This is a genomic window from Halomonas sp. CH40 (genome assembly GCA_041875495.1).
In the GTDB taxonomy this organism is placed as follows: Bacteria; Pseudomonadota; Gammaproteobacteria; order Pseudomonadales; family Halomonadaceae; genus Vreelandella.
In genome coordinates, this window is sequence record CP112982.1 from 1,034,989 (window position 1) to 1,150,331 (window position 115,343).

The 115,343-nt window shown below is 53.9% G+C and carries 96 protein-coding genes, 3 pseudogenes and 1 riboswitch (1 of these 100 running past the window's edge); of the genes and pseudogenes, 65 read left to right on the forward strand and 34 right to left on the reverse strand.

The annotated features are described in order from the left end of the window. Positions 1-107 precede the first annotated feature (107 nt). Together OR573_04715 and OR573_04720 are read left to right on the forward strand one after the other, a co-directional pair. Positions 108-698 (forward strand): peroxidase-related enzyme, encoded by a 591-nt coding sequence (locus tag OR573_04715; GenBank protein ID XGA80959.1) that lies wholly within the window; start codon positions 108-110, stop codon positions 696-698. Between the two features lie 51 nt (positions 699-749). After that, positions 750-861, forward strand: a riboswitch (TPP riboswitch). Then, on the forward strand, positions 851-2,248 hold the full coding sequence (locus OR573_04720; protein XGA80960.1) for a sodium:solute symporter: 1,398 nt from the start codon (positions 851-853) through the stop codon (positions 2,246-2,248). (Overlaps the previous riboswitch by 11 nt.) Here OR573_04720 and OR573_04725 read toward each other — a convergent pair. Together OR573_04725 and OR573_04730 are read right to left on the reverse strand one after the other, a co-directional pair. Further along, positions 2,220-3,434 carry an MFS transporter gene (locus OR573_04725; GenBank protein XGA80961.1) on the reverse strand — a complete coding sequence of 405 codons (1,215 nt, stop codon included), beginning with the start codon at positions 3,432-3,434 and terminating at the stop codon, positions 2,220-2,222. The two genes, OR573_04720 and OR573_04725, sit on opposite strands and share 29 nt — an antisense overlap. A 132-nt stretch (positions 3,435-3,566) precedes the next feature. After that, positions 3,567-4,067, reverse strand: a complete 501-nt coding sequence (locus OR573_04730; GenBank protein ID XGA80962.1) for a methylated-DNA--[protein]-cysteine S-methyltransferase — start codon at positions 4,065-4,067, stop codon at positions 3,567-3,569. 244 nt (positions 4,068-4,311) lie between these two features. On the opposite strand from OR573_04730, the gene OR573_04735 reads away from it, so the two are divergent. The 3 genes from OR573_04735 (at position 4,312) to OR573_04745 (ending at position 7,228) form a co-directional block, all read left to right on the forward strand. Beyond that, complete coding sequence (locus OR573_04735) at positions 4,312-5,493, forward strand: zinc-binding dehydrogenase (GenBank protein ID XGA80963.1); 1,182 nt, start codon at positions 4,312-4,314, stop codon at positions 5,491-5,493. 17 nt (positions 5,494-5,510) lie between these two features. Continuing rightward, on the forward strand, positions 5,511-6,545 hold the full coding sequence (locus tag OR573_04740) for a proline racemase family protein (GenBank protein ID XGA80964.1): 1,035 nt from the start codon (positions 5,511-5,513) through the stop codon (positions 6,543-6,545). A gap of 272 nt (positions 6,546-6,817) precedes the next feature. Further along, positions 6,818-7,228, forward strand: coding sequence for a hypothetical protein (locus OR573_04745; GenBank protein XGA80965.1), 411 nt, complete (start codon positions 6,818-6,820; stop codon positions 7,226-7,228). 132 nt (positions 7,229-7,360) lie between these two features. Here OR573_04745 and OR573_04750 read toward each other — a convergent pair whose 3' ends face one another. After that, positions 7,361-7,663, reverse strand: a complete 303-nt coding sequence (locus tag OR573_04750) for a hypothetical protein (protein ID XGA80966.1) — start codon at positions 7,661-7,663, stop codon at positions 7,361-7,363. A 243-nt stretch (positions 7,664-7,906) separates the two neighbouring features. Between OR573_04750 and OR573_04755 the strand changes: the two genes are divergently transcribed. Next, positions 7,907-9,103 (forward strand): IS4 family transposase, encoded by a 1,197-nt coding sequence (locus OR573_04755; GenBank protein XGA80967.1) that lies wholly within the window; start codon positions 7,907-7,909, stop codon positions 9,101-9,103. 21 nt (positions 9,104-9,124) lie between these two features. Here the strand turns inward: OR573_04755 and OR573_04760 are convergent, their stop codons facing one another. Continuing rightward, positions 9,125-9,568: an Rpn family recombination-promoting nuclease/putative transposase gene (locus tag OR573_04760; GenBank protein ID XGA80968.1), complete on the reverse strand. Its 444-nt coding sequence runs from the start codon at positions 9,566-9,568 to the stop codon at positions 9,125-9,127. A gap of 235 nt (positions 9,569-9,803) precedes the next feature. Continuing rightward, positions 9,804-10,751, reverse strand: a complete 948-nt coding sequence (locus OR573_04765; protein ID XGA81667.1) for an Rpn family recombination-promoting nuclease/putative transposase — start codon at positions 10,749-10,751, stop codon at positions 9,804-9,806. A gap of 158 nt (positions 10,752-10,909) precedes the next feature. On the opposite strand from OR573_04765, the gene OR573_04770 reads away from it, so the two are divergent. From OR573_04770 to OR573_04915, 30 genes and pseudogenes are all read left to right on the forward strand, one after another. Then, complete coding sequence (locus OR573_04770) at positions 10,910-11,902, forward strand: hypothetical protein (GenBank protein ID XGA80969.1); 993 nt, start codon at positions 10,910-10,912, stop codon at positions 11,900-11,902. A gap of 215 nt (positions 11,903-12,117) precedes the next feature. Then, entirely contained in the window at positions 12,118-12,687 is a 570-nt protein-coding gene (locus tag OR573_04775; protein XGA80970.1) for a DJ-1/PfpI family protein, read from the forward strand. 58 nt (positions 12,688-12,745) lie between these two features. Then, positions 12,746-13,108 (forward strand): ribbon-helix-helix domain-containing protein, encoded by a 363-nt coding sequence (locus OR573_04780; protein ID XGA80971.1) that lies wholly within the window; start codon positions 12,746-12,748, stop codon positions 13,106-13,108. A gap of 169 nt (positions 13,109-13,277) precedes the next feature. Then, positions 13,278-14,012: an MliC family protein gene (locus tag OR573_04785; GenBank protein ID XGA80972.1), complete on the forward strand. Its 735-nt coding sequence runs from the start codon at positions 13,278-13,280 to the stop codon at positions 14,010-14,012. A gap of 274 nt (positions 14,013-14,286) precedes the next feature. Beyond that, the gene (locus tag OR573_04790) at positions 14,287-14,730 is read left to right on the forward strand and encodes a low molecular weight phosphotyrosine protein phosphatase (GenBank protein ID XGA80973.1); all 444 of its coding nucleotides are present in this window, start codon (positions 14,287-14,289) and stop codon (positions 14,728-14,730) included. Between the two features lie 50 nt (positions 14,731-14,780). After that, entirely contained in the window at positions 14,781-17,036 is a 2,256-nt protein-coding gene (locus OR573_04795) for a polysaccharide biosynthesis tyrosine autokinase (GenBank protein XGA80974.1), read from the forward strand. Positions 17,037-17,280: 244 nt separating this feature from the next. Next, positions 17,281-18,351, forward strand: a complete 1,071-nt coding sequence (gene rfbB, locus OR573_04800; protein XGA80975.1) for a dTDP-glucose 4,6-dehydratase — start codon at positions 17,281-17,283, stop codon at positions 18,349-18,351. A gap of 18 nt (positions 18,352-18,369) precedes the next feature. After that, entirely contained in the window at positions 18,370-19,242 is an 873-nt protein-coding gene (gene rfbA, locus OR573_04805) for a glucose-1-phosphate thymidylyltransferase RfbA (protein ID XGA80976.1), read from the forward strand. A 10-nt stretch (positions 19,243-19,252) separates the two neighbouring features. After that, entirely contained in the window at positions 19,253-19,807 is a 555-nt protein-coding gene (gene rfbC / locus OR573_04810; protein ID XGA80977.1) for a dTDP-4-dehydrorhamnose 3,5-epimerase, read from the forward strand. 48 nt (positions 19,808-19,855) lie between these two features. Then, positions 19,856-21,652, forward strand: coding sequence for an ABC transporter ATP-binding protein (locus OR573_04815; protein XGA80978.1), 1,797 nt, complete (start codon positions 19,856-19,858; stop codon positions 21,650-21,652). Positions 21,653-21,676: 24 nt separating this feature from the next. Then, the gene (gene pseB, locus OR573_04820; GenBank protein XGA80979.1) at positions 21,677-22,675 is read left to right on the forward strand and encodes a UDP-N-acetylglucosamine 4,6-dehydratase (inverting); all 999 of its coding nucleotides are present in this window, start codon (positions 21,677-21,679) and stop codon (positions 22,673-22,675) included. Next, positions 22,675-23,832: a UDP-4-amino-4,6-dideoxy-N-acetyl-beta-L-altrosamine transaminase gene (pseC, locus tag OR573_04825; GenBank protein XGA80980.1), complete on the forward strand. Its 1,158-nt coding sequence runs from the start codon at positions 22,675-22,677 to the stop codon at positions 23,830-23,832. Before pseB ends, pseC begins: the two co-directional genes overlap by 1 nt. Further along, positions 23,832-24,524 (forward strand): pseudaminic acid cytidylyltransferase, encoded by a 693-nt coding sequence (pseF, locus tag OR573_04830; GenBank protein ID XGA80981.1) that lies wholly within the window; start codon positions 23,832-23,834, stop codon positions 24,522-24,524. Before pseC ends, pseF begins: the two co-directional genes overlap by 1 nt. A 7-nt stretch (positions 24,525-24,531) precedes the next feature. After that, a complete protein-coding gene (pseG, locus tag OR573_04835) occupies positions 24,532-25,656 on the forward strand; it encodes a UDP-2,4-diacetamido-2,4,6-trideoxy-beta-L-altropyranose hydrolase (GenBank protein XGA80982.1) in 1,125 nt (374 codons plus the stop codon). Positions 25,657-25,659: 3 nt separating this feature from the next. Beyond that, a complete protein-coding gene (pseH, locus tag OR573_04840) occupies positions 25,660-26,208 on the forward strand; it encodes a UDP-4-amino-4,6-dideoxy-N-acetyl-beta-L-altrosamine N-acetyltransferase (protein ID XGA80983.1) in 549 nt (182 codons plus the stop codon). 10 nt (positions 26,209-26,218) lie between these two features. Further along, positions 26,219-27,277 (forward strand): pseudaminic acid synthase, encoded by a 1,059-nt coding sequence (gene pseI, locus OR573_04845; protein XGA80984.1) that lies wholly within the window; start codon positions 26,219-26,221, stop codon positions 27,275-27,277. A gap of 43 nt (positions 27,278-27,320) precedes the next feature. Beyond that, positions 27,321-27,800, forward strand: a complete 480-nt coding sequence (locus OR573_04850) for a hypothetical protein (GenBank protein ID XGA80985.1) — start codon at positions 27,321-27,323, stop codon at positions 27,798-27,800. Between the two features lie 352 nt (positions 27,801-28,152). Continuing rightward, the gene (locus OR573_04855; GenBank protein ID XGA80986.1) at positions 28,153-28,716 is read left to right on the forward strand and encodes an N-acetylneuraminate synthase family protein; all 564 of its coding nucleotides are present in this window, start codon (positions 28,153-28,155) and stop codon (positions 28,714-28,716) included. Then, positions 28,697-29,624 (forward strand): annotated as a pseudogene (locus tag OR573_04860) (IS481 family transposase). The gene OR573_04855 and the pseudogene OR573_04860 overlap by 20 nt, the downstream one beginning before the upstream one ends. Positions 29,625-29,703: 79 nt before the next feature. Continuing rightward, positions 29,704-30,678, forward strand: a complete 975-nt coding sequence (locus OR573_04865; GenBank protein ID XGA80987.1) for a glycosyltransferase — start codon at positions 29,704-29,706, stop codon at positions 30,676-30,678. Next, positions 30,675-31,805, forward strand: a complete 1,131-nt coding sequence (locus OR573_04870; protein XGA80988.1) for a hypothetical protein — start codon at positions 30,675-30,677, stop codon at positions 31,803-31,805. Before OR573_04865 ends, OR573_04870 begins: the two co-directional genes overlap by 4 nt. A 12-nt stretch (positions 31,806-31,817) precedes the next feature. Then, complete coding sequence (locus OR573_04875) at positions 31,818-32,738, forward strand: hypothetical protein (GenBank protein ID XGA80989.1); 921 nt, start codon at positions 31,818-31,820, stop codon at positions 32,736-32,738. 300 nt (positions 32,739-33,038) lie between these two features. Next, positions 33,039-34,052 (forward strand): UDP-glucose 4-epimerase GalE, encoded by a 1,014-nt coding sequence (galE, locus tag OR573_04880; GenBank protein ID XGA80990.1) that lies wholly within the window; start codon positions 33,039-33,041, stop codon positions 34,050-34,052. 74 nt (positions 34,053-34,126) lie between these two features. Then, the gene (locus OR573_04885; protein XGA80991.1) at positions 34,127-35,212 is read left to right on the forward strand and encodes a glycosyltransferase family 4 protein; all 1,086 of its coding nucleotides are present in this window, start codon (positions 34,127-34,129) and stop codon (positions 35,210-35,212) included. 2 nt (positions 35,213-35,214) lie between these two features. Further along, on the forward strand, positions 35,215-37,215 hold the full coding sequence (gene asnB / locus OR573_04890) for an asparagine synthase (glutamine-hydrolyzing) (protein XGA80992.1): 2,001 nt from the start codon (positions 35,215-35,217) through the stop codon (positions 37,213-37,215). Between the two features lie 148 nt (positions 37,216-37,363). After that, entirely contained in the window at positions 37,364-38,305 is a 942-nt protein-coding gene (locus OR573_04895; protein ID XGA80993.1) for an EpsG family protein, read from the forward strand. After that, positions 38,305-39,420: a glycosyltransferase family 4 protein gene (locus OR573_04900; protein ID XGA80994.1), complete on the forward strand. Its 1,116-nt coding sequence runs from the start codon at positions 38,305-38,307 to the stop codon at positions 39,418-39,420. The genes OR573_04895 and OR573_04900 overlap by 1 nt, the downstream gene beginning before the upstream one ends. 67 nt (positions 39,421-39,487) lie before the next feature. Continuing rightward, the gene (gene tviB / locus OR573_04905; protein XGA80995.1) at positions 39,488-40,765 is read left to right on the forward strand and encodes a Vi polysaccharide biosynthesis UDP-N-acetylglucosamine C-6 dehydrogenase TviB; all 1,278 of its coding nucleotides are present in this window, start codon (positions 39,488-39,490) and stop codon (positions 40,763-40,765) included. Between the two features lie 37 nt (positions 40,766-40,802). After that, positions 40,803-41,825: an NAD-dependent epimerase gene (locus OR573_04910; GenBank protein ID XGA80996.1), complete on the forward strand. Its 1,023-nt coding sequence runs from the start codon at positions 40,803-40,805 to the stop codon at positions 41,823-41,825. A 33-nt stretch (positions 41,826-41,858) separates the two neighbouring features. Next, entirely contained in the window at positions 41,859-43,025 is a 1,167-nt protein-coding gene (locus tag OR573_04915; protein ID XGA80997.1) for a nucleotide sugar dehydrogenase, read from the forward strand. 39 nt (positions 43,026-43,064) lie between these two features. Here OR573_04915 and OR573_04920 read toward each other — a convergent pair whose 3' ends face one another. After that, positions 43,065-43,238 carry a hypothetical protein gene (locus OR573_04920; GenBank protein XGA80998.1) on the reverse strand — a complete coding sequence of 58 codons (174 nt, stop codon included), beginning with the start codon at positions 43,236-43,238 and terminating at the stop codon, positions 43,065-43,067. Between OR573_04920 and OR573_04925 the strand changes: the two genes are divergently transcribed. After that, positions 43,237-45,633: an MraY family glycosyltransferase gene (locus OR573_04925; GenBank protein XGA80999.1), complete on the forward strand. Its 2,397-nt coding sequence runs from the start codon at positions 43,237-43,239 to the stop codon at positions 45,631-45,633. The two genes, OR573_04920 and OR573_04925, sit on opposite strands and share 2 nt — an antisense overlap. A gap of 51 nt (positions 45,634-45,684) precedes the next feature. Here OR573_04925 and OR573_04930 read toward each other — a convergent pair whose 3' ends face one another. Next, positions 45,685-46,029 (reverse strand): hypothetical protein, encoded by a 345-nt coding sequence (locus tag OR573_04930; protein XGA81000.1) that lies wholly within the window; start codon positions 46,027-46,029, stop codon positions 45,685-45,687. A gap of 542 nt (positions 46,030-46,571) precedes the next feature. Between OR573_04930 and OR573_04935 the strand changes: the two genes are divergently transcribed. The 6 genes from OR573_04935 to OR573_04960 all read left to right on the forward strand — a co-directional run bounded on the left by OR573_04935 (position 46,572) and on the right by OR573_04960 (position 51,694). Continuing rightward, complete coding sequence (locus OR573_04935; protein XGA81001.1) at positions 46,572-46,892, forward strand: hypothetical protein; 321 nt, start codon at positions 46,572-46,574, stop codon at positions 46,890-46,892. Positions 46,893-46,924: 32 nt separating this feature from the next. Then, positions 46,925-47,260 carry an IS66 family insertion sequence element accessory protein TnpB gene (gene tnpB / locus OR573_04940; protein ID XGA81002.1) on the forward strand — a complete coding sequence of 112 codons (336 nt, stop codon included), beginning with the start codon at positions 46,925-46,927 and terminating at the stop codon, positions 47,258-47,260. 56 nt (positions 47,261-47,316) lie between these two features. Then, positions 47,317-48,912 carry an IS66 family transposase gene (locus OR573_04945; protein ID XGA81003.1) on the forward strand — a complete coding sequence of 532 codons (1,596 nt, stop codon included), beginning with the start codon at positions 47,317-47,319 and terminating at the stop codon, positions 48,910-48,912. Positions 48,913-48,956: 44 nt separating this feature from the next. Next, complete coding sequence (locus OR573_04950) at positions 48,957-49,859, forward strand: hypothetical protein (GenBank protein XGA81004.1); 903 nt, start codon at positions 48,957-48,959, stop codon at positions 49,857-49,859. A 297-nt stretch (positions 49,860-50,156) separates the two neighbouring features. Continuing rightward, on the forward strand, positions 50,157-51,077 hold the full coding sequence (locus OR573_04955; GenBank protein XGA81005.1) for a hypothetical protein: 921 nt from the start codon (positions 50,157-50,159) through the stop codon (positions 51,075-51,077). 149 nt (positions 51,078-51,226) lie between these two features. Beyond that, positions 51,227-51,694, forward strand: coding sequence for a hypothetical protein (locus OR573_04960; protein ID XGA81006.1), 468 nt, complete (start codon positions 51,227-51,229; stop codon positions 51,692-51,694). Positions 51,695-52,290: 596 nt separating this feature from the next. Here OR573_04960 and OR573_04965 read toward each other — a convergent pair. The 4 genes from OR573_04965 to OR573_04980 form a co-directional block, all read right to left on the reverse strand. After that, positions 52,291-52,626 carry a type II toxin-antitoxin system HicB family antitoxin gene (locus OR573_04965; protein ID XGA81007.1) on the reverse strand — a complete coding sequence of 112 codons (336 nt, stop codon included), beginning with the start codon at positions 52,624-52,626 and terminating at the stop codon, positions 52,291-52,293. Further along, positions 52,623-52,883, reverse strand: a complete 261-nt coding sequence (locus OR573_04970; protein ID XGA81008.1) for a type II toxin-antitoxin system HicA family toxin — start codon at positions 52,881-52,883, stop codon at positions 52,623-52,625. Before OR573_04970 ends, OR573_04965 begins: the two co-directional genes overlap by 4 nt. Positions 52,884-53,397: 514 nt before the next feature. Then, positions 53,398-53,790: a type II toxin-antitoxin system VapC family toxin gene (locus tag OR573_04975; GenBank protein ID XGA81009.1), complete on the reverse strand. Its 393-nt coding sequence runs from the start codon at positions 53,788-53,790 to the stop codon at positions 53,398-53,400. Continuing rightward, complete coding sequence (locus OR573_04980) at positions 53,790-54,020, reverse strand: CopG family transcriptional regulator (GenBank protein XGA81010.1); 231 nt, start codon at positions 54,018-54,020, stop codon at positions 53,790-53,792. The genes OR573_04975 and OR573_04980 overlap by 1 nt, the downstream gene beginning before the upstream one ends. A gap of 309 nt (positions 54,021-54,329) precedes the next feature. On the opposite strand from OR573_04980, the gene OR573_04985 reads away from it, so the two are divergent. The 4 genes from OR573_04985 (at position 54,330) to OR573_05000 (ending at position 61,952) form a co-directional block, all read left to right on the forward strand. Continuing rightward, complete coding sequence (locus OR573_04985; protein ID XGA81011.1) at positions 54,330-55,934, forward strand: ATP-binding protein; 1,605 nt, start codon at positions 54,330-54,332, stop codon at positions 55,932-55,934. Between the two features lie 235 nt (positions 55,935-56,169). Further along, positions 56,170-57,774: an ATP-binding protein gene (locus OR573_04990; protein ID XGA81012.1), complete on the forward strand. Its 1,605-nt coding sequence runs from the start codon at positions 56,170-56,172 to the stop codon at positions 57,772-57,774. Between the two features lie 735 nt (positions 57,775-58,509). Next, positions 58,510-60,111 carry an AAA-like domain-containing protein gene (locus OR573_04995; GenBank protein ID XGA81013.1) on the forward strand — a complete coding sequence of 534 codons (1,602 nt, stop codon included), beginning with the start codon at positions 58,510-58,512 and terminating at the stop codon, positions 60,109-60,111. A gap of 239 nt (positions 60,112-60,350) precedes the next feature. Further along, positions 60,351-61,952 carry an AAA family ATPase gene (locus OR573_05000; GenBank protein ID XGA81014.1) on the forward strand — a complete coding sequence of 534 codons (1,602 nt, stop codon included), beginning with the start codon at positions 60,351-60,353 and terminating at the stop codon, positions 61,950-61,952. A gap of 114 nt (positions 61,953-62,066) precedes the next feature. On the opposite strand, the gene OR573_05005 is transcribed toward OR573_05000, so the two are convergent. Beyond that, positions 62,067-64,037, reverse strand: coding sequence for a nucleoside-diphosphate sugar epimerase/dehydratase (locus tag OR573_05005; GenBank protein XGA81015.1), 1,971 nt, complete (start codon positions 64,035-64,037; stop codon positions 62,067-62,069). A gap of 342 nt (positions 64,038-64,379) precedes the next feature. On the opposite strand from OR573_05005, the gene OR573_05010 reads away from it, so the two are divergent. The 7 genes from OR573_05010 to OR573_05040 all read left to right on the forward strand — a co-directional run bounded on the left by OR573_05010 (position 64,380) and on the right by OR573_05040 (position 77,549). Further along, the gene (locus tag OR573_05010) at positions 64,380-65,501 is read left to right on the forward strand and encodes a polysaccharide export protein (protein XGA81016.1); all 1,122 of its coding nucleotides are present in this window, start codon (positions 64,380-64,382) and stop codon (positions 65,499-65,501) included. Positions 65,502-65,560: 59 nt separating this feature from the next. Continuing rightward, a complete protein-coding gene (locus tag OR573_05015; GenBank protein XGA81017.1) occupies positions 65,561-66,364 on the forward strand; it encodes a SapC family protein in 804 nt (267 codons plus the stop codon). Positions 66,365-66,409: 45 nt separating this feature from the next. Next, a complete protein-coding gene (locus OR573_05020; protein XGA81018.1) occupies positions 66,410-67,885 on the forward strand; it encodes a TolC family protein in 1,476 nt (491 codons plus the stop codon). Beyond that, positions 67,882-70,125, forward strand: a complete 2,244-nt coding sequence (locus OR573_05025; GenBank protein ID XGA81019.1) for a type I secretion system permease/ATPase — start codon at positions 67,882-67,884, stop codon at positions 70,123-70,125. Before OR573_05020 ends, OR573_05025 begins: the two co-directional genes overlap by 4 nt. Beyond that, entirely contained in the window at positions 70,122-71,447 is a 1,326-nt protein-coding gene (locus OR573_05030) for an HlyD family type I secretion periplasmic adaptor subunit (GenBank protein XGA81020.1), read from the forward strand. The genes OR573_05025 and OR573_05030 overlap by 4 nt, the downstream gene beginning before the upstream one ends. 381 nt (positions 71,448-71,828) lie before the next feature. Beyond that, complete coding sequence (locus OR573_05035) at positions 71,829-75,791, forward strand: PT domain-containing protein (GenBank protein XGA81021.1); 3,963 nt, start codon at positions 71,829-71,831, stop codon at positions 75,789-75,791. Between the two features lie 216 nt (positions 75,792-76,007). Further along, positions 76,008-77,549, forward strand: a complete 1,542-nt coding sequence (locus OR573_05040) for a hypothetical protein (GenBank protein XGA81022.1) — start codon at positions 76,008-76,010, stop codon at positions 77,547-77,549. A gap of 65 nt (positions 77,550-77,614) precedes the next feature. Here the strand turns inward: OR573_05040 and OR573_05045 are convergent, their stop codons facing one another. The 4 genes and pseudogenes from OR573_05045 to OR573_05060 all read right to left on the reverse strand — a co-directional run bounded on the left by OR573_05045 (position 77,615) and on the right by OR573_05060 (position 81,818). Beyond that, the gene (locus tag OR573_05045) at positions 77,615-78,643 is read right to left on the reverse strand and encodes a hypothetical protein (protein XGA81023.1); all 1,029 of its coding nucleotides are present in this window, start codon (positions 78,641-78,643) and stop codon (positions 77,615-77,617) included. A 41-nt stretch (positions 78,644-78,684) separates the two neighbouring features. Then, positions 78,685-80,706, reverse strand: coding sequence for a YjbH domain-containing protein (locus tag OR573_05050; GenBank protein XGA81024.1), 2,022 nt, complete (start codon positions 80,704-80,706; stop codon positions 78,685-78,687). After that, positions 80,703-81,371 (reverse strand): hypothetical protein, encoded by a 669-nt coding sequence (locus OR573_05055; GenBank protein ID XGA81025.1) that lies wholly within the window; start codon positions 81,369-81,371, stop codon positions 80,703-80,705. Before OR573_05055 ends, OR573_05050 begins: the two co-directional genes overlap by 4 nt. Before the next feature lie 318 nt (positions 81,372-81,689). Then, positions 81,690-81,818, reverse strand: a pseudogene (locus OR573_05060) (ISAs1 family transposase). A gap of 190 nt (positions 81,819-82,008) precedes the next feature. On the opposite strand from OR573_05060, the gene OR573_05065 reads away from it, so the two are divergent. After that, positions 82,009-83,085, forward strand: a complete 1,077-nt coding sequence (locus OR573_05065) for a patatin-like phospholipase family protein (GenBank protein ID XGA81026.1) — start codon at positions 82,009-82,011, stop codon at positions 83,083-83,085. Here OR573_05065 and OR573_05070 read toward each other — a convergent pair. Next, a complete protein-coding gene (locus tag OR573_05070; GenBank protein ID XGA81027.1) occupies positions 83,074-84,315 on the reverse strand; it encodes a capsular biosynthesis protein in 1,242 nt (413 codons plus the stop codon). The genes OR573_05065 and OR573_05070 overlap by 12 nt on opposite strands. A gap of 1 nt (position 84,316) precedes the next feature. Further along, the gene (locus OR573_05075; GenBank protein XGA81668.1) at positions 84,317-86,323 is read right to left on the reverse strand and encodes a capsular polysaccharide biosynthesis protein; all 2,007 of its coding nucleotides are present in this window, start codon (positions 86,321-86,323) and stop codon (positions 84,317-84,319) included. 175 nt (positions 86,324-86,498) lie between these two features. Between OR573_05075 and chrA the strand changes: the two genes are divergently transcribed. Further along, positions 86,499-87,725 (forward strand): chromate efflux transporter, encoded by a 1,227-nt coding sequence (chrA, locus tag OR573_05080; GenBank protein XGA81028.1) that lies wholly within the window; start codon positions 86,499-86,501, stop codon positions 87,723-87,725. Positions 87,726-87,824: 99 nt separating this feature from the next. On the opposite strand, the gene OR573_05085 is transcribed toward chrA, so the two are convergent. The 3 genes from OR573_05085 to OR573_05095 are packed head-to-tail and all read right to left on the reverse strand — an operon-like array spanning position 87,825 to position 92,866. Continuing rightward, positions 87,825-90,920, reverse strand: coding sequence for a molybdopterin-dependent oxidoreductase (locus OR573_05085; GenBank protein ID XGA81029.1), 3,096 nt, complete (start codon positions 90,918-90,920; stop codon positions 87,825-87,827). Then, positions 90,913-92,106: a polysulfide reductase NrfD gene (nrfD, locus tag OR573_05090; GenBank protein ID XGA81030.1), complete on the reverse strand. Its 1,194-nt coding sequence runs from the start codon at positions 92,104-92,106 to the stop codon at positions 90,913-90,915. Before nrfD ends, OR573_05085 begins: the two co-directional genes overlap by 8 nt. Beyond that, complete coding sequence (locus OR573_05095) at positions 92,090-92,866, reverse strand: 4Fe-4S dicluster domain-containing protein (GenBank protein ID XGA81031.1); 777 nt, start codon at positions 92,864-92,866, stop codon at positions 92,090-92,092. Before OR573_05095 ends, nrfD begins: the two co-directional genes overlap by 17 nt. Positions 92,867-93,187: 321 nt before the next feature. Here OR573_05095 and OR573_05100 point away from each other — a divergent pair, with 321 nt between their 5' ends. Further along, complete coding sequence (locus OR573_05100; protein ID XGA81032.1) at positions 93,188-94,360, forward strand: transposase; 1,173 nt, start codon at positions 93,188-93,190, stop codon at positions 94,358-94,360. A 70-nt stretch (positions 94,361-94,430) separates the two neighbouring features. Here the strand turns inward: OR573_05100 and OR573_05105 are convergent, their stop codons facing one another. Further along, a complete protein-coding gene (locus tag OR573_05105) occupies positions 94,431-94,712 on the reverse strand; it encodes an XRE family transcriptional regulator (GenBank protein XGA81033.1) in 282 nt (93 codons plus the stop codon). Positions 94,713-94,873: 161 nt separating this feature from the next. Between OR573_05105 and purE the strand changes: the two genes are divergently transcribed. Further along, on the forward strand, positions 94,874-95,380 hold the full coding sequence (gene purE / locus OR573_05110) for a 5-(carboxyamino)imidazole ribonucleotide mutase (protein ID XGA81034.1): 507 nt from the start codon (positions 94,874-94,876) through the stop codon (positions 95,378-95,380). Between the two features lie 27 nt (positions 95,381-95,407). Next, the gene (locus OR573_05115) at positions 95,408-96,523 is read left to right on the forward strand and encodes a 5-(carboxyamino)imidazole ribonucleotide synthase (GenBank protein ID XGA81035.1); all 1,116 of its coding nucleotides are present in this window, start codon (positions 95,408-95,410) and stop codon (positions 96,521-96,523) included. A gap of 123 nt (positions 96,524-96,646) precedes the next feature. Here OR573_05115 and OR573_05120 read toward each other — a convergent pair whose 3' ends face one another. The 6 genes and pseudogenes from OR573_05120 to OR573_05145 all read right to left on the reverse strand — a co-directional run bounded on the left by OR573_05120 (position 96,647) and on the right by OR573_05145 (position 102,389). Continuing rightward, complete coding sequence (locus tag OR573_05120; protein ID XGA81036.1) at positions 96,647-97,414, reverse strand: transporter substrate-binding domain-containing protein; 768 nt, start codon at positions 97,412-97,414, stop codon at positions 96,647-96,649. 133 nt (positions 97,415-97,547) lie between these two features. After that, positions 97,548-98,276, reverse strand: coding sequence for an ABC transporter permease (locus OR573_05125; GenBank protein ID XGA81037.1), 729 nt, complete (start codon positions 98,274-98,276; stop codon positions 97,548-97,550). Then, positions 98,276-98,980: an ABC transporter permease gene (locus OR573_05130; GenBank protein XGA81038.1), complete on the reverse strand. Its 705-nt coding sequence runs from the start codon at positions 98,978-98,980 to the stop codon at positions 98,276-98,278. The genes OR573_05125 and OR573_05130 overlap by 1 nt, the downstream gene beginning before the upstream one ends. Positions 98,981-99,005: 25 nt before the next feature. Then, positions 99,006-99,776 (reverse strand): ATP-binding cassette domain-containing protein, encoded by a 771-nt coding sequence (locus OR573_05135; protein XGA81039.1) that lies wholly within the window; start codon positions 99,774-99,776, stop codon positions 99,006-99,008. A gap of 192 nt (positions 99,777-99,968) precedes the next feature. Continuing rightward, positions 99,969-100,958 (reverse strand): succinylglutamate desuccinylase, encoded by a 990-nt coding sequence (locus tag OR573_05140; GenBank protein ID XGA81040.1) that lies wholly within the window; start codon positions 100,956-100,958, stop codon positions 99,969-99,971. A gap of 272 nt (positions 100,959-101,230) precedes the next feature. Beyond that, positions 101,231-102,389: pseudogene (locus OR573_05145) on the reverse strand (transposase). 235 nt (positions 102,390-102,624) lie between these two features. Between OR573_05145 and wrbA the strand changes: the two are divergent. After that, entirely contained in the window at positions 102,625-103,224 is a 600-nt protein-coding gene (wrbA, locus tag OR573_05150; protein ID XGA81041.1) for an NAD(P)H:quinone oxidoreductase, read from the forward strand. Positions 103,225-103,360: 136 nt separating this feature from the next. Here wrbA and OR573_05155 read toward each other — a convergent pair whose 3' ends face one another. From OR573_05155 to OR573_05165, 3 genes are read right to left on the reverse strand one after another with little or no spacing between them, the layout of a single operon-like run. After that, entirely contained in the window at positions 103,361-104,428 is a 1,068-nt protein-coding gene (locus OR573_05155) for a tartrate dehydrogenase (GenBank protein ID XGA81042.1), read from the reverse strand. A 36-nt stretch (positions 104,429-104,464) separates the two neighbouring features. Next, a complete protein-coding gene (locus OR573_05160; GenBank protein ID XGA81043.1) occupies positions 104,465-104,998 on the reverse strand; it encodes a lipocalin family protein in 534 nt (177 codons plus the stop codon). A 47-nt stretch (positions 104,999-105,045) separates the two neighbouring features. Then, positions 105,046-105,828 (reverse strand): zinc-dependent peptidase, encoded by a 783-nt coding sequence (locus OR573_05165; GenBank protein ID XGA81044.1) that lies wholly within the window; start codon positions 105,826-105,828, stop codon positions 105,046-105,048. Positions 105,829-106,079: 251 nt separating this feature from the next. On the opposite strand from OR573_05165, the gene OR573_05170 reads away from it, so the two are divergent. Then, positions 106,080-106,379 carry an MGMT family protein gene (locus OR573_05170; protein XGA81045.1) on the forward strand — a complete coding sequence of 100 codons (300 nt, stop codon included), beginning with the start codon at positions 106,080-106,082 and terminating at the stop codon, positions 106,377-106,379. Positions 106,380-106,440: 61 nt separating this feature from the next. Here OR573_05170 and OR573_05175 read toward each other — a convergent pair whose 3' ends face one another. Together OR573_05175 and OR573_05180 are read right to left on the reverse strand one after the other, a co-directional pair. Further along, positions 106,441-108,009: a bifunctional GNAT family N-acetyltransferase/carbon-nitrogen hydrolase family protein gene (locus OR573_05175; protein XGA81046.1), complete on the reverse strand. Its 1,569-nt coding sequence runs from the start codon at positions 108,007-108,009 to the stop codon at positions 106,441-106,443. Between the two features lie 55 nt (positions 108,010-108,064). Beyond that, a complete protein-coding gene (locus tag OR573_05180; protein XGA81047.1) occupies positions 108,065-108,982 on the reverse strand; it encodes a DMT family transporter in 918 nt (305 codons plus the stop codon). A gap of 212 nt (positions 108,983-109,194) precedes the next feature. Between OR573_05180 and OR573_05185 the strand changes: the two genes are divergently transcribed. Next, positions 109,195-111,207 (forward strand): NADPH-dependent 2,4-dienoyl-CoA reductase, encoded by a 2,013-nt coding sequence (locus OR573_05185; protein XGA81048.1) that lies wholly within the window; start codon positions 109,195-109,197, stop codon positions 111,205-111,207. Positions 111,208-111,286: 79 nt separating this feature from the next. Here the strand turns inward: OR573_05185 and OR573_05190 are convergent, their stop codons facing one another. Continuing rightward, on the reverse strand, positions 111,287-111,601 hold the full coding sequence (locus OR573_05190) for a high-potential iron-sulfur protein (GenBank protein XGA81049.1): 315 nt from the start codon (positions 111,599-111,601) through the stop codon (positions 111,287-111,289). Between the two features lie 304 nt (positions 111,602-111,905). Here OR573_05190 and OR573_05195 point away from each other — a divergent pair, with 304 nt between their 5' ends. The 3 genes from OR573_05195 to OR573_05205 all read left to right on the forward strand — a co-directional run. Continuing rightward, on the forward strand, positions 111,906-112,181 hold the full coding sequence (locus tag OR573_05195; protein XGA81050.1) for an Lrp/AsnC ligand binding domain-containing protein: 276 nt from the start codon (positions 111,906-111,908) through the stop codon (positions 112,179-112,181). A 61-nt stretch (positions 112,182-112,242) separates the two neighbouring features. Beyond that, positions 112,243-113,088 carry a DNA/RNA non-specific endonuclease gene (locus OR573_05200; GenBank protein ID XGA81051.1) on the forward strand — a complete coding sequence of 282 codons (846 nt, stop codon included), beginning with the start codon at positions 112,243-112,245 and terminating at the stop codon, positions 113,086-113,088. A gap of 257 nt (positions 113,089-113,345) precedes the next feature. Further along, positions 113,346-115,343, forward strand: partial view of a BspA family leucine-rich repeat surface protein gene (locus tag OR573_05205; GenBank protein XGA81052.1) — the 5' portion only. Its footprint extends 1,212 nt past the window's final position; 1,998 of the gene's 3,210 nt are visible here — the first part of the coding sequence; it begins with the start codon at positions 113,346-113,348; its stop codon lies beyond the right edge, outside the window.

Below are 115,343 nucleotides of genomic sequence, written 5' to 3' on the forward strand. Positions count from 1 at the left end.
TTCCCGCTGAAGCCCGAAAACCAAGGTCAAAATGGATTCCCGCTAAAGGCATGCGGGAATGACAGGTGTGGAGCACCATTCACCATTGACAAAAACAAGGAACCACTATGAACACATCACTCAGCCGCTTCGGCGTGCCGGAAGAACTCACTGATTTGCCCGCCGATATTCGCGATACCATCCTGGCCGTGCAGGAAAAAGCCGGTTTCGTGCCCAATGTATTTTTGATGCTGGCCCATCGGCCGGACGAGTTCCGCGCTTTTTTCGCCTATCACGACGCCTTGATGGAGCGTGAAGCCGATACTCTGACCAAGGCCGAAAAAGAAATGATCGTGGTAGCCACCAGTGCCCGCAACCGCTGCCTTTACTGTGTGGTGGCCCACGGCGCCCTGGTGCGTATCTACAGTAAGGACCCATTGTTGGCAGACCAAGTAGCCATCAACCATCGCACCGCACCGATCAGCGAGCGCCACCGAGTGATGCTGGATTTTGCCCTGTATTGCGGGTTGGAAGTGGGCGAACTGACCGACGACTGGGAAGCACGGCTGGCGGCGGTCGGGTTCACCCGTGACGATATCTGGGATATTGGCGCCATCACCGCCTTTTTTGGCCTCTCCAATCGCCTGGTCACTCTGACAGGCACGCCGCCCAATCCTGAGTTCTACCTGATGGGCCGGGTACCGCGTGACAAGGCCTGATGCTTTACTAAGTATGGGCAATCCGCAACAATAACGCCGACAACTTACATTCACTGTCGCCAGGGGAGCCAACCGGCTGAGAAGGCAGGCGTTGTATCGCGCTTGCAGACCCTGGAACCTGATCCGGTTAATACCGGCGGAGGAAGTGCGGCATGCCATACTTGACCGCCGCTGCGCTTGGCGCGGCACTTTTCTGCTTTGCATTTTTGGGCCTGCGGGCGCGTCGGGCGCATAGCCTGACGGGTGCCAATGCCGTGGATGACTATCTGTCGGCGCGCAACTCCCAATCCTCGCTGACCATTGGTTTGTCCTTTCTGGCCTCCGGTATGGGCGCCTGGATTCTGTTTGCTCCCCCCGAGATCGGCGCCTTTGTCGGCCCGGTAGCCTTGGCTGGCTATGCCATTGGCTCGGCGCTGCCGTTTATCGTGCTGGGCCTCTATGGCCCAAAAATCCGCCGTGCCTTGCCTCATGGGCGCAGCATCGCCGAATTTGCCGAGGCTTGCTATGGGCGCGGCGTGCGCCACTGGGTGTCTCTGGTGTCGGTGGCCTATATGGCGTGTTTTCTGGCTGCTGAACTGACCGCCATCGGGGCGATTACTGCGCTGTTATCGGATGTGCCGCCGGCTCTGGTAGTCATGGGCGTGGCGCTGACCACGCTACTTTACACCGCCGTGGGCGGCCTGCGTGCCAGTCTGGCCACTGACCGCTGGCAGGCCTGGCTGCTGATTGCCCTGCTGGTGATTGTCGGCGGCGTGGCGTTAACAGCCTTGCCGGAGCTGCCCAGCGAAGCGGCCATGCCCTCGGCGCCGCTGGGCAGCGCGCTGAGCGTTGCCCTGACTCTGGTGATTGCGGTCACCGCCGCCAACCTTTTCCACCAGGGCTATTGGCAGCGGGTATGGGCGGCGGAAGACAACCAGAGCCTGTCGCGGGGCGCCTGGCTGGGCGGCGCCGCTACCGTGGTAGTGGTGATGGTGATTGGCGGCCTGGGCATTATTGCTGCTATGAGCGGTGTGGCCCTGGGTGAGCCGCCGATTCCGTTTTTTGCACTGCTTTCCGAAGCTCCCGCCTGGCTGGCGCTGCCCGCCTTGGTGCTGGCGGTCACTCTGGTAGCCTCCAGTGTGGATACGCTGCAAAGCGCGATTGCCTCACTGGCCAGCGAACAGTTCTCCACCCAGGGCGGCTCGCTACCCCTGGCCCGCTGGGCGACGGTAGCCTTGATGGTGCCGGTGGTGATCGTGGCACTGCAGGGCGTTTCGGTACTGCGACTTTTCCTGATCGCCGACCTGCTGTGCGCCGCTATCGTGGTGCCGGTATTGCTCGGCTTGTGGCAACGGATGACCCCGTTCGCGGCGATTGCCGGCGGGCTTGCTGGCATGCTCGGCGCCATCCTGCCCGGCTGGGTGATGCAAGGCAGCCTCAGCGCTGGCCTGCTGGCAGCCAGTTTCCCCAACAGCATTCCCACTCTGGCGCCTTTTGTCGGCGCGCTGCTGGCCTCCACATTGGTCAGCGTAGGGCTGGCGCTTAGTGCTCGCCGCGTGGCAGCGGCTTGACGGCCTCGGAGTGAGTGGCTCGGCCCCTCAGGGCGCGTAACCGAAGTGCCAGCAGCCCGAGGCCAGCGCTCATCAATATGACCAGGCCCGCCAGCAGCAGCGGGAAAGCCCCGGCGCCCAGCCAGTCAAGCAGGGGGCCGGTCAGCGAGGGCACCACCAGGGCGCCGCTGCCAGCGGCGGTGAAAATTGCCCCTGTGGTGCGTCCGCGCATTTCCATTACCTGGTTGCTCAGCGCGTAGAGGGTCGGGAAGAAGGCTGAAGCCGCCAGCCCGAACAGTAGGGCACCGATAGACAGCGGCACCCACAGCGCATGCAGCGCCCAGGCAGTAAGAAGCCCAAGCGCCGCACAGCCACACAGCACCCACCAGGGCGAGACCACCCGCAGTAGCGGAATAGCTAACAGCCGCCCGGCAGACAGCGTCAGCCAGAACAGGGTGGCCAGAATAGCAGCGTCCTTGGCGGCCAGCCCCACCAGCACCCCGTAGGAGGTCACCCAGCCGGCGAAGGTGATCTCCATACCCACATAAAGTGCGAAAATCAGCATGAACAGCACTAGCAAAACAGTATCGCTGTGCTTGGGGATGGCAGGCAGTGTGTCACTATCAACAGGGGGCGTTTTGTGCGGGCTGGCAAAGCGCAGCAAAGGCAACAGAGTGAGCAGGGCAAGGGCACCGACGACCCAGAATGCCCAGTGAAACTGGCCGGTGAGGGAAAGCGCCGCTACCATGACAAGCGGGGTCAGCATATTGCCAAAGCTGAAGCAGAAGTGCAGGGCGCTGATATTCGGCCCGGCATCATCACGATGCAACCAGATCAGCAGGGTATTGCCGCCGGAATTCAGCGCCACCTCGGCAAATCCAAGTACGCCAAACAGCCCCGCCAGGAGGATCAGCAGCGGGCTAAAAGGGGTAATCGCCAGCCCCGTCACCATGATGGCGCCCATGGCAAACAGCACCCTGTGGCCATCAAAGCGGTCGAGCAGCAGGCCCGTTACAAAGGCACCGCTCATATTGCCCACCGCGCGGGCGGTAAACAGAATGGCAATCTGGCTCATGCTGGCGCCCACGCTATCCGCCAGGTGCGGCAAGGCAGGGCCAAGCAGGCCGCCGGTCATGCCGATGGCAATAAACAGCGCAAAGTAACGCCAGGTCAAACGGCGGTGATAGGCAGTGGCAAAGGGCAGCATGCAAAACTCGTCAGTAGCAGGAGAATACGTATCAATACAAAAAAGCCGCCTAGCTTGAAGCGCTCGGCGGCCTGCTGCAAGCCGCAATATCATCACGGCTTATCTCACGGGTAGGTTGAGGTGGTTGAACGGCTAGGTTAGCGGCGCCTGGTGTGCATCTTTGTGTGCCTGTTCATGTTCAAGCAGCCAGCGCTTGCATGCCAAACCACCGGAGTAGCCGGTCAGCTGGCCATTGGCGCCAATCACTCTATGGCAGGGCACAATAATCGGCAGCGGGTTGCGCCCGTTGGCCATGCCCACCGCACGGCTAGCGGTGGGCTTGCCAAGCGCGCTGGCGATAGCCCCATAGCTTGCGGTTTCGCCAAAGGGAATCTCCCGCAGCGCCGCCCATACCTGCTGCTGAAAAGGCGTGCCTTCAGCCGCCAAAGGGATATCAAACGCCTGGCGCTGGCCCTTAAAAAACGCCTCCAGCTGCTCCCAGCAGCGCTCAAGCAGCGGGTGAGATTCAACTGCGTTGAGCGCTGACCCTTCCTGATCAAAGTAAATCGACGTGATGCCCTCATCATGGCCCTCAAGGCGAATGACACCGAAGGGCGCAGGGGCAGTGAAGTATGCTGTATATAATGTTTTCACGAGGGCTCCTTCTGATAGGCTTTCAGGAGTATGACGAGTTTTCAAGCAACCCATCAATATTAAATTCTCCTACCCCGCTGGCACCGAGAACGAAATTTGCTATCTTCTCGCAGATTACGCACGCCTTCGAATAAAGAGAATAAAGAGGGTCAGATCCAAATTAACTGACTGGCTTTCATTAACTGTCAAGGAAAGTGCGGAATGATTAATTTGGATCTGACCCTTTTTATTCAGGAGCCTTTTAATGACCCAGACCGCTACTTCTCCCAAGGTGCCCGTGACGTTGCCGGATACCATGGCCGCCATGGTGCTGACCGGCCACGGTGATATCGACAAGCTGGAATATCGCCAGGATGTACCGGTGCCGACACCCAAGGCGGGGGAAGTGCTGGTGCAGGTGACCGCCACCGCCAAGAACAATACCGACCGCAAGGCCCGCGAAGGGCTTTATCCGACCAAGGACAAAGGCGATGTGACTTCCTTTGCCATGGGCGGCGAGCCAACCTTCACCTTTCCGCGCATTCAGGGCGCCGATATTGTCGGGCGCATTGCCGCGGTAGGAGAGGGCGTTGATGCTAGCCGGATAGGTGAGCGCGGCCTGCTGGATTTCAACCTCTACGCCGATGCTCGTCGGGATATCAACCTCACGCCGGATTACTACGGCCACGGTGCCGATGGCGGCTATGCCGAATACGTCGCCGTGCCAGCGGATCAGTTCCATCATATTCCCAATCCGGAACTGGCCGATGCGGAGCTGGCCAGTATGGGCATGTGCTCCTACCAGACGGCGTATCACATGATGACCTCGGCCAATGTTAGCCGTGGGGAACGGGTGCTGGTTACAGGCGCCAGCGGCGGCGTAGGCACAGCGCTGATTCAGCTGTGCCGCATTATCGGCGCCATTCCCTACGCGGTCAGCCAGCTGGACAAGGCTGATGCGCTGAAAGCCATGGGCGCAGAAGACGTCATCGACCGCGGCGACCTGCCCACCTTTGTTGAGCGCGTACTGGTAGCGACTGGCGGCGCGCCGATTGATGCGGTGATGGATCTGGTTGGCGGTGATATGACCAACCTTTTCATCGACACCATGATCAATGACATGCAGGCGCGGAAAAGCTACCCACGGCTGTCGATTGCTGGCGCCAGTGGCGGTAATCTCAGCGAAATGATGTGGACCCGCATCTACCTGTATCAGGTACAGATCTTCGGCGTCTCCCACGGCACCCGCGAAGAAGCCGAGCAGCTGATGGCCTGGATTCGCAGCGGCGACCTCAAGCCCGTTCTGCATGCGGCTTTCAGACTTTCTGAGCTGCACGACGCCGAGCGTTACTTCGTCAACCGTGACAGCAACTACCTGGGAAAGATCGTTATCGTCCCCGATAGCCAGTGGCACACCCACGGCGCCCCCTTCAGCCTGAACGGCTGAGCCAGGAGAACAACAGCATGAAAACACGTCATAGCATCCAGCTAATGGATACCCATGCGGGTGGGGATGTCAGCCGTATCGTTACCGGCGGGATTGACCCGCTACTCGGCAAGACAGTGCGCGAGAAGATGGAATACCTGCGCGACAACGCCGATGGCCTGCGCGAACTGCTACTGTTTGAACCCTACGGCATTCCCGAAATGTCGGTGGACCTGATTGTGCCCGCCACCGACCCCCAGGCCGCCGCGGGCTATATCATCATGGAAGTAATGGGCTACCCGATCTACTCCGGCTCCAACACCTTGTGCACCGCCACGGCCGTACTCGAAGCCGGTATTGTTGAAAAGCGCGAAGGCGTGCAGCATTTCAAGCTTGAAGCGCCAGCCGGTCTGGTCAACATTGAAGCTACGGTCAAGGACGGCGTCGTTGAAGCGATTACCTGTGAAGGCCTGCCCAGCTACATCGATACCTACCGCGCCTCTATCCATGTGCCCGATATCGGTGACGTCACCTACTCCATTGCCTACAGCGGCGGCTTCTATGCCCTGGTGGATGCAGGGCAGCTCGGCTTCAAGCTGGTGCGTGAAGAAGAGCGCGCCCTGGCGGAATGTGCTTACAAGATTGTCGAAGCCATCAAGGCGGAGCGCGGTTTCTCCCACTACACCCTGGGCGATGTCGGGCCGCTGCCGTTTTTGCACTTTATGGGGCCGGAAGAGCAGGTGGCGGATGGCTATATCCGCTCGCGTTCCACCACCTATGTACACCCGGGCGTGATCTGCCGCAGCACCACCGGCACCGGCACATCAGCGCGGCTGGCGCTGATGAACCATGAAGGGCGCCTGAATATCGGCGACAAGCTGGAAACCGTCTCGCTGCGGGAAACCGGCTTTATCGGCACCGCCACCGGTTGGCACCAGCAAGGCACCTTCCAGGTGGTCGAAAACACGATTACTGGGCGCAGCTATGTACTCGCCAACTCGGAAATCGTCATCAACTGCGACGACCCCATGGTCAACTGCGGCAAACTCCACCACCTCCTCACTGATCGTTAGATTTTTTAACCACGTTTTTTAGCCACGGATGTACACGGATAACCACGGATAAGGTCAAAACCAAAAAGGTTTTATCCGTGGAAATCCGTGTTATTCGTGGCGGTTTTGTTATTCCTCACGCCGCCGTGCCGATCACGATAGCCCGTGGAAGATGGCGTTGGAGTCATATTTTCAAGAGTTTCTGGACCTGCTGTTCCCCGCCATTAATGAACAGGTGGACTGGTCACAAGGTTACAGTTTCCTTGATAAGGAGCTTCAGCAGATTACGTCGGATGCAGACAGTGGAAGACGCCACGCGCAAAGATGTCAAGGTTGCCCTGATTCGGCTGCTGTATGAGCGGGGCTACAGCCGAGAACAGATAGTGCGGTTGTTCAATATCATCGACTGGATGCTGCAGCTACCCAGAGCACTGGAACCCGAATTTGTCCAGGCGGTCTACGCCATACAGGAGGAAAAGCAAATGCCTTATGTGAACACAATTGAGCGCCTGGGTATCGAGAAAGGCGAAAAGTTGGGTATTGAGAAAGGCCGACAAGAAGCCGAACAACGCGCTCTGGAAAGCAAGCGCAATGCTGCCCGTAAGTTAATTGCCTTGACTGAGATGAGCGACCAGCTTATTGCGGAGATTGAAGAGCTTCCGGTTGAGGAAGTCGAAAGGCTGCGCGCCGAAACGCGACATTGAAACTTTTTACGTCGCTACGAAAGGTCATTAGCACGGACGCTCACGGACGGCACGGACAAACCCCTTCCGTTTTTTATGAGCAGTTTGGTTTTGGCCTTGTCCGTGTTTTCCGTGAGGGTCCGTGGCCATTTTTTACTCACCATGCCGCCTAAGCGCTTTAACATCTGCTTCGCTGAGTCCTGAAGCAGTCGCGATCTGAGCATCAGTCAGCAGCCCCATATCAATCAGGTTTAGCGCCACTGCTTCACGCCCTTGCTCCAGCCCTTGCTCCAGCCCTTGCTTCAAGCCTTCTTGCCTGGCGTCACTCAACAACGAGACTTCATCATGTAGGGCGCGTTCGCGAACAAAGGCAAGGCGACGGGTTTCTTCATCGGCACTTAGCTCCCGGATACGGTTCATCGCCCGTTTAACCGGTTCATGCGATACATTGGCCATGGTGAGTTCCTCCTGCCAGTGTTTGAAGAAAATGATCCAGGCGCCGAGAGGGCCTTTTGACAAACCCAAACGATCTGCCTTATTTAATTCGATCAGATTCATCTGCAGCGTGTTCCCGAGAGTGACCTCAGGCCTGAGGGATCCCCACAAATATTTCAATAAAATCAGCAGGTAATGTTGAAGGAGCCTGCATGAGTCGGCATGTTGTTAATCGCCAAACAAACAATATGCCTAAGGAGACCCATGCAGGCCCCACGATTCTTACACAATTGGCTCACATCAGCACTCCCCTCAATACATGCCAAACGTCTTCAAGCACTTCTGGATACGGTGGGTGCCTTGCTGACGGATCGTCGATTGGGGTTAACAGCGCTCGGGCGTGCTTTGCCAGGGCCGGTAGCGCCTCGGCATACCATTAAGCGCGTCGACCGGCTATTGGGCAACCACCATTTGCACGAGGAGCGCCCCTTGTTTTATTGGCTGGTGGCTAATGTGTTGATCGGTCATATGACACGTCCCCTGATTCTGGTCGATTGGTCGCCTATCGATCATTATGGGCAGCAATTTTTGCTGCGTGCTGCTATCCCCTTTGCCGGGCGCTCATTGCCGATCTTTGAAAAGGTTCATCACAAAAATGGATGTGCGTATTGCGAAGCGTATCTATTAGAAGCCATTGCCCGCCTGTTGCCTGAAGGGGCAACGCCTGTGCTGGTGACCGATGCCGGTTTTCGTAACCCGTGGTTTCGCGCTGTAGAGAAGCGTGGCTGGTATTACGTCGGGCGTGTACGTAGCCCCACCCATTATCAGGCATCCGGTGCAGCGTGGCAGGCGGTCAGTTCATTGTTTCAGCAAGCCACCTCGGTACCCAGTGCCCTTGGAGAAGTTCAGATAGCGCGCAGCAACCCACTGACGACTCAGATGGTGCTCTATCACCAATCGCCCAAGGGGCGTAAAGATCGTAACAAGCGTGGACAGGCCTCTCAGGACAGTGCGAGCAGAGCCATCGCCCGCCGTCAGGAAGAACCCTGGGTATTGGTCACTAATCTGCCGAAGCGCTCGACACAGGCGAAAAAAGTGGTCGCCATCTACCGGCAACGAATGCAGATCGAAGAAGGTTTTCGCGACGTCAAAAGCCCCCTTTTTGGGCTGGGCTTTGGTATGCATCAATCGCGTCAGGGCAGGCGTATCGAGATCCTGCTGCTGATCGCGATGTTGGCCAATATGGCGATGATGGTCGCTGGCCTGGGCGTGAAAACCAGAGGGCAGCAGAAACACTACCAGAGCAACAGTATCAATCATCGCAATGTTTTATCGGTATGGCGCCTTGGGCTGGAATGGCTGCGTCGACAACCTTCCGGCGCTGTGCCCTGGCCTTGCTGGACATCGCTGAAGGCCAGCCTGAGAGAAGAAGCCCACGATCAGGCATTATGCGACGCATAGCGCCAAATCCGTGGGGATTCTTCAGACCTCAGGCTGGTATTCATCACGCATTTCAAACCGCCAAGTAGCTTGCGCTTGCTCTCTTTCATTCGCGGTAAACAAATCAAAATCGAGGAGATGCAAACCCACGGAAGCACGCAGATCCTGATAATTCTCACCGGTGCTCAACTGCCGGCTCAAGGTGCGAGCCAGATAAAATAAGCCGCGTTTATGCCAAGCATTATATCGTCGCACCTGTACCTCTACATTATAGCAGTCGCCCGCATTATCACGCGCCAGCACATCGAGGATAATGTATTTCCCTGTCAGTTCGACCGGTTCAATGTTGGGGTTAATAATTTCGACGGAAACAATATCCGGCAGATCAGGGCGTAAATCATTAATCAGATCAACTAATAACGCGGGAGCCTCAGCAAACAAACGCTTGAAGACATAATCATTGGTAGGGTCCAGTAATTCGTTCATACGCATCCATGCCTTTATAGTTTTCACTAATATTATCACAATACCGTAGGATAACGGCACCAAACCGTCATTCCCGAACACCCCCAGTACCCGTCATTCCCGAGGGGTAATCGGGAATCCACTTCAAAAAAGGCCAGTTAGCCACGGACTCTCACGGACGCCACGGACAAACCCCTTTCGTTTTTACTGATAGTTTGGTTTTGACCTTGTCCGTGTTATCCGTGAGGGTCCGTGGCTATTCACGCCGCCGCAGCGCTTTAACATCTGCTTCGCTGAGCCCTGAAGCAGTCGCGATCTGAGCATCAGTCAGCAGCCCCATATCAATCAGGTTTAGCGCCACTGCTTCACGCCCTTGCTCCAGCCCTTGCTCCAGCCCTTGTTCCAGTCCTTGCTCCAGCCCTTGCTTCAAGCCTTCTTGCCTGGCGTCACTCAACAACGAGACTTCATCATGTAGGGCGCGTTCGCGAACAAAGGCAAGGCGACGGGTTTCTTCATCGGCACTTAGCTCCCGGATACGGTTCATCGCCCGTTTAACCGGTTCATGCGATACATTGGCCATGGTGAGTTCCTCCTGCCAGTGTTTGAAGAAAATGATCCAGGCGCCGAGAGGGCCTTTTGACAAACCCAGGCGATCTGCCTTATTCAATTCGATCAGGTTCATCTGCAGCGTGTTCCCAAGCGTGACCTCAGGCTGGTTTTCATCACGCATTTCAAACCGCCAAGTAGCCTGCGCTTGCTCTCTTTCATTCGCGGTAAACAAATCAAAATCGAGAAGATGCAAACCCACGGAAGCACGCAGATCCTGATAATTCTCACCGGTGCTCAACTGCCGGCTCAAGGTGCGAGCCAGATAAAATAAGCCGCGTTTGTGCCAAGCGTTATATCGTCGCACCTGTACCTCTACATTATAGCAGTCCCCCGCATTATCACGCGCCAGCACATCGAGGATAATGTATTTCCCTGTCAGTTCGACCGGTTCAATGTTGGGGTTAATAATTTCGACGGAAACAATATCCGGCAGATCAGGGCGTAAATCGTTAATCAGATCAACTAATAACGCGGGAGCCTCAGCAAACAAACGCTTGAAGACATAATCATTGGTAGGGTCCAGTAATTCGTTCATACGCATCCATGCCTTTATAGTTTTCACTAATATTATCACAATACCGTAGGATAACGGCACCAAACCGTCATTCCCGAATTGCCCCCAAAACTGTCATTCCCGAGTGGGGTTATCGGGGATCCACCTTGACCTTTGCCTGATGTTGCCTAGCTGGTAATGAGCCACGTCAGTTAAGCACGTTGTGCTAAAGTAATGGCACTAAGCGACAAGGAGTCATTATGAGCGATCAGGACGATGGCCGCCGTGCCGATCACGATAGCCCGTGGAAGATGGCGTTGGAGTCATATTTTCAAGAGTTTCTGGACCTGCTGTTCCCCGCTATTAATGAACAGGTGGACTGGTCACAAGGTTACAGTTTCCTTGATAAGGAGCTTCAGCAGATTACGCCGGATGCAGACAGTGGAAGACGCCACGCGGATAAACTGATCAAGGTGTACGCAAAAGATGGCAGTGAGACCTGGGTGTTAATTCATGTCGAGGTTCAAGGCGAACCTGAAGAAGCGTTTGCCGAGCGGATGTATACCTATCAATATCGGCTACGAGATCGCTACAACATGGACGTTGTCAGCTTGGCGGTATTGACGGATACCCGCCAGAACTTTCGTCCGACAACGTTCCACTTTGCACGCTGGGGATGCGAGCTGACGTTTACTTTCCCCACGGCTAAACTGATTGACTGGGAAACGCATTGGGCAGACCTGGAAACGAGCAATAACGTCTTCGCGTTGGTAGTGATGGCTCAGGTTCAAGCCAAACGGGTAAAGGACGGCGCCACGCGCAAAGATGTCAAGGTTGCCCTGATTCGGCTGCTGTATGAGCGGGGCTACAGCCGAGAACAGATAGTGCGGTTGTTCAATATCATCGACTGGATGCTGCAGCTACCCAGAGCACTGGAACCCGAATTTGTCCAGGCGGTCTACGCCATACAGGAGGAAAAGCAAATGCCTTATGTGAACACAATTGAGCGCCTGGGTATCGAGAAAGGCGAAAAGTTGGGTATCGAGAAAGGCGAAAAGTTGGGTATCGAGAAAGGCGAAAAGTTGGGTATCGAGAAAGGCCGACAAGAAGCCGAACAACGCGCTCTGGAAAGTAAGCGCAATGCTGCCCGTAAGTTAATTGCCTTGACTGAGATGAGCGACCAGCTTATTGCAGAGATTGAAGAGCTTCCGGTTGAGGAAGTCGAAAGGCTGCGCGCCGAAACGCGACATTGAAACTTTTTACGTCGCTACGAAAGGTCATTAGCCACGGACCCTCACAGACGGCACGGACAAACCCCTTTCGTTTTTACTGGCAGTTTGGTTTTGACCTTGTCCGTGTTTTCCGTGAGGGTCCGTAGCCATTTTCACTCACCCGTAGTACCCCATTAATACCCGTCGTGCTTTGGGAGTTGCTACGCTCATAGAACAATTCCAACAGGAGCACGACAATGAGCGCCAAACGCATTCTGATGATTACCGGTGACTTCACCGAAGACTACGAAACCATGGTGCCGTTCCAGGCGCTGATGGCGGTGGGGCATCAGGTCGATGCCGTCTGCCCGGACAAAAAAGCTGGCGACAGCGTGGCAACGGCGATCCACGATTTTGAAGGCGACCAGACCTACACCGAAAAAACCGGCCACCGCTTTGCCCTGACTGCAACCTTTGCTGATATCGACCCGGCCAACTACGATGCCCTGGTCATCCCCGGTGGCCGAGCGCCAGAATACCTGCGCCTCAACGGTGCGGTGCTGGCCATGGTGAGGCACTTTTTCGAACACGATAAACCGGTTGCGGCGGTGTGCCACGGTGCCCAGCTGCTGGCGGCGGCAGGCGTGCTCAAGGGCAAACAATGCTCTGCCTACCCGGCCTGCCAGCCAGAAGTGGAACTGGCCGGTGGCCACTTTGCCGATATTGAGGTCACGGATGCGGTTACCGATGGCAATCTGGTAACCGCCCCCGCATGGCCCGCACACCCGGCTTGGCTGGCCCAGTTTATGGTGCTGTTGGATCGCTAAAGAGGTCTATACTTGGGCGGTAAAAACGCAGATAAATCGCAGCTGACCAGGAGGCCCTATGTGCAGGCTATTTATCAATGCCGACCCGACGCTATGGCAAAGCCAGACCCATTCGCTGCGCATCGACGGCATGGTGACCAGCGTACGCATGGAAAACTACTTCTGGCAGCTGCTGGAAGAAATGGCCCGCCGCGACGCCATGAACACCGCCCAGCTGATCACCCGGCTCTATCATGAATCGATAGACGCCGGGCACGATCTGGGGAATTTCACCTCTTTCCTGCGGGTCTGTGTGTTGCGCTACCAGGCACTACTGGCCAGCGGCGAGATTCCCCCCAGCCCCGATGTGCCCATCAACTCGCTAGATGCCGACGCCATCCTCGAACGCGAACAGACCAAAGCCCACCGCTCACTGCATTAACCGGATCTTGTTAGCCACGGATAACACGGATAAATGCGGATAAGTTCAAAACCAAAAACAAAAGGTTTTTATCCGTGAAAATCCGTGTGCATCCGTGGCGGTTTTAACTCATCTCTTAGCACTCACCTGTTATATTAGCATTGTGACCCTTCATAAAACGGAGCTTGTGATGAGTAAACCTAACATCGAAAAATGCCTGTCCACTGGCCTGGTGGCGGGGATTGCAGCCCTGGCACTCAGCGGTTGTGCGGCAACATCGGCACCTTCCGGCACAGGCAGCGTGGCTGAAAAAGCCCCCTTGCTGCCTTCCAGCCTGTTTGCTGGCCAGGCAGAGCGCTTTGATGGCTGGCGCTGTTCGCCTGCCAACCAGAACCTGGTGACCGCCGTGAATGATGAAAGCCTGCGTCTCTGGTCAATGCACGGTGCCTGGCAATTACCCCAGGCCATTGTGGCCAGCGGTGCGCGCTACCAGCAAGGCGATATCAGCTTATGGAACCGCGGCGATAAGGCGCAGGTAGAAACCCCCCGTGGGCAACTGCAATGCCAGCTGGCCCAACAGCGCCAAGCCTTCACTCGGGAAGATTACCCGGATGTCATGTTTCTTGGCCGAGGCAATGAACCCGGCTGGATAGTCAAGCTCTCCAGCCAGACCCCCGAAATGACCCTGATCTCTAACTACGGCCGTGAAACCCGCACCATGCCCTATATGGTCAGCGTGATGGATAATGACGCAGGGCGGGTGGTGATCGAAAACGCCAAGGCCGATGACTTCTTTCGCGTACGCATCGAATCCAGCGCCTGCTTTGATGATATGAGCGGCGAACCCTTCCCTGCACGCGTCACTCTCTCCATTGATGGCGAGCAATATAAAGGCTGTGGCCAAGGTATTGCTTCAACAAATTAACAATAAAATGCCGATGGTCATCCAATTGCGGTCAAAAATATGTTAAAAACTCTCAAATCTTTTCAGGGTTACGCAAATTTCACAGCAAATTTTACAAATACCCCTGTATAAATAGACAGCTTGAGTAAGCAGTCTGACAAACAGTGCTGTAGTATGCAGGCGCATCTTTTGGTGCAGCATAAATGCAACACACGGGCAGTATATAAGTGAATTTTTGGCTGACAGCTCTATTCGCCAGGGCAACCCCTGGCGAATCCATCTATCTGGGTAAGGTATGTTTCAACATATTCTGGTGGTCTGTATCGGTAATATCTGCCGCAGCCCGGTGGCGGAGGCAATGCTGCGTAAGCGGCTGCCCGGCAAGCAGCTATCCTCAGCCGGGCTGAGTGCCGTGGTGGATGAAGGGGTAGACCCCAAAGCCCGCCAGCTGGCCGAACAGGCCGGGCTGGAAGTGGCCAGCCACAAAGCCCGCCAGCTGACCCCGGCCATGCTGCAAGCCGCTGACCTGGTGCTGGTAATGAGCGATGGCCAACGCCGCGCGATAGCCGATATGTCGCCGGCGATGCTGGGCAAGACCATGCGCCTCGGCCAATGGCTGGAAAACGGCCAGGGCAAGGACATCCCCGACCCCTACCAGAAAAGCCAGGAAGTCTTCGATTATGTACACCGGTTAATGGATGACGCCACACGCGCCTGGGCCAGCAAGCTTGGCCGATAGTGCCGCCGCCACCTAATGTCGAGATTCAAAAACGTGGATACCAAGAAAGCATGAGTGACGTCATTTCCCAGCAAAACACCGCCCAGCAAAGCACCGCCCCACAGGATGATGAAATTGACCTGGGCCGGCTGTTTGGCCTGCTGATAGACCATAAATACCTGATTGTCGGCATTACCGTGCTATTTGCCGCTATCGGCGTGGTCTACGCCATGCTGGCCACCCCGGTTTACCAAGGCGATGCGCTGGTACAGGTTGAGCAGCGTTCCTCAATCAACCCAATGGGTGAGCTAAGCGAAGTGCTTGGCCAGGAGAGTGAATCTTCTACCTCAGCTGAAATACAGATCCTGCAATCCCGCATGGTGCTGGGGCAGGTGGTAGACAGAATTTCCCTGGATACCTCAGTCACCCCACGCACCTTGCCGCTAGTGGGTGATTTCATCCAACGGCGCGGCATTCAGCGCCCCGGCTTTATGCAGGAAAGCCCCTATGTATGGGGCGGAGAATATATCAATGTCTCCCGGCTGGAAGTTCACGATAGCTACCGGGGCCAGCCATTCACGCTGCAAACAGAACCCAGCTCACCCGGCCAGCCAGCTCAATATTCCCTCTGGCTGGAGGGCGAACGTCTGGGCACCGGCCAGGTCAGCCAGCAAAGCCAGTTTCTGCAGGGTGAAGTGATCGTTAATGTATCTGAGCTACAGGCAGCCCCCGGGGCAGAATTCACGCTTACCAAGCTTGTGCGTTCTAACGCCGTCAACAATTTGAAAAGCCGTTTAAGCATTGCCGAAGTAGGTGGAGGGCGTGGTGGTAGTTCCGGTATGCTGCGCCTGACGTTAAGCGGTGAAAACCGCGAAGAAATTCGCCGCTCACTGGATGCCGTCACCCAAACCTTCCTGACCCAGAACGTTGAACGCCAATCTGCCCAGGCGGAGCAAAGCCTGGCGTTTCTGGAAGAGCAGGCGCCGGAAATTCGCAGCGAGCTGGACCAAGCCGAAAACCGCCTGAATGAATTCCGGGTGGAATCCCAGAACGTCGGTTTGGACTCTGAAGCCCAGTCCGCGATCAACCGCTACATTGAGCTGGAAGAGCGCCTTAACGAATTGCAATTCCAGGAAGCCGAGCTGGCCCAGCGCTATACTCCGAGTCATCCCGCTTATCAGGCACTGCTGCGCCAGAAGCGCTTTGTGGAAAGTGACCTTGACGAGCTGGATGCACGAGTAAGCGAGCTACCCGCTGCCCAGCAGGAAATTATCCGCCGCACCCGTGATGTCGAAGTCACTCAGGCCATTTACGTGAATGTGCTGAACAAGATGCAGGAACTACAGATGGCCAAGGCGGGTACCGTGGGCAACGTGCGAATTATTGACGATGCCCTGGTAGGCGGCGCCATTGCCCCCAAAAAGCCTCTGATTGTGGTGCTGGCTACACTTATGGGTGGCATGCTGGCCGTGGGCGGCGTATTGCTGGTAGGCCTGCTGCGCCGTGGGGTAGAAGGCCCGGAGCAGCTGGAACAGGCAGGTTTGCCGGTGTATGCCAGTGTGCCGCTTTCTGCTACCCAGCAACAGCTGGTGCGCAAGATAAAAGTAAAAGGCAGCAAAAAAGCCCATGAAGTGAATACCGGCGTGTTGGCCCACTATGAACCGGCAGACCTTGCCGTAGAGGCCCTGCGCGGGCTGCGCACTAGCCTGCACTTTGCCATGATGGAAGCCAAGAACCGCAGCATCATGATTACCGGTTCCAGCCCGGATATCGGCAAAAGCTTTATTACCATCAACCTGGGCGCCGTGTGTGCCAACGCAGGCCAGAAGGTGCTGGTAATAGATGCGGATATGCGCAAGGGCCATGTTCACACCGCCTTTAACGGCAAAAGCGAGGGTGGCCTTTCAGATGTGCTCTCTGGGCGCAGCACCTGGCAAACTCAGCTGCGTACCACCCCGATAGAGAACCTTAGCTATATGGCCCGCGGTTTGGCGCCCCCCAACCCCTCAGAGCTACTGATGAACGAGCGCTTTGCGCAAATGCTGGAAGAAGCCGAGCAAGAATACGACCTGGTGATTGTGGATACCCCACCGGTGCTGGCCGTAACCGACCCGGCCGTAGTGGGCAGCCTGTGCGGCACCACTCTGCTGATTGCGCGCTTTGAGCGCAACACGGTAAAAGAGGTGCAGCAAGCCGCCAACCGCCTGACCAGCGCCGGTGTAGTGGTAAAAGGCACCATTCTAAACGCCATGGAAAAGAAAGCCGCCAGCAGCTACGGCTATGGTTACGGCTACTACCACTACAGCTACAAGCCCACGATTGATTAAGGTAGCTGGGCCTGTTGATGCCAACAGGCCCGGTACCCCAACCCGAAATTTTTTTGCCCTAAAGTGGATGTTAAAAAAAGTTAGGTCATGTAGTATTATGTTCAATTGTAAGTAAGCGATAAATGTGGCTTAGAAAGAAACAAAAAGACAGGGCAAGCAGGGCACGAGGAAAGCCCGGACACAACCTCCGGGCGGTAGCGTGCCTGAACGCTTTTCGAACATGGTTAAGGTCTAGGGAAGATCAATGAAATTACTGATCACCGGCGGTGCGGGTTTTATCGGCTCAGCCGTTATTCGTCACATCATCCGCAACACTACAGATAGCGTGGTGAACGTTGATAAGCTCACCTACGCCGGTAACCTGGATTCACTTGTAGAAATCAGCACGAGCGAACGTTATACCTTCGAGCAGGTTGATATCTGCGACCGTGCAGCACTTGATCGGGTGTTTCGTGAGCATCAGCCGGATGCAGTGATGCACCTAGCGGCTGAAAGCCATGTAGATCGTTCCATTGATGGCCCGGCAGACTTTATCGAAACCAATATTGTGGGCACTTACACCTTGCTGGAAGCCGCCCGCCACTATTGGCAGGCGTTGGAACAAGGCCGCAAAAACGCCTTTCGCTTCCATCATATCAGCACGGATGAAGTCTACGGTGACTTACCTCACCCCGACGAGATCGACAACGCCAGTCAACACCTCTTTACTGAATCAACGGCCTACGCACCCAGCAGCCCTTATTCCGCCAGCAAAGCCAGCTCAGATCATCTGGTGCGTGCCTGGCGGCGCACCTACGGCCTGCCAACGCTTATCACCAATTGCTCAAATAATTACGGCCCTTACCACTTTCCTGAGAAGCTGATCCCACTGGTCATTCTCAATGCGCTGCAAGAAAAGCCACTGCCGGTGTACGGCAAGGGTGATCAGATCCGCGACTGGCTGTATGTCGAAGATCATGCCAGAGCGCTTTATCAGGTTGCTACCCAAGGGAAAGCAGGGGAGACCTACAACATCGGCGGGCATAACGAGAAGCAGAACCTGGAGGTTGTGCAAACGATTTGCGACATCCTTCAGGAGCTTCGCCCTCAAACAAGCCATTACCGCGACCTGATTACCTACGTAACGGATCGCCCCGGCCACGACAGGCGCTACGCCATAGATGCCAGCAAGATTGAACGTGAACTGGGCTGGCAGCCTAAAGAAACCTTTGAAAGCGGTATCCGTAAAACCGTGCAGTGGTATCTGGATAACCTTGAATGGTGCCAGCGGGTACAGGATGGCAGCTACCAAGGCGAACGCCTCGGGCAAATTTAAGGTTCAAAAGGAGCGTTTATGAAAGGCATCGTTCTGGCAGGTGGCTCCGGCACCCGCTTGTACCCCATCACCCGTGGCATCTCCAAGCAGCTGCTGCCGGTGTATGACAAGCCGATGATCTATTACCCGCTTTCGGTGCTAATGCTGGCAGGTATTCGCGATATCCTGGTGATTACTACCCCGGAAGACCAAGACGGCTTCAAGCGCCTGCTTAATGATGGCAGCCAGTGGGGCGTTAACCTTAGTTATGCCGCCCAGCCCAGCCCGGATGGCCTGGCGCAGGCGTTTATCATCGGTGAAGAATTTATTGGCGACGATAATGTGTGCCTGGTGCTGGGCGACAATATCTACTACGGCCAAAGCTTTTCCAGAATGCTGCAATCCGCCGCAGCACGCATCAGCGGTGCTACCGTATTTGGTTACCAGGTAACAGACCCAGAACGCTTTGGAGTAGTGGAGTTTGACGACCAAAAGCGCGCCATCTCCATCGAAGAAAAGCCGACCCATCCAAAATCCGACTACGCGGTCACTGGCCTTTACTTCTACGACAACGATGTAGTGGACATTGCCAAGAAGGTACAGCCTTCACACCGTGGCGAACTGGAAATCACCAGTGTCAACCAGGCCTATCTTGAGCGCGGCGACCTTAACGTTGAACTGCTTGGCCGTGGCTTTGCCTGGCTGGATACCGGCACCTTTGACTCCCTGCACGAAGCCTCAGGGTTTATCGAAACCCTGGAAAAACGCCAAGGCTTGAAAATTGCCTGCCTGGAAGAGATCGCCTACCGCATGGGCTTTATCCAGGCCGAACAACTGGCAGCAGAAGCCGAGCTGTTGAAGAAGAATAGCTACGGCGCCTACCTGAAAAAACTGCTTAACGCCACGACCTAAGCGAGCCAGCATGCTGATCACGCCCACCCGTATTCCTGATGTCAAACTGATTGAACCCAAAGTCTTTGGTGATGAACGCGGTTTCTTTATGGAAACCTGGAACGCTAAAGCCTTTGCCGAGGCAGGCATTCACCACACCTTTGTACAGGACAACCACAGCCGCTCAGTCAAAAATACCCTGCGCGGCCTGCATTACCAGATCAAACAGCCCCAGGGAAAGCTGGTGCGGGTAACCCGAGGAGAAGTGTTTGATGTGGCCGTAGACCTACGCCAGGGGTCATCTACCTTTGGCGAGTGGGTAGGCGAAACACTTTCTGAAGATAACCAGCGCATGCTATGGGTGCCGCCGGGCTTTGCCCACGGCTTTCTGGTGACCAGTGACACCGCGGATTTTCAGTACAAATGCACGGACTTCTACGCGCCGGAGTATGAGCGCTGTATTCGCTGGGATGACAATGCCCTGGCAATTGATTGGCCGCTACCTGAAGGCGAACTACCCACCGTCTCAGCCAAGGATGCTGTGGGCATGGGTTACGCTCAAGCGCCCACCTATCCAGACCTATAATGGCCCCTTTTTCCTTTCATGCATCGCAACGTTGATGTTTGAGGTTTCATGTTCGCTCGTCTAAAAAAACTTTACTCCCTGCTGACTGCTGAACAGCGCCGCAAGCTGATTGCTCTGCAAGGCCTGGTGGTATTAATGGCTTTTGCCGAGGTGGCGGGTGTGGCCGCCATTGGCCCCTTTATGGCCGTGGTGGGCGATATCAGCCGCCTGGAAGGCGAGGGCACACTGGCACAGCTCTACGCGGCCAGCGGCATGCAAACCCCAAGGCAGTTTCTGTTCTGGTTGGGCATTGCCGTCATGGTGGCGCTAACCGGTGCGGCGCTGGTTTCCATGTTTGTCACCTGGAAGCTGGCCCTCTATGCCCAACAGGTAGGCGCTGAGCTTTCCACCCGGCTTTACCACCACTATATGCAGCAGCCGTGGCTGTTTCATGCCAGCGGCAGCAGTAGTCAGTTGACCAACAAGATTGCTCAGGAAACGACGCGCATAACCAATCAGGTTATCCAGCCACTGATGCAGATGAATGCCAAAGCAGTAATGGCGTTGGTGATGGCGACGGCAATTTTTCTGTTTAGCCCTGTGGTGGCGATTACGGGGCTAGTGATTTTTGGAGTGGCGTATCTGGTGCTGTTTCGTACCGTGCGCAAGCGGCTTGCGCGGAACGGAAAGATTATTACCGATACCAATCAGCTGCGCTTCAAACTGATGAACGAAGGCTTTGGCGGGATTAAAGACACCTTACTGCTCGGCCGCCAGGCAGACTTTAACCAGCGCTTTGCTAAGGCCAGTAAAGAAATGGGCGTTGCACAGGGCGTCAACGTTGGTTTCTCTCAAGTGCCTCGCTATGCCATGGAGCTAATTGCCTTTGGCGCCGTGATCTCTCTGGTGCTCTATTTGCTGGCAGCCTATGAGGGCAATCTAGGCAATATCCTGCCGGTACTTTCCGTCTATGCTCTGGCGGGCTTCAAGTTACTGCCTGCCTTCCAGCAGATCTACACTAGCTTGGCGAATGTGAAAGGCAATATTGCCGCCTTTGATAGCCTGGAATATGACCTGATAGCCAGCCAAAACGCCACCCCCGGCAAGCCAGCCGTAGAGGCCGGTAAATGCAACCCCCAGCAGAACATTACCCTGGATAACATCCACTTTGCCTACCCTGGTAAAGAAGAAAAAGCACTGGATGGCCTGACGCTGGAAATTCCCCGTAATCAGGTGATCGGCCTAGTAGGTGCCTCCGGCTCGGGTAAATCCACGGCGATTGATGTGCTGCTGGGCCTGATGACGCCCCAGCAAGGCGCCCTGAAAGTGGATGGTGAAACACTCAGCGGCCAGCGGCTACGCGCCTGGCAGAACAGCGTTGGCTTTGTGCCGCAAGCCATCTTCCTGGCGGATGCCTCCATTCGTGAAAATATCGCCTTCGGCCTACCCGCAGAAGCTATTGACGACACCAAGGTGCAGCGCGCCGCCCAAATGGCCCATCTGGGTGAGCTGCTGGAACGCCTTCCGGATGGATTGAATACCCGGGTGGGTGAACGCGGCATACAGCTCTCTGGCGGCCAGCGCCAGCGCATTGGCATTGCCCGAGCGCTTTATGACGACGCCGAAGTGCTGGTGCTGGATGAAGCCACCAGTGCCCTGGATGGCATTACTGAAAAGCTAGTGATGGATGCCATTCACGATTTTGCAGGCCAGAAAACCATCATCATGATTGCCCACCGTCTTGCAACGGTAAAACAGTGTGACTGTATCTATCTATTGGCCAACGGCCAGGTGGTGGATAAAGGCAGTTATCAAGCGCTTGTTGAGCGTAATACAACTTTTCAGCGCATGGCGGAACATGCATAACAGACTCGATTGGGAACTCACCTAATGTTCGATGAAGCAACGATTCTTATCACCGGCGGCACCGGCTCTTTTGGCCATACGTTCATTCCTATGCTGCTTGAGCGTTATAACCCCAAAAAAGTGATCATCTTTTCTCGTGATGAGATGAAACAGTGGGAGATGGCCAAGAAGTTTGAAGGTGATGGACGCGTACGTTTCTTTATCGGTGATGTGCGCGACCGAGACCGCCTTTACCGCGCGCTGGATGGTGTGGATTACGTTGTGCATGCTGCCGCTACCAAAATAGTACCCACCGCCGAGTACAACCCCTTTGAGTGCATCAAGACCAACGTGCTGGGCGCGATGAACCTGGTGGATGCCTGCATTGATAAAGGTGTAAAGAAACTGGTGGCGCTTTCCACTGATAAGGCCAGCAGCCCAATCAACCTTTACGGTGCAACCAAGCTGACATCAGATAAGCTGTTTGTAGCAGGCAACCACTATGCCGGTAATAACCGCACGCGTTTTGCGGTGGTGCGCTATGGTAATGTCATGGGGTCACGCGGCTCGGTGATTCCCTTCTTTATGTCGATCAAGGACAAGGGCACGTTGCCGATTACAGACAGCCGCATGACCCGCTTTATGATCTCGCTGGAAGAAGGGGTAGAGCTGGTCTGGCACGCCTTTGAAGATATGGAAGGCGGCGAGATCTATGTCAAGAAAATTCCTTCCATGAAGGTCACCGATCTTGCCCGCGTTGTTGCCCCTGAAGCCGAGCAAAAAGAAGTGGGTATTCGCCCCGGCGAAAAGCTGCATGAACAGATGATCAGCGCTGAAGATGCCTACTACACCTACGAATACCCCGAGCATTTCAAGATACTGCCTCAGATCAACAGCTGGGATAAAGACGCCAACCGCATCAAGGATGGCAAGCGGGTACCGGAAGGTTTCGTCTACTCTAGTGACAACAACCGCGAATGGATGAGTGACGCCGAGCTGCAAGCCTGGATTGATATCAATCGCGAGAAAATCGGAGCCATCTAATGATTCCCTACGGTCGCCAGGATATTCAGCAAGCGGATATTGATGCCGTGCTTGAGGTGCTTTCCTCAGACTTCCTGACCCAAGGCCCCCAGGTACCGGCCTTTGAGCAACAAGTGGCTGAGCACGTGGGCGCCAAGCATGCCCTGGCCGTTAACAGTGCCACCTCTGCGCTGCATATTGCCTGCCTGGCGCTGGGGTTGGGTGAGGGCGACTGGTTATGGACATCACCGGTGACCTTTGTCGCCTCTGCCAACTGTGGGCTGTATTGCGGCGCGCAGGTGGATTTTGTGGATATCGACCCGCGAACCTACAACCTTTGCACCAAGGCGCTGGAAGCCAAGCTGGAGCAGGCGGAAAGAGAAGGGCGCCTGCCCAAGGTGGTGGTGGCGGTACATCTCTGTGGCCAGCCCTGCGATATGCAGGCTATTCACACCCTCAGCCGTCGCTATGGTTTCAAGATAATTGAAGATGCCTCGCATGCGATTGGAGGCAAGTATCAGGGTGAATATATCGGTAACGGTCGCTACTCGGATATCACGGTGTTCAGCTTTCACCCGGTGAAAATTATCACCACGGCGGAAGGCGGCATGGCGCTGACCAACGATGATGAACTGGCTAACCGTATGAGCTTGTTGCGCAGCCACGGCATCACCCGCGACCCGGCACAGATGACCCATGAATCCGAAGGACCCTGGTATTACCAGCAAATAGCACTTGGTTTTAACTACCGTATGACAGACCTCCAGGCCGCCCTGGGCCTAGCCCAGCTTGAACGCCTGGATGAATACGTGGCTCGTAGGCATACACTGGCCAAGCGCTATGATGCCTTGTTGGAAGAGTTACCCGTTAAGACGCCCTGGCAGCATCCCGATAGCTATTCAGGTTTGCACCTATACGCCATTCGCCTGCAGTTGGATGCAATCGACAAGACCCACCGCCAGGTATTTGAAGCACTGCGCGAGAAAGGCATCGGCGTTAACTTGCACTATATCCCCGTGCATACTCAGCCTTACTATCAGGATATGGGCTTCAAACCAGAAGATTTCCCGGAATCGATAGGCTATTACCGCGAGGCCGTCAGCCTGCCAATGTACCCGACCATGACGGAAGAGCAGCAGGATGAGGTGCTAGACGTTTTGAAGGAAGTATTATCCTGATGCAGGTTGCCATCATTCCAGCCCGTGGCGGCAGTAAACGTATCCCGCGTAAGAACATCAAAGCGTTTTGCGGCAAGCCCATGATTGCCTGGTCGATTCAAGCAGCGCTTGAAAGCAGGTGTTTCGAGCGTGTGATTGTTTCCACCGATGATGCAGAAATTGCTGACGTTGCGCAGCAGTGGGGGGCTGAGGTGCCGTTTATTCGCCCAGCAGAACTCTCGGATGATCACACCGGTACTATTCCTGTCATCGCCCATGCTGTTCAGTGGTTGGGCAATGCGGGGCAGGCACCGAGCTCTGCATGTTGTATTTATGCCACAGCGCCTTTCGTGCAGCCACAGGATCTGCAACGGGGTGAACAAGTCTTGCAGCAATACCCATATGTTGATTACGCCTTTTCCGTGACCAGCTACGCCTTCCCTATTCAGCGCGCACTGCGCCTCACACCTGAAGGCCGTGTTGCTATGTTCCAGCCCGAAAACTTCAATACCCGTTCCCAGGATCTCGAAGAAGCCTGGCACGATGCCGGGCAATTCTATTGGGGCAGAGCCGAGGCATGGCTTGCTGGCCAGGCGCTGTTTTCTGAACAGGCTATACCCGTAAAACTTCCGCGTTACCGTGTTCAGGATATTGATACGCCCGAAGACTGGAAGCGAGCTGAAGGGTTGTTTAAAGCGATGCAAAAGGGCTGAGTTCATAATGAAAATCGCCTTCCGCGTAGACGCTTCAATAGAAATTGGCACTGGGCATGTAATGCGTTGCCTGACGCTAGCAGATGCATTGCGCCAACAAGGCCATACATGCCGTTTTATCTCCCGGGCACATGATGGCCATTTGGGTGAGGTGATTAGGCAAAAAGGCTTCACCCTGCATTTATTGCCACAGCCTGAGACCCAAGAACCATTGGAAGAAGAGAGAGCTCAACTTGCACATGCCGATTGGCTGGGCGCTTCCTGGCAAGCCGATGCCGAGCAAACATTGGGCTGTATTGCCGATGAGCATTTCGATTGGCTGGTGGTGGATCACTATGCCCTAGATGCCTGTTGGGAAGCCGCAGTAGTGCCAAGCCAGACGCGGCTATTAGTAATTGACGATCTCGCAGATCGGCACCACTTAGCTGATGTATTGTTGGATCAAAATCTTGGGCGCAAAGCAAGTGATTATGACCGCCTGGTACCTGATCACTGCCAACGTTTGATTGGCCCTGAATTTGCCTTGCTGCGCCCTGAATTTGCACAGTGGCGAGAAGCAAGCCTTACGCGTCGGCGTGAGAACCCTCAGCTCAGGCATCTGCTTATCAGCCTTGGTGGCGTTGATAAAGATAACGTGACTGGCCAGGTGCTAGAGGCGCTTGCAAGCTGTGAATTGCCTGATGAAACGTATATTACTGTGATTGTGGGCAGTACAGCCCCATGGCTGGAAGAAGTGAAAGCCAAAGCTAAGGCGCTGCCCTGGCCAACCGAATTTGCGGTCAGCGTTAACGATATGGCGCGCCGTATGGCAGAAGCCGATCTAGCCATTGGCGCAGCGGGCAGTACCTCCTGGGAACGCTGTTGTCTTGGATTGCCTACCTTGATGTTGGTATTAGCAGAGAATCAAAAAGAAGTTGCATGTTACCTTGATCAATTAGGTGCTGCCAAGTTGGTTGGCATACCTGCTGATCTTCCAAGAAACCTTCCTGTTTCTATATCTGAAATGACTGGTAGTGTTTATACCCGCATGAGCGAAATTTCTTCTGAAATTACAAAAGCTAATGGAGTTTGCAGCTTGGCTTTTGTAATGAAAGATTTTGAGAGCATATTAAAAATGGAGCCGGAGAGATAATTCATGGAAAAGCAGCTAGGGAAGTTTCGAGCTATTCAAAATAGTGATCTTGAGCTGATGCTTAGCTGGCGTAACATGCCTTCTGTGCGCCGGTATATGTACACACGCCATGAAATTACTCTTGAAGAACATCGTCTCTGGTGGGAAAAGGTTTGTAGCCGTAGTGATCAACAATATTTTCTTTACGAGTATGATAGTACACCACTAGGAGTGGTGGGGTTTTCACAAATTAACAACGACGATATGAACTCAAGTTGGGCATTTTATGCATCACCAGAAGCTCCACGTGGTACTGGCTCTAGAATGGAGTATCTTGCTCTTGAAAAAGTATTTAGAGAAATGATGCTTCACAAGTTGTACTGTGAAGTTCTTGATTTTAATGGTGCAGTAATAAAGCTGCATCAAAAATTTGGATTCAGTATTGAAGGTACTTTTAGAGAACATCATCAAGTAGATGGGGAGTACGTTGATATTATAAGGCTTGGTATATTGAAGGGCGAGTGGGAATTAATTCGTGAAAGTATTTTAAAAAAACTTATTTCTCAACGCTAAGGAAAAAATTATGCCTAGTATAACAATCGACGGACGTAATATTGATCAGAAGAATTCTCCTTATATCATCGCTGAGCTTTCTGCCAACCATAATGGCAGCATTGAAACTGCAAAAAAAATTATAGAAGAAGCGGCTAAAGCCGGAGCTGATGCAGTCAAGCTGCAGACATACCGCCCAGACACCATTACGCTTGACTGCGATGATGATGAATTCAAGATCAAAGGTGGCTTATGGGATGGCCGAACCCTCTATGAGCTTTACGAAGAAGCGCATATGCCCTGGGAGTGGCACAAGCCACTGTTTGAGCATGCCCGTAAGCTTGGCATTACCATCTTCAGCTCTCCTTTCGATAATACAGCGGTAGACCTGCTAGAAGAACTTGGTGCCCCAGCCTACAAAATTGCTTCTTTTGAAGCCGTTGATCTGCCGCTGATTGAGTACGTAGCCAAAACCGGCAAACCAATGATTATTTCTACTGGCATGGCTGATATAGAAGAGATTCAGGAAGCCATCGAGGCAGCACGTGGTGCAGGTTGTGAACAGCTGGCGATTCTCCACTGTGTAAGTGGCTACCCCGCCCCAGCGGCAGACTACAACCTGCGTACCATCCCTGATATGATCGAACGTTTTGGCCTAGTAACAGGCCTCTCCGACCATACCATAGATAACACCACCGCCATCACCAGCGTTGCACTCGGCGCCAGCCTGATCGAGAAACACTTTACCCTCGACCGCAACGGTGGTGGCCCCGATGACAGCTTCTCCCTGGAACCCGCAGAACTCGCTGCCCTATGCCGTGATACCAAAACCGCCTGGCAGGCCCTAGGCCAAGTCGATTACGGGCGTAAATCCAGCGAGCAAGGCAATGTGCAGTTCCGCTGCTCGCTGTATTTTGTGAAAGATCTAAAAGCAGGAGACGTAATTACCGAAGACGCGGTGAGAAGCGTAAGGCCGGGGTATGGGTTAGCCCCGAAAAGGTTAAAAGAGGTTGTTGGCCAGAAAGTAAACTGTGATGTTGTTGCTAATACGCCGGTTGGTAATGAAGTGCTGAATCCTGGTTTTGAATAAACCAATAGCTTTTAGTTAGGTTATGCTATGCCTGGGGGTAAATATGAGTCAAGTTGAAATTATGAATAAGGTCGGTGATAGAGTTTTCCTTAATCCTTACCCCCTATATAGCTATGAAGAACTCGCACTTAAGAGCCTTGGATCGAACACATATAGAGGTTTTCATAAAATAAATAAAAAGATGGGTGGTGCAAAATCAGTTTTTACACGTGTGCTAATAGAGGAAAAGGAAAATATAATAAAGGGTATTAAACTGGCTGAGACGGTGAAATGTATAGATCAGTTTTCAGGTGAAGTCTGTAGTATTATTTCGGATGAGTTGAAGAAAAATATTAAAGGTCATCAGCTGGAGTCTTACAATAAGATCAGGAAGCCTGTAGATATAGTTATTGAGCATATGACAGCTATGTACGAAGGCTTTGAAGACGTAAGAGAGAGAAATACTAAATTTTTATTCCTGCCTTTAGATAGTTGGATGTTTAAATCTGAGTTTTGTTTAGCGAGGAAGAAACAAAAAAATTAAAAATAAAGAGAGGCTTTTATTTTAAGGATATAAGGTGCCGGTCACACTATTACGAAATTCAGGATTTTCTAAAGGATAAAGCTAACCATATTGGCTTAAATAACCGTATATATTTCGATCTGTTATGGAATAAACGTTACAAGTCATCTGGAACTAACTTGTTTCATACCAATCCAGTTAAGAAATGCTAAATAACCACGAATTATGCGCTATGCGTCGTATAATGCTTGATTGTTAAATTCTTTCCCAGTAGCAATGTACTTCTCACACCTCTAACGGCTCGGCTGTCGTAGAAGAAATTCAGGAAGCTATCGATGCAGCCTGTGGAGGTTGAACAGCTAGAGATTCTTCATTGTATAAGTGGCTACCCAGCCCTAGCGGCAGACTACAACTTGCGTACCACCCCGATATGATAAAACGCTTTAGCTTAGTAAAAGGCCTCTCCGACCATACTATTGATAACACCAGCGTCATCACCAGCGTTGCACTCGGTGCCAGCCTGATCGAGAAACACTTTACCCTCGACCGCAACGGTGGCGGACCCGACGACAGCTTCTCCCTGGAACCCGCAGAACTCGCTGCTCTTTGCCGAGATACCAAAACCGCCTGGCAGGCCCTAGGCCAAGTCGATTACGGGCGCAAATCCAGCGAGCAGGACAATGTACAGTTCCGCCGCTCGCTGTATTTTGTGAAAGATCTAAAAGCAGGAGACGTAATTACCGAAGACGGGGTGAGAAGCGTAAGGCCGGGGTATGAATTAGCTCCGAAGATGTTGGTCTACATTATTGGGCAGAGAGTCATTAAATGTGGGGTCCCTGATGATCACATGGGCTATAGAAGTTATCCTCTATTGGCCGCTAGAGAGCTTCTACAGCAATGCACCCGGGAGCAGGTCTATAGACATCAAACTGCATAAGCAAGCGATCACGACACCCATAATCCGTGCTGAGATTCAAGCAGCACCTGCCAATATCAGTGATAGTGAATTGGCGCGCCAGTTTAACGTGACCGATTCGACGATCCGGCGTTGGCTATACCGTGACGATGTTCATGATCGACCGCACACACGGCGTAATCTGCTCGCTACCCTGACGCCTGAGCAGGAAGAAATTGTGATCGCTGCTCGTGAATTTCTGCGCCTTGGCTTGGATGACCTATTAATTGTGGCACGCGAGTTTCTGAATCCTCGTTTGTCGCTCAGCACTGCACCGTATGCTCAAGCGGCGCGAGGTGCAGACACTGGCGGAACTCGCCCGACAAGATGCTGGCGATGACGGTAAGCCCCGGCACAAGCCGTTTAAGGATTATGAGCCGGGTTATATACACATCGATATCAAGCATCTCCCCCAGATGCCTGATGAACAGCACAAACGCTATTTGTACGTTGCCATTGATCGGGCCACTCGCTGGGTGTATCTAGAGGACAGGAACAGCCAATCTTCCAAGGATGCGAAAGCGTTCATGACGCGTGTAGAAGAGAAGGTGCCTTTCAAGATCCAGACGGTGCTGACCGACAATGGTAAATCGTTCACAGACCGCTTCACGCAGGCGGGTGAGCGACAACCGAGTGGCCGCCATCCTTTCGACCAAGTGTGCCAAAAGAAAGGCATTGAGCACCGTCTGATCAAACTTGGGCGACCTCAGACGCATGGCATGGTAGAGCGTTTCAATGGCCGTATTAGTGACGTTCTCGCCACCCGTCGGTATGAATCAAGCGAGGATTTGGAGCAGACACTGAAGCGCTACAATTGGCTTTACAACCACCATATCCCCCAGAAGGCACTGCACCATCAGTCGCAGATCTCAGCGATGAAGGAATGGTAAATTAAGCGGCCCGAGTTATTTAATAAACGGGTAATTAATCACGCGGGACCCGACATATAGAAAAGAGCTAGCTTATATTATGGAAAAAAAAGATGAGCGCAAGAAAATATGTATCATAGCACCATATTCTGGCACTAAGTCTGGTGGTAATCTTGTTCTTAGAAAAATAAAAAACCATCTTAATGGAAAAAATGAATGCACCATGCTTTACGCACCACCTTATTTAAGGGTTAAAGGTTATCGTTTTCTGTTCAGGCTTGCGAAGTATCTAAGATATATTTTGTCTGGTAACTTGTTTAAAAACAAAATTTATTTCTGTAAAACAGTGCCAGATGTTTTGTTTTTTTCTTGGCCTGACGACATTGAGTATGTGGAAGAAAAAAAAATTTGTAGAATCGTTCAAGTAGTACAGTCCGATGATATATGGGGAGCAGAAGTAGAAAATGTAATAAAGGTGAAAAATAAAGATAGCATTGAAAAGGTATATGTTGCTAAACACCTTGCCTCGGATAATGGAAAAGATTTAATAGTAAATTTATTTGAAATGCTAGGTGAAATTAATTCTGGAAGTGTTGGGAAAAGAGGGCAAATTTCTTCTTTTATATCAGGGGCTTGGTTTAAGGGAGCTTATTTAAACGACTATTACTCTAGGCTCTTAGCCAACGAACTTAATTTAGAATACGTTTCCTTCGGGCAGGGGGGAAGTTCCATTTCTGATCGCAGTCTGCCATACTTAAAAAAACCAGATTTGATAAATATTTTGTCGCAAAGTAAGCTGTTCATTTCTCTGTCGCATCATGAAGGTATGCCTATATTGGTTCTTGAAGCTATCGCATCAGGGACACTTTGTGTACTTTCTGATATCCCTGCTCACAGAGAAATCTTTCATAACTTCCCTGAAAGAGTGTATTTATTAGATAGGTCAAAAAAAATCTCTGATTTGAAGGATGAGATAAAAATCAAATTAAATGATTTTGAAAATTTACCCCAGTTGAGAAGTATGAATGAAGAAGGTTATCAATCTTTTGATAAAATATTAGAGTGCATATTGTGAATCGAACTTTATTATTCAGAAGTCACTTGAAGTGGACTAGTTCAGTAAAAAGGTTTTTATATGAAACCCAAGCAACTGGCGCTCCTCCCAAGCGGAAGAAAGATAAAATAAAATTACTTATTATTGCGTTGTTGTCGATTGTCTCTCCTCAGGTCAATTTCAATAAATCATCCAATGTTTTCATCAGAGTGAAAAACAGACAAACTGAAGAAATAGCAAATAATTACTCATCAATTTATATCGGAGGAGACAGAGAGGTTGGTTTTTACCAAATAATATCTGCGCTTGATATGCTTATAATAGATAAGAACTTCATGCCTAGGAGGTTAAGGAAGCTAGCTTTATTTTTGCTGCTAAACTGGATAGATGATAAAAAAACAAAGCTAATTGAAAAAAACTTCTATGTGTATCAAGACTTTTTTAATGGGGAGTCATTTTTAGTATCTTATTTAGGGGTTGTGAATAGTTTTTCAGTTGGTTATCAACATGGGCTTATGCGCTCCAGTATTTTTAATAATTCTAACATATTTCCATGCATTAGATGCAAAATACAAGTAGTTTATAACAATGCCTATAGAGAAAAATTTAGTAAAAAAAATCCTGACGCCTTTTATTTAGTGCATGGATTTCCGGTCGAGTGTTTGGGTGAAAATAATATAAAAAGGTATCCGGTTAAAAAGATTGTTTGGGTAAGCAATAGGGATATAGAAATTAACGATTTTCTAATAAATGGCCTTGCAGATGCTTGCAATGAAGCTGGTATAATATTTTTGATTCGGCTGCATCCAAGTGAATGTAAATCTACCTTCTTTAATAGAGGCTTTGAAATTCAAGAGAAAAATTGTGTGGATGAGGAGACTTTATATGTTGGGGAATTTTCAACTTTTCTCCCAGGAAAATATTATTCAGGAGTACTTGCTGTCGTCATATCGGATCAACTGACAGATGAAGAAGTTAGTTTTTTCGCTGAAGGAAGTGAATCTGTTCCTATTACTGATTTTTCTTCGTTAATTGAAGCAATTAAAGAAAATAATTTTGGCGATTTCATAGCATTAGAGAGAAGTTATGATGCTGGAAAAAAGTCTGAAGAGCTTCTTAAAACCATACGTAGACTTAAGAATAAATGAGTGAGATTTTAAATGGGTACTGTTCCAGATTTTTATTTGGTAATTCCACGTTTTTATGGCTATGAAACTATAATTCGTAAAGAAGCTCAAAGGCTTAATATATGTAGTAAGGTTGTTACTTACTCGAGGATGCCATTCGCAATCACCAAGATTTTGACGTTTTTAGGTTTAAGAAAAAATCTCAATTTAATGAAATTAAAAAGAATAAAAAAAGGGATTTCATCAATCAAAAATAAAAATGTATATGTAATACTAGTTTTAGGTCATGATATTTCGTCTGACGATATTGTTTTTCTCGCAGAAGCTGGAATAAAACCTATATTATATTTATGGGACAAAGTCTCTGATATAGATGAAATATCTTTAATTGATATGAAGAAATATAGCAGCATTGTTTACTCATTCAACCCACAGGATTGCGTCAAATATGATCTTGACTACTTGCCTGTTTTTAGTATTGTTCCGGCATCGTTAGAAAGAAAAAACATCATTTTCAATGATGTTTTTTTTGGTGCGTTTTCGCAAGAGAGAGTGGGCGATTTAAATTCTCATATTTGCAAAGAAGCCAGCGATAAATTAAATATAATATTTCTTTCTACTAGAAGTTTTAAGACTTGGTTTAAAAATTTTAGGTGGGTTCTAAGTTGCCTTGTTAATGGTGCTTCAAGAAAAACAGTTTTTATATTATCTCCTGTGCCTTTTTCCGCAAAGATTTACTATTGGATTGCAGCGAGATCAGCTCGAATACTTGAACACCGTTCCTTAGATGATTCATCAGTGTCTCAAAGATATCTTGACTCTGAGAATCTTGGTGTAGATTTCATTAACTTGGTAAAAAAACAGCGCAACGACAGTTCTCAATATGTGTCAAGGTATGAGAAAAATATAAATTTTGAATCATGGATAAATAGAATTCTGGCTTCGGAGAAGTGAGATATATTATCTTTAAATTAATATTTCTGTATATTTCAGCAGCATATTAACGGTTTAATTTATAGCTTTACTCTCACTGACTGCAAAAACGATAATAACTTGAATCCGTGGGCTTTTTTTAAAAAAATAATTTAAAAAAAGAAAGATAGACCATTTTTCGTTTCATCCAAAATCACGCCTGTTTTTTATAGTAAGTAATTGATGATAAAGATTTTATTCGAGGCTCTCACGGATTCAGTGATAAGGCATATCGAGTGCTTCAGAAGTTTATGGGTTTGTGACTGAAACTGAGAGGGCTTAATGAAGATTATGGTCACCGGTGGTGCTGGCTATCTCGGTTCCCACACCGTGCTGGAGTTGCTTCGCAATGGACATAACGTTGTGGTGTTGGATAATCTTTGCAATTCCTCGCGAGAATCACTGCGAAGAGTGAAGCAACTGGCCGGAACAGATATGGTGTTTGTACAGGGCGATATTCGTGACCGGACTTTGCTGGATCGTTTGTTCAGTGAACATGCGGTCAAAGCCGTGATTCACTTTGCCGGGCTTAAGGCGGTGGGGGAAAGCATGCGGCAGCCGCTCACCTATTACGAGAATAACGTCACCGGCACCGTTACGCTGTGCCAAGCCATGAAGGCGGCTGGAGTCACGCGCCTGGTGTTCAGCTCTTCGGCCACCGTATATGGTGATGCCCACACCATGCCGCTGCATGAAGGCCTTATCACCGGGCTGCCCACCAACCCTTACGGCCGCTCCAAACTGATGGTGGAGGAGGTGCTGAGGGATCTAGCCGTATCGGATCCGCACTGGTCCATTGCGCTGTTGCGCTACTTCAACCCGGTAGGCGCCCATGCAAGCGGGCAGATCGGCGAAGACCCTCAAGGCATTCCCAATAACCTGCTGCCCTATGTGGCTCAGGTCGCCGTGGGACGCCGAGAGTGCCTGGCGATCTATGGCAGCGACTACCCAACGCCAGATGGCACCGGAGTTCGAGACTACATCCATGTGATGGATCTTGCAGAAGGGCACCTGTGCGCGCTGAATGCCCTGGCAGAACGCCACGGAGTGCGCACTTGGAACCTGGGCACTGGCCAGGGACACTCGGTACTCGAGGTGATCAAGGCCTTTGAGGAGGCTTCGGGACGGGAGGTGCCCTATCGCATCGAGCCGCGCCGCTCCGGCGACGTGGCCTCTTGCTGGGCCGATGCGTCACTTGCCGAGCGAGAGCTTTGCTGGAAGGCCCGCCGCAGTCTGGGCGATATGATGGCCGATACCTGGCGCTGGCAGCACAAGAACCCTGATGGCTATCGATGAGAGCAGTATTGCACTTGGGTATTGTGGGCCCGCTTGTATGGACCAATTTTTTTGTCTTTTGTCTGGATAGCTCCTTGAACGTAGAACTATTCTCCAAGTACTCCCGCCTGGGCGCCAGCAGTCGTCTACGCTCCTTGCAGTATCTGCCAGCATTGAAACAGGCTGGTATCAATGTGACTTCCTATGCCTTGTTTGATGATGAGTACCTGAAACATCTCTACGAAGGAAAAGGGCGCTCCTTGGTTTCTGTGGCTTGCTGTTATCTACAACGCATCAAGCAACTACGCAACCTTAAGCAGATTGATCTAATCTGGCTGGAGTATGAAGCACTGCCTTATATCCCATATTGGTTAGAGCAGGGGCTGCTGCCACGTGGTGTGCCGTACGTTGTGGATTATGATGATGCCGTATTCCATAACTATGATCTTTCTTCTCGGCGTTTAGTACGTTCCCTGTTGGGTCAAAAAATAGACAAAGTGATGGCCAATGCATCGGTAGTCATCTGTGGCAATAGTTACCTGGCTGAGCGAGCACACCAGGCCGGTGCAAAACAGGTTGAGCTAGTTCCTACCGTTGTCGATGCCGCCCGTTACTCTGTTTCCAATAAAATATGTCATGAGAAAAGCACACCACTTGTGATTGGCTGGGTTGGCTCGCCTTCCACTCAGCACTACGTGTTGCAGCTGAAACCAGTGCTAGAAGCGATGCATCGCAAATATGGTGTTCGGCTTGTGCTTGTAGGCGCGCATCCTGAGTTAGCTTTTCAGTTTGGCGAATTGCCGGTAGTGATCTTGCCCTGGTCTGAAGAGAGTGAAGCGCATTCAATAGAAAGTTTTGATATCGGTATTATGCCGCTGCATGATGGCCCATGGGAGCGCGGTAAGTGCGGCTACAAGCTGATTCAGTATATGGCGGCTGGTAAACCAGTGGTCGCTTCCCCGGTGGGCGTCAATGTTGAGATAGTTCAGCACTGGCAGTGTGGCGAGCTGGCCGAAAGTTCAGCACAGTGGAGTGATGCGCTTAGCCGCTTACTGGTGGACTCTTCATTACGCCAATCGCTAGGAAAACGGGGCCGACAAGCTGTAGAGCAGCATTATTCATTGCAGGCGCAAGCACCCCTGTTAGCCAACATTCTTTTAAACGCAGGAAGGAAAGGCTGACGATGTGTGGCATTACAGGTTTTTGGGGTCACTCTGCGCCGCAGGAGAATATTGCACGCCATATGGCCTCGCAGATTATTCATCGTGGCCCTGATGACGTTGGTACCTGGTGCGAAGAGCAAGTAGGGCTAAATCTTGCCCACCGGCGCCTCTCCATCCTCGATCTCTCCCCAGCGGGCCATCAGCCCATGCACTCGGCGTGTGGGCGCTATGTGATGGCGTTTAACGGCGAAATTTATAACCATCTGGATATTAGGCGTGAGCTGCAGGAAGTAGAGGGTGAACAAGTTCAGTGGCGGGGTCATTCGGATACCGAGACCCTGCTTCAGGCGGTGGCACACTGGGGCATTGAAGAAACACTAAAGCGCTGTGTGGGCATGCTGGCCATTGCACTGTGGGATCGTAAAACGCACACGCTGACGCTGGCACGTGACCGCTTTGGCGAGAAGCCGCTTTACTATGGCTTTGCCCAAGGTGTCGGTAATGATGATGGCGATATTACTGGGCGTGGCCCCTTGCTGTTTGGTTCAGAGCTTAAGGCCTTAATGGCTCACCCAGAGTGGCAGGGAACTTTAGCTACTGAAGCGTTGGAGGGTTATCTGCGCTTTGGCTGCGTGGGGGGCGGGGCGTGTATCTTTCAGGGCGTGGCCAAGTTGCCGCCGGGGTCTCTGCTGACCATCACTCATGCTAATGTTCAAGCGGGTCGGTTGCCAGCGCCTGTGCAGTGGTGGTCAGCAGAGCAGGCGGCGCGGGCTGCCATGGCAGAACCGCCATTGGCCTCACCAGAAGCAGCTATTGATGCGGTAGAGAAGGCATTGGGCAACGCTGTGCGAAGCCGCATGCTGTCTGATGTGCCTTTGGGGGCTTTTCTCTCCGGCGGTATTGATAGCTCGCTGATTGTGGCCCTGATGCAGCGCCAGTCTGAGCACCCGGTGCGCACCTTCTCGGTAGGTTTTGATGATGCCCGCTATGATGAATCCCGGCATGCAGAAGCCATTGCCAGCCACCTTGGCACACAGCACCTGACGCTGAATGCCACCTCAACTATGGCGCTGGATCTTGTGCCAAGCCTGCCAGAACTCTACGACGAGCCCTTTGCCGATTCCTCCCAGCTGCCTACTGCTCTGGTGTCACGCTTGACCCGTGAGCACGTGACAGTTGCTCTCTCCGGCGATGCGGGTGATGAGCTGTTCGGCGGTTATAACCGCCATTTATGGGTACCGCGCATTTGGCACAATCTCAAACGTTTGCCGTTACCGGCGCGGCGTGCTCTGGCGATGACGCTTAAGGCAATCCCTTCCCACCGTTATGATGCGTTGATGCGCATGGGGGGTAGGGTGATGCCCAAGCGGTTTCAGATGCGCACCTTTGGTGAGAAACTGCATAAGCTTGCTGCCGTGCTGGAAAGTTCTAGCGAGCGGGCGCTATTTGCTGGCGTGGCCTCAATGAACCGCCAGCCCGCTGCGCTGATGAACAATGCTGGCCAGAATGCGCAGCCGGAAGCTCTTTTCCCGGCACTGGCTCACTTCAATAGCGTGGAGTGGATGCTGCTGATGGATACCCTTCACTATATGGTCGACGACGTGCTGGTCAAGGTGGATCGCGCCAGCATGGCCTCTAGCCTGGAAGTACGCGTGCCTTTCCTGGACCCAGAAGTGTTTCATACTGCCTGGCGCATCTCCGCTGAAACCAAGCTCAAGGATGGCCAGGGCAAGTGGGTATTGAGCCAGCTACTCTACCGCCATGTGCCCCGCGAACTGATAGAGCGCCCCAAGATGGGCTTTGCCGTGCCCCTGGATGACTGGCTGCGCGGCCCGCTGCGTGAGTGGGCGGAAAGCCTGCTTACCCCCGCCAGCTTGCAGGCGTTACCCATGCTGAATGCCTATAAAGTGCGCAGGCTTTGGCAGGCGCATCTTAAAGGCCAGGGCCACCATGCCCAGCAACTTTGGGCGGTGTTGCAGCTGCTGGCGTGGCAGCGGCGCTGGCGTCCAAGCCTGCCATAGGTTTTCTATTTAAAGTGCTGCCCCTGCAGCCTTTGTTTTGTAAGTGAGCGTTATGCTGCCTTATTGGTTGTTTTTTTTAATACCCGCCGTTGGTGTGCTTTCCAGACAACGTTTGAACGCCCGCTCTCAGCCTGTGATGTGGTGGCTGGTGGGTAGTTTGTTTACCTTGGTGATAGGTCTGCGCTTTCAGGTCGGCGCCGATTGGTTTTCTTATCTTGCTTATGTAGATCGCGCCGCTGCTATGTCTCTGTTGGAAGTGGTTACAAACGGCGACCCCGGTTATTACCTGCTTAATTGGCTAGCAGTAAAGTTAGGCGGCAATATCTACTGGGTTAATTTGGTCTCTGGCGCAATTTTAATGGCGGGGATTGTTGCCTTTGCGCGCCGTCAGCCCTTGCCCTGGCTGGCGCTGCTGGTGGCTGTGCCTTACCTGATTATTGTGGTGGGTATGGGGTACACCCGTCAGGCTGTCGCCTTGGGGTTTGTGTTGTTAGGCCTGGTGGCGCTGGGCGATGGCCGTGTTCGTACTTTTGTGTTTTGGGTGCTGATTGGGGCGGCGTTTCATAAGTCAGCGGTGCTGATGTTACCGGTGGCAGGCTTGGCGGCTAGCCAGAGCCGCTTTATATCCCTGGCTTGGGGGGCAGCTGCTTCCTTAGTTGGTGGCTATCTATTTTTGTTTGATTCCGTAGACCAGCTATGGGCTAACTACGTAGAAGCGGATTATCAATCTCAGGGTGGGCTAATACGGGTACTGATGAACGCCGTACCGGCCATTATGTTTTTGCTGTTTAACCGGCGAATGCGCTTAAATCGATCTGAACAGCGTTTATGGTGGTGGATGTCAGTATTCGCTATTGCTTGTATTCCCTTAGTGGTGCTGTCATCTACAGCCACGGACCGTGTTGCGCTTTATTTGATTCCACTGCAGTTGTTTGTATTTTCGCATTTACATCTTATTGTCAGTGGCGGTACTAGCCGAGGTTTTATTGTTTTAGGGGTCGTGGCCTATTACACCTTGGTACAGGCAGTCTGGCTGTTCTTTGCCGCCCATGCCTATGCCTGGTTGCCTTACCGCGTGGTGGGTCTTTGATGCAACGCCATCACACTATCGTCCTGGTCGCTAATACCTCCTTTTACCTCTACAACTTTCGCCGTGGCACGCTGTTGGCTCTGCGTGAGGCAGGTTATCGGGTTGTGTCGCTAGCGCCCTTGGATGATTACGCCCAACGCCTGGAAGATGAATTGGGCATTGAGCATCAGGCGCTGCCCATGGAGGGAAAAAGCACTCGTTTGCTTGGCGAGGCCAAAAGCCTGTGGGCACTGGGTAATGCGCTGCGCCGCCTTCAGCCTGCCTTTGTGTTCAACTTTACCGTAAAGGCCAACATTTATTCCGGGTTGGCCTGCCGAGTGCTGGGGATTCCTTACGCTAATAATGTTTCTGGCCTGGGCACGGCCTTTCTTCACGATACCTGGTTGTTTCGCCGGGTACGTTCCCTGTATGGCGTGGCCAACCGTGGCGCCAGGCGGGTTTTTTTCCAGAACCAGGAAGACCACGATCTGTTTCAGTCCCATGGTTTGCTGCGCACCACACCCACCACCGTATTACCTGGGTCGGGTATTGATACCGCCCGCTTTGAATTTTCTTCTCTCCCCGAAAGTGGCCCCTTCACCTTTGTGATGATCGCAAGGCTATTGGGCGATAAGGGTGTACGCGAATACGTGCATGCCGCCGAGCAAGTGATAGCCCAGCACCCCAATACGCGTTTTATGCTGATTGGCCCCCATGGCGCCAGCAACCGCACCGCGATCACTGAATACGAGGTGCGCCAGTGGCAGCAGGTGGGGGTGATTGATTACCTGGGCGAACAGCCTGATGTGCGCTTTTTTATCCAGCAAGCCCATGTGCTGGTGCTGCCTTCTTACCGCGAAGGCATGCCGCGCACCGTGCTGGAGGCAGCGGCCATGGGGCGGCCAGCCATTGTGTCGGATGTGCCGGGTTGCCGCCATGCGGTTAAAGCCGGGGTAACTGGCTGGCTTTGCCAGGTAAAAAGCGCGGATTCATTGGCTAACGCCATGTTGGCTTGCCTTGATAAGCCTCATGCAGAGCTACAGGCGGCAGGCAATGCCGCACGTTTGCGCATTGAGCGTGAATTTGATGAACTGATCGTCATTAATGCCGCCCTGGGTTGTTTATTACCGGATTAAAACCGAGCCCCTGCAAACCAAAGCGTTCATCCCCTCCCTTCAAATCAATCTTATTAAAGGATTCTCGATGCTTAGCATGGATAACGCCCGCCTGGGCATTATCGGCTTGGGCTATGTCGGCCTGCCGTTGGCTGTGGAATTTGGCAAGGTGCTGCCCACTGTGGGGTTTGATATTAACAGTGGGCGAATTGCTGAATTGCGCAGTGGAGTAGATAACACCCTGGAAGTGGAGCCGGAGCTGCTGGCAGAGGCGACCCAGCTTAGTTTCGCCAGTGAGCTGGAAGCCCTGCGTGATTGCAATGTCTATATCGTCACGGTACCCACACCGATTGATAGCACTCGCAGGCCAGACCTTACCCCTTTGATAAAAGCCAGTGAAACCCTGGGCCAGGTGGTGGCCAAGGGCGATGTGGTGATTTATGAGAGCACCGTCTACCCCGGTGCCACGGAAGAAGACTGTATCCCCGTGGTAGAGCGCGTTTCAGGCCTGGTCTACAACCAGGATTTTTTTGCGGGCTATAGCCCGGAGCGCATCAACCCGGGGGATAAGGAGCACCGCGTCACCACCATCAAAAAGGTCACCTCAGGCTCTACGCCTGAAGCCGCTGCTTTTATTGATGCACTTTACTGCAAGGTGATTGTGGCGGGCACCCATCTGGCCAGCAGCATCCGCGTGGCTGAAGCCGCCAAGGTAATTGAGAACACTCAGCGCGATATCAATATTGCCTTGATCAATGAGTTGGCGGTGATTTTTAACCGCCTTGGGATTGATACCGAGGAGGTGCTGGAAGCCGCAGGCACCAAGTGGAATTTTCTGCCTTTTCGGCCGGGCCTGGTGGGTGGCCACTGCATTGGCGTGGACCCTTATTACCTGACTCACAAGGCGGAGCAGGTGGGCTATCACCCGGACATGATTCTGGCCGGGCGGCGCCTGAACGATGGTATGGGCGCCTATGTGGCGGGCCAGCTGATCAAGCAGATGCTCAAGCAGCGCATACAGGTGGAAGGCGCGCGGATTCTGGTGATGGGCCTGACGTTCAAGGAAAACTGCCCGGATATCCGCAATACCCGTGTGGTGGATATTTTGGCGGAACTTGCGGATTACGGTGTCCATGTGGATGTTTTCGATCCTCAGGTGAACAAGGCCGAAGCCTACGCCGAATATGCTATTCACCCTGTCGCAGAGCCCGAGATGGGTGTCTATGACGCCATGGTGCTGGCGGTTTCTCATCGCGAGTTCCGCGCCTTGGGCGCTGAGGGCATTCGTGCCTGGGGCAAGCCGGATCATGTGCTGTATGACCTGAAATATGTGTTGCCTAAAGAAGCGGTGGATCTGCGCCTTTAACGTTCATTACTTGCTTGCTCACCTGGGAAGAAACTCTATGAAAGTGCTTGTTACCGGCAATGCCGGCTTTATTGGTTTTCACACTGCTAAGCGGCTTCTTGAACGTGGCGATAGCGTGATCGGCTTTGATGTGGTGAATGATTATTACGATACAAGTGTCAAAGAGGCGCGCCTTAACATATTGGAAGAGACTGCAGCACGTACGGGCAGTGACTATGTGTTCGTACGCGAGGATCTGGCGGATCAGGTGGCGGTGAATACAGCCTTTGAGGCACATAAGCCAGAGAGAGTGATTCATCTGGCGGCACAGGCGGGGGTGCGTTATTCATTGGAAAACCCGCACGCCTATGTGCAGAGCAATGTGGTGGCTTTTACAAATATTCTTGAGGCTTGCCGTCATCATAAGGTTGAGCATCTCAGCTATGCCAGCACCAGCAGTGTGTATGGCGCGAATACCAAGATGCCGTTTTCTGAACATGAGAGCGTCAATCATCCACTGCAGTTCTATGCGGCCACAAAGAAAGCCAACGAATTGATGGCGCATAGCTATAGCCATCTCTATCGTTTGCCGACGACAGGGTTGCGCTTTTTTACCGTTTACGGCCCCTGGGGGCGCCCGGATATGGCCTTGTTCCTGTTCACCCGGAAAACCCTTGCCGGTGAGCCTATCCAGGTGTTTAACCACGGCAACCACACGCGTGACTTTACTTATGTAGATGATATTGTTGAGGGTGTTGTCAGGGTCAACGATAATATTGCTACGCCAAACCCGGAATGGAACAGCGATAACCCTGACCCGGCTAGCAGTAATGCGCCTTATCGTATTTTCAATATTGGCAACAATGATCCGGTGAAGCTTTCCGCTTATATTGAAGCCATTGAAGAGGCATTGGGCAAGACCGCTATCAAGGAACTCCTGCCGCTTCAGCCGGGTGATGTTCCGGATACCTATGCGGATAGCACGGCATTGGAAAACGCCGTAGGCTATAAACCGGCTACGCCTGTTAAAGAGGGCGTTGCCAACTTTGTTGCCTGGTATCGCGATTTTTACCGCGTCTGATGTTTTTGATGTGAGATTAGTAAAGGAGTAGTAATGAAAATCGCTATTGCGGGCACCGGCTATGTCGGGCTTTCCAATGCCATGTTGCTGGCTCAGCATAATGACGTAGTGGCAGTGGATATCGTGCCGGAAAAGGTCGCGTTGCTGAACGCGGGTACATCACCGATTGAAGATGCGGAGATCAGCGATTTTCTGGCCAACCGAGAGCTTGCGTTCACCGCCACTCTGGATAAACAGGCGGCCTATGGCGATGCGGATTATGTGGTAATCGCCACGCCCACGGATTACGACCCGGTGACCAACTACTTCAACACCCGAAGCGTTGAGGCGGTGATTGAGGATGTGTTGGCGATTAATCCTGAAGCGGTGATGGTGATCAAGTCTACCGTGCCGGTGGGTTATACCGTTGAGGCCTGTGAGCGCTTTGGCACCCGCAACCTGATCTTCTCGCCGGAATTTCTGCGCGAGGGCAAGGCGCTTTTTGACAACCTCCACCCATCGCGGATTATCGTCGGCGAGCGTTCTGAGCGGGCCGAAACCTTTGCGGCGCTGCTTAAGCAGGGCGCTATCAAGCAGGATATTGATGTGCTGTTCACCAACAGCACGGAAGCCGAAGCCATTAAGCTGTTTGCTAATACCTACCTGGCCATGCGGGTGGCGTACTTCAATGAGCTGGATACCTACGCTGAAACCCATGGGCTGGATACCCGCCAGATCATCGAAGGGGTAGGGCTGGACCCGCGCATCGGCAAGCACTACAACAACCCGAGCTTTGGCTATGGCGGTTATTGTCTGCCCAAGGATACCAAGCAGCTGCTGGCCAACTATGAAGATGTGCCGAGCAATATGGTGCAGGCGATTGTGGATGCCAACCGCACCCGCAAGGATTTTATTGCTGAGCAGGTACTCAAGCGCCAGCCTAAAGTTGTGGGTGTTTACCGCCTGATCATGAAGACCGGCTCGGACAACTTCCGTGCCAGCGCCATGCAGGGCGTGATGAAGCGTATCAAGGCCAAGGGCATTGAGGTCATCGTATTCGAGCCTGCCCTGGAAGAGGAGACTTTCTTCGGTTCTCGCGTGCTGCGCGATCTGGACGCGTTCAAGCAGGAAGCGGATGTGGTGCTCTCCAACCGCATGGCGCCTGAACTAGATGATATTGCAGAGAAAGTTTATACACGAGACTTATTTGGTAGCGACTAACAAGCGGCTTAATATTTAATATATATAATTTAGATTTAATTAAAGCAGGCGTGTGCATTTATGCATGCCTGCTTTTTTTTTGGATAAAACTGGAATTAATGTTACAAAAGATGCATTATTTAACACTGCCAGCAAGGCTAAAAAGTTGATTGAATCTGATATTGACTGCCCCGCCTGTTTATTGATAACCGACACACGATAATGGATCATCATGGTCGTTACTCCGTTCCTCCCGTTTTTTGCGTTAATAGTTTCCAGCTTAGCTATTTATTTGCTTCGCTATCCTGCTAGTTATTTAGGTTTAACTGATAAACCTGGTGGGCGCAAGCAGCATCAAGGCATCATTCCCTTGACCGGCGGGTTAGGGGTATTTTGCAGCTTTTTTCTTATACAGCCTTGGTTATCTATTGATTTAATTGAGTTTTTGCCTTTTTATCTGGGGGCTTTGCTCTTATTGATATGTGGTGTTATTGATGATGCCCGTGATATGCAGAGTACAGTCAAGTTGGCTATTCAGGTGCTTGCTGCACTGATAATGGTACTTTGGGGAGGGCAGCAACTTACTTATCTGGGGCAGTTTCCTTACTTTGGTATTATTTCCCTTGGGTGGTTTGCCATACCCTTTACCGTGGTGGCTGTTACAGGGTTGATTAATGCTATCAATATGATGGATGGCGTAGATGGGTTAGCAGGGGGAAGCACGTTAAGTATTTTGGCATGGTTGGCTGTTATTGCCTCGCTTCAAAGTCAGTTACAGCTTTTCAGTATGATATTGGTGCTGGGTGCTGCCATCATCGGTTTCCTGCTATTTAATATGCGTCATCCCTGGCGACGTAAAGCTAGTGTATTTATGGGTGACGCGGGCAGTATGGCGCTGGGGTTTGCAATTGCCTGGTTTGTTATCGCGTTATCACAGAGCGAGCAGTCAGTGCTCAGCCCTATTGCTTATGGTTGGATATTGGCGCTGCCGGTGATGGATACCATCAGTTTAATGTTCCGTCGCCTGCGTAAAGGCCGCAGCCCATTTTCGGCCGACCGTGAACATCTGCACCATATTTTTTTACGTGCTGGATTTTCACCTGGCCAGACTTCGCTCATCTTAATGATACTGGTGGCGTCGCTAGGGGGGGCGGGTGTGTCATTCTCCCTGGCCGGTGTTCCGGACTTACTGCTCCTGGTTGGCTTGCTTGCGGTGATTGCTATCCACGATGTATTCATCCGCCATGCCTGGTTGACCAGCAAGGCGTTGCGCCGCCTTCATCTTGCCATTCTGGGGCGTGAAAAGCAGGCACGCCCACAGCGCCTTCTGTTGCGGCTACAAAACCGCCCTTATGTCGGTAGCAAACGGTACTATGTTGCCATGGTGGGTGCTTATATCATGGTGGCTACCATGGCATTGGATGGGCGCATCGCGCTTATAGGGCTGGCTATACTTTTGGTGGCAGCATTCGTTTGTTGGCCAGTGTTGTGGCGAGACATGACGCGGTTATCCATTTTTTGGGTAAGCCTGTTGCTGACGGCCTATCTGGTGTTGCGAATGCTTCTTGCTGATACCTCTCAGCAAGGTGCATGGTGGCCTTATCTGGGGTTGTCCGGCCTGGTCAGCTTGCCGGTAGCATGGTGGCTTGCTCAGATGCGGATGCATTGGTTCTGGCTGTTTACGGTATGGGTAGGCGGGGGGGCGGTGGCGTTCATGCTGAATGCAGATTGGAGCCAACTGAGCCGTGGAGTCTTTGCAGCGCCGAACGCATGGGGAAACCCAGGGCGTGTCGGGTTTCTTACCAGCGTGGGGTTAATCATGCTGTTGGCCATGCTGTTGTCCAGTTTGCAACGTGTTGGCCGGGGATGGCGGCCTGTTTACCAGACAATGGCGATTGTTATCTTGATCATACCGGGGGTTATGATCTTGATGGGAACAGGGTATGTCACTGCCTGGCTGGCAACACTGGTGGGAAGCATCAGCCTGTTGATGTTAACACTTCTGCTGGGCAAGCATGCCCAGATGGCACCGCGGTTTGTTAGTCCATCCCGCTTTGCACCAATGGTTGTGTTGTTGCTACTTGCCTTCGGTATGCTGAGTCATTACTGGATCACGCGTAACCCTCTAAGTTTTGTTGAAACGGTGCTGCCGCCATTGGAAGCGATTGGCATGTTTCTACGTGGTGAAGTTGAGCAAGCCCATCTTGTGCATGCCGGGACTGTCGAGCGTCTGATGCTCTGGCAGCAGGCCTGGCAAACATGGCAGCTGAATTGGCTGTTTGGCGCGGGTGATGTCGTGGCGGGGAAAGAAGGTGCGTGGTTGATCGGTTATCAGGCTTATCAGTCTTTTTTGGTTAATGTGATCGCCGGAACAGGCTTGGTCGGGGCAAGCGGATTTATTGCTATCATTGTGTTGCCATGGCTATCACTGGGGTGGGTACTATTGAACCGCGTCTGGCGACCGGCGTGGGTCACTGGGCTGTTGAGCTGTCAGGTCGCAGTTCTGGTGCTTTGCATGTTTTCAATGCCCGCACGTTTTTTGGAGCCGCTGGTCTTTTTGATCTTGTTGAATGCCGCAGCGCAGGTCGCTATCTTTCAGCGTAACTGGAGTCAATCTTCCACCCCGTGAATAGTTAACGGGGTGATCTTAGGTTCAGAGTAAGTGTATGCTTCTTCAGCATTAAAAGAGCAAGGACACCAGCATCGCCAATAAGGCGCCAGCCCCCAGCCGCAGTGTCAGTGACAGCGGAATCTTGCCATGGTGTAACCAGGTAGCCAATTCGCCGCAAGCGGCAATACTGATGACGCCCACAAAGGCTAACAAGGGGGGCGATGCGGTACTGATAGCGAGAAGTCCGATACCTTTGATCACGAAGTCATACAGAATCGCGCCGATAATCATCCACAGCAGCCATGCACTGATCGGGTGCTGGAATAGTGAGCGAAAAAAGCGCTTTTTAGGCTGCTTTTTGGGTGTTGGCGTGGGTATTTCACCGCGGAAGGCATAGGGAAGAGTAACGGGCATAGCACTGCACCTGATTGGATAACCTGTATTCAAGCAAAGAAGGCTAGCGAGTGGGGCTGATCAGGTCAACGAGAATATGCGGGGTTGAGTTGATTCACTTTTTCAGATTAAGCTTTTCGACGCTTTAGGGTAGACACTTGTACGCGTTCGATAAAACAGGCCGTGCCAACCAAGTTGGCACGGCCTGTTTTGTTTTGGTGATATGGGGAATTGTCATTCCCGAATTCCCCACAGAACTGTCATTCCCGAGGGGGTAATCGGGAATCCATCTTGGCCTTTGCCTGTTGGTGTTTAGCGGGTAATGAGATATGTCAGTGAATTGCCTTGTGCTAAAGTAATAGTATTAATCGACAGGGAGTCATCATGAGCGATCAGGACGATAGCCTACGCGCCGATCACGATAGCCCGTGGAAGATGGCGTTGGAATCATATTTTCAAGAGTTTCTGGCACTGTTGTTCCGTAAGCGCCCTTAAACCGGCATCTACCGCTCTCGCTTTTATCCCCTCACACTGATGCCATCAGATCTTTGTGAGGGGGTGTCATGACGCATCAAGAACGTGAGCAATATTGGCAGCAACAAGTCACCGAATGGCAAACCTCTGGCTTGTCCGGCATGGCGTTTTGCAAGCAACAAGCGCTAAAGTACCATCAGTTTTCTTACTGGCGTCAAAAGCTCTTGGCCAGCGCATCGTCAACAAAAGAGCCAGTCGCCGGTTTTGCCACCGTCGCATATCCCAATACCGGCACCGCAAAAGAAATAGACTCCACGGGGCTTACGGTATCACTGCCCGGCGGTATCACGGTCACGGGCTTGCACGCGGGCAACGTGGCGTTACTGGGCGATATCCTGAGGCAACTGTGAAGCGGCCGCGCTATTTACGCCCCGCGTGGGAAATGCCCGAGATCTACCTGTACCGCGCACCGGTCGATTTTCGCAAGCAAGCCAACGGCCTGGCGTTACTGGTGGAGCAAGAACTGGGACACAACCCCTTTAGCGGGGCGCTGTATGCCTTTACTAACCGGCAGCGAAATAAAATCAAGTGCCTGATGTGGGAAGACAATGGCTTCGTGCTCTACTACAAGGCGCTGGCCGAGGAGCGCTTCAAGTGGCCCGGCCCCTCGGATGACGTTATGGCGTTGACTGGCGAGCAGATCAACTGGCTGTTGGATGGCTACGATATCACCCTGATGCGCGGCCATAAAACACTGCATTACGACAGCGTCGGATAGGCCATAAAGCTCTTATTTTCAGTGCTTTAACACACCGAATCTGGTATCATTGGCCCATGAAAAAGCACCCCGAAGTCTCCTCCCAACTGCCTGATCTCAGTGGCCTCTCCGCCGCTGAGGTAGTGGCTCTTGTGGCGGGGCTTCAGCAACAGGTGACGGCTCAACAGACGGCGTTACAGCAACGTAATCTCTATATTCAATTGCTCGAAGAGAAGCTGCGCTTGCAGCGCATTCAGCAGTTCGCCGCGCGCAGTGAAAAGTCTGCGAACCAGGCTCATCTGTTCGATGAGACGGAGTTGGAAGCTGACATCGAGGCGCTACGCGATCAGTTACCCGACGATGTCGAAGAGCAAGACGCGCCGCGTCCCTCACGTCAACGTCGCCAACGTGGCTTCTCCGACACTCTGGTCCGTGAGCGTATTGAGCTTACGCTCAGCGAAGAAGAAAAAGTCGGGGCGACCAAGACCTTCTTCGCCAAGGTAAAAGAAGAGCTTCAGTTCATCCCCGCGCAGCTGAAAGTCCTCGAATACTGGCAGGAAAAAGCGGTGTTCCCGCTTGAGGGCAACGACCATCTCCTTACTGCGGAGCGTCCGGTTCATCCGCTAGGCAAGTGCACGGCGTCGACGTCACTGCTAGCGTACGTGATCACCTCCAAGTACGCAGACGGTTTGCCGCTGTACCGCTTGGAAGGCATGTTCAAGCGGTTAGGCCACGCTGTTAGCCGCACGCAGATGGCCAACTGGATCATCCGCCTGAATGACGTCTTCACGCCCTTGATCACGCTGATGCGCGAAGTGCAAAACAGCAGCGCGTATCTGCAAGCCGATGAAACGCGGCTGCAAGTGCTCAAGGAAGACGGCAAGACCGCTCAGTCAGATAAATGGATGTGGGTCACCCGAGGTGGCCCACCGGATCAACCGTCGGTGCTCTTTGCCTACGACCCGTCCCGCGGCGGCAGCGTGCCGGTGCGCCTACTCGACGACTTCTCAGGGATCCTGCAGGCCGATGGCTACGCCGGTTACGGCCAGGTATGCCGTGCCAACGGCATTACCCGCATTGGCTGTTGGGACCATGCGCGACGCAAGTTCGTGGAAGCGTCTAAGGCAGCCAAGGTCAACGCGAAAGGCAAGGGCGCCACGCCGGCCAAGGCCGAGGTAGGGCTTAGCCATATCAACAAACTCTACGCCATCGAACGGCAGATCAAGGATCTCAGCGAAGTGGAACGCTACCGTGTCCGCCAGGAGCTGAGCCTTCCGCGTCTTGAGGCCTTCAAGGCTTGGCTAGAGGCTAATGTTACCCGCGTCATGAAAGGCAGCCTGACGCGTCAGGCGATGGAATATACGCTGAACCAATGGGACTTCCTCATCGGCTATTGTGCGCGCGGCGACCTGCATATCAGTAATGTTCTGGCAGAAAACGCCATTCGCCCGTTTGCCGTTGGTCGAAGAGCCTGGCTGTTCGCGGATACCTCCCGCGGCGCTCACGCCAGTGCCACCTGTTATTCACTCATCGAAACGGCAAAAGCCAATGGCTTGGAGCCTGCTGCCTATATCCATTATGTGCTGGAGCACATCGCCACCGCTGATACGTTAGAGGCACTGGAAACGCTGCTGCCCTGGAACGTGAACTTGGCGCCCGCCGAAAAAAAGTGAAAGAACACGGCTAGGTCAAGTGTGTCGATTTAAGGGCGCTTACGTTGTTCCCTGCCATCAAGGAACAGGTAAACTGGTCAAAAGGTTACAGTTTTCTGGATAAAGAGCTCCAGCAGATTACGCCTGATGCCGATAGTGGAAGACGCTACGCTGATAAGCTGATCAAGGTATATGCCATCGATGGTAGTGAGACTTGGGTGCTGATCCATGTCGAGGTTCAAGGCGAACCTGAAGAAGCGTTCGCTGAGCGAATGTATACCTATCAGTATCGGCTGCGAGACCGCTACAGTATTGATGTTGTCAGCCTGGCAATATTGGCAGACACCCGCGAGAGCTTTCGTCCGACGACATTTCATTATATGCGTTGGGGGTGCGAGCTGACGTTTACTTTCCCCACCGCTAAACTGATCGACTGGGAAACGCATTGGGCGGAACTCAGCGCCAGTGACAACGTTTTCGCATTGGTAGTGATAGCTCAGATTCAAGCCAAACGGGTGAGGGACGGCGCTACGCGCAAGGATGCCAAGATTGCCCTGATTCGGCTGCTGTATGAGCGAGGCTACCGCCGAGAACAGATTGTGCGGCTGTTCAATATCATCGATTGGATGCTGCAGCTACCCAAGGCAATGGAACCCGAGTTTGTCCAGGCGATTTACGCCATACAGGAGGAAAAGCATATGCCTTATGTGAATACAATTGAGCGCTTGGGTATTGAGAAAGGCGAGAAGCTAGGGATCGAGAAAGGGCGTCAAGAAGGGCGTCAAGAAGGGCGTCAAGAAGGGCGTCAAGAAGGGCGTCAAGAAGCCGAGCAGCGCGCCTTGGAAAGTAAGCGCAATGCTGCCCGTAAACTGATTGCCCTTACCGAGATGAACGACCAGCTAATTGCGGAAATTGAAGAGCTGCCGGTTAAGGAAGTTGAAAAGTTACGTGCTGAGACGCGGCATTGAGGCTTTTACTACCTGGGATATATTCGTAGGGTGGCTTCGCGAAGCAAGCCACCGACCCGCCGCAGGCGGGCAGCGGTACCCGCAAAGCGCGTGTAGGTGCCGAGAATTGGTGACTTGCGTCGTTCATCCGCCCGGCTACGGTTCTGCCATTCCCGAAGCCTCCTCCAAACTGTCATTCCCGAGTGGGGTAATCGGGAATCCACCTTGGCCTTTGCCTGCTGGTGTTTAGCGGGTAATGAGATATGTCAGTGAATTGCCTTGTGCTAAAGTAATAGTATTAATCGACAGGGAGTCATCATGAGCGATCAGGACGATAGCCTACGCGCCGATCACGATAGCCCGTGGAAGATGGCGTTGGAATCATATTTTCAAGAGTTTCTGGCACTGTTGTTCCCTGTCATCAAGGAACAGGTAAACTGGTCTAAAGGTTACAGTTTTCTGGATAAAGAGCTCCAGCAGATTACGCCTGATGCCGATAGTGGAAGACGCTACGCTGATAAGCTGATCAAGGTATATGCCATCGATGGTAGTGAGACTTGGGTGCTGATCCATGTCGAGGTGCAAGGTGAACCTGAAGACGCCTTTGCCGAGCGGATGTACACCTATCAGTATCGGCTGCGAGACCGCTACAGCATTGATGTTGTCAGCCTGGCAATATTGGCAGACACCCGCGAGAGCTTTCGTCCGACGACATTTCATTATATGCGTTGGGGGTGCGAGCTGACGTTTACTTTCCCCACCGCTAAACTGATCGACTGGGAAACGCATTGGGCAGAACTCAACGCCAGTGAAAACGTTTTCGCATTGGTAGTGATAGCTCAGATTCAAGCCAAACGGGTGAGGGACGGCGCGACGCGCAAGGATGTCAAGATTGCCCTGATTCGACTGCTGTATGAGCGGGGCTACAGCCGAGAACAGATAGTGCAGTTGTTTAACATCATCGACTGGATGCTGCAGCTGCCCAAGGCACTGGAACCCGAATTTGTCCAGGCGGTCTACGCCATACAGGAGGAAAAGCATATGCCTTATGTGAATACAATTGAGCGCTTGGGTATTGAGAAAGGCCGTCAAGAAGCCGAGCAGCGCGCCTTGGAAAGTAAGCGCAATGCTGCCCGTAAACTGATTGCCCTTACCGAGATGAACGACCAGCTAATTGCGGAAATTGAAGAGCTGCCGGTTAAGGAAGTTGAAAAGTTACGTGCTGAGACGCGGCATTGAGGCTTTTACTACCTGGGATATATTCGTAGGGTGGCTTCGCGAAGCAAGCCACCGACCCGCCGCAGGCGGGCATGGCGTAGACCATTTTGTTACGTGTAGGCGTCGAGAATTGGTGGATTGCGTCGATCATCCGCCGGTGAGTTTGTTGATTGGTTCAGGTTATTTGCCAGGCGGATGACGCCGGGAATCCACCCTACGGGGATCATGACCTGTGGGTATTGCGTAGGGTGGCTTCGCGAAGCAAGCCACTAATCAAGATTGCCCTGATTCGGCTGCTGTATGAACGAGGTTACCACCGAGAACAGATTGTGCGGCTGTTCAATATCATCGATTGGATGCTGCAGCTACCCAAGGCACTGGAACCCGAATTTGTCCAGGCGGTCTACGCCATACAGGAGGAAAAGCATATGCCTTATGTGAATACAATTGAGCGCTTGGGTATTGAGAAAGGCCGTCAAGAAGGCAGTCAAGAAGCCGAGCAGCGCGCCTTGGAAAGTAAGCGCAATGCTGCCCGTAAACTGATTGCCCTTACCGAGATGAACGACCAGCTAATTGCGGAAATTGAAGAGCTGCCGGTTGAGGAAGTTGAAAAGCTACGTGCTGAGACGCGGCATTGAGGCTTTTACTACCTGGGATATATTCGTAGGGTGGCTTCGCGAAGCAAGCCACCGACCCGCCGCAGGCGGGCATGGCGTAGACCATTTTGTTACGTGTAGGCGTCGAGAATTGGTGGATTGCGTCGTCATCCGCCATTGTTTTCATTGGTTCGTCCAGGTTATTTGCCAGGCGGATGACGCCGGGAATCCACCCTACGGCACTGTCATTCCCGAGTGGGGTAATCGGGAATCCATCTTGACTTTGCCTGATGGTGCTTGTGTACTGGCCCCGAAAGGTTCGGTTATCCAGTGTAAAATTTGATAAAAAACAATTGCCATCAACTACGTCTTACATGGCTTTATCATTGACGAGAATCGGCAGTATTTCAGAGCTCAATCTTGATGACAGACTCTCAAATTAAAGCACCCTGGAGATATGAGCGTGGCGAAGGCCGGCACAAGCACCGGTGGAAAAACGACTACGCGGGTTTTGAGCCAGAAGATAAAGGCCCCATTGGAAAATGCCCGAAAAGTATAACTCAAGAGTTGGCCACTGAAATCCTGAATCAAGGTGTGCCATACTATGATGATCCCGATGACCCAGTACCTGCAAAGATTTACGTGTGAATCTCATGTTCGATGGCGGTTGCCACAAACTGGTTTAGACTCTGCCCCCTAGCAGTAGCAGCATCTACTGCATGCTCGTGAATTTCAGCAGGCAGGCGAACCTGGAACTTGCCCGAATAGGACTTGGATGGCTGAATACCGAGACGCTCGCACTCTTCAAGAAAAATGCGAAGGGATACCCGGCCTTCCTTGTGAAGGTCGGAGACACTGTCGGCGTAGAAATCGGCGCCGCCGTTAAGTCCGACGAACTCGCCGCGAAACATTTCAACCTCTGGATCGTATTGAATTACGGCGCGATAGCCGTCGATAGCCATGATGTTGTTCATGGGGCTTCTCCATTCTCTTCTAACCACTTACGGATACTGGCAACGGCACCCTTGTCTGTATCTGGCGATGGGTGCGGACGGTGAAATACGCGCACTTCGCCGAAGAGCACAACCGCGATGCGCGAGCCTTCGCGCTCATTAACCTCAGCACCAAGCGCCACGAACAGAGATTCTATGTCGCTCCATGCGATGGTGCCTGAAACAGGACGACTAAAAATGGCGGCCAGTGTTTTCGCGTGCTTGCGTTTCAACGTCATTTAGTACTGCTTTTTGGTACTATGAGTTTATTGGAAGAATCTTAGGCGTCACTGAGCATTGCGTCAAGTTCTACGCACTGGGTTGAGCTGCAAAGATGGCGTAGAATTTGCTGCCATCTGGCCTGTGAAGTGAGTGGTGCAGTGAGGCCGCCACCCCCAGTGTCAGGATAAGTGTCGCAACCTCTGATATGCTTTCTTAAATGTTGATCAGGGGGCCAAAGGAGACACTCATGCCTCGCTATTCAGACGAACGCCGCCAAGCGGCCGTTGCCAAATTATTACCGCCTCACAACTTATCGCCGCACGATGTAGCGGCACAAGAGGGGATCTCATTAGCCCCCTCTGTCAGCCTAGTTGCCCAGTTGGCGAGATCGCCTAACGTTAATCCAAATGGGGCGGCATGCGGGAATGGCGGGGTGGTGGTAAACCGTCATTCCCGAACTCCCCACAGAACTGTCATTCCCGAGTGGGGTTATCGGGAATCCATCCACCTTACGTCGCTGGTTAAAGGTCTTTAATACCAATCTTCAACTCGCAATGCCTCAACTCGGTCAAACTCCCGGGTATTGCGGCTTACCAGAGTGGCACCATGGGCCAACGCGGTTCCAGCAATCAGAGTGTCATAGGGCCCGATGGGTCGGCCATCACGTTCCAGAGTGGCACGTAGCTTCGCAGCAGCCTGTGCCTCTCTTTGTTGGAAAGGTACTATCTGCACGACAGAGGTAAGCTCCGCAAGCTGCCGCATGCGTTTTTCCGGTGCCGAGGATTTTGCGATACCTACCTGCAGCTCGTAGAGCACAACTGAGGGGATGCCTATATCCTTGGGCGCCCGTGCTAACAGCTCCTCGGCAACGCGCCCTTCACCTTTGAAGAAATAGATCAGGGTATTGGTATCTAGCACCCACATCAGAACGTTTCCCGCTCGGTGTCGGTATTTGTGGTGGCGCGCAATTCTTCCAGCGAGGGAAAGTCCTCCCAGCTCCCCGGCAGTTCCCGAACCGTATACGGCCAATCGTCCACCAGTTTTTCCCGAATGACATTGGCAATCCACTTGCTCTTCGATAGCTTCATTACCCGGGCATTGGTGATCATCTTCTGTTCGGTTTCATCATCTAGATAAATGGTTACTTGTCCCATTTCATGACCCTTTTAAAAGTATATGTGAAAATATATGTTTGAAAGGCAGCCCAGGTCAACTAACTACGGAGCCCTATCAGGTAAAAAGCAGTCATCGGGAAACTGTCATTCCCGAACTCCCCACAGAACTGTCATTCCCGAGTGGGGTTATCGGGAATCCACCTTGACCTTTGCCGCTGTCGCCCGAAAACCAAGGTCAACATGGATTCTGAGGCTTTCTGGATTCTGAGGCTTTCGCGTTTCCATACCAACGAACCTACTATGTTAATCTAAAAGCAACACCAAGGCTGCGCCAAGCAGGGGAGTACCATGGAACGCTTTTTCAATAACGCTGGCCCCACCAAACCGAATAAGCACTACCATATTGACCCGCTTAGCCGCGTGGACTGGGATGATATTAAGCACCTGATTGATCAGGAGCGCTATTTTGTGCTCCACGCCCCGCGCCAGACGGGTAAGACCACCACGCTGTTGGCGATGATGAAGGCGCTTAACGAACAGGGTGATTACGCCTGTGCTTACGCCAACATCGAAGGGGCGCAGGCAGCGCGAGGGGATGAAAGCAAAGGCATTCCCACCGTATGTAGTGCCTTGGCGCGCAGCATTGAGGATTATCTGGGTACGAAAGCGGTGAATGTCTGGTGGCATGAAACCGGCCGCTACGAGCAGCCTCAGGATCAAATGACGCAATTGTTGCGTTATTGGGCCAAGCAGTCCGCATTGCCTACCGTGCTGTTTCTGGATGAAGTGGATGCGTTGGTGGGCGATACGCTCATTTCTCTGTTGCGCCAGATTCGTGCTGGCTATGCCCAGCGCCCGGCGGCGTTTCCCCAGTCGATTATCCTATGTGGCGTCCGCGATGTACGCGACTATCGCCTTCATCAGGAAGGTGCCGAGGTGATTACCGGCGGCAGTGCTTTCAACATCAAAGCCAAGTCGCTGCGTATGGGCAGTTTTACGTATGAAGAATGCGAGCAGTTATGGTGTCAGCATACCGAGGCCACCGGGCAGCCTTTCGATTCCCGTATCTTCCCTGAACTGTGGGAAGACACTCGTGGCCAACCGTGGCTGGTCAATGCGCTTGGCCATGAGCTGACCTGGGAGTTTAAGCCTGCCCGGAAGCGCTCTCGTCTACTGACACTGGAAGATTACCGCAGCGCGCGCGAAAAGCTGATTCAATCCCGCGCTACTCATTTGGATCAGCTGACCGATAAGCTGCGTGAGCCACGGGTTCAGCGGGTGATGAGCGCGCTGCTCTCCAGCGAGGAGAGCCTGGAGATCCAGAATATCGCGCCGGACGATCAGCAGTATGTGGAAGACTTGGGCTTGATCGAGACCTATCCCTCGCTACGTATCAGCAACCGGATCTATCGTGAAGTGATTCCGCGAGATCTCACCTGGATCATGCAAACGCGCATCCCTAACCAGGAGCAGGTGTGGTATTTAACCCCTGAGCGCCGGTTGGACATGCCAAAACTACTGGCGGGGTTCCAGCAGTTTTTCCGTGAACACGCCGAGAGCTGGCTGGAGCGCTTTCAGTATAAAGAGGCTGGGCCGCAGCTGTTGATGCAGGCGTTTTTGCAGCGAATCATCAATGGCGGCGGGCGTATCAGCCGTGAATATGGCCTGGGGCGCAAGCGCACAGATCTGTTCATCGAGTGGCCGCTGGATGAGACGCAGGGCTTTACCGGCCCGGTGCAGCGTGTGGTGATTGAGCTTAAACTCCAGCATCAAAGCCGCGAGGCAGTCCTGGCCAAGGGGCTGGAACAGACCGCCGACTACGCTGATCGTGTGGGGGCAGATGAAGCGCATCTGGTGATCTTCAACCGCGATGAACAGGTGCCGTGGGACGATAAGATCTGGCAGAGCGAAGCGCATTGCCATGGTTGGCGAATTGGTATCTGGGGGGCGTAGCACTTCTGGAGGCGCTAACCACTGCACTGTCATTCCCGGATCAATCCCTGTGAACTGTCATTCCCGAGTGGGGGTATCGGGAATCCATCTTGATCTTTGCCGCTGCCGCCCGAAAACCAAGGTCAACATGGATTCTGAGGCTTTCTGGATTCTGAGGCTTTCGCGTTTCCATACCAACGAACCTGCTATGTTAATCTAAAAGCAATACCAAGGCTGCGCCAAGCAGGGGAGTACCATGGAACGCTTTTTCAATAACGCTGGTCCCACCGTTCCGGCCGACCATTACCACATTGATCCGCTCAGCCGTGTGGACTGGGAGGACATTGAGTACCTGATCGCGCAAAAACGCTATTTTGTGCTCCATGCCCCGCGCCAGACGGGTAAGACCACCACGCTGTTGGCGATGATGAAGGCGCTTAACGAACAGGGTGATTACGCCTGTGCTTACGCCAACATCGAAGGGGCGCAGGCAGCGCGAGGGGATGAAAACAAAGGCATTCCCACCGTATGTAGTGCCTTGGCGCGCAGCATTGAGGATTATCTGGGTACGAAAGCGGTGAATGTCTGGTGGCATGAAACCGGCCGCTACGAGCAGCCTCAGGATCAAATGACGCAATTGTTGCGTTATTGGGCCAAGCAGTCCGCATTGCCTACCGTGCTGTTTCTGGACGAAGTGGATGCATTGGTGGGCGATACGCTCATTTCTCTGTTGCGCCAGATCCGTGCTGGCTATGCCCAGCGCCCGGCGGCGTTTCCCCAGTCGATTATCCTGTGTGGCGTCCGCGATGTACGCGACTATCGCCTTCATCAGGAAGGCGCCGAGGTGATTACCGGCGGCAGTGCTTTCAATATTAAGGCTGAATCCCTGCGTATGGGCAGTTTTACGTATGAAGAATGCGAGCAGTTGTGGTGTCAGCATACCGAGGCCACCGGGCAGCCTTTCGATTCACGTATCTTTCCTGAACTGTGGGAAGACACTCGTGGCCAGCCGTGGCTGGTCAATGCTTTGGGCTACGAGCTGACGTGGCGTTTCAAGCCCGCCCGGGAGCGCTCTCGTCTACTGACACTGGAAGATTACCGCACCGCGCGCGAAAAGCTGATTCAATCCCGCGCTACTCATTTGGATCAACTGACCGATAAGCTGCGTGAGCCACGGGTTCAGCGGGTGATGAGCGCGCTGCTCTCCAGCGAGGAGAGCCTGGACATCCAGAATATCGCGCCGGACGATCAGCAGTATGTGGAAGATCTGGGCTTGATCGAGACCTATCCCTCGCTACGTATCAGCAACCGTATCTATCGTGAAGTGATTCCGCGAGACCTCACCTGGATCATGCAGACGCGCATCCCCAACCAGGAGCAGGTGTGGTATTTAACCCCTGAGCGCCGGTTGGACATGCCAAAACTGCTGGCGGGGTTCCAGCAGTTTTTTCGTGAACACGCCGAGAGCTGGTTGGAGCGCTTTCAGTATAAGGAGGCCGGGCCGCAGCTGTTGATGCAGGCGTTTTTGCAGCGGATCATCAATGGCGGTGGGCGTATCAGCCGTGAATATGGCCTGGGGCGCAAGCGCACGGACCTGTTCATCGAGTGGCCGCTGGATGAAACACAAGGCTTTACCGGCCCGGTGCAGCGTGTGGTGATTGAGCTTAAGCTTCAGCATCAAAGCCACGAGGCAGTGCTGGCCAAGGGGCTGGAACAGACCGCCGACTACGCCGATCAAGTGGGGGCAGATGAAGCGCATCTGGTGATCTTTAACCGCGATGAACAGGTGCCGTGGGACGATAAGATCTGGCAGAGCGAAGCGCATTGCCATGGCTGGCGAATCGGTACCTGGGGAGCGTAGCAATCCTCAAGAGCATGTGGGAATGACGGGGTTGTGCAATGTGCGTGAATGGGTGGATTGCGTCGTTCATCCGCCGGTGAATGTATCGCCTGGTTGACGCTATCTGCCAGGCGGATGACGCCGGGAATCCACCCTACGGGGATCATGATCCGTGGGTACTCGTAGGGTGGATTCGCGAAGCAATCCACCAACCCGCCGCAGGCGGGCAGCGGTGCCCGTGATATTTCGCGCAGGCATCGGCATTGGTGGATTGCGTCGATCATCCGCCGGTGAGTTTATTAGTTCGTTCAGGTTATCTGCCAGGCGGATGACGCCGGGAATCCACCCTACGGGTGATCATGATCCGTGGGTACTCGTAGGGTGGATTCGCGAAGCAATCCACCAACCCGCCGCAGGCGGGCAGCGGTGTCCGTGATGTTACGCGCAGGCATCGGCATTGGTGGATTGCGTCGATCATCCGCCGGTGAGTTTATTAGTTCGTTCAGGTTATCTGCCAGGCGGATGACGCTGGGAATCCACCCTACGGGTGATCATGATCCGTGGGTATTTCGTAGGGTGGCTTCGCGAAGCAAGCCACCGACCCGCCGCAGGCGGGCAGCGGTGCCCGTGATGTTACGCGCAGGCCCGAAAATCGGGATCAACATAACTTCTGAGGCTTTCGCGTTTCCATACCAACGAACCTGCTGTGTTAACCTGAAAACAACACCAAGGCTGCGCCAAGCAGGGAATTATCATATGGAACGCTTCTTTAATAACGCTGGCCCCACCGTTCCGGCGGATCATTACCACATTGACCCGCTTAGCCGCGTGGACTGGGAGGATATTGAGCACCTGATCGCGCAAAAACGCTATTTTGTGCTCCACGCCCCGCGCCAGACGGGCAAGACCACCACGCTGTTGGCGATGATGAAGGCGCTTAACGAACAGGGTGATTACGCCTGCGCTTACGCCAATATTGAAGGGGCGCAGGCAGCACGCGGCGATGAAAGCAAGGGGATTCCGGCTATTTGCAGTGCCGTCGCGGGGGCGCTACGTCTTTATCTAGACGATGCGCGTATGGTCGAGTGGTTCAGCCAGCATCGTGACCAGCCTGCTGAGGATCAGCTCAAGCAACTGCTTGAATACTGGACGCATGTCAGCGACAAGCCGACGGTGCTGTTTCTGGACGAAGTGGATGCGTTGGTGGGCGATACGCTCATTTCTCTGCTGCGCCAGATCCGTGCTGGTTATGCCCAGCGCCCGGCGGCGTTTCCCCAGTCGATTATCCTGTGCGGCGTCCGCGATGTACGCGATTACCGCCTTCACCAGGAAGGTGCCGAGGTGATTACCGGTGGCAGCGCTTTCAATATTAAGGCTGAATCCCTGCGTATGGGCAGTTTTACGTATGAAGAATGCGAGCAGTTGTGGTGCCAGCACACGGAGGCCACCGGGCAGCCTTTCGATTCCCGTATCTTTCCTGAACTGTGGGAAGACACTCGTGGCCAGCCGTGGCTGGTCAATGCTTTGGGCTACGAGCTGACGTGGCGTTTCAAGCCCGCTCGGGAGCGCTCTCGTCTACTGACACTGGAAGATTACCGCAGTGCGCGGGAAAAGCTGATTCAATCCCGCGCTACTCACCTGGATCAACTGACCGATAAATTACGCGAGCCGCGGGTGCAGCGGGTAATGAGCGCGCTGCTCTCCAGCGAGGAGAGTCTGGAGATTCAGAACATCGCGCCGGACGATCAGCAATATGTGGAAGACTTGGGCTTAATCGAGACCACTCCCTCGCTACGTGTCAGCAACCGGATCTATCGTGAAGTGATTCCGCGAGATCTCACCTGGATCATGCAAACGCGCATCCCTAACCAGGAGCAGGTGTGGTATTTAACCCCTGAGCGCCGGTTGGACATGCCAAAACTGCTGGCGGGGTTCCAGCAGTTTTTCCGTGAACACGCTGAGAGCTGGCTGGAGCGTTTTCAGTATAAAGAGGCCGGGCCGCAGCTGTTGATGCAGGCGTTTTTGCAGCGGATCATCAATGGCGGTGGGCGTATCAGCCGTGAATATGGCCTGGGGCGCAAGCGCACGGATCTGTTCATCGAGTGGCCGCTGGATGAGGCGCAGGGCTTTACCGGCCCTGTGCAGCGTGTGGTAATTGAGCTTAAGCTCCAGCATCAAAGCCGCGAGGCAGTGCTGGCCAAGGGGCTGGAACAGACCGCCGACTACGCCGATCAAGTGGGGGCAGATGAAGCGCATCTGGTGATCTTCAACCGCGATGAACAGGTGCCGTGGGACGATAAGATCTGGCAGAGCGAAGCGCATTGCCGTGGTTGGCGAATCGGTACCTGGGGAGCGTAGCACTTCTGGAGGCACTAACCACTGCTCTGTCATTCCCGGATCAACCCCTGCACTTGAACTGTCATTTCCGAGTGGGGGTATCGGGAATCCATCTTGATCTTTGCCGCTGTCGCCCGAAAACCAAGGTCAACATGGATTCCAAGGCTTTCTGGATTCTGAGGCTTTCGCGTTTCCATACCAACGAACCTACTATGTTAATCTAAAAGCAACACCAAGGCTGCGCCAAGCAGGGGAGTACCATGGAACGCTTTTTCAATAACGCTGGCCCCACCAAACCGAATAAGCACTACCATATTGACCCGCTTAGCCGCGTGGACTGGGATGATATTAAGCACCTGATTGATCAGGAGCGCTATTTTGTGCTCCACGCCCCGCGCCAGACGGGCAAGACCACCACGCTGCTGGCGATGATGCAGGCGCTTAACGAAGAGGGGGATTACGCCTGCTCTTACGCCAATATTGAAGGGGCGCAGGCAGCACGCGGCGATGAAAGCAAGGGGATTCCGGCTATTTGCAGTGCCGTCGCGGGGGCACTACGTCTTTATCTAGACGATGCGCGTATGGTCGAGTGGTTCAGCCAGCATCGTGACCAGCCTGCTGAGGATCAGCTCAAGCAACTGCTTGAATACTGGACGCATGTCAGCGACAAGCCGACGGTGCTGTTTCTGGACGAAGTGGATGCGTTGGTGGGCGATACGCTCATTTCTCTGTTGCGCCAGATTCGTGCTGGCTATGCCCAGCGCCCGGCGGCGTTTCCCCAGTCGATTATCCTGTGTGGCGTCCGCGATGTACGCGATTACCGCCTTCACCAGGAAGGTGCCGAGGTGATTACCGGCGGCAGTGCCTTCAACATCAAAGCCAAGTCGCTGCGTATGGGCAGCTTTACATACGAAGAATGCGAGCAGCTATGGTGCCAGCATACCGAGGCCACCGGGCAGCCTTTCGATTCCCGTATCTTCCCTGAACTGTGGGAAGATACCCGTGGCCAACCGTGGCTGGTCAATGCGCTTGGCCATGAGCTGACCTGGGAGTTTAAGCCTGCCCGGGAACGCTCTCGTCTACTGACGCTGGAAGATTACCGCAGCGCGCGGGAAAAGCTGATTCAATCCCGCGCTACTCATTTGGATCAGCTGACCGATAAACTGCGTGAGCCACGGGTGCAGCGGGTGATGAGCGCGTTGCTCTCCAGCGAGGAGAGCCTGGACATCCAGAATATCGCGCCGGACGATCAGCAGTATGTGGAAGACTTGGGCTTGATCGAGACCTATCCCTCGCTACGTATCAGCAACCGTATCTATCGTGAAGTGATTCCGCGAGACCTCACCTGGATTATGCAGACGCGCATCCCCAACCAGGAGCAGGTGTGGTATTTAAACCCTGAGCGCCGGCTGGATATGCCAAAACTGCTGGCGGGTTTTCAGCAGTTTTTCCGTGAGCACGCCGAGAGCTGGCTGGAGCGCTTTCAGTATAAGGAGGCCGGGCCACAGCTGTTGATGCAGGCGTTTCTGCAGCGAATCATCAACGGCGGCGGGCGTATCAGCCGTGAATATGGTTTAGGGCGCAAGCGCACGGATCTGTTCATCGAGTGGCCGCTGGATGAAGCGCAATGCTTTACCGGCCCGGTGCAGCGTGTGGTGATTGAGCTTAAACTCCAGCATCAAAGCCGCGAGGCAGTGCTGGCCAAGGGGCTGGAACAGACCGCCGACTACGCTGATCGTGTGGGGGCAGATGAAGCGCATCTGGTGATCTTCAACCGCGATGAACAGGTGCCGTGGGACGATAAGATCTGGCAGAGCGAAGCGCATTGCCATGGCTGGCGAATCGGTACCTGGGGGGCGTAGCACTTCTGCCACTTGAACAAAATGCTGCCGCATTCTGCGATTCAATTCTTTGAATGAATCGTCGGAGGGTTCAATTGGCGTAATAAGACATACCCTACCAGTTCCGTTTCGTGTTCAATGCTGGGTTAAAGCAAGTTTGCCGCCGTTAACGCAGCTTTGTTGTTGGTTCTCCCATAAAAAGTCGGCAATTTTACCGTTTGGCCGATAGTCAATGGGGGCTTTCAGCAATATGTCTCGCAGTGTTTCATAGTCTGAGTGCTCACAGGCATCGTGAAGCTGTCTCAGGATTCTGTATAGCTCATCCCAAGGTAAGGATACCTCCTTGGCACTCATGATACGTGAGTGACGGGTACTGCCAACGTTGTCACCTATCAGCAGTTCTTCATACAATTTTTCGCCTGGGCGCAACCCTGTAAATACAATGTCGATATCACCGATACGTTGATATGCGGCGCTGTCACCTTCTTCACTGCTTTGAGGATAACTGGGCTCCATTCCTGAAAGACGGATCATATGTGAAGCGAGTTCGGCAATTTTGATGGGCTCACCCATGTCCAGGACAAAAACATCGCCGCCACGAGCCATGGCGCCTGCCTGTATTACCAATTGGGCCGCTTCGGGAATGGTCATGAAGTAGCGTGTGATCTCAGGGTGGGTAACCGTCACAGGGCCACCAGCGGCAATCTGGCGGCGAAAAAGCGGAACCACTGAACCGCTCGATCCCAAGACGTTACCAAAACGCACCATCGAAAAAAGCGTTGTTTTTTGCTTCTCGCCCAGCGCCTGGCATACCAGTTCGGCCATACGTTTGCTGGCGCCCATTATATTGGTCGGGCGAACAGCTTTGTCAGTCGAGATAAGAATAAAGGCTTCTGCATTAGCGGCTATGGCGGCTTCGGCGCAGGCTAGTGTGCCTAGAACGTTATTTCTTAGCCCTTCAATCATGTTGCGTTCAACCATGGGGACATGTTTATAGGCGGCAGCATGATAAACCGTTTGCACCCGAAAAGAACGCATGATGGTTTTCAGTTGTGCGCCATGCTGTACTGAGCATTGCATGGCAAAGATAGAGACATCGATATCTTGGGTATTGGCGAGCGCGCGCAGTTCTGATTCGATCTGATAGAGAGCAAATTCTGATATTTCCAACAGGATCAGCTGGCGGGGGTGCTGGGAAATAATCTGCCGACACAGTTCACTGCCAATTGAACCGCCAGCCCCTGTGACCATGACAATCTTGTCAGTAATATTAGCGCCGAGCAGCGTGGGCTCGGCAGGAACCGGGTCGCGCCCAAGCAGGTCTTCTACCGCGACATCACGCAATTCGGTTACTCGGGATTTACCTGACACCAGATCTGAAGTACTGGGAATGCTTTGCACAGGAATGGACAATGGTTCGAGAAAATGCAGGATTTCACGTCGTCTTGCGCGGGTAACACTAGGCATGGCGAGCAAAATCTTATCAACGCCGTAACGCTCGATCAGCAACTGGATATTACCAGGGGCGTAAACTTTTAACCCCTGTATGAAGGCATCTTGTAGAGGTGGGTGGTCATCGAGAAAGCCGACAGGTTCATGTTCGCGGCCATGACGAAGGGACTCAACCAGTTGGCGACCGGAAACGCCAGCCCCATAAACAAGGATCCGTTCCTTATAGCGCAATTGATTTTTTAGGTAGAGGGCGCGCAGCGCAAAACGTACACCACCGATAGTTAGTAATGCCAGCATGGCGTAGATGACAGGCACTGAACGCGGCACGGGAAGTTGCAATAAGTAGTTCACTATTACCAGTGATATAGCGGATGCACCAATGCCGATGGCGACGGTTTTGAATGCCTGCATGCTCATGTAGCGAATAACAGCCCGGTAAAACCCCAAGCGAATAAATATCATCAGGCTGACGGGCAAAAGAACAGGTAATACCCACCACACACGTGGCTCGCTGATAAAAGCCCAACTGTCCAGACGTAATAGCATTGCAAAAAAGAAGCTGGCAGTAATCAATGTGCTATCAACGCACAGCTGGATAGCACGCTTGTAGCGACAAGGAAGCTTGAAGAGTGGCTGAATCAGTATCGTGACCATACGCAATGATTATATCCTTATAACTTCGTCGAAAAGAATCAGGCCGCTTAACCATTTACAAATATTAACATAGCACTAAGGAAATAAAAGGCCGTTTCTAAGCTTTTTGAATGAATAAGCTTTCTTGCATGAATAAGCTTTTAGGATGAATAACCTTTCTAGCCACAAGATGCTTTCCGGGACGCTGTCATTTAAACGTTTGGCAGGCTGTCGATCGTCGATCAAGGACTGGAGCTAATGGCTTGTGCAGAGTAGACTGATGCAAAATTTAACCTTTGACTATTCTCTGCATGGTTGATTACTTGCCGTGATCAGTATGTGTTGACTCTCATGAGCTGAGCTATGAATCGGAAAATTCTTTTTCTACCCGCTGTGGCGGTGTTTTTTGGGGTTGTGCTGAGTGGCTGTGCACTAGCACCCGGTGGCAATATCGAGTATCGCACCGAGAGTCCCCCCCTGGATGATCTGGTAGATATCGAGCCAATAACGCCGGGGCTTGTATCCACCTATCGCTCAGTTGTTTCCAGGGCGCAGCCGCTCAGCGCTGAACAGCGCCAGGCATTTGATGACTATGAATACTTGGTAGGCCCTGGCGATGTATTGAGCATCATCGTGTATAACCATCCTGAACTGACCAACCCCTTCGGCGCCGGGTCAGATCGTTCGTTGAATGAATCTGGCAATCTAGTGCAATCTGATGGCAATATCAGCTATCCCTTTATTGGCACGCTGGAAGCAGAGGGGCGCACGGTCAAGGATATTCAGCAGGAATTGTCCCGCCGCTTGAGTGAATATCTGACTGATCCTCAGGTGGTCATACGGGTGGCCGCGTTTGAGTCACAGAAAGTCTTTTTGAGTGGTGCCGTTGGCTCTGCGAGGGCGCTACCGATTACCAATACACCGCTAACCATTATTGATGCCATCAGCCAGGCAGGTGGTCTGGCGGATAATGCCAACTGGCATGACGCCGTGTTGAACCGCAACGGGCAAGAGCGTGAAATATCCTTGTATGCCTTGTTGAAAGAAGGCGACCTGAGTCAGAACCTGCTACTTGAAGATGGCGATGTTTTGCATGTGCCTACTTCGGATAATCAGGCGGTGGCGGTAATGGGGCAGGTGCGCGCACCGGGCAGCCTGCGTATGGGCGCTGATCGCTTCTCATTGACCGATGCTATATCACGGGCGGGCGGCCTGGATGAAACACAGGCTGCGCCCTCAGGTATTTTTGTGTTACGCCGTCAGTCTGAGGAAAGCGATAAGCTGGCCACCGTTTATCAACTGGATATCCGTAACGCTACTGCCTTCATGGTGGGTAGCCAGTTCACGCTTGAGCCACGCGATGTCGTCTACGTCACGACAGCGCCCATTGCGCGCTGGAACCGCGTGATTGACCTGCTGCTGCCATCGATGGACTTCCCGGGCGACGGCGTCAATATGCGTGATAGCGTAGAAGAGCTGCTTTAAAAAGAGGCGCTTTTACAGATAGTTGAGTAACCCGTCAGGTAGTTTAGAGAGGAGTCAGGATGTTGAGTGGCGCGTCATTAGTTCCTCTTTCGTGGTCGACGCACAGCGGTTTAATGTGGCAGCGGTTTACCTCTTACCACTTTGCTGCTGAGGCCCATTGGGTGCCTCTGGCTGAACAGGAACTTGCCCAGGCGGCACTGGCCTTTCCTGTTGCCTTTCGGTTTGAGGGGGGGGCATGGACGGTGGTGGCATTGCTTGGCCTGGCGCCGGGGCAGAATGTCTGGGTAGATGACGACGGGCGCTGGTGCCAGCGCTATGTGCCGGCCGCCTTGCGCAGCCAGCCGTTTGGGGTGCAGCGTGAAACGCCCGATATACTCTGCGTTGATGAGAACTCCGAGTGGCTGGTACATAGCTATGAAGGCGAGCCGCTGTTTGATGAGCAGCGCGCTCCGGCAAGCTTTGTGCAAGAAACGCATGAATTTTTAAAAGTATGGGCGAACGGCTCCAAGCAACTGGGGCGATTAGCTAAGGTGTTGGATAATCATGGCGTGTTAACCCAGTGGAAGTCACCTGCATTGAAAGGGTTGCCTGAGCTTTATCATATCGATGAACAACGCTGGAATGCTCTTGACGATGCGGCTGCTATCAGGGTGCGTCGCCAAGGTGCGCTGCCGCTGATCTATGCGCACCTGCTGGCCAAGGCTAACCTGAACATTCTTTATGCGCGTGCCCAAACACCACGTGAATCCCAGCCTTCTGCTTCGCCCCCTCGTGAGCAGCGTCAACAAGCCGTGCTGGAGAGCTGGCGCGATGCGCTGGCCGAAGAACCTGCGCCAGACGAGTGGACGTTTCCGAGTCGTTGAACGCAGCATCAACCGGCCTGATGATTTCAACCGCAAGGAGTGAGTGTGAACAAGCAGAAAAACGGTCTCGTCAGGCGCCCGGCGTTGCTGATAGCCTCTTTATTGACAGTGTCGACTTACTCAACTGCGGCCTTTGCTCAGACAACTGAACTGCAGGATGAGCCGTATTCTGAGGTTGATAATTACAGTGTTTCAGAGCCACAGCCTGCCTTTTCAGCCACGACTGAAGAAGTGCTGGCGCCTTTTTATTGGCAGGCCGCTAACCCTGACGCTGCCAGTGCGGGCCAGGCATTGCGCCAACGTCTGTTGCAGGCCCTGGATCGCCAGCCGCGCTTGCAGGCGCAGTGGGCGCAGGAGCAGGAAAGCCGGCTACGCATCGATGAAGTGCGTGCTGAGCGCCTTCCTCAGGTCAGTATGGGGCTGGAGCAGCGTAATAGTCTGCAGGAAGTGAATCGTAATGCTTTTGATAGCGGCAACCGGCTGGATGCCTATGTCAGCGTTTCGCAGCTACTTTATGATTTTGGTGCCAGCGGTGAGCGGGTCGACAGCGCTGAACTCAGTGCCAGGGCGCAGGTATGGGAGAGCCGGGTAAGCGCTGAAGAGCTGGTGCTGGATGCCCTGACCGCCCACTTTGATGTGGTCCGTTATCAGGCCCAGTTCGCCATTGCACAGGATAATCTTGAGCAGCATCAGCAGATTCTGGAAGATGTCAGCGCTCGACGCCAGGGGGGCGCCGGTTCCAGTGCGGATGTGCTGCGGGCGGAAAGTCGCCTGGCCGAAGCCAGTGCCCAACAGACCAGCCTGCAGGGTCAGCTCGCCCAGGCCCAGAATCGCTATCAGGAGCTTTTTTTTCAGGTTCCTACCGGACTGGCGCTACCAATGTTTGAGTTGCCGGAGGTGCCCGTCATAGAAGCAGCTCTGGATGATGCCATCACCGCTAATGCTGAACTGCAGCGCAGCCTGTTCGATACCGACGCGGCCCAGGCCGAAGCGCGTGCCACCCAGGCCAGCCAGCTACCAAGGCTCTCAGCGATAGTGGAAGGTCGCCAGTTCAACGTGGACGAACCCTCTGAGTCAGAAAGCGATCTGGCCCTGCGCTTTCAGGTCGATTATCAACCCTATACGGGCGGTGCTGCATCCTCACGTAGCGCTCAGGCCGAACAGCGCGCTGAACGTGCCTATCAGGAGCGTGAAGCGCTGCGGCGTGACCTTGAAGCCCGCCTGCGCACTGCCTTCACCGATGTTAAGGCGCAACGCGAACTGTGGAAAGCGCAGTCATTGAACCTGGAAGCGAATGTCGAGACGCTGAGTGCCTATCGTGCCCAGTTTGGTATCGGGCGACGTGACCTCAATGACGTGCTCGACGCCCAACGGGAACTGTTCCAGAGTGCTACTGCGCTGGTGGATAGCCGCACGAATTGGGAGCTGGCCCGTTACCGTCAGCTCTTGCTGACAGGTGAGCTGTTGCCCGCCCTTGATATTGACGTTTTGCCCGAATTCAGAAACCAGGATAATGAATGACCACACCGAGTGATGCACAGGACGAGCATAACAGCGCTCAGGATGCTGAGCAGGAAGGATGTCAGGACAGCCGTTCTGAAGACAGCAGCGCTAATGGCTCCTATCAGGGAGATCCCCTTGAGCAATGTCTTATTTTTCTGGCCCGCCATTTGGAAATGCCTGTTTCCGACAGTGCCATTCGCGCTGGACGGGTAGGGCTTGATGCCACCCTTGATCCGAAAAGCTTTATAGAAGCGGCTGAACGCCATGGGCTGGTGGCTGCACTTGGCGAGTATTCTCTGGATCAGCTACCTAATAGTCTATTGCCTGCTGTTGCACTGTTGCGCGGTAACCGTGCTGTGGTGATTACCCAGAAATTGCCCGACGGCGGTCTTGCGGTTTACGACCCTGCATTGGGTGACACCACCGTTGAGTACACTCAGGCCACGCTGGCTCAGGATTACCTGGGACATATTATTGCTGTGCGGGCGAAACATCGCCCGGCCGCCACCCAGGCGGGGCCAGCGCTTAGCCAGGGCCACTGGTTCTGGAGCGCGCTCTCATCCAACCGTTGGATTTACGCTCAGGTGGTGATGGCGGCGGCGCTGACCAACTTTCTGGGGCTTTCCACTTCGCTGTTTATCATGGTGGTCTATGACCGCGTGCTGCCCAATGAGGCGATTGAGTCACTGATCGCCCTGACGATTGGCGTCAGCGTGGCGCTGCTGTTCGATTTCATGGTCAAGACGCTGCGTTCGGTGTTTATTGACCGCGCCGGTCAGCAGGCGGACTTGCGTATGGGACGGCGCATTTTTGACCATGTGCTGAATCTGCAGATGAGCGCCAAGCGCGGGTCGGCGGGCGGCTTCGCCAATACCTTGCGTGAATTTGAAACCCTGCGTGAGTTTTTCGCCTCGGCCTCGCTGGTGGCGATTGTCGATTTACCCTTTATTTTCCTGTTTATCTGGGTGATCTATCTTATTGGTGGGCCGCTTGCCATTGTGCCCTTGGTGGCGGTGCCGCTGGTCTTATTGGTCGGGGTGGCGGTGCAGCCCTTTCTGCGCCGCCTGTCGAATACCGCTTTTGAAGAAGGGCGTAACAAGCAAGGCGTGCTGGTTGAGGCTATTTCAGGGCTGGAAACCATCAAGGCTAGCGGGGCGGCTCCCTTGATCCGCGAGCGCTGGGAAGAAAGCGTGCGTCAACAGTCGGATACTGGTCGACGCGGTCGTGCGATTCAGCAATTTGCCCTTAATGCCACGGCCTTTACCCAGCAAGCCGCCCAGATCTGCATTGTGGTTTATGGCGTATTCCTGGTTGGCGACGGTGTGATCTCCATGGGGGCGATGATTGCCTGTGTCATTCTTACCGGGCGCACCTTGGGGCCATTGGCGCAACTGGCCCAGACAATGACGCGGATCAACCAGGCGCGTACCTCGTTTCGTGCCATTGACCAGTTGATGGCCATGCCGTCGGAGCGCCCGGAAGGGCGGCGCTATCTGAGCCGCCCGGCGTTGGAAGGCAAGCTGGCGCTGCAGGATGTAAGCTTTCGCTACCCGGATCAGACCGTTGAAGCGTTGGCTGATATCAACATCACGATTCAGCCAGGTGAGAAAGTGGCCCTGCTGGGGCGCGTGGGTTCTGGTAAAAGCACCCTGGCGCGCCTGCTGCTGGGTATCTACCCGCCTGAGCGCGGGGCGGTGCTGGTGGATGACACGGATATCCGCCAGCTTGACCCCGCTGATCTGCGTGCCAGTATCGGTAGCGTGCTGCAGGAATCCTGGCTGTTCAGTGGTACCGTGCGCCAGAACATTGCGATCGGCGGTAATCACCCGACTGACAAGGATATTCTGGATGCCGCGAAACTGGCCGGCGCGCATGACTTTATTGCCCGCCATCCGCATGGCTACGATATGGTCGTCGGCGAACGGGGGGAAGGGCTTTCTGGCGGCCAGCGGCAGTTGATCTGTCTGGCCCGTGCCTTGTTGGGCAGCCCGCCGATCATGTTGATGGATGAACCGACCAGCGCCATGGATATCCAGACGGAAAAAGACGTCATTTCACGTCTGAAAGGCGCCGCCAAGGAGAAAACGCTCGTGGTGGTTACCCACCGGACAAGTCTACTGGAACTGGTGGATCGTGTGATTGTGCTGGACCAGGGCAAGGTCGTGGCGGATGGCCCCAAAGCCGAGGTCATGCGTCCGGTTGAAACGCGTAAACGGCAGCCTAACCCAGGCAAACCTGCCATGGAGGCTAAATCATGAGCGTCGCTTCTCAACGTGAAGACGAGTTTGAGCATTTCCTGCGTCATGGAAAAGCCCGCCGCCCTATCGCCGGGAGTCTGTTGCTCGGTCTGATTCTGGCTTTTTTTGCAGCGGCCTTCACCTGGGCGAGTGTGACCGAAATCGATGAAGTGACCCGGGGTCAGGGCAAGGTGGTGCCTTCCCAGAACCTGCAGATTGTGCAAAGCCTGGAAGGGGGTGTGGTGGAAGAAATTCGCGTCAGGCGCGGCGACCGTGTCGAACAAGGCGATGTTCTGATGGTGCTTGGCGCGGGCCTTTTTGAAGGGGAATATAATGAATTGCAGCAGCGTTATTTTGCGCTGGAAGCCAAGATTCAGCGCCTTGAAGCGGCCCTTAATGATGAGGAACTGGTTTTTTCACAGGCGGTAAGCGACGCTGCTCCCAGCGTGGTAGCCACCGAGACCCGGCTTTTCCACGGACGCCGCATCGAGCTTGAATCAGAAATTCAGGTATTGGAGCGTCAGCGTTTCCAGCGTGAGCAGGAACTGGTAGAAGCACGCGCTACGCTTGACGCGGCTCAGTCAGGTGTGGGGTTGGTAAGAAGCGAGCTGCAGCTGATTGAACCCTTGGTATCACGTGGGCTTGAGCCTGAAACTTCGCTGTTACAATTACGTCGTACGCTGAATGACTTAAGCGGTGAGGTGGCGCGCCAGCGCAGTGCCGTGCCGCGACTGCAAGCCGCCATCGAAGAGATCGAGGAACGTAAACAGTCGCAGCGCAATGCCTACCGTGCCGAAGCCCTGGCGGAACTTTCTGATGCAACAGCACGCGCGGCAGAGTTGGAGAAAAGCCTGCCTGCCAGGGCGCGTCAATTGGCTCGTACAACGTTGCGCGCCCCTGTGGACGGCATTGTTAATCAGGTGCATGTGCATACCATTGGCGGCGTGGCACCGCCGGGAGAGCCGCTGATAGAAGTGGTGCCGGTAGGTGATGACCTGGTGATAGAGGCCCATGTGCGTCCTGCGGATATTGCCTTCCTTTACCCGGGCCAAACCGTCAAGGTAAAGCTGACTGCCTATGATTTTGCACGTTACGGCGGGCTGGATGGCGAGCTGACCATGATCGGTGCAGATGCCGTTGAAGTGCCCAGTGGGGAGTCTTCTGAATTGATGTACCCCGTGCAGGTACGCACCAGTGGCAGTTTATACGACATAGATGAACAACCGCTTGACGTGATTCCCGGGATGGTTGCGCAAGTGGATATTCTGAACGGTAAACGTAGCGTGCTCGACTACCTGCTTGAACCGGTCATAAAAGTACGTGATCGCGCTTTACGGGACTAAACGAAAAATAAAATTGATTTTGAAAGTCAAGTAGAATATAGAATTATTTGTTTGGGAATAATAAGGCAAGACAACATTGCACCTTACACCCTTAATCTTCTATATTGACTGTTGACTTAACTCATGGATAGGCAAGTCTAGTAACTTACTTTGCTTGCCAAGATGATTTGCTGTCATTCCTAAAGATTAGTTTTATTGAAAGTAATCAGGAAAAAAGACCGGCTGATAAATTGTCGCTATTCATAAGAGATCGCTAAGATAACTCCAGGGGAACCCATCATGCAAAACTCTTCACCTAAAAACCTACACGCCAAGTTAAGTCAATTCCTATCAAAGACTCGACAAGGCTTCATTGCTGGTCAACCATTAAATCATGTGCGCGTGATTGATCAACAACATGAGCAGAACCTGGCCATTCTTGCTGAGCAGCCAGGTAGTGGCGTGACTCGTGTCAGTGTGCCTGTTGACCCTACCGAGCGTGTGCGTTTTGTGCGCAAGTGGATGGCTAAACATCAGCGCAAACTTGCGGGTGGTGCACTGGCCAGCACTTTGGTATTACCAATGCTTGCGCAGGCAGCTGAAGGTGAAATGATTGCGGTGGGTGACTTGAATGGCGTTATGGCCACGGAAGAGTTAGCCAATGGTGGCTTGCAAATCATTTTTGAAGATGGTCGTGTTGTTCAACTTGGCGCTGACCATGTGCAGATGATGGGTGAGCAGGTTGCAGTGGATGCTCAGGCACTTCAGGGTGCACTGGATGCTGCTGCTATACCGGCTGAGCGGCTCGAAGGCGTTGAGAACGCTGCGCTCAATGGCGATGGTACCGCGACGATCACCATGGAAGATGGTCAGCGCATGCTGATAGAGCCGGGTGCCATGCAGGTACAAAACGGCCAGGTTACCATGACTGAGGCGCAGATATCCGGTGCTGGCCTGGGCGGTAATTACAGCTTCAGTGCCCCGTTAGAGGGTGCGGTAATGAGCAGCGGTGCTTCTTCGGCTACCTCTAGCTCCTCAAGTGCATCTGGTGACGGTATGCTGGGTGGCTTAACGGGTACCCAGCTTGCGATGGGAGCCGCGGGTGTTGGTGTCGTAGCTGCACTTGCTTCTTCTGATAGTAGCTCATCGTCTACTCCAGAAGAATCGACGGAAGCGCCGACCGAGGCCCCGTCAGAAGCGCCTACAGAAGCTCCGACTGAAGGACCTACCGAAGGGCCTACCGAAGGACCTACCGAAGGACCTACCGAAGGACCTACAGAAGGACCTACAGAAGGACCTACAGAAGGACCTACAGAAGGACCTACAGAAGGACCTACCGAAGCGCCCACAGAAGCACCGCCGGAAACCGCATCCGGTAACGTGCAGGATGGTTACATCGTTAATGCCAACGTTGTCTTCCTGGATGCTGATGGCAACGTGATTGGCTCAACCACTTCGTCTGCTGAAGAAGGTTCACAAGGTGACTTTGAAGCTGAAGTTGATGGTGATGTCGATACTATCGAAGTGCGTGGCGGCACCGATATTGCAACCGGCAAAACCTTTGCTGGTGTGATGAAGGCACCGGGTGGTTCTGAAGTTGTTAGCCCTTTAACGACCTTGATCCAAGCCCAGGTAGCGCAAGGCCGTACCGTTGAAGACGCTGAAGCTAATGTGCGTGAGTCTCTTGGATTGGGTGACTTGGGTACAGGCAGAACCCTGCTTAACTTTGATGCCTGGGCAGACGATACAGAGGTTGGCCAGGCGGTTGCTAAAGCCGGTATTCAGGTCGCTGCTCTTATCCAGGTTGCATCTGCCAATGCAGACAACACAGGTGTTGATGAAGAGCGCTTTACTGCATTGATGAATGACTTTGCTGCGCGCTTAAGTGATAGCGATAACCCGTTGGATCTTTCTGACCCGGATACGTATGAAAATAACGTCAAAGAGTTCCTGACAAGTAACGGTGTTACTGAAGAGCAAGCGACTAAAGCCTCACAAAGCAGCAACAGCATTAGAGCATCAGAGACCCGCGAAGAAGCTGCTGATGTCCAGCGTGATAACGCACCCGGTGAAGTGGTAGAACCGCCGACGGAAGCACCGACAGAAGCACCGACAGAAGCACCGACAGAAGCACCGACAGAAGCACCGACAGAAGCACCGACAGAAGCACCGACAGACGAACCGACCGACGAACCGACCGACGAACCAACCGACGAGCCGACGGACGAACCAACGGAAGAGCCGACGGAAGCACCGACCGACGAACCAACCGAAGAGCCAACCGACGAGCCAACCGACGAGCCGACGGACGAACCAACCGACGAGCCGACGGACGAACCAACCGACGAGCCGACGGACGAACCAACGGAAGAGCCGACGGAAGCACCGACAGACGAGCCGACAGACGAGCCGACAACCGACAATGTAGAACTTTCTTTGTCCTTTAGTGATGCGTGGGTAGAAGGTAGTAACAATATTCAATTAACACTTTCATATCCCGCAAGTGCTTCATTGGAAGGTGTTTCTTTACAAGGTGGGGGAGCAATTTCGTCCAGCCTATCCGTTATAGCTGAAGGTGATACTGCAGTAGCTACCTATTCATCATTGCAGGCTAATAATGGATCTTCTAATGGTACGTTGATTTTTGACTTTGCTGTTGCCCCTGAAGATCTTGCTAGCTTCCGTGTAGAAACTAGTGGATTAAATATTAACGGCAGCGATATTAATAATGCGTCTTACATTTATGAAGATGGTTCATTATCGCTTGTCATCGATTCTGAAAATGCGTTGGCAGAAGCTCAAGAACTTGATGTTAGAACAAGTTTACAGGATCGGTTAACGGACGACATTACTGCCAACCTGAATGGAAATGGCGAGATTGTCCGCGACGATCTGGATGCATTGATTGCCTATCGTGAAGCTATTCAACAAGCTGTCGAGTTGGCTGGAACAGGTGACGCTCAGGCGTTCTTCAACGGTGATGATGCGCCTAATCTGACCGTCATTCTTAACAACCTCGCGGGTCTGAGCGTTGATGGAGCCGTGTTTACTCAAGCCAATGCAGACACGGCTATTGCACTGGTCAATGATGTGGGTGCCCTGGCCGCTGCCAATCCAGCACAGCTTGATGCCCTTGCTGAAGTTGCCTTCACCACCCTGACCGGTGGCGTGGATGCTACGCAGTTCAGCGAAATGCTGGGTGAGCTGGCTACTCAGCTCAACGATGAAAGCATTTCAATCGGTGGCCTTTCGCTTGACGCACAAAGCGTGACGCAGCTGCAGGCCTTGTTTGATGGTCTGGGATCTGACGCTCAGGCAGTGGCGCTTGCATCGGCACAGGATCTGCAGATCAATGAGTTGCTTGACCCGCAGGCGTTCTTCACTGAAGCATTTGCTGAAGCACTCAAGTTGGAAGTGGAAAGCAATGACACCCTTGGTGCTCTTGCCGTTCAACAATCCTTGGTATCGTTCATCGAGAAAGTTGGGCAGTTAGAAGGAGAGCAGTTTGAAGCTGCTGACTTCGGAAGTGACGGGCTAATGGCTACCTTGGCAAGCCAAGTGGATTCACTATTGGCTACGGCAGAGGCTAATCCAGCCTTGGTACCTGCCGGTGCGGAGATCGATGGAGATACGGTCAGCTTCAATGGTCTTTCGCTGAGCGTCAGCCAGCTGGAATCTGCTGTTACCGGTTACGGTAACCTGAACCCTGAGAGCCAGGCCACCTATCTGGAGAACCTCAACAATCCGGATGATCTGTCCTTGTTGACTGACTTGGGTTCGGCTCTGGAAACACAGTTGGTGCAGAACATCGCCAGTGAGACAGAAGATCAGACCATTACGCTGGGCGTAGGCGACTATGAAGGCGTGGCTGGCGTTGTTAGTGGCAGCGGTGATGACAACATTACAGGCAGCTCTCTAGACAACACCATCGATATCAGTGCGGGCGGCACTGACACCCTTACCTTTGCTGCCAGCCTGGCTGACAATGGTACGGATACGGTTACCGGTTTCAGCGTTGGCGCAGCGGCTGATGGTGGTGACGTGATTGACTTTGAGGGTCTGCCGGCCGAGCTAGGCACTAACTACGAAGTTGACCCTACCGGTGAGTTGGGTGCTGATACAGGACTGCTGGTGTTTACAACCACAGCAGGTCCAGAGGCTTCTACGCTTGGGTTGACGGAAGGTGACACGGTCATGGTGCTGGAAGTCGCCGATAACGGTACGGATGCCCAGCTCCTCAAGGTTGAGGTTGGTGCCAGTGATTCAACGACCGCTGAGCAACTGGCAACCTTCGAAGGCCTGGGTGGCAGCCTTGGTAGCCTTGTCGACGATAACCTGCAGGACTTTAACCTGACCAATACCTGATCAGGTCGTTCTGAAGCGTTCGCCTGCGGCTCGCCGCAGGCGTGATAAACACACCAACACCTTGTTGGTGTGTTTTTTTTGTTTACTATTGGGGTATCTACCCGTGCAAACTATGGCCATACCATGACTGTTCTTTTACCTGCCTGTCGCAGACGTACACCTTTCAAGCAAACTTTGACGCCACACAAGCAAGGTAAACGCCTTAAGCAGCTTGCTTTGGGTAGTTCGCTGTTGCCTCTTTTGGCATTGAACGCTGTCAATGCACAAGAGCGTATAGCGCTTGACCAGATAGAAGGGATTGAGGAAGTGTTGCCTCAGCCTGATGGTAGTGTGATTGTGGTGCGCAGCGATGGCATTCGCCTGCAACTTGCCGCAGAAGCCGTTGAGATCAACGAAGGTGTGGTCACCATTACCCAGAGCCAAATAGTGGATCTGGGCCTGGTTATCCCCGCGGGTTCTGGTGCCGTGGATGGGGGCGCTGGATTGAGTGCCATGGCATCGCCAATGAACCTGGCAATAGGTGCCGGGGCAATAGGTATCGGCGCGGCAGCCGCTGCTAGCAGCGCCTCTTCAGATACCTCTGAGCCACGTAATCTGACCTTGCTTGAACAGGTGAATAGCGCAGACTCAAGCGGTCGTATTCTGCGTATTCTGGACGGTTATTCAAATGAGCTTGACCCACTGGTTCAGCAAACGCTCGAGACCATAGGCGCGCAGCCTCTTGTCGGTGACCGGTTGCTTGATCAGGCAGCGCAAGCGCTATTGGATCGTAGGCCTGAAGGTGGTTTTGCCGATCAGGCTGCACTGGAAGATGCCGTACGGGAAATAGCAGGCCTTTCTCCAACAGAAGAACCCACGGAAGAACCCACGGAAGAACCCACAGAAGAACCCACAGAAGAACCCACAGAAGAACCCACAGAAGAACCCACAGAAGAACCCACAGAAGAACCCACGGAAGAACCAACAGAAGAACCAACAGAAGAACCAACAGAAGAACCAACAGAAGAACCAACAGAAGAACCAACAGAAGAACCAACAGAAGAACCAACAGAAGAACCAACAGAAGAACCAACAGAAGAACCAACAGAAGAACCAACAGAAGAACCAACAGAAGAACCCACGGAAGAGCCCACCGAAGAGCCTACGGAAGAGCCCACCGAAGAGCCTACGGAAGAGCCCACCGAAGAGCCTACGGAAGAACCAACTGAGGAGCCAACAGAAGAGCCTGGTGGTGAGACGTTTACCAGTTCGGCAGAAAATGAGTCGTTTGATCTGACCGGTGGTGGAAGTGACACTCTGTTGCTAGGCGCTACGCAGGCAACCAATGGTGTGGATACCATCACAGGCTTCAGTACCGGGATATTATCTGCGGGCGGAGATATTCTTGAGTTTGCCTCACTGAATCAAGGTGCATTGCGTGGTTCAGGTGTCGACGCAGAAGCATTTGATTCTGACAGTTTTGCCCTGGGTGATAACACTGGCATGGTGGTGTTCACCACCAGTGTGAGCCTGAACCCGGAAGATCGAGACCCTGCATTGATAAACCTGGTGCTGGAAATGGACGAAGGAGATGCTTTATACGTGCTGGCGGCTGAATCAGGTGACGGTGATACGCAGTTGGCTCGGGTGGAACGCACGGGAAGCGGCTTTACTGAAAGTGATCTTGACGCTCAGCGCCTTGCCCTATTTGAAGGGCTTGGCAGTGACGGGTTAGGCAAGATGATTGATGACAACATAAGTGATTTCCAGCTGACGTAGTGCTATTGCCCCGCCTGCTATTGATAATCCTTTGGTGGGGCTAGCTTGTCATGTTGTCTATTCGGTCAAATCGGCTCTGGTACTTTCACCAGGCTGGTAATCGGTGCCTGCACTATATGCTGGCGGTAGTCGATGCCGCTGCGCAGAATAAAGTCATCCAGCGAGCGTGCATTGCCCAGTGAGTAGGGAGGGGCAAGCTGGTTATCGATCAGTTTGCTTAAGCGTTGGCGCGCGCTGGCACGGCGTTGCGTCCACTTGACGGGCCTTTTGATATCGAGATCCTGGCGCCAGTGCAGATTGGAGGAAGTAGTGTTGGGCTGTTTGTAGAGATGGAACAGAGGGACTTCACTGAACGAGGGGTGAAAGATTTCCCAGCCATGGGTAAAGGCACGCAAGGCAAGGTGTTGCTCTTCACCGTGAAAGTAAAACTGCGGATCGTAAGGAACTTCGCGCACGAAATGTCCTAGTGTTAATAAGAAGCCGCCAGCTATATGAAAGCCACAAGCGTAATAGGTGCGTCTGTCCTGAGGCGCGGGCTGGTAGGTGACTCTGAAGGTCAGTACCGGGTTGTCAGGTGTCAGACTCTGGTCTGGCTTGACTTCAAATATGGCCAGGCTCTTGCTGATATTGCTCTTTTGTGATGGTTGCCCGTTGGCATCGAACTCAAATCCGGGTGGATAAATGCTTAAGACAGGGCGTGGATGTATTGTCTGCAAGTTCTCCATATGTTGACGCAGCACGCCGTCCCAGTTCGGCGTGAACCATGTATGCGAATCAATCTGTAAAAAATACTTTTCGTCATCATAGAGCGTCTGAGCCAGATGGCGCGCCCAGCTAACGCCTTTTGAATGCAGTGGGTCGATATGTAGATAGCGGATCTGGTCGGCATGTGCCAGCGTAGAGATCCATGTCTGCTGTGATTCATGACTTTGGTCTACGATGCCTAAAAACAGTTTTTCAGGTTCACTCGCCTGGTTAAATAGCGACTCAATGGTAAAGCGCAGAAAGGGATCACAAAATGCCGCTATGCTGATGAACAGGTTGCTGTTTTCAGCCGCTTTAGAGGTGCTGGTCTGGCTTGAATCCTGTGTCATCGGGTCTCCACAAACTATCAGGTCATTATTGTGCGCTACGGTTACCACAACCCCTGGACGCGGCGTTCCTGTGTCAGCTCAAACAGGCGCTCGCGGCGTTGCAAAACGCTGCCGCTGTCACTGTCGAGTGCTTGCCAGCGCAGTGCCGGAGCTGTGGATGCCTGGCCTAACGACAATGGCATGCTTAACGTCAGGGTGGGGGTAATAGTGTGTTCCCGAGCATTACTAAAGGTACTGGAAAGACTGATGCTCACCCCTGAGAGTGTCTGGTGTGTGGCGGCCAGGCGCACGCCCGTGTCGCCGCCGAGATAGCGATGCAGCCCTGCTTCAAGCAAGAAGGCGTCATCATTGCCAGGGTAAAGATAGACGGTGGCATCGCCGGTCCAGCGGTTGTCATCACGCAAGCCAAAGGGTTCGTCGAATTCACGTTGGTGTACGTGGGCGGCATTCAGGCTCCAGGCCAGCGGGCTGGCAAAGGGGCGATACAGCAACTCAGCACCGACACCTGCATACTGGGTTTCAAGCAACCCCGCATAGGCCATGCCAAACCAGTGGTTGCCCAAGGGGGTTGCCTGGTTATATTGCAGATGAGACAGGGTGAGGGGTTCTTCGGCGTAATAACCGCGCAGGCTGCGTGTTGGTTCAGCATCGTTCAAGGGGTCGATAGTTGATGGACGTGTCAGATTGTGCGCCAGGGTATAATCCAGCCCTGCACTCAACCAGCCGTTCAACGGCGCCTTGTCGGGTAGTTGGTAGCGTGCTTCAGCCAATGCCGCCAGGCGATAACGGTAGCCATGAGTCTGACTACCGGCATTCTGCTCTAACAGAGGACGTAGTGACCATTCAAAACCTTCGCGGCTTGCCTGGTAGTCGGGCGTGCCTTTTTGTGGGGTCAGGGCGGCGCGAGCATAGATGCTATGCCGTTGTTGGGTGTCTGCTGTGCTGCTGGCTTGCGCAGCGCCAATGGCACTACGCAGATAGACGTCTTCACGCAGCGGCATGCCCGCTCGTTCCCAGCGGTAGATAAATTGGCGCGGTGGCGCCTCTTCGTCAGCGGTGTGCATATAAAGCAGGGTGTTGGCCGCGCTGTAGGCGGAAGAAGCAGCTTCTTCCTGACCGGTATAGGTCGCATTCAGCTGCAGGCTGTCTCCACTGCGATAGACCTCATGTACCTGAATTTGGCCATGATGTGCCAGGGTACGGGCAGTATCATTCCAGCTAAGTGGGCCGCTAGGTAGAGGCGGTACAGGCGCTGTTTCAGCGGTAGAAGGCTGGTTGAGATCAAAACGGTACTGAAAGCCCGCGCTGAGTGTAACGCCGCGCTCCCAGCCAAGGCTGACGGATAACGGCTTGCTCAGTGCCAGGCGCAAGCCGCCCTGCCAGCGGCTGCTTTGTTCACGTGTATCGCCGACGGGCCATTGCGTTGTATCGCTTCCGCTGTATTCCACGGCCAAACTCAATGGTTGCCAAGGTGTCTGGTAGCTAACGCCACCAAACACGCTGGCAGAGCCCTTGAACCAGTCGCTTTCCTTATAGGGTTCCAGACTTTCGGGAGTGCTGCGGGTGTCCCAGCGCTCGCTCAAGTCGTTGAACGGTGCTTCAGCATCGCCAGCACTGCCCAGTGCCCCCCAGCCAATTCCCAAGCTGAAATCCCAGGCGTTCCAACGTTTGCTGGCAACCAGGTATTCGGCATTGAAAGGGCTGTTGTGGCCGATATCGCGGGCACCCAAAGCAATAGCTGGCAGGTAGCGGGTTTCATCCTGCCAGCGCCATTTGATATCCAGTTGAGGGTCGTAGTTGCGTCGCGGTTGGCCATCTCGGGGTTGGCGTTGGCTGTAGCGAAAGCCAAGCTCCAGATGTTCAGTCGGCTGATAGAACAGCGGTAAATGCACATCGGGAGATGCGTAGTGCCCGCCGAGTGTCAGGCTGCCTGCCGGGGCTGTCCGTGCGCTGGGCATTGTCCAGATGCCGCCGCCGCCCAGGGAGCTGTAGGACGTCTCATCGGCGTTTACTATTGCGGGTAGCAGTATGAAGACCAAGGCTAAGGTGTTACGTGACGTCACTGGGACTTCTCCTGGGGCCATATCTGGCAATCTTCGCCTGGCAGTTGTGTGGCGAGCCATTGGGGGAGACGCTCATTGACCCAGCGGCGTTCAACGTTAACGCCCATGCTAGGATACTGCGCGGGCCATTCGACGACTACACGACTGCCACGGGCAAGCAATACCGGTTCATTATTCCATTCGGCAATGCCGTGGCGCTCAGCTTGACCTTGCGGTGAGATATGCCATGCATGGGTTGAAGCCGCCGATCGGCTTTCTGACACGCTTTCCAGGGTCAGTGATGGTCGCCAGGGCTGGCGGCTCACGCCATGGATGCTCCAGACTTCAACCCAGGGTGGCGGCTGGCAGTAGCCCCAATGCGCCAGTTCACTGAGAGGCAGGCGTTCGCTGGCCGGTAAGTGGCGGCTACGCAGGGGGGCATTCAGCTGGGCCATGATAACGCTGCGCCACTGTGCCATGGCACTGCGTGAGGCATCATTGCCTCTAACAAGGGCAGCGCGCTGTAAGGTGGCCAGCTCATGCATCAGACGAACCCCCGCTTCACGGGTATCTCGCTGGTCGTAAGGGAGCAGGGCAAAAGAGATGGCTTGGTCAGGCCAGGCAGATTGCATATCACCAAAGGTGTTCTGATTGGCCAAGCGTGTAAGCGCTGGTGCCTCTTGCATGATTCCAGCTGTAGGTGAATAGGCCAGTTGGGTATCATGAGTGCCGTGATAGCCGGAGGCACAGCCGGCGAGTAAACTATTAACAGCCAATAGCAGGTAGGCCCGACTTTTGATTAGGTGCTGCTTGAAGTAAAGGGGCAGGCCGGAATACGATCCTGTTCGCAGCTTCAACGGTTGTTTGACGAAACTTGGCGTCAACAAGGAGGTCTCCTGACAATTTGGCAAAGCAGCGCCGCGCCGCAAATGAAACAATATATTACCTATATAATAACGAGACTCAATGTTTAGATCAGGGCAATCGCACGTGAATAAGCTTTCTCATTCCCAGCCAAGCAAATGTGCACGGTAGATATCTGACGTAGCAGCAAGGATGCGCTTCGCCTTGAAACTCCCTTTGCGCTTCACCGGACCCAGGCGAATCAAGGTAAGTGTTAGACGTTTGAGCAACTAAGCCGCGCATCCTACGCATCGACGCACAGCGTGATGCGCTAGTTTAGCGGCTTTGAATTCAAACAGGTAAATATGACCACCAAAGTCGACGGTCATATCGACGTTACCATTGCTGCTGGCATAGACCTTGGAAACAATAAATCCGCTACACTGGCGCAACACCTTAAAACCGTGGCATGGAGTCATTATGACTAAACCAGCATCCAAGATGATTGATCTTGCCCTTCAGGGCGGAGGTTCTCATGGTGCGATTACATGGGGCGTGCTCGACAGGCTACTGGAAGACACGCGGCTGAAAATTTCGGCTATCAGTGGTACCAGCGCAGGGGCAATGAACGCGGTGGTATTGGCGGATGGCTTGCAAGAAGGTGGTCGGGAAGGCGCGCGGGAATCACTACATAAGTTCTGGCGGGGAGTGAGCGATGCCGCGCGATTTTCACCTATCCAGCCAGCGCCCTGGGATTGGCTGATGGGCAACAGCAGTCTGGATCATTCGCCGAGCTATCTGCTGTTTGAGAGCCTGACCCAGCTGGTGGCGCCTGCCAAGCTGAATCCTTTGGGAATCAATCCGCTGCGTGACCTGGTGGCCGAACTGGTAGATTTTGAACGGGTCAATGCCTGCCGCAGTGCCACGGTGTTCGTGACGGCCACCAACGTGAGAACCGGGCGCGCTAAGGTGTTCAGTCAACCTGAGATTAGCGCGGATACGGTGATGGCGTCTGCCTGCTTGCCCTTTATGTTTCCGGCCGTTGAAATTGACGGTGAAGCCTACTGGGATGGCGGCTACAGTGGTAATCCGGCGCTGTTTCCATTGGTCGATCATCGCGATTGTCAGGATCTGATCGTGGTTCAGGTTAACCCCTTTGAGCGTCAGCAGACGCCGCAAAGTGCAAGGGATATTATCAACCGGATTAACGAGATCACCTTTAATACCAGCCTGATCAAGGAGCTACGTAGTATTCAGCTGCTGCAGCAACTGATCGACACACAGCAGTTGGACACAGAGCGCTATCGCTCTATGCGCATTCACCTTATTCATGCAGAGCACGAGGTGGAGCAACTCAGCGCTTCAAGCAAACTCAATGCGCAGTGGAACTTTGTTTCCAGCCTGTTTCATCAGGGGCGACGCTGGGCCGATCAGTGGCTGGATGAAAACTTCGATGCCCTTGGGCAGCGTTCAACCTTTGATCTCGATGCTGTATTCAGCGATACCTTTCGTCCGCTGGAAAGAGGCTGCGGCCCCGATGACGATTCAGGGCAATAGGGCTTCCAGTGGTGATGGGCAGGCTTCCAGGATTCGCGTGGCGTTATTGACCGCAAGGTCGATACTTGGCTGGCAATAAAAGCCGCCGTTGACCTGGGTGGCATGCATCACGGTGCGGTAGAAATAGTTGAATAGCTGCGGGTTGGGCGGTGTGGGTGTATGCCAGAAATCTGCCAGTGTGCCCTGGTGGGTCAAGCCGGGTAATTGATAGATGGGGTCGCTGAGCGCATGGGTTGGGCAGCCTTTTTCCAAAGAGACAATGCCCACGGTGCTATTAACGGTCACTGTTCCGGCTGCCTGTTTAACAAGCAGGTTCAGATCTCCTGATTCCAAGTAGACAATGCGTTTTTCCAGGCCGAGGTGTCGGGCGAGTGCGCGGATGGCGCTTGTATAATTGACCAGCCCCATATCCAGCGGGTGATTCTTGATGCATAGCAAGGTGTCTGAATCTGCATGCCGGGCAAACGAGGTCATGACATCGCTAATGACTTCCTGCATGTTGGTGTAGGGCGAATGGTCACGAATCTGGGCATCGGTATTGAGCTGCAGTGGCAGCATGAAAAAGCGTTTGCCCGATGCCAATAACGTCTTGATACGTTTGGCGTCGCGCCGCTTCCAGGCCTTGAGCTGACTGAATCGCTTGGCATAGCCGAGGTATTCAACGGGCGCTGTAATCGGTGAATGATTACGGTAATGGGGCGCCACCAAGGGGTTTGCAAGGCCCGCTGCGTGGTAGCGGATATCATGCAGGGCACGAATCTTGAACGATGATTTGAAGTACACCGGTTTTTGCGGTGCAGGTAGCGCCTTGCCGGTGGCATAAAACCATTCCGGGTCTTTGGGTAGCAGTGAATGCCCGTTAACGCCTTCTCGTTCCAGAGTAACCCAGAAAGGCCGGAAGTAACCCTCTTCAAACACATGGGTACGCACGCCAGCCGCCGGTGCATTATCCACCGCCGGGCGATGGATGGGGCGGCGGTCACCAAACAATACCTGGTCGGTAATCTCGTAGCGTTGCCACAGATCCTGAATATAGTCGCCGAGTTCATCCAGCTGGCCGCGAAACAGGTGGCTCTTGCTATGGGTGTGCTGCCAGTACAGCAAGTCACCCGCATTGAAGTTGACCTTGACGACCCTGTGGCCATCATCGGTCAGGCGTCGCGCCAGGCGCGGATAAAACGGTGAGCAGACACCTTGCAGAAAAAGAAAGGCACGTTTTTGTGATTTCAATCTAGTGTCTTCCTATCAGTAAGTTGCGGTAGTGGCGGTAAAGCTGTTGCTTCCATGTCAGGTGCCTGGGCCGCAGGCGCGCCTGTTCCAACAGGGTGATCACACTTTCGATATGGCACAGCTGATGGGTGGCCGGGTCGACATAGCCGGGGTAGATGATCAGGGTACCGGCCAGCAGAGCATCCAGAGACAGTTGGCGCTGGCGACGTGGGCAGTTAAGCGCGTCCTGGGTCAGCCCCCATCCGGCATAGAAGGGCAGCCCGTGGGTATACACTTGCTTGCCGCGCAGCAGGGCCTCAAAGCCGGTCAGTGAACTCATGGTATGCACGGCATCCACGCGTTCGAGCAGGGCGCTGATATCACACTGGCTGACATCAATATCATAATGGCTGTGAGCGTCCGCCGGGAGCTGGCCAAGCCGCGCTCCGCCAACAACATCCGGGTGGGCCTTGTAGGCAATCAGGGCATCAGGCTCTGCTCGACGAACGGCCGCCAGCAGCGCCGCATTGGTCTGAATCTGAGGGGAGCCGCAGGCAATCGAGGCGTCACTTTCAACTTGCCCAGGCACCAGTACAATGCGCCTGTTGGCGGGAAAATCAATGTTCTGTTCGCCTTTGATATTGTATTTCGATAGCTTCAGCGCCACCAGCCGCTGACGAATGCGCGAAGCCCGCTGGCACAGGTGCTGATCAAAATCATGTTGACTGAGAATCTGCTCCAGGTCACTGGGCTGGCGGGCATCGTAGTAGATGCCGCTTTGGTCAATCACCAGCGAGAGCGGTTGAGTCAGATCAACGCCCAGCCCTACCGAGCGGACAAAGCCATCCTCCATCTTCCACAGCCTTGATGTGCTGCCTGCCGGGGCGGTTTTAAGACCGCTGGCCCAGGTCAGCACTCGGGCTGACGTTGAAGCGTCTGATGACGCAGTGTCGGGCAGCTCAGGCTGATAGGTAATGCGGGCCTGATCGCCGAGAAAATCGCCGATAAAGCGCTTTTTCCATCCTGAGAAGCCGCAGGCCAGCCACTCCCCACGATAACGCTCCTGCTGGCGGCGCTGATCGGCAATCAGGTCAATACAGGCCTCAAGGCTTGAGGCTTCACGGGTATAAGGGTTGGCGTAGCGGGTATAGCGCAAGTAAGTGCCAGCAAAAACCTCTTTCAGGCTGCGCTGGCGTTGGCGGCGCGGGCAGTCAAGGGCGTCATGGGTCAACCCCCAGCCGGCGTAGAAGGGCTGGCCAAAGCAGTGTACCTGTTTGTCGGCCAGCAGGGCCTCAAAGCCTAGCTGGCTGGTGACCACGTAGACGTGCTCAACACCGTCGAACAGCGCCCACGGGTTGATATCCTCGCCGATCACCCGGCAGCGGGGGTGATCAAAAGCGCTACTGAAGTGGCCGCTTTTCTTGCCTGCAATCACATCCGGATGCACCTTGATCAGGATGTCCGCGTCTGGGTGCTGAGACAGGGCGGCATCGAGCATGGTGGTGAAGCTTTCGGCGTTGGCTTGACCGTAGGCAATAGAGGCATCCCCTGCCGTCTGGTCGACCACCAGCACATGGGGCCTATCCGGCAGTTCAAGGGGCTGATCCGGGGCGTGGTTATATTTGGACAGTCGATGAACCGTCAGCTGCTGGATGCAGTGCTCTGCGCGTTCCAGCTCCTGAGCCGAGAAGTCAGCGTGATTAAGCAGCTCTTCAAGATCCGATGGCCGTGAGGCATCGTAATAGATACCGCGTTGGTCCACTACCATACTGACCGGCTGATAACCCTGTGAACCCAGGCCCAGAGAGCGCAAAAAACCATCTTCAAGGGCCAGATAGGGCAGCTGGTGGCGTTTGGCGTATTGGCGAGCGCGCTGACTGGTCGGTTTCAGCCCCCAGCCAATCACGATATCAGGCTTAGAAGCCAACGGCACAAGGCGCTTGAAGCGGGAAATTTCAGGCAAAAAAGCGGCCAACGCCCCTATCTGTCTGATGCCCTGTGAAGTGTAGCCTGCCGTAACATTTTCCATGAAAGCCTGAAGGTCTGCGGTACAAAAATTCTGGTGGAACTTACGTGAAAAGCGAGAATAGGGCAACTCTGGGAGAGCGCCTTCACCATGGCGCCATAATGTCATGTTAGCGTCAGAATTTCTCGCTAAGCTTATTTGTTTTGCATAAGTTTACCCACTTGATGGCGGTGACAAAATGGATGATCGCAGGGCGGAAGTCACACAGAGCGCTGATCAGAGCGTTGCAAGTCAGGGCGGCCGTAAAAAAGAGGTATTCAAGGCATTTTTACTCTTGGGGCTTAGCTCGTTTGGTGGGCCTGTGGCGCACCTGGGCTATTTTCGTCATGAGTTTGTGCAGCGCCGACAATGGCTAAATGAAAAAGCCTATGCCGATCTGGTCGCGCTGTGCCAGTTTCTGCCCGGGCCTGCCAGTAGCCAGGTCGGTTTTGCACTGGGTTTGATGCGCGCAGGCCCGTGGGGGGCGGCACTGGCCTGGCTGGCCTTTACGCTACCTTCGGCCATCCTGTTGCTGGTATTTGCTCTTGGCGCTGCTTGGCTGGATGGCCCTCTTGCCCAAGGGTTGGTGAGCGGCTTGAAGATAACGGCGGTTGCTATTGTGGCTCATGCAGTATGGGGGATGGCAAGAAACCTGTGCCCGGATAAAACCCGAACGGGAATTGCCCTGGCAGGCGTGTTTGCGGTGCTACTCATCCATGGCCCGCTGGGCCAGATAAGTGCGATTCTGGTCGGCAGCCTGGCGGGGTGGCTGTTATGCCGCGAGGCGACTGAATCGCTGAGTGAACCTTTGACGTTTGATATTTCACGCCGTGTCGGGCTCATAGCGCTGGGGCTTTTCGCTGCCTTGTTGTGTCTTCTGCCACTGGCGGCCAGCAGTGCAGCCTGGCTGGAAGTGGTGGACGGCTTTTACCGTTCGGGGGCGCTGGTATTCGGCGGTGGCCATGTGGTGTTACCGCTGCTGGAAGCGGAAGTGGTGCAGTCAGGCTGGGTAAGTGCGGATGAGTTTCTGACCGGCTATGGGGCCGCCCAGGCGGTGCCAGGGCCGCTGTTTACCTTTGCCGCCTACCTGGGTGCCTTATTGCCAGAAGTTAACCCTCTGGTGGGCGCATTGTTGGCATTGCTGGCCATCTTTGTGCCGGGTTTGCTGTTACTGGTGGGTGTGCTGCCTTTCTGGAATACCTTTCGTCAATGGCAGGGGGCCCAGGCGCTGATGCGCGGTGCCAATGCGGCCGTGGTGGGGATTCTGGCAGCAGCGCTCTATCAGCCTGTGTGGACCAGTGCGATTATCGGGCCCTATGAGTTTGCGCTGGCCCTGAGCGGCTTTCTGCTTTTGAGCGTCTGGAAACTCCCGGCCTGGGCAGTAGTAATCGTCATGGCCCTTGGCGGTGTGGTTACAGCGTTTTGAGAAAGTGCGTTTTGAGAAAGTGCGTTGAAGAAAGTACGTTGAAAAAAGTATGAAGGAAAACGCCCCCACAGGGTGAGGGCGTTCAAGAGAGATCATCATTCAGGCGCGGCTGACCTTGACCGGTAGCCCTTGACGCACGCTGGCGCCGCTGATCGGTTCCAGCCAGGTGCCATCTACATTACGGGTCGGGTCCTTGAACCCCAGGTCATTGATATTGATGCCTGCCCGCATCCACGGCATATCCGGCTGAGACTGGCCATCAATCTCATGGGGGGTAGCGCCCAGGTCGCGGTGGCCATAACCGTGCTCAATTCCCAGTGAGCCAGGCATGACGCTCTCGCTGACCAGCGCCAGGCCGACCACTCTGCCACCCGGGCTTTCAATCCGGATAGTATCGCCATGCTGGATGCCAAAGCGTTCGGCGTCCTGGCGATGCATCTGGACCGGATTGTAGGGCTTGATCATGCGCAGCCGTTCGTTGCCAATGGCGTAGGAATTCATCAGGTTGGATTTGAATGAGAACGCCAGCAGCGGCCATTCCTGCTCGTTAAACACCTCACGCATGGGCGTCTTGTCGGCCATCAGTGGCAGGCTGTGGCGGGGAACTCCGCTGTTATGTCGGCCGCTGGTGGTATCAATGCTGGTGCCCACTGTTTCGTTATAGATACACAGCGTCCTGCGCCAGGCGCTGGTTAACCGCTCGCCCTTGAAGTGGTCGCTGAAGTCTTCAAAACGTCCGCCGCGCGCATAGAGGTAGGCCACCGGGCCGCGTTCTTCCGGCTTCAGGGTGCGTTCGACCTTGCCCAACAGGGGCGCAATGCCGCTGTGAGCGATATCGGATTCGTCAGCTTCCGGTAGTGGCTCGTTTTGAAAGGCAATGTTGGCCGCAGCGCGCAGGTAATAATCTTCTGCCCGGTTGAGCGGATGCAGATTGCCATCGGCATCGGGAATGGCATTATCGCCAAAACCGGCCAGCCCCAGACGCTTGGCCACGGCAATGAAAAAGCTGTCCAGGGATACCGGCTCACCCTCAGCCGACTTTTGCTGGCGTGGTTGAACCACTGGCCAACAGGCGGTGGTCATCTTGCCGAGTGCGCCTTTCCAGGCACCCGAGAAGCCCCAGACTTCATACATCACAGAATCAGGAACGATGTAGTCTGCGTAGCGGTTGGTCTCGTTGATAAACCCATCGACCGCCACAAAAAGCCCCAGACGTTTGGGATCTTTGAGTTTGTCGGCAATCAGGGTTTCAAGGCCGGCCTGACCATAGATGGGGTTGGCCATGCAGCCGATCAACGCCTTGATTGGGTAGGGGTAGCCATCCAGCGCCGAAGGCAGGTGCTCGGTGAGGGTCGGGGGCGCAAAGGAGCGCCAGGGGGCCTTGGCTGGATAAGGGTTCTCACCGGCGGCCACCTTGCGCTGATATTCCGATGACTTTTCATAGGGAAAGCGCGAGCGCGACAGAAAAACCCCCTTGGGGCCACGCTTGCCGGGGAAGTTGGCCAGGTCATAGCACGGACCCTGGCCGGTGCCATTAAAGGTGCCACCGCCGACGGCGCTGCCGCCTTTCATATTGTAGTTGCCCGCCAAGAGATTAAGCATCTGTACGCTGAAAGCTGCATAGAAACCATTGCCGGACATCATGCCGCCGTGGCAGTTGACCGCCGCCCGGCGCCCATGCCGGGCAAAGCGCTGGGCCAGTTCGGTAATGGTGTCTGCGCCAATCCCGCAGTGGCTGGCATAGGTGGCCAGATCATATTCATCAGCAGCGTCGCGCAGCAGGGTCAGGCTGCTCTTGACCCGAACGTCGCTGCCATCGGCCAGGGTGACGGCCTGATCCACAAACAGCTCAGCGGTCATGACGCTTTCAGCCTCGACCAGGCTGGCATCCGCCACCACCATGGGCACATCGAACTCACTGCCTGCGTCTGCGCGCCCGAGATCACTGGCGCGCAGAAAATGCCCGAAGCGCGGGTGTTCCGGGGTATCAATCACCAGATGGGTGGCATTGGAATGGGTGGCTTCACCCGCCGCATCGGCGGCCGCCTTGCCGGGCAGTTCGAGAAATGCCCGATTGTAGCCATCGTTATGCAGTAGCCACTGGATCACTGCCATGCCAAAGGCACTGTCGCTGCCGGGCTTGATGGGCACCCAGCGATTGTGATCAGCCGCGTGGGACACTGACGCATTCAGGCCAGGGTCAATCACCACGTAATCCAGAGTTCCTTGAGCGCGGGCCTGAGCAATCAAACGGCCCTGACGCTTGAAGGGATTACCGGCCTGGCTGGGCGCGGTGCCGATATACATGATGAACTCGGCATGTTGGATATCCGGCTTGACGTGAGCATTCTTGCCAAGATCATTCATCACCGCCCCGGATCCCATACGGAACGCCAGCCCGCAGTAGGAACCGTGGTGGCCATAGTTGCGAGTGCCGAAGGCATTGAAGGCAAACCGCTTGAGCAGGGCGGAGCGTCCGTAATCGGTGGCTTCCATAACCATCAGCTGGTTGGCTTTGGGGCCGTATTCCGGGTTATTCGGGTCGATCAGGGTATCATGATCATGAATGGCCCTGAGGCCCTCGATCCGGCCTTCCCCAAACAGGTCGCCACCCTCACAGATTTCTTCGATCAGCTGCTCAAAAGAGACCTTCTGCCAGCGGCGTTCGCCACGTCCGCCCACCCGCTTGAGGCAGTGGTCAACCCGGTAAGGGTTATCCAGCTGGCTCATCATGGCGTTGCCACGGGCGCAGGCGGTGGAGCGGTTCTGCTGGCCCTGATCGCCATAGGCGCTGACGCTACGCAAGGCATCAATCACAGGGGTACGCATGGGCAGATGCTGATCCGCGGAAAGCGGGTGATAAGGGTTGCCGGAGACGCGGAGAATCTTCTCGGTGGTGTTATCAATACGTACCCGCACGCCGCACTTGGTGGTGCAGCCGTAGCAGATCGTAAAGGCGGTACGCTGATCAGGGTTAAGGGTCAGCTCGCCGCTATCAAGATCAACCTGATACTCAGGCGCTAGTGAGTTGCCATGAATGGGATGCTGGGGCTTTTCCCCGGCGCTGCCACTGACACCTTTGGCCATTTTCAGCAGCGGGTCGGCGTAACCCACCCCAAAGGTGGCTGCGCCCCCGGCGGCGGCCGCCCCCTTCAGAAAGCGCCGACGTGAGGTGTTGACGTTAGGATTAGCCATGACGAGGGGCTCCTTGAATAGCAGGGTTGGCGGAAGACTGTGTGTTGGAAGGGAAGCCGGATGGAGTGACAGCCCCCCCTTGCTGCGCCTGACGCCAGGGAACGAACAGATCAATAATCAGCACGGCAGCCAGCCATAGCCCGAAGGTGCCGACAATGCCCAGAAGGCCCGATGAACCGGCGGGAATACCATAGTGATGGAAGCCAGCGCTATGGCGGGCGACGGTCTGCACATCCATAAGCACTACCCAGCGGAACATCCAGCCCATGTGCAGGGCGAACAGGCCAATCAGCCATGCCCAGGCCATCAGGCTTGCCTGCTCACCCGCTGGCCGGGTCAGCGCCCAGACAACGACTGCAAACAGCGCCACGCCCGAGATCGCACCCCATAGTGCGGTATTGCGCCAGGAGCTGCTATAGCGCACGGATTCCAGGGCGGCAGCCACCGAGCCTGAATCAGCCAGCAAGCCGTTGAGCAACCAGCCGATGGCGATGAAAGCAGCGACACCGCCGCTTGCCAGCAGGGTCTTGAGCATGAAGCGGTTAGTGTCTGCATTCTGAATACCGCTGATACGGTTGAGCACCAAGATCAGGCCTGCTGCGCTGATAAAGCCGGTGGCGATCAGCATGGGAGGCAGCCACAGGGTGTTCCATAACGGCCTTGCCTTGACGACGGCAATCTCAGCACCGGTGTACAGCATGATGCCGATGGACAGCACCAGGGCAGCCAGACCAACAACAGCCACCAGCCATTTTGGGGTAGGGCCGCTGCCAAAAGATGCCAGTCTGGCAACCAGCCCTGACAGGCCAGCGGCATCGCGGTTTGCCTGTAGCGCCGGGCGCCAGGCCAGCCAGCTCAGTGCCAGCACGCTGACCACATAAAGGGGCAGGATCAGGCTGCCGATCGACATCCACGAAGTGCTGTTGGCATAGGCGTAGAAATGCCAGAAGCGTAACGGCTGATGAAGATCCGCGAGCAGAGCGACCGGTGCCACCAAGGTGGTGGTGATACAGGCCAGCAGCGCCAGCCGTGCGGTAGGTAGCCAGCGGGTTTTTCCCAGTACCAGAGCAGGGGCTGCGAGCCACAGGCTGGCGTAGGAAAGCGCGATCATAAAGAAATACTGCACCGCCCAGGGGTACCAGGCGATATCGTAACGTGGGGCGAGTAGCTCAATGGTGGAATTCATAACCCATCTCCTGGCCTTGGGGGTCGAGAACTTCGAGGGCAACCGGCTCGGCTTGCGGGCGGGTCACGAAGCGTTCATCCATGCCCAGATAAAACACCTGGGGAAAGGTGTTCTTTTCCGGCTGGAGCACCATCAGCTCGCTTCTGTGCTCTTCCAGCATACGGCTGATCTGGCTGTCCGGGTTGCGCATGTCGCCAATGATGCGCGCACCGCCCACGCAACTTTCCACGCAGGCAGGCAACAGGCCGGCTTCCAGGCGATGGGCGCAGAAGGTGCACTTATCGGCTGTCTGGGTTTTGTCGTTGATAAAGCGGGCATCGTAGGGGCAGGCGTTGACGCAATAGGCGCAGCCTACGCAGCGGTCACTATCAACGACCACAATGCCATCGCGCTGCTGGTAAGTGGCCTCTACCGGGCAGACCGGCACGCAGGGCGGGTTCTCGCAGTGATTGCACAGACGCGGCAGCATGAAGGTGGCCAGCTCGCCGCTGTCCTGATGTTCAACCTCGTACTGGGCGACCGTGGTACGAAACTTGCCAAGTGGCGCATCGTTTTCGATATGACATGACACCGTACAGGCCTGGCAGCCAATGCACTGGCGCAGGTCAATCAGCATGCCATAGCGTTTGTCGGGATTGCCTTCACGGCGGGGTGGTTGGCTATTGATACCGGCCTGGGCCACGCTTGATAGCGGAACCAGTGCCGCACCGGCGCTGAGACGTGCCAGCTGGCCGAGCAGTGAGCGGCGGATGGGATCCATGGTGCCTCCTAGATATAAAAGCTGATTAACAATCAGGTTACGCTGAATGCCCAATAAGCCGCTTGACACGTATCAAGGAAGGAGGTCGGTTTTTTTAATGTTCAGTTAATAGTGAGTGGTGAGTGGTGAGTGGGCCGGAAAATAAAAAACCAGCCGCTGGGGCTGGTTTGGATGAAAATCGGTTTAGCAAAGCTCCGCGTAAACCCTCGCCCAGTCGTCGGGCGGGGATATAAGCGGGCAGCGCGATAGCGCTGCAGGGGGTTGATCTTTACACTTCGCCGTTTATGATGGATAGATATACAGCCTTAATGACCCCATGCCATGCTGAAAGCCACGAAAATACGTCTCTACCCGACCCCTAAACAGGCAGCGTTCTTGAACGCTCAGTTCGGTGCGGTGCGGTTTGTGTACAACAAGGCATTGCATATCATCAGCACACAGTACAAACGGCATGGCACCAAGCTCCGCGCCAAGAAAGATCTCAAGCCGTTACTGGCAGTGGCGAAGAAGTCTCGCAAATACCCCTGGCTTAAAGACTACGATTCGATTGCGTTGCAACAAGCGTGTATTAACCTGGATCGGGCTTTCCAGAACTTCTTTAATCCCCAGCTAAAAGCTCGATATCCGAGGTTCAAGCGCAAGCACGGCAAACAATCGAGCTATCACTGCACCGGCATCAAGCTCGGTGAGGGCGATATCAAGATACCGAAACTCACCCCCATCAAGGCACGCCTTCATCGTGAGATCACAGGTACACTGAAAAGCATTACTTTGACCCGCACCACCACCGGCAAATACTACGCCTCGGTGCTGGTCGATGACGGAGAGGAAGCCCTGGCACCGCTGCAAACAGTGGACGCCATACTGGGTGTGGATATGGGGCTGACACACCTCGCCATCGACTCTGAAGGTAACAAGACGGCCAACCCCCGCTTCCTCAAGCGGGCGCGCGCCAACCTGCGGCGCAAGCAGAAATCACTCTCCCGCTGCCAGAAAGGCAGCAAAGGCCGTGCGAAAGCACGGGTCAAGCTCGCCAAGGCGCACGAGCGTCTGGCGAATACTCGTGCTGACTTCCAGCACAAGCTGTCTCGACAACTCATTGACGACAACCAAGCGGTAGTGGTCGAGACCTTGAAAGTCAAAAACATGCTGAAAAACCGCAAGCTGGCAAAACACATTGCCGATGCCAGTTGGTACAGCCTGATCCAAAAGCTGGCGTATAAGGCAGAAGCCCAAGGCAAGCACCTGGTTAAAATTGATCAATGGTTTGCCAGCACCAAGACCTGTGCTGGCTGCGGCCACAAGGTCGAGAAGATGCCGCTCAGTATTCGCACCTGGGATTGCGCGGGTTGCGGCACACAAGGCATTGATCGCGATATCAACGCCGCGATCAATATCCGCCAGCAGGGGATTGTTAAACTACGAGCCGAAGGACTGTCGGTTCCTGCCAATGGAGGTATGCGTAAATCCGGCCACGCTTCGGTTGCTGCCTGAGAAGTTGGAAGCCTCGCTCGTGGCGCGTCAGCGCTTAGGGCGGGGAGCAGTCACCTGAGAAATTGGATCATTAATGAAAAGGTGTCTGCGCCTCCAAGGTGCTGCGCAGTTGATGCAGCTCATCAATATTAAGATGCTCAAGGCGCCCGGCCAGCAGATCGCTGATCTTCTGCACCGGAAGGCCAGCTTGCCGTGCAATATCCCGGCTTGCCAGCTCGGAAACGGCAATATGACGAGTGATAATACGCATCAAACGTGTGCGTTTTTCAAGTTCCCTGACGTCTAGTTCGTCAGGGCAGCTTCGCGGAGGGTCGGAAATATCCGCATGCGCAGAAAGGCGTACCGTACTCATGATGCTCCATCAGTCAGAAGTTACCTGCACACAATGACGCGTGACGAAATGCTTTTCAATACTTCTTCACGCTAAATTTCAACCTTCTCGTTTATGCGCTGTTTGTGGCGTGCTCTGGTAGACTATGCGCTTTAATTTTCAAGCGACCCGAGGAATGAAACATGGCAGCGAACAGCGCGCCCCGCGTTGGGGTGATTATGGGATCAAAGTCTGACTGGCCGGTTATGGAGCACGCCGTACAGATGTTGGAAAAACTCGGCGTTGACTACGAAACCCGCGTGGTATCGGCGCATCGTACCCCGGATCTGCTGTTCGACTATGCTAAAGGCGCTGCTGAACGCGGCCTGCAAGTGATTGTGGCCGGTGCCGGTGGCGCTGCGCACCTGCCGGGGATGGTGGCCTCCCAGACGCCGCTGCCGGTGTTGGGTGTGCCGGTGGAGTCCAAGGCGCTGAAAGGCCTTGATTCCCTGCTGTCCATCGCCCAGATGCCGGGCGGCATCGCCGTGGGCACCCTGGCCATCGGCAAGGCAGGCGCCACCAATGCAGGGCTTCTGGCCGCGCAGATTGTTGGGTTGCAAGATGCGGACGTGCGCGCCGCTGTCGAACAGTTTCGCGCTGAACAGACTCAGGCGGTGCTGGATAACCCCGACCCGCGTCCCCATGATTAGTCACCCACGATTAAAAGGAGCAACGTCATGAATATTGGCATTCTGGGTGCCGGGCAGCTTGGTCAGATGCTGGCGCTGGCAGGCTATCCGCTGGGCAACCGCTTTACTTTCCTGGACACCACTGGCAAGCCGAGTGCCGACATTGGTGAGGTGGTGATTGACCCCGATAACCAGCATCTGGCTGCATTTCTCGACAAGGTTGATGTGGTGACCTATGAATTCGAGCATCTGCCGGTGGCCTTGGTGCGCGAAATTGAACAGCACAAGCCGGTCTACCCCAGCAGCCGGGCCATTGAAGTATGCCAGAACCGGGTAGAGGAAAAGACGCTGTTTGACCGTCTGGGCATTCCTACGCCAGCGTATCGGGTGGTGGAAAGTGCTGCCGAGCTTGAAGCTGCCGCGGGTGAGTTGGGTTGCCCTGTGGTCGCAAAGTCGGTCACTGAGGGTTATGACGGCAAAGGCCAGGCGGTGCTCAGAAAGCCCAGTGAGGCGGCCAGCGCCTGGGCGGCGATTGGTCACTCCCAGCTGATCGTGGAAGCCTTTGTGGATTTTGTCCGCGAGGTCTCGATCATAGCGGTACGCGGGCGCGACGGCAGCGTTAAATGCTATCCGATGGCGGAAAACCAGCACGTTGATGGCATTCTGCGCTATTCGGCCGCGCCGTTACCGGATCTTGACGCCGGTGTGCAACAAACGGCTGACCGCTATATCCAGGCCCTGCTTGATGAGCTGGATTATGTTGGCGTACTGGCCCTTGAGCTGTTCCAGAGCCGGGAGGGTACACTGCTGGCCAATGAAATGGCGCCTCGGGTGCATAACTCTGGTCACTGGACCATGGATGGCGCCATCACCAGCCAGTTCGAAAATCATCTGCGCGCCATTCAGGGCCTGCCGCTGGGGGAAACCAGCGCTCTGGCACCTACCTGTATGGTGAATGTGATTGGGCGTGAGCCGTCAAGCGTCGAAGTCCTGAAGCTGCCCAACGCTCACTTGCACCGCTACGGCAAAGGCGAGCGGGCCGGGCGCAAACTGGGGCACATCAACCTGCTGGCCGACAGCCATGCCGAACTGATGGCCAAAACCCGTGACTGCGCCAAGCTGTTGCCGGACGCGCCCGCGCCCCATGTGACCTTTGATATGTAAGCCTGCCTCTCGGCGGCGGATGTTAACGTATCAAAGTGGGTATTGTGACCAGCAAAAAAACGCCTCCCCGGCGATTAACGGAGAGGCGTTTGTATTATCAGACCGACTGTCAGTTAAGCCAGCTTATTTCGCATCAAAGTAGCGGGTGTGGATTTCATCGTAAGTGCCGTTTTCCTGAAGTGTAGCCAGTGCTTCATTGAACTGTTCGGCAAGCGCCTCATCGCGCTGGCGGAAGGCAATCCCGAAGCCCTCACCGAAGTACTCTTTCGGCTCGGTAATCATCTCACCGACGACCTTATAGGCGCGGTTATCGCTGTTCAGCAAGGTTGACTGACCGACCGGATAATCCAGGAAAAGGATATCCAGACGCTGGGCTTCCATATCCAGCACCATATCATCGGCGGTGGAGTAGCGATTGACGTTGGCGACATCACCGAACATATCAGTGACGTAGTTATCCTGCAGGGTACCGCGCTGGACGCCAATGGTCAGGCCATCAAGGGTTGCTTCTGTGGTATCAGAAAGCTCGCTGCTTGCCGGTGCAAACCAAGCGGATGGTGGGGTGATATAGGGTTCAGAGAACAGTACCTGGTCACGGCGCTGCTCGTTGATGGTCATGGATGACATGATGGCATCATATTTACGTGCCAGCAGACCGGGGATAATGCCGTCCCAGCCTTGTACCACCCACTCGCAATCAATGCCAATCTCGGCACACAGGGCGTTACCCAGATCGATATCAAAGCCGGTCAGTTCACCGTCCGGCGTACGGTATTCCATTGGCTCGTAGGGAACGTCCACGCCAATGCGGATCTCATCGTAATCCCGTGCCTGTGCGCTGGTAGCGGCAATGGCCAGGCTAAGCAGTGAAGTCGTCAGTATTTTTTTCATTGTCTATCTCCAAGTTGAACGTGCACACCCATAAAAGTGTTCGCGTTTAAATTAACTCACTCAGACATGAATGCCAAAAGTCTGGTCAACGTTTGAACTAACGTTTGTTTCATCTCGTCTGGGGCACGCCAGCTCACGACATGGGCTGTAAATGCGCCAGCAGTTTTTTCTCCAGATAACGGAAAAAGTACAGAATCGCAAAAGTCAGGCACAGATAGATGGCCGCAACAAACAGAAAGGCTTCGAAAGGCGCATAAAAGCGCGCATAGACAAAGCGGGCGGCGCCGGTCAGATCCATGATGGTCACCACGCTGGCAATCGCGCTGGCGTGGAGCATGAAGATCACTTCATTGCCGTAAGCGGGGAGTGCGCGGCGGAAGGCGCTGGGCAATACCACACGCCTGAGCATCAGGTTAGTGGACATACCGTAGGCACGTGCTGCTTCGATTTCCCCTTTGGGCGTTGACTTGATGGCGCCACGGAAAATTTCTGTGGTGTACGCCGCCGTATTCAGGGTGAAGGCAATCAGTGCCGGCATGAAAGGATCTTCCAGAATCACCCATAGCCAGGTTTCCTGAATGCCGTCAACAAAGACGACGCCGTAGTAAATCAGGTAGAGCTGAATCAGCAGCGGTGTGCCGCGAAACACATAGGTATAGGCGAAAATCGGCCATTTGATCCAGCCGCGCTTGGAGCTGCGGCCAATCGCCAACGGCACCGCCAGCACCAGGCCAATTAGCAGGGATAGAAATACCAGTTGAACGGTGACCGTCAACCCTTCGGTGTAATAGGAAAGCGTTTGCAGGGTGAAGATGCTGTTATCGGCCAGCAATGCTTCAAGCTGAGTCATTAGAGCATCCATCAGTCAGCCTCCCCGTAGCCAATATCATAGCGTTTCTGCAGGCGAGCAAAGAACCACTCAGAGGCGCTGGCAATCAAGAGGTAAATCAGTGCCACTGTGATCATGAAGGTGAAGGGCTCGCGGGTCGCTTTTGAGGCTTCAGCGGCGATACGTACCATATCGGAAAGGCCGATCACAGAAACCAGGGCGGTTGTCTTGAGCAGTACCATCCAGTTGTTGGAAAGCCCGGGCAGGGCGTGGCGCATCATCTGCGGAAAGCGGATGCGGCGGAACACCAGGGCATTGCTCATCCCATAGGCTTTACCCGCTTCGATCTGGCCGTGTTCAACGGCCATGAAAGCACCGCGGAAGGTCTCACCCATATAGGCGCCAAAAATCAACCCGATCGTGACGACACCGGCAACAAACTCGTTGATATTGATAAAGATATCGATACCAAACTGCTCGTAAAGCCAGTCAGTGATCATGTTGACGCCAATCTGGCCACCGAAGAACAGCAGCATCATCAGCACCAGATCCGGCACGCCGCGAATAATGGTGGTATACAGGGTTGCGGTTCGATGCGCGACCCAGCTACGTGACATCTTTGCTGTCGCGGTCAACAGGCCAAGAAGAATGGCGACCAACAGCGACAGTAACGCCAGTGATAAGGTGACCCCGGCGCCTTCAAGCAGGCGTGGGCCGTAGCCTTGGAGATCAATCATGATAAGACTTGCTCCGTGCGCAGGATCAATAATTGGGGGCGAGAAATTGCTGCAGGCGCGGCGATTGAGGGTTTTCAAGCACCTCTGCCGGGCGGCCCGCTTCTTCAACTCGGCCTTCGTGCAGATAAATCACCTGGCTGGAAACATCCCGGGCAAAGCTCATTTCATGAGTGACCACCACCATGGTGCGGCCTTCATCGGCAAGGTCACGCATAACCTTAAGTACATCTCCCACCAGCTCCGGGTCAAGCGCTGAGGTGGGTTCGTCAAACAGCATGACTTCCGGGTTCATTGCCAGGGCGCGGGCGATGGCACCCCGTTGCTGCTGCCCGCCAGACATCTGCGCCGGGTAGGCATTGGCTCGATGAGAGAGACCGACCCGCTCAAGTAACGCATGGGCGTGTTCAACGGCTTCAGCCTTGGGCTTTTTCAGCACATGGATAGGGGCTTCGGTGATGTTTTCCAGCAGGGTCATGTGGGCCCAAAGGTTGAAGCTCTGAAATACCATCGACAGCTTGGCGCGCATATTGACGACCTGGCGCCAGTCGGCCGGCTCGCGCCCGTGCTTGGTTGTCTTGAAGCGAATCTCTTCACCGTGGACGAATAAATCGCCTTCATTGGGCTGTTCCAGCAGGTTCATACAGCGCAGGAAGGTGCTCTTGCCGGAGCCTGATGCGCCAATCAGGGTAATCACATCGCCCTTGTGAGCCTGTAGCGAAAGACCTTTCAGCACTTCGGTATCGCCAAAGCGCTTGGTGATATTACGTACTTCCAGAGGAATGGGCGTTGCGGCCATTGTTTTTGACTCCATTACAGGGGTTGCCGCAGCAACATGACAGTATGACGACACAGGGTGGTCAACTGGCATTATTATATCCGACTTTAGTGAAAGCAGCTCAAACGCTGTTCACCTCGTGTGGCTGGCGGTTGTCATACTATTTTTATCGTTATTGTGTGTATTGATTACTGATAGCAAATGGTGGAAACCTTAGACGCGACTAGCCTCCACAGGGGCAACCAGCAATGCCGCGCGGGCGCCGATTTCCACATTGGCGTTTGGAAACACCACGTGAAGTGGCGCCTCGCCGACCTTGAAGGCTCCAGCGTGAGCATCCTGAGCCAGCAGTGTGCCTGATGGGAAGGCGGTAAAGTTGGGTATATCGTCATCAAAGCATAGAGTGAATTCATCACTTTGGCGCATGATTTCCTGCGCTACCCTAAAAAACACCATCCTGTCAGGCGGTTGCGCTGCTGGCGCCTGAGCGCAAGCCAGTGCCGCCAGTAACGCCAGCATGGGGCGCAGCGCGTCCAGATCATTGGCACCAAAAGGCGCCACCCGGCCCAGCTCAAAGGTAAAAGCCTGAGCGCCGTGGTAGTGTTTGCTGTAGTGGGAAAATGTCCAGCTATGCTGATGCTGATGAAGTACTGCCTGGATGTCAGCACCCGCCAGCCATGGCCACTGTTCATCCGCTGTGTCTGCTTCGGCAAACGGCTCGACGACAAAACGTGGATAGAGGCTTTCCCGAATCGCAGTATGCAGATCGTAGTGAAGGGCGGGCAGCTCGGCATGGCGTTGATAGAACTGATCCACCTGGCTCATCAGTTCACGGGCGCGCGCCGGCTCATTGCCCTCCAGACTCAGGCCGCGCTGGAACAGGCGGTTGAGGTTGGTGTTGATAAAGCGCTTGCCATCGCGCAAGGCGGGCAGGTTGCCCAGAATCACCAGTACGGGGGAACCCAGCGCCAGCAGGCCAGCTTCAATCTGCGCAAGCAGTTCACCAAGCAGCTCAACCGGTGCGGTTTCATTGCCATGAATGGCCGCTGAAAAAACGCAGGCATGGGGGTTGTCGCCCAGGGTTTCAGGCGTCAGTTCAAGTATCCCAGGCCCATGCAGTGTGTAGTTACCCGATGCCAGCGGGCCACTGCGGCGCGATGCAGGTTTACCTTCCAGCGTCCAGTCAAGCCATTCGGTTAGCATAGGGCGTTCCTTGATATTATTTTTCAACGATCTTTGTCTGATGCCACCTTTACCTGAATATTAGGCCGACGCAAGCCAAGACGTCGTTGGAGTGAAAAAGCCGGTGCGCAGGTGAAACAACCATTGACCTCCTCTCCTCCCTCAGCTTCTTAGGAAGCTGCCGCCTACGGCGGAAAGGAAGGAGATTCCCTGGTTGTTGCCTTCCAGGTTCCTGCTTCGCAGCCCGTTGCCTTTGGTGATGACACCGCCGGTCTTACACAAGCTCCACAGGCTTAACCTCCCGTAAGCCCTACGGTAGTCTTTTCATGCTGGCGGAGCTTGTCAGCCCCTGCCAGAATCGCTTTGCCCGATTGTAAAATGTTGCGAGCGGCGTTTACATCGCGGTCAATACCTTGAGTGCCGCAGCTCGGGCAGTTCCAGGTGCGGATAGTGAGCGGCATCTTGTCAGTGATATGACCACAGTGAAAACAACGCTTCGAACTGGGGTACCATTTGTCTATCTGCACGAATTGACGCCCATGCCGCTCGGCCTTGTAGGCCAGCTGCTGGAGCAGTTGATGCCAACCCACGTCGCTAATCGCTTTGGCCAGCTTACGGTTTTTCAGCATGTTTTTGATCTGTAAACTTTCGGCAGCAATAACTTGGTTCTCGTGAATAAGCTGCGTGGAAAGTTTATGGTTGGCGTCGCTGCGCTGATCGGCCAATTTGGCATGCACCCTGGCCACCCGATGCCGCGCTTTGGCACGGTTGTTTGAGCCTTTCTGTTTGCGGGACAGGCTTCGTTGCGCTCGTGCCAGCTTGCGCTCAGTGCGCCGCAAAAAACGTGGGTTGGAGATTTTATCGCCGTGACTAGTGATGACGCGGTGGGTTAGTCCCAGGTCGATACCGACCATCTTGGGTGTCACAGGGAGCGGCGTCACCGCTTCTTCCACTAAAAAACTGACGTGGTAACGGCCAGCGGTGTCACAGCTCACCGTGATGCTGCTAGGTGTGCCGGAAAAATTACCGACTCCAGCGGATAGCCAGCGGGTCTTTGTGCTTGGCGAGCCACAGCTTGCCATCGCGCCAGCGAAAGCCATTGGCCATGTAAGTGGCTGATTGCTTGCGCTGCTTTTTCTTGAAGGTGGGATACCGCGCCTGGCCTTTAAAAAAGTTGCTAAACGCTCGATCCAGGTGCCGGAGCGACTGCTGCAGGCAGACGTTGGATACATCGGCCAGAAACGCCGTTTCTGGTTGTTTCTTAAGAACAGTGAGCGCTTTGGCAGTGGCGTTATAGTTCATGCGTTCCTGACGCTCGAACCAAGCATCGGTACGCTGACGCAGGAAGTGGTTGTAGACATACCGCACACAGTCAAACATCTGGGCAAGCTGTCCAGCTTGCTCAGGTGTTGGGTAAAACCGATATCTGTAGGCGCGGTGTACGGTGGTCATTCCTAAAATTTAGCGTAGTATAAATAGCATGTCAACATAGAGGCGCTGCGCGCCTCGCGTTTTCCTTCCTCGCACTAAAAGTACGAGGTTTGACGCGCATTTTGATTAATTCGACTGAGCGCGTCGAAATCTTTCGCTTTTATCCGTGCAGTGAGTCGCTATGCTTGTACCGTCAATTAACACGCTGATTGTATGGCGATAAATCAGCCCAGATCAGATTAAAAGGAGCAAGGCAATGACAAAGGTACTGGTGCTTTACTATTCCATGTATGGCCATATCGATACCATGGCACAGGCAATTGCTGACGGTGCGAAAGAAGTAGCGGGGGTCGAGGTGACCGTCAAACGCGTGCCGGAAACCATGCCGCAAGAGGCGTTCAACAACGCAGGTGGTAAGCAGGACTATACAACCCCCGAAGCGTCGCCTGAGGAACTGGCCGATTACGATGCGATTATCTTTGGCACGCCTACCCGGTTTGGCAATATGGCAGGGCAGATGCGCACCTTCCTTGATCAGACCGGTGGGCTATGGGCTAACGGCGCCCTGCGCGGCAAGGTAGCCAGTGTGTTCACCTCAACGGGTACTGGTGGCGGTGATGAACAGACGATTACATCAACCTGGACCACCCTGGCCCACCACGGCATGATCATCGTACCGATTGGCTATGGCGTGGAAGACCAGTTTGATATTTCCAAAGTCAGCGGTAACACCCCTTATGGTGCCGCGACGCTGGCAGGCGCTGATGGTTCGCGCCAGCCGGATGAAAGCGAGCTGAAAATTGCCCGTTTCCAAGGCAATCTGGTCGCCAAAACAGCTTTAAAGCTGGCTAGCTGATACGCCGCTGCTGTTAAGCGCTGTTGCAGGCATGGGCCTTGAACGCGCCTAAATAGCTCATTGCAACAAAAACGCCTCGCTGGCACTGTCAGCGAGGCGTTTTGCAGTTTTCTGGGGGCCTTTTCTGGCGGGCAGCTTATAGGTGCTCAGTAATCGCCTTGCCCAGAGTCTGGGTGTTGCCCTGGCCGCCAATATCCGGGGTTAGAACCGCCGGGTTGCCTTCTTCGAGCACGGCCTCAATAGCCCTGACAATGGCATCGGCGGCGGCCTGGTGGCCAAGGTGCTCCAGCATCATGGCACCGGACCAGATCTGACCGATCGGGTTGGCAATCCCCTTACCGGCAATGTCTGGTGCACTGCCGTGTACCGGCTCGAACAGGCTGGGGAAGTGACCCTGTGGGTTGATGTTGGCCGACGGTGCAATGCCAATAGTGCCGGTACAGGCGGGGCCAAGATCCGAGAGAATATCACCAAACAGGTTGCTGCCGACCACCACATCAAACCAGTCTGGATGCAGCACAAAGTTGGCGGTAAGGATATCAATATGGAATTTGTCCACATTGACCTCAGGGTAGTTGGCCGCCATGGTTTCCACCCGCTCATCCCAGTAGGGCATGGTGATGGAAATACCGTTGGATTTGGTGGCGGAAGTCAGCTTTTTGCGTGGCCTTGACTGGGCAAGCTCAAAGGCATATTTGAGGACACGGTCGACGCCGGTGCGAGTCATTACGGTTTCCTGAATGACCACTTCCCGCTCGGTGCCTTCAAACATCTTGCCGCCGACGCTGGAATACTCGCCCTCGGTATTTTCGCGCACCACATAGAAATCGATATCTCCCGGCGCCCGCCCGGCCAGTGGGCTTTTGATCCCGGGCATGAGCTTGCAGGGGCGCAGGTTGATATATTGGTCAAAGCGGCGGCGAAACTGCAGCAAGGAGCCCCACAGCGAGATATGGTCAGGCACCGTGTCTGGCCAGCCAACGGCGCCATAGAACAAGGCATCAAACCCCTTGAGCTGTTCGAACCAGTCATCCGGAAGCATCTTGCCGTGATTCAGGTAATAGTCACAGCTGCCAAACTCAAAGGTCTGGAAATCAAGCTCAAGAGCAAACTTGCGTGCGGTGGCATCGAGTACGCGCAGACCTTCCGGCATGACTTCAGTGCCAATACCGTCACCGGCAATTACCGCAATACGCTGGGGCATGAAAATTCCTTATTGTTTATCGTAAAGTCGAAAGGTTTAATCCGGGCAGCTATCGCCCTGAGCAACGTCAATCAGTTCATCGGTAGGAAAATCCATTTCGGCAGCGCGTTCGCGCAGGCGATTCTCAGTCGCCTCATCCATTTGTGGTGAGCGCGAGAGTATCCATAAGTAGTCGCGGTTAGGCCCGGACACCAGCGCCCACTGATAGTCGTCATCAAGTTCCAGAATATTATAGCCGCCATAGAAGGGGCCAAAAAAGCTGACTTTCAGACGTCCGATATCTTCTTCCTCAATAAAATAGGCGCGGCCTTCCGCCTCATCCCAGGCTTGCTCTTCAGGGTTATAGCCGCGATTGATTACACGTACGCCGCCATCATCACGCATGCTATAGCTGGCAGTGACGCACTCAAGTCCGCGCTCAAAGGAGTGATCCAGACGGGCAATTTCGTACCACTCACCCAGATAGCGGTCGAGCTCGAAATCAGTGACGGGCTGGGTGCCGGAGGGGATGCCGGTGCAGCCGGTAAGCAGACCCAGGCTCATGACCAGTGGGATCATGCCAGTGCGCATGGTGACTCTCCTGCAAAGTGGTGGGTAAAAGGCGGTGTGTAAAGGGTCTAGCGCTGAAAGCGTGAGAGTGGCTGTTGATTGAAGTAACGACACAGTAGCCCATACAGATCCGGGTAAGCATCTGCGAGAATCGCGGGGGCGCAGAAAAATGCTTCGCAGCATACGGCAAAGCATTCTCCGGGGTGGCTGGCCGCATAATCGTCAATCGGGGTTGGCTGGCCACACTGAAGCCTGCCCTGAAGGTCATTCCATACGCCGCTGAATACACCGTGCCACTCTGCCGGTGTAATGCTCGTGGGCAGCGGTGGAAAACCGTCAATATCAATGGCGTTGCCCATATCGAGTTTGTGGGCCAGTTCATGGATCAGAACATTGTAGCCGTTGAAATCGCCACTTTGCATCAGGTCGGTAAATGACAGCACCACAGGCCCCTGATAAGAGGTTTCGCCCGCTCGGCTATCCGTGTATTCGTGGACGACACCAAACGTATCCATTTCTTCCACCTGGCGGGTAAACCCATCAGGCAGCAGGATAATTTCGTGCACGTTGGAAAAGGCATCGGAATGTTCGAAACTGCTCCATCCAAGCGTCAGTAAACAGGCCTGACCGGCCAATACCAGGTAAGCCGGTCGGTCAAAGGCTACGTCCTGTAATTCAGGGTGAAAGGTAATGCGTTTTTGAGCCAGAAACTGCCAGGCGCGTTGGCCAAGCTGCTCGGCTTCTTCATCGCCAAGTGTATTCAGTAATGCAACACGTTGGCAGGCTGTCTGCCAATCCGCCGTGGGAAAACGGCGCGATGACGGGGACGGGCTTAGCCAGCGAATGGGCATGGGCGCAGACCTGTTTGAACGCAGAAAAAAGAATGGAAACATTCATGAATAGCCCTTCTTATACTAAGGGCGAAAGCGATTTGCAATCCTTTACGTTCACTTACCTGCGTCTTTTTGTCAGATAAACAGACGATAACGTCTTGCTAAAGCAGACGTGATTGCTTTGAGAAGGAAGATGAGAGACTGTATCAATAGACCGTATTAATAGACCGTATCGCCAGAACAACCGAACAGAGGAAGAAGCAAGCGCCATGCCACGCCCTGAACTGCTTGAGCAGATCTATACCATTGTGGAAAAGATTCCTGCAGGACGGGTAACCACCTATGGGCGTATTGCGGCGATGACCGAAGGCGCGACCCCGCGCATGGTCGGTTCAGCGTTGCGCAATCTACCCGCAGGGCACTCATTGCCCTGGCATAGGGTGATTGCGGCATCGCTTAAGCTGGCAGACCACGGCGGTGCTGAACGCCAACACCAGAAGTTGCGCGATGAAGGTGTGGTCTTCGACAGCAAAGGGCGTATCTCTTCTGATCTTGTCTGGCCTGATTGAAGCGGCCAATTTTTTTGCTGCCCTAAAGTATAACGCCGCCCGAGCGGGCGGCGTTATGCGGTCAGTCTTCCAGATTGGCGCCAGACTTCCACGACCAGTCGCGCCAGCGCAGATCAAACAGATCTTTGCGGCGGTCCTTGAGGTTGGTCACCGAACCTTCAGCGCGCAGCACCGTCAGACGGGTCAGGTCCAGATCCGAGAAGAAGATCATCTCGGTGTTGGGCGTGGTTTCTGCCAATACGGCGTCGTGAGGGAAGGCAAAATCAGACGGCGAGAATACCGCTGACTGGGCATACTGGATATCCAGATTTTCGATCGACGGCAGGTTGCCGACACTGCCGCACAGCACCACATAACACTCGTTTTCAATCGCGCGAGCCTGGGAGCAGTGGCGTACTCGCAGGTAGCCGTTCTTGGTGTCAGTCCAGAAAGGCACAAACAGGATATCCATTTCCTGATCCGCCAGCAGGCGGCCAAGTTCCGGGAACTCGACGTCATAGCAGATCAGAATGCCAACGCGCCCGGCATCGGTTTCAAATATCTGCAGGTTGTCACCGCCTTCAATCACCCAGTCGCGGCGTTCCTGAGGCGTGATGTGCAGCTTGGCCTGGCGCTCGACGGTGCCGTCGCGATGGAAGAGATAAGCAATATTATAAAGCCGATCATCTTCGCCGACTTCGATCATCGAGCCGCCTACAATATTGATATTGTAGGACACCGCCATACGCGACAGCTCAGTCTTGAACTGTTCGGTAAAGCTGGCCAGAAAGCGGATGGCCGCCATCTGATCCTGCTGGGCGGCACGATCCTGCAAGCCCATCAGTGGCGCATTGAACAGCTCCGGGAAGACGGCAAAGTCACTCTGGTAGTCCGACAAGGCATCCACAAAGTATTCAATCTGCTGAAGGGCTGCTTCCACCGAAGAAAATTCGCGCATCTGCCACTGTACGGCGCCAACGCGTACCTGGGTAGGGCGGGTATCGAGAATATTGGCGGCAGGCTCGAACAGGATATTGTTCCACTCAAGCAGGGTGGCATAACCCTTGGACTGCTCATCTTCCGGCAGGTATTTACGCAGCAGGCGCTTGACCTGAAAGTCATTGGCCAGCTGGAAAGACAGAATCGGGTCGTAGAGCTCCTTGCGGGATACTTTGTCGATATACTCTGTGGGCCCCATTTCATCAGCATGCTGATGATATTCGGGAATCCGTCCGCCGGCCAGAATGGCCCGCATGTTGAGTGAGCGGCACAGTTCCTTGCGCGCCTCATACAGGCGGCGCCCTAGACGGTAACCGCGATAATCCGGGTGAATCAGGATATCCAGGCCGTACATGGCATCGCCGTTACTGTCATTGAGGATGACTTCACGGTGGCCGATCAGGTCGTCGTACTTGTGAGGATTGGAAAACTCGTCGTAATCCACCTGCACGGTCAAAGCGACCCCGACGAGCACACCGTCATCTTCAATGGCGATCTGACCATCCGGGAATTCATGGATCAGTTTGTCAATCGTATGCTTTGGCCAGGCGCCTCCAATATCGTGATAGACCGCATCCATCAGTGATTTGAGCTGAGAATAATCCTCAGAGGTCAGGTTACGCGTGTTCAGGTGCAGATCTTCTAGGGACATAGTGTCTGGTTTTCCCAATTCAAAAATATAGCGTTACTCTAGCATTTCTGCGCCGCTACTGTTGAGGTCGGTCTGGCTTCCACTGGGCCAGTGTCTGCTTGAACGGCAGGGTCAATGTCTGTGCCATGATGACACCCCCGAGAATCAAAAGACCACCAATAATGTGGAAGACGGCCAAGTGTTCGCCCAGAAAGATCATGGCAATAATGGCACTGAACAAGGGCATCAGATTAATGAAAATACTTGCCTGGTTGGCCCCGATCTGACGCACCGCGCGCATCCATAGGTACGTTGTAATGATCGATGCCGGAATGCCCGCATACAGAATCAGCCAGACATTATGCCCATCAACGGGCGTCTTTGGCCCGAGCAGATAAGGGGGCAGCAGAATCAGCACCGCAAAGCATATCTGGCCATACAGCATGACCCAGGGCGGCAGCTTCATCTGCCAGCGCCGCAGCATGACCCCATACATGGCATAACAGGTGGCCGCGACCACCATCAAGGCATCCCCTGGTGATACCTTTAGCTGCAGCAATGATAACGGGTTACCTTGGCCAAGCAGCACGGTGACGCCGAAAAAGGCCAGAACGCCGCCCATAATACCGCCAAGGGTGGGCGGCTCGCGCAGGATCAGCGCACTAAGCAGCACGGTCAAAAGCGGCACCATGGCCGCGAGAATGCCCATATTGGTGGCCGAGGTTGTCTCTGCTGCCACATAGGCCAGGCCTTGCCATAAGCCCATTCCCAGCATGCCCAGTAGCGCAAGCCTTGGCCATTGCTTGAGAATCTCATCGCGATGACGCCAGGCGGCAGGCAGCACAAAGGGCGTCATCACCAGCAAGGCCAATAACCAGCGTAGAAAGGCAATACTGCTCGGCGCAATGCTGCCCACCGTTAGCTGGTTGATGGTCATGTTGCCTGACCAGATCAGCACCGTGGCCAGCGGCGGCAAAAAGTAAATCAGTCGCATGTAAAGGTTCCTGAAAAAAGGTTCCTGAGAATAGTTAGCCTGTTAATGTGACGCGCATTGAAACAAACGACAAGGGGCAAGGTTGTGATTAACTCATCTAGCCATCGTTGTCGTCCAGATTATCGAACTCAGGGGTGTTCCTGATCAGAACAATGTCATACGCTTGTTTGAATAGCCGCAAACAATAACATCTGCTTGAGTGAGGAAGCCCGATGACTGCCTACCCGCATATTTTCCAGCCGCTACAGCTTGGCCCCTTAACATTGCCCAACCGCGTATTGATGGGGTCGATGCATACCAACCTTGAGGAATCACCCAATGGCTTTGCCAGGCTGGCACATTTTTACGCGGAGCGCGCTCGGGCAGGCGTTGGCCTGATCGTTACCGGTGGCATTGCGCCTAATCCTGAAGGCGCTGTTTTTCATGGGGCCAATGCGCTGATAGATCACTCCCAGCTTGCTGAGCATCGTCAAGTAGTGGACGCGGTTCACCGCGAGGGTGGGCATCTATGCATGCAGATTCTCCACGCCGGGCGCTATGCCTACTCGCCTGAGCTGGTGGCACCCTCTGCTATTCAGGCGCCGATCAATAGGTTCACCCCGCGAGCGCTTGATAGCGACGAAGTCGAGCAGCAGATCGCCGACTATGTGCGCTGTGCCCGTCTGGCCCAGCAGGCGGGCTATGACGGCGTTGAAATCATGGGCTCTGAAGGCTACCTGATTAATCAGTTTATCTGCCAGCGCACCAATCAGCGTGATGATCAGTGGGGCGGGAGTTTTGAAAACCGCATTCGCTTTGCTATTGAAATTGTACGTCGGGTGCGTGCAGCGGTCGGCAAGGACTTTGCGCTGATTTTTCGTTTATCGATGATTGATCTGGTAGAAGAGGGCAGCACTCATGAAGAGGTGGCTGCCCTGGCCAAGGCCATTGAAGCCGCGGGGGCTGATGCGCTGAATACCGGCATTGGCTGGCATGAGGCCAGGGTGCCGACCATCGTCACCAGCGTGCCACGCGCGGCCTTCACCCGTGTGACACAAAAACTGCGTGATGAGGTCACGCTGCCATTGATTACCACCAACCGGATCAACATGCCGGAGGTGGCTGAACAGGTGCTGGCACAAGGCCATGCGGATATGGTCTCCATGGCTCGTCCGTTTCTGGCTGACCCTGAATGGGTTAACAAAGCCGAGGAGGGGCGCGCGGATGAAATCAATACCTGCATCGCCTGTAATCAGGCCTGTCTGGATCATACCTTCGCTGGCAAGCTGACGTCCTGCCTGGTCAATCCGCGTGCTTGCCATGAGACGGAGTTGGTGGTGACACCTGCGGCCAAAATCAGGCAGGTCGCGGTTGTGGGGGGTGGCCCTGCGGGGCTTGCGGCAGCCGTGACTGCTGCTCAGCGCGGGCATCAGGTGGTGCTGTTTGAACGTCAGGCCGAGTTAGGCGGGCAGTTCAATTATGCACGCAAGATTCCTGGTAAAGAGGAGTTCAACGAGACTCTGCGCTATTACCGGGTGATGCTGGAAAAATACGCGGTGGACATCCGACTCAATCACCAAGCCAGCGTAGAGGATCTGGCAATGTTTGACGAGGTCGTATTGGCCACCGGCGTACAGCCGCGTCAGCTGGCGATACCCGGTGCAGACCATCCCAGTGTGCTCTCCTATGCCGAGGCGATCCGCGAGCCGCAGCGTGTGGGCCACAAAGTCGCGGTGATCGGTTCAGGTGGTATTGGCTTTGACGTGGCTGAACTGCTGGTCAATCAGGTGCCTACGGCCTTGGATATCAATGCCTGGTGCGATGAATGGGGCGTTGATCTTGAGATTAGTCAGGCAGGTGGACTGAAGACCCCGCAGCATCCGGCCAGCGCCCGAGAGGTGGTAATGTTGCAGCGTAAAACTTCCAAGCCCGGCAAAAACCTCGGCAAGACCACTGGTTGGGTGCATCGAGCTTCGCTTAAACAGCATGGCGTTACCATGCTGGCAGGGTGTGAGTACCTGCAGATCGACGATCAGGGCTTGCACATCCGCCATCAGGACACAGTGCAGCTGCTTGCGGTAGATAGCATAGTGGTGTGTGCGGGTCAGGAATCTGTGCGTAACTTACTGGAGCCTTTGGAAAAGGCTGGTATCAGGGTACAGATTATTGGCGGTGCCGAGGAAGCGGCCGAACTGGATGCCAAGCGTGCCATTGAGCAGGGAACCCAAGTGGCTGCAGCGCTCTAAGTGCAGGGTATGAATCATAAGCAACATAAAAAAGCCCGCTGGAAAGCGGGCTTTTAACATCTTGGTGCACGAACAGCGCTTAGGCAGCGGCTGTCCAGGATTGGCACCAACCTTCTGGTGCGACGCTGTTCTGCGGGAACAGCTGGCAGCCTTGTTTATCGGCAATCCAGAACATGCAGTTATCACACTGCTCGCCTTCAGAATAAGCAGGATGATCGCTTGCTTCGCTAGCGACTTCTACATAGTTCAACGCCTGAGCGTTACTGGAGGAAGGATCCAGGCGTGGCAGATCCTGGGCGAAAGCAGTCTTGGAAAGAATGCCAGCACCAAGCGGCAGTGCCGCAAGGCCTAGCATACTGTTGCGCATGAAGTCACGACGGCTTTGATTAGCCATGATCTCTCCTTATCGTCACGGTCTGACGTTGTATTCACGGTCTTGTGGGTGGTTGTCCACCTCTTCAGGGCTCCGACAGAACCTGCTTAACCGGAGTTCACAGGTATCTTAGCGTAAGTGTCTGCAGAGTGCGAATAAGCTTATCATCCAGCGACAATTCGCCACGTTAAGGGGTTGTTAAGTCCTGCCTAATAAGTCTTACTCAACCCGTCTGCGCAGTCACTCATTGTGCTGTTATACTTTGGCACAAGAAGTTCTAATACGTTCCTTGGTTGTTGAATATTATTATTTCGTGAGGCTCGCCATGCAAAACGCTGTTATTTTGATCAATACCGAAAAAGGCCAGGTAAAGGCTGTGGCTGAACGTCTTGCTGATGTGGAAGGTATCAGCGAGGTGTATTCCACCTGTGGTCGCTATGATCTTGTCGCTATCGCCCGCACGCGGGATTTTGAAAGCCTTGCTGAGCTTGTCACTGAGCGCCTAAATAAAGTGGAAGGTATCAGTGATACCGAAACGCTTAACGCCATGCAGGTGCATTCGCGCCATGACCTGGAAACCATGTTCTCAGTGGGCTGGTAACACCTGCCCCTAGCTGTATTTTCCCGCACTACTAAAAGGAGTTAGTACCTTGGGTCGCGCAATGTCTCGTTTACGTCGTCAGGGCCGTCGCCTCGCGGTGACGGCCCTATTTATTGTGATTGGTTCAGGCCTATGGCTATTTCAAGAGCAAAGCTACCGCGATGCCTATACCTGGGAAGGGGTGCCCACCTGGGACGAACTAAGCCTGACATCCTTTCACCGCGTGATGCGTAACGACGGCTACCTGCTAGGGTGGTCAGATGTGCGTGCAGGGGCCTTATGGGTCAGCTATCAACTAGCCGCCGTTGACGATGCCGCCATTGGCAGTCGCCCAGGCTTCTCAGCCGATTGGCGAACGCTCTGGCCAATCGGCACTGATAGCTACTCGGGCAGTGGTTACGACCGTGGCCACCTGGCGCCCAACTACGCCATCGCTGCGGTGCATGGCCGCCAGGCTCAGGTAGACACCTTTCTGATGAGTAACATGTCACCGCAAACGCCAGAGTTGAACCGCCAACTATGGCAACGTCTGGAAGAAGCGGTGATGGATCATTTCGCGCCGCGTTTCGAGCAACTTCAGGTAATCACCGGGCCGATCTACGCGGAAGGTTTCAGCAATGCCATGGATCGCGTTGGCTTTGTCGAAGTGCCGGTTGCGTTCTACAAGATCATCGTAGCGCCACACCCGGAAAACCCGCGCGCGTTAGCCTTTATCATGCCGCAGAAGGTTCGCGGTAATGAACCCCTGGATGACTACTTGGTATCCATTGATGAGGTAGAGGCAAAAACAGGGCTGAATTTTTTCCCCGACCTGACACCAATCGTCGAGCAAACTCTGGAAGGTCAGATAAGTACTAACGGCTGGGCGCTGGAGGACGTTGCCCGCAAACCAGGGCGATTTCAGTAAACCCTGAATTCCCAATATCCTACCCATAAATAAAAGCATAACCACGGCTTGTGGATGTGCTTTTATTTTTTAGCCTTGATTCGCCAGTTGTTCTCTCTAAACCCCCTTCCTCTCCGGCAAAACCTCAGCCGTTTAACGCATTCTGAAACGCTGGTGGATGTAGCATTTGTTTAGAATCTAGCGTTCTGAAATGCGATAGGTTAGCCGATTGTATTTGCTTATATTCGTCAAGAGACAAGCATTCCCGAGGAAGGAAAATGGCATATCCAGAAATTGAAAACGGCACGGTGACAGATTTGTATGAATGGTTCAGGGATGGCACTGATCCAGATGGGAACTCTATTCCGGATATAACCGGCCTGGACACCTCCAATGTCATCAGCATGGCTGCCATGTTCAATGGAGCTGATTCGTTTAATCAGGATATTGGTGGCTGGGATACCTTTAGCGTTACCAGTATGGAGCGTCTATTCTCCGGCTCAACTGCCGATATGGGAGGAATGCTCTCCGGCTCCACTATATTCGATCAGGACATTGGTGGTTGGGATACTTCCAGTGTTACCAATATGTGGAGAATGTTCGAAGCCGCTGCTGCGTTTAACCAGGATATTGGTGGCTGGGACACTTCTAGTGTTACCAATATGGGATATATGTTCGATGGTGCCGACTCGTTTAATCAGGATATTGGTAGCTGGGATACGTCTAATGTCATCTACATGAATGATATGTTCAGCGGTGCCGATTCGTTTAATCAGGATATTGGTGGCTGGGATACGTCTAGTGTTATTTCTATGCACGAAATGTTCAGTTATTCCAATTCGTTCAACCAAAATATCGGTGGCTGGGATACGTCTAGTGTCATCTACATGAATGATATGTTCAGCGGTGCCGATTTGTTTAATCAGGATATCGGCGCCTGGGATACTTCTAGTGTTACCAGTATGAGTAGTATGTTCAATGGTGCCGGAGTATTCGATCAGGATATTGGTGGTTGGGATACATCGAGTGTTACCAGTATGAGTAGTATGTTCAATGGTGCCGGAGTATTCGATCAGGATATTGGTGGTTGGGATTCATCAAGTGTTACCAGTATGAGTGGTATGTTCAAAGGTGCTGGAGCATTCGATCAGGATATCGGCGGTTGGGATACGTCGAGTGTTACCAGTATGAGTGGTATGTTTCAGGATGCTACTAAATTTAACCAGGACATCGGTAACTGGAATACTTCCAGCGTGGCAGGTATAAGTAATGAACTATTTTTAGACCTAGAAGAGATTGATCCTTTCTGGGGATCAAATTTTGTTTCTGGTATGAGTAGTATGTTTGCTGGTGCCGTTGCATTCGATCAGGATATAGGCGGTTGGGACACCTCTAATGTCACTGATATGCGTTTAATGTTCTCAGGTGCATCAGCATTCAATCAGGATATCGGTAGTTGGGATACTTCTAGTGCTCTCTATATGAACAAAATGTTTGAAGATGCCGACGCGTTTAATCAGGACATCGGTGATTGGGACACATCTAGCGTTACCCATATGAATGATATGTTCTGGCAAGCTGATGCATTTAATCAGGATATTGGTGATTGGGATACATCCAACGTCATCAGCATGTGGGGAGTGTTCGCTGATACTGAGGCGTTTAATCAAGGTATAGGTGGCTGGGATACCTCCAGTGTTAACTATATGGGGGCTATGTTCTCCGGTGCTGATGTATTCAATCAGGATATCGGCGACTGGGATACATCCAGCGTTGTGTATATGGCTGGCATGTTCGAAGGCGCTACTGCTTTCAATCAGGATTTATCGGGCTTTGAAATTCAGAATGTAGCCGACATGGAGAGCATGCTGGATCATTCCGGCTTATCTATTAGCAATTACGATGCCACCTTGAACGGCTGGTATCAGCAGGCATTGACAAGCGGTGTGCAAGAGGGGGTTTTACTAGGGGCAGAAGGTCTTCAGTATTCCAGCGAATCACAGGAAGCCCGCGACGCGCTGATCAATGACTTCGGCTGGAACATTGAAGGTGACTCGCTATGGGAGCCAGTTGCCAATAATGATCCGGATGCCATTGATGATGTTATTGAAATGGATGATACAGATGGTTCCGTTAGCTTTAATCCGCTAGACAATGATCAGGATGAAGACGGCGATGAGCTGACGATTGATAGCTTGACGGATCCAACAAATGGTTCGGTGGTTTCCAATCTTGATGGCTCGCTCACCTACACCCCGAATGCCAACTTCAATGGC

Coding starts and splice junctions, on each gene's coding strand:
- OR573_04715 (XGA80959.1), top strand. CDS start 108: ATGAACACATCACTCAGCCGCTTCGGCGTGCCGGAAGAACTCACTGAT.
- OR573_04720 (XGA80960.1), top strand. CDS start 851: ATGCCATACTTGACCGCCGCTGCGCTTGGCGCGGCACTTTTCTGCTTT.
- OR573_04725 (XGA80961.1), bottom strand. CDS start 3,434: ATGCTGCCCTTTGCCACTGCCTATCACCGCCGTTTGACCTGGCGTTAC.
- OR573_04735 (XGA80963.1), top strand. CDS start 4,312: ATGACCCAGACCGCTACTTCTCCCAAGGTGCCCGTGACGTTGCCGGAT.
- OR573_04740 (XGA80964.1), top strand. CDS start 5,511: ATGAAAACACGTCATAGCATCCAGCTAATGGATACCCATGCGGGTGGG.
- OR573_04745 (XGA80965.1), top strand. CDS start 6,818: ATGCAGACAGTGGAAGACGCCACGCGCAAAGATGTCAAGGTTGCCCTG.
- OR573_04750 (XGA80966.1), bottom strand. CDS start 7,663: ATGGCCAATGTATCGCATGAACCGGTTAAACGGGCGATGAACCGTATC.
- OR573_04755 (XGA80967.1), top strand. CDS start 7,907: ATGCAGGCCCCACGATTCTTACACAATTGGCTCACATCAGCACTCCCC.
- OR573_04760 (XGA80968.1), bottom strand. CDS start 9,568: ATGAACGAATTACTGGACCCTACCAATGATTATGTCTTCAAGCGTTTG.
- OR573_04770 (XGA80969.1), top strand. CDS start 10,910: ATGAGCGATCAGGACGATGGCCGCCGTGCCGATCACGATAGCCCGTGG.
- OR573_04775 (XGA80970.1), top strand. CDS start 12,118: ATGAGCGCCAAACGCATTCTGATGATTACCGGTGACTTCACCGAAGAC.
- OR573_04780 (XGA80971.1), top strand. CDS start 12,746: ATGTGCAGGCTATTTATCAATGCCGACCCGACGCTATGGCAAAGCCAG.
- OR573_04785 (XGA80972.1), top strand. CDS start 13,278: ATGAGTAAACCTAACATCGAAAAATGCCTGTCCACTGGCCTGGTGGCG.
- OR573_04790 (XGA80973.1), top strand. CDS start 14,287: ATGTTTCAACATATTCTGGTGGTCTGTATCGGTAATATCTGCCGCAGC.
- OR573_04795 (XGA80974.1), top strand. CDS start 14,781: ATGAGTGACGTCATTTCCCAGCAAAACACCGCCCAGCAAAGCACCGCC.
- rfbB (XGA80975.1), top strand. CDS start 17,281: ATGAAATTACTGATCACCGGCGGTGCGGGTTTTATCGGCTCAGCCGTT.
- rfbA (XGA80976.1), top strand. CDS start 18,370: ATGAAAGGCATCGTTCTGGCAGGTGGCTCCGGCACCCGCTTGTACCCC.
- rfbC (XGA80977.1), top strand. CDS start 19,253: ATGCTGATCACGCCCACCCGTATTCCTGATGTCAAACTGATTGAACCC.
- OR573_04815 (XGA80978.1), top strand. CDS start 19,856: ATGTTCGCTCGTCTAAAAAAACTTTACTCCCTGCTGACTGCTGAACAG.
- pseB (XGA80979.1), top strand. CDS start 21,677: ATGTTCGATGAAGCAACGATTCTTATCACCGGCGGCACCGGCTCTTTT.
- pseC (XGA80980.1), top strand. CDS start 22,675: ATGATTCCCTACGGTCGCCAGGATATTCAGCAAGCGGATATTGATGCC.
- pseF (XGA80981.1), top strand. CDS start 23,832: ATGCAGGTTGCCATCATTCCAGCCCGTGGCGGCAGTAAACGTATCCCG.
- pseG (XGA80982.1), top strand. CDS start 24,532: ATGAAAATCGCCTTCCGCGTAGACGCTTCAATAGAAATTGGCACTGGG.
- pseH (XGA80983.1), top strand. CDS start 25,660: ATGGAAAAGCAGCTAGGGAAGTTTCGAGCTATTCAAAATAGTGATCTT.
- pseI (XGA80984.1), top strand. CDS start 26,219: ATGCCTAGTATAACAATCGACGGACGTAATATTGATCAGAAGAATTCT.
- OR573_04850 (XGA80985.1), top strand. CDS start 27,321: ATGAGTCAAGTTGAAATTATGAATAAGGTCGGTGATAGAGTTTTCCTT.
- OR573_04865 (XGA80987.1), top strand. CDS start 29,704: ATGGAAAAAAAAGATGAGCGCAAGAAAATATGTATCATAGCACCATAT.
- OR573_04875 (XGA80989.1), top strand. CDS start 31,818: ATGGGTACTGTTCCAGATTTTTATTTGGTAATTCCACGTTTTTATGGC.
- galE (XGA80990.1), top strand. CDS start 33,039: ATGAAGATTATGGTCACCGGTGGTGCTGGCTATCTCGGTTCCCACACC.
- asnB (XGA80992.1), top strand. CDS start 35,215: ATGTGTGGCATTACAGGTTTTTGGGGTCACTCTGCGCCGCAGGAGAAT.
- OR573_04900 (XGA80994.1), top strand. CDS start 38,305: ATGCAACGCCATCACACTATCGTCCTGGTCGCTAATACCTCCTTTTAC.
- tviB (XGA80995.1), top strand. CDS start 39,488: ATGCTTAGCATGGATAACGCCCGCCTGGGCATTATCGGCTTGGGCTAT.
- OR573_04910 (XGA80996.1), top strand. CDS start 40,803: ATGAAAGTGCTTGTTACCGGCAATGCCGGCTTTATTGGTTTTCACACT.
- OR573_04915 (XGA80997.1), top strand. CDS start 41,859: ATGAAAATCGCTATTGCGGGCACCGGCTATGTCGGGCTTTCCAATGCC.
- OR573_04925 (XGA80999.1), top strand. CDS start 43,237: ATGGTCGTTACTCCGTTCCTCCCGTTTTTTGCGTTAATAGTTTCCAGC.
- OR573_04920 (XGA80998.1), bottom strand. CDS start 43,238: ATGATGATCCATTATCGTGTGTCGGTTATCAATAAACAGGCGGGGCAG.
- OR573_04930 (XGA81000.1), bottom strand. CDS start 46,029: ATGCCCGTTACTCTTCCCTATGCCTTCCGCGGTGAAATACCCACGCCA.
- OR573_04935 (XGA81001.1), top strand. CDS start 46,572: ATGACGCATCAAGAACGTGAGCAATATTGGCAGCAACAAGTCACCGAA.
- tnpB (XGA81002.1), top strand. CDS start 46,925: ATGCCCGAGATCTACCTGTACCGCGCACCGGTCGATTTTCGCAAGCAA.
- OR573_04945 (XGA81003.1), top strand. CDS start 47,317: ATGAAAAAGCACCCCGAAGTCTCCTCCCAACTGCCTGATCTCAGTGGC.
- OR573_04955 (XGA81005.1), top strand. CDS start 50,157: ATGAGCGATCAGGACGATAGCCTACGCGCCGATCACGATAGCCCGTGG.
- OR573_04965 (XGA81007.1), bottom strand. CDS start 52,626: ATGAACAACATCATGGCTATCGACGGCTATCGCGCCGTAATTCAATAC.
- OR573_04970 (XGA81008.1), bottom strand. CDS start 52,883: ATGACGTTGAAACGCAAGCACGCGAAAACACTGGCCGCCATTTTTAGT.
- OR573_04975 (XGA81009.1), bottom strand. CDS start 53,790: ATGTGGGTGCTAGATACCAATACCCTGATCTATTTCTTCAAAGGTGAA.
- OR573_04980 (XGA81010.1), bottom strand. CDS start 54,020: ATGGGACAAGTAACCATTTATCTAGATGATGAAACCGAACAGAAGATG.
- OR573_04985 (XGA81011.1), top strand. CDS start 54,330: ATGGAACGCTTTTTCAATAACGCTGGCCCCACCAAACCGAATAAGCAC.
- OR573_04990 (XGA81012.1), top strand. CDS start 56,170: ATGGAACGCTTTTTCAATAACGCTGGTCCCACCGTTCCGGCCGACCAT.
- OR573_04995 (XGA81013.1), top strand. CDS start 58,510: ATGGAACGCTTCTTTAATAACGCTGGCCCCACCGTTCCGGCGGATCAT.
- OR573_05000 (XGA81014.1), top strand. CDS start 60,351: ATGGAACGCTTTTTCAATAACGCTGGCCCCACCAAACCGAATAAGCAC.
- OR573_05005 (XGA81015.1), bottom strand. CDS start 64,037: ATGGTCACGATACTGATTCAGCCACTCTTCAAGCTTCCTTGTCGCTAC.
- OR573_05010 (XGA81016.1), top strand. CDS start 64,380: ATGAATCGGAAAATTCTTTTTCTACCCGCTGTGGCGGTGTTTTTTGGG.
- OR573_05015 (XGA81017.1), top strand. CDS start 65,561: ATGTTGAGTGGCGCGTCATTAGTTCCTCTTTCGTGGTCGACGCACAGC.
- OR573_05025 (XGA81019.1), top strand. CDS start 67,882: ATGACCACACCGAGTGATGCACAGGACGAGCATAACAGCGCTCAGGAT.
- OR573_05030 (XGA81020.1), top strand. CDS start 70,122: ATGAGCGTCGCTTCTCAACGTGAAGACGAGTTTGAGCATTTCCTGCGT.
- OR573_05045 (XGA81023.1), bottom strand. CDS start 78,643: ATGACACAGGATTCAAGCCAGACCAGCACCTCTAAAGCGGCTGAAAAC.
- OR573_05055 (XGA81025.1), bottom strand. CDS start 81,371: ATGCAAGAGGCACCAGCGCTTACACGCTTGGCCAATCAGAACACCTTT.
- OR573_05065 (XGA81026.1), top strand. CDS start 82,009: ATGACTAAACCAGCATCCAAGATGATTGATCTTGCCCTTCAGGGCGGA.
- OR573_05075 (XGA81668.1), bottom strand. CDS start 86,323: ATGGAAAATGTTACGGCAGGCTACACTTCACAGGGCATCAGACAGATA.
- chrA (XGA81028.1), top strand. CDS start 86,499: ATGGATGATCGCAGGGCGGAAGTCACACAGAGCGCTGATCAGAGCGTT.
- OR573_05085 (XGA81029.1), bottom strand. CDS start 90,920: ATGGCTAATCCTAACGTCAACACCTCACGTCGGCGCTTTCTGAAGGGG.
- nrfD (XGA81030.1), bottom strand. CDS start 92,106: ATGAATTCCACCATTGAGCTACTCGCCCCACGTTACGATATCGCCTGG.
- OR573_05095 (XGA81031.1), bottom strand. CDS start 92,866: ATGGATCCCATCCGCCGCTCACTGCTCGGCCAGCTGGCACGTCTCAGC.
- OR573_05100 (XGA81032.1), top strand. CDS start 93,188: ATGCTGAAAGCCACGAAAATACGTCTCTACCCGACCCCTAAACAGGCA.
- OR573_05105 (XGA81033.1), bottom strand. CDS start 94,712: ATGAGTACGGTACGCCTTTCTGCGCATGCGGATATTTCCGACCCTCCG.
- purE (XGA81034.1), top strand. CDS start 94,874: ATGGCAGCGAACAGCGCGCCCCGCGTTGGGGTGATTATGGGATCAAAG.
- OR573_05115 (XGA81035.1), top strand. CDS start 95,408: ATGAATATTGGCATTCTGGGTGCCGGGCAGCTTGGTCAGATGCTGGCG.
- OR573_05120 (XGA81036.1), bottom strand. CDS start 97,414: ATGAAAAAAATACTGACGACTTCACTGCTTAGCCTGGCCATTGCCGCT.
- OR573_05125 (XGA81037.1), bottom strand. CDS start 98,276: ATGGATGCTCTAATGACTCAGCTTGAAGCATTGCTGGCCGATAACAGC.
- OR573_05130 (XGA81038.1), bottom strand. CDS start 98,980: ATGATTGATCTCCAAGGCTACGGCCCACGCCTGCTTGAAGGCGCCGGG.
- OR573_05135 (XGA81039.1), bottom strand. CDS start 99,776: ATGGCCGCAACGCCCATTCCTCTGGAAGTACGTAATATCACCAAGCGC.
- OR573_05140 (XGA81040.1), bottom strand. CDS start 100,958: ATGCTAACCGAATGGCTTGACTGGACGCTGGAAGGTAAACCTGCATCG.
- wrbA (XGA81041.1), top strand. CDS start 102,625: ATGACAAAGGTACTGGTGCTTTACTATTCCATGTATGGCCATATCGAT.
- OR573_05155 (XGA81042.1), bottom strand. CDS start 104,428: ATGCCCCAGCGTATTGCGGTAATTGCCGGTGACGGTATTGGCACTGAA.
- OR573_05160 (XGA81043.1), bottom strand. CDS start 104,998: ATGCGCACTGGCATGATCCCACTGGTCATGAGCCTGGGTCTGCTTACC.
- OR573_05165 (XGA81044.1), bottom strand. CDS start 105,828: ATGCCCATTCGCTGGCTAAGCCCGTCCCCGTCATCGCGCCGTTTTCCC.
- OR573_05170 (XGA81045.1), top strand. CDS start 106,080: ATGCCACGCCCTGAACTGCTTGAGCAGATCTATACCATTGTGGAAAAG.
- OR573_05175 (XGA81046.1), bottom strand. CDS start 108,009: ATGTCCCTAGAAGATCTGCACCTGAACACGCGTAACCTGACCTCTGAG.
- OR573_05180 (XGA81047.1), bottom strand. CDS start 108,982: ATGCGACTGATTTACTTTTTGCCGCCGCTGGCCACGGTGCTGATCTGG.
- OR573_05185 (XGA81048.1), top strand. CDS start 109,195: ATGACTGCCTACCCGCATATTTTCCAGCCGCTACAGCTTGGCCCCTTA.
- OR573_05190 (XGA81049.1), bottom strand. CDS start 111,601: ATGGCTAATCAAAGCCGTCGTGACTTCATGCGCAACAGTATGCTAGGC.
- OR573_05195 (XGA81050.1), top strand. CDS start 111,906: ATGCAAAACGCTGTTATTTTGATCAATACCGAAAAAGGCCAGGTAAAG.
- OR573_05200 (XGA81051.1), top strand. CDS start 112,243: ATGTCTCGTTTACGTCGTCAGGGCCGTCGCCTCGCGGTGACGGCCCTA.